Below are 111,622 nucleotides of genomic sequence, written 5' to 3' on the forward strand. Positions count from 1 at the left end.
CTGCGAATAGCAAAGCGACACGAGAAATATCTCCAATGCGAAACCATTGTTTTTATTGGCATGTCGCACTTGGAAATAGAATGTACCCGGCTACAGACCTTTATTGCATAAGATAGATTATGGAACGTGCAGGTGAGATTTGTACAGCTTACCGGGTTCCGGCGGCTTGACCCGGCCTTTGCGGCTGCTTAAGCCGTGGCCCTATCAAATCCTGTTCCACGAAAGGCCCGGCCAATGAGCAATGCGCGCGTACTTTCCGATGCCTACATTGCCGAACTGCCGGGCTATTACAAAGGCAAGGTTCGCGAAAACTACGATCTCGCCGATGGCAGCCGCATCATCATCGCGACGGACCGCCTCAGCGCCTTCGACGTGATCCTGACGTCGATACCGTTCAAGGGCCAGGTGCTGACGCAGACGGCGCGCTATTGGTTCGAGGAAACGGCCGACATCTGCCCGAACCATGTCCTGGCCTATCCGGACCCGAATGTCGTCATTGGCACGCGACTCGATATCCTGCCCGTCGAGGTCGTCGTGCGCGGCTATCTCGCCGGTACGACCAGCACGTCGATCCTGACGAAATACAGGAACGGCGAGCGTGAGATGTACGGCATCCGCCTGCCGGACGGTTTGCGTGACAATGAGAAGCTGCCGCAGCCGATCATCACGCCGACCAGCAAGGCCTTCGACGGTGGACACGACGAGCCGCTCTCCGGCGCCGAGATCCTCGACCAGGGCCTGCTGACGCGCGAGCAATGGGAGACGGTCTCCGCCTATGCGCTGGCCCTCTTCGCCCGCGGTCAACAGCGCGCGGCCGAACGAGGTCTGATTCTCGTCGACACCAAGTACGAATTCGGGACCGACAAGGACGGTCGAATCGTGCTGGCTGACGAGATCCACACCCCGGACAGCAGCCGTTACTGGATCGCCGACAGCTACGGCGAAGCATTTGCTACCGGAAAGCGCCCGCTGAGTTTCGACAAGGACTTCGTGCGCGCCTGGGTCACCGAGCGTTGCGACCCCTACAAGGACCCGATCCCGGAAATTCCGGCCGAACTGATCGAGCAGACGTCGAAGGTCTATATCCAGGCCTACGAGACAATCACCGGACAAAAATTCGTCCCCGACCTTTCCGGCGCAACGGTGCTGGAGCGCATCCGCACAAACTTGCAGCCATATTTTGGGTCGTAGACGCGGTCCGGAATTGATGCTCTCGGTATTTGCGCGTCCGTCACGGCGGAGCCTCCCGCGCGTTTAAGTTTGCGCTTTCCGTCGCAGCTTCGTCATTTGGTGACGCGGCTTTGACTTCGGTTTTGGCCCCCTCTCCCGAATATTAGGGATTGAGTATATGCGGCTAAAGGCCAATATCGCTTCAACGCAATTCCTGCTTCAATTTATGCCGCGCACGCAGCGTTCCGCGGACCACGGTGTTCGCCAGGACCAGAATGGCAGAGGCCTTGTGTTTTGCGCGCTCCTTCCCAAATATTGGTGCGAAAGGAAAGCTCGACATGAAAATGAGAAATGCCAAGTTCGGGATTGGTGACGTCGTCCGCCATCGGATCTATCCGTTTCGCGGCGTGATCTTCGACGTCGACCCGGAGTTTGCCAATACTGATGAATGGTGGGATTCGATTCCTGCCGAGATACGGCCTTCAAAGGATCAACCGTTCTACCATCTCTTTGCCGAAAACGCTGAAACGGAATATGTCGCTTACGTTTCCGAGCAGAATCTGATGGCGGACGAAAGCGGTACTCCTATCCGTCACCCGCAGGTCAGGGCGCTGATGATGCCCGACGACGCCGGAACCTACCATTGGAAGGTCGATGCGGGCATCGTCCACTGAGCGCCCTCCTCCGATCGATGTGCGGCCAATCCATAAGCAAAAACCCGGCACGTTGGCCGGGTTTTTTAGGATTTGAACCTGTCTAAACTTACTGGCTCTTTGCCGCCTTCTGGGCGTCTTCGAGCTTCTTGCGGGCTTCGTCGGCCTTCTTTTGCATCTCTTCTTGCAGAAGACGCTGACGCTCCTCGAGCTTCGATTGCTCGATCGGCTCGCCGTCGAATGCGCCCGTGAAGCCGGACAGCGACATCTTGATCGGGTTCGGCGTGCGCTGGAAGTTGACGGAGGTGAACACCACCTCACCGCCCTTCTTCAGGCTCGCCAGCATCTGGTCGGTCAGCGGCGCCTCGGCGACGCACTTGTCGGGCATGCAGATGGCGTAGTCGATCTTCTGCGGCTTGCCGCCGTCGATCTGCATCGCCACGCCCGTCGGGATCAGCCGCGCACTCGGCACGGACACCTGGATGATCTTGCGATTGACCTTGCCCTCGACGGTGATCAGGCCGACAGCCGTCAGCAACTGGCCGCCGCCAGCCGTCAGCAGGTTCTGGACGATGCAGACGTCATTTTCTTCCTGCTTCGTGCAGACCTTGAACCAGCCCTGCGGGGCTGCGCCCTGCTGCGCCTGGGCAGTGGCAGGCAAAGTGCCGGCCGCGAGCGAAACTGCAAATGCCGAAAGCACTGCTTTTTTTGTAAGGATCGATTTCATAACGAGTTCCGTCTCCTGAAAACCGGTGCCGAGCGCTGTTCGCCCCTGAATGTTTCTGGTCAGCCGTGCGCTCTCCTGTCGGCGAATTGAGGCATTTGCATGACCCGTCTTTCGGGCTCTCCTGTTACAATGCGCCGCGGCGGATATCCAGCCTCCCCTCCGTGTTTTTGCCCAGACTTCATCAAAAAGGGGCGTCAAGAATGTTCGATCATGGCGCGGACATGTAAGTTGTCGCCGAATCGTCTTTTCAGCAATACGAGGAATCATCTTGCGGGCTCTATTGACAGCGCTCTTCATCGGACTTGCGATGCAGCCGGCTTGTCTTGCGGATGCTGCCCCGCTGCATGGGATCGCGATGCATGGCGATCCCGCGCTACCGCCGGACTACAAGCATTTTTCCTATGTGAATCCCGACGTTAAGAAGGGCGGCAAGATCACCTACGGCGTCGTCGGCACGTTCGACAACCTCAATCCCTTCATCCTCAAGAGCATGCGCACCACGGCGCGCGGCATGTGGGATCCGGAGTTCGGCAATCTCGTCTACGAATCGCTGATGCAGCGCTCGCGCGACGAGCCCTTTTCCATGTACGGCCTTTTGGCCGAGACCGTGGAATGGGACGACGAGCGCAGCTTCGTTCAGTTCAACCTCAATCCGAAGGCGCGATGGGCCGACGGCCAGCCGGTAACCGCCGAGGACGTCATCTTCTCTTTCGAGCTGTTGCGCGACAGGGGGCGCTCCCCCTTCAGCCGAAGGCTCGACGTTGTTGAGACGATGGAAAAGGTAGGCGACAACAGCGTCCGCTTCACTTTCAACGACAAGGCCGACCGCGAATCGCCGCTGCTGCTTGCCCTTTCTCCGGTGTTGCCGAAGCACACGATCGAAGTCGAAGGCTTTGACCGCACGACGTTGCAGTTCCCGCTCGGCTCCGGCCCCTACCGGATCAAGGAGGTGAAGCCCGGGGAAAAGATCGTTTTCGAGCGCAATCCCGACTACTGGGGCAAGGACCTTCCCGCGAAGGTCGGTTTTGACAACTATGACCAGATCACGGTCGAGTACTTCCTGCAGGAGAACTCCCTGTTCGAAGCCTTCAAGAAGGGCGACGTCGACGTCTTCCAGGAAGGCAATCCGACGAAATGGGCGCGGGGCTACGACTTTCCGGCGGTGGCCTCCGGCGCCATTCTCAAGGACACGTTCAAGCCGCAGGTTCCCTCGGGCATGCTCGGGTTCGTGTTCAACACCCGGCGCCCCATGTTCTCTGACGTCCGGCTGCGGCATGGACTATCGCTCGTCTTCGACTTCGAATGGGTGAACAAAAACCTGTTTGAAGGGGCCTACAAGCGGACGGAGAGCTTCTGGCAGAATTCTGATCTCTCGTCGCTCGGCGCTGCAGCGGACAATGGGGAGCGGCAGTTGCTGGGACCTGCCCTCGCCCGTATCGAGCCGGCAATTCTCGACGGGACCTATCGTTGGCCCGTTACCGATGCATCCGGCCGTGACCGCAAGGTATTGAAGCAGGCCGTGGTCCTGATGAAGGAGGCGGGATACACGATCAAGGACGGTGTCATGAGCGACGCTTCAGGCAGACCGCTCGCCTTCGAGATCATGACCCAGAACGCCGACCAGGAAAAACTCGCCCTCGCCTACCAGCGTTTTCTTGCCGCGCTCGGCATCCGCGTTTCCGTCCGCACGGTCGATGATTCGCAGTATCAGAGCCGCGCCCAGACCTTCGACTACGACGTCATCATCCGGGCCTACGCCTCGTCGCTTTCGCCGGGAATCGAGCAGGCGACGCGTTGGCGTTCCGATTTTCGGGATCGCGAAGGAAGCGAGGCCTTCGCCGGCGCCAACGATCCCGAGGTCGACCGGCTGGTGGATGCGATCCTGGCCGCGCGCAGCGCCGAGAATTTCCGCTCCGCGGTGCGCGCGCACGACCGCATGCTGCTGTCCAACCATTACGTCCTGCCTCTCTATCATCTCGGCCAGCAGTGGGTGGCGCGGCACAGCTACATCGCGCATCCGGAGACGATGCCGCTCTATGGCTACCAGTTTCCGGTGTGGTGGGATGCGCGCGTCCAATAGGGGCGGTCCAATCGCTGATTCTGACGACTAACGGCGGACGGACCGTTGAAGTGCAGCACGCTCGCAACTATCTGCGGATTGTAACAGGCCCCTTGCGCAGGAGGACAGACGGGACATGGAAACCGTAACGATCGACGTCGTCTCCGATGTTGTGTGCCCCTGGTGCTATCTGGGCAAGAAGAGGCTTGCGCAGGCGGTCGACGCTGTCTGCGACGAACTGAACGTATCGGTCACCTTCCGACCCTACCAGCTCAATCCGGATATGCCGGCGCAAGGGGTGGACCACAAGAGCCACCTCGCCGAGAAACTCGGTGGCGAAGCGGCGGTCGAGCGCGCCCACAAGACGCTGACAGAACTCGGCGAGCAGGCCGGCATCGACTTCCATTTCGATGCCATCTCACGAAGCCCGAACACGCTCGACGCGCACCGGCTGATGCGCTGGGCGATGATCGAGGGCCCGCAAGTGCAGCACCGCGTCACGCTGGCGCTGTTCAAGGCCTACTTCGAGGAGGGCCGGAACATCGGCGAGCGCAGTGTACTCCTGGACATCGCCGAGAAGTGCGGCATGGATCGGGCCGTCGTCTGCACGCTCTTTTCGGCAGGCGCCGATGTCGATTCCGTCAAGGAGGAGATCGGTATGGCGCGCGAGATGGGTATCACCGGCGTTCCTTGTTTCATCATCGACAACAAGTATGCGGTGATGGGGGCGCAATCGACCGAAGTGCTGGCAAGTGCAATTCGTGAGGCTGCTGCCCTGAAGCAGTCAGAAGCGCCGGGCGAAGGTTAGGCGAACAAAGCGAGTCGTGCCGGGGGCAGCTAAGTCGCGGCAACGAAGCTAAGGGCTACGGCGGCCTGATGCGGCGCCCTCATGTGGTCGATGGCTGTAGCCGCGTGGCCCTCGTCCATTAGGGCTGCCGGCTCAGAGAAGCCCCAATTCAGCCAGCTCCCGCCTCAACTCGAGCGGCAGGTCGGCATTGCCTCCGTCGAGATTGCGCAGATCGCGCGGCGCGTCCTCTTCTTTCAGATAGCGCCACCCTTGAAAGGCGCGCTTGGGCTGGAACTCCGTCTCGATCACCTCCGGCCCCAATATCAGTTCGCAGCGCGTGATCCCGTCAACATCCTTGAAAGTCCGCAGGTCCATCAGCCGCTGGCGGGCCTGAACCTGTCCCTTGATCACCCAGTAGAGAGAGCCCCCGTCGAGCAGTTCTTCGACGCGCTTGGGGATCATTCTTGTCGTGTGGGACGAACTTGGCTCGAGGCCGGCGGCGAGCGCCACCAGCGCGCGCTTCGAAACCCACTCGCGCAAGTCGTCGAGCGTTTCCGCACCGACGCAGAGTTTGATGAGATGCAGGGCCATGGCCGCTTCAACGCCTTTCTGCTCCCGCCGTCAAGGTTGGCGTGCGCACTCCCCCCTGATTGCCTGTGCGTCAGGGACGGCAAAGTCGCCTCAACACTCGACAACGTTCACGGCAAGACCGCCGGTCGAGGTCTCCTTGTATTTCTCGTTCATGTCGACACCGGTCTGGCGCATGGTCTCGATGCAAGCGTCCAGCGGCACGAAATGCGTGCCGTCGCCCTTGATCGCGAGCGAGGCTGCGGTCACGGCCTTGACAGCGCCAAGCGCGTTGCGCTCGATGCACGGCACCTGGACCAGACCGGCGACCGGGTCGCAGGTCATCCCAAGGTGATGCTCGAGCGCGATCTCGGCTGCGTTCTCGATCTGCTCCGGTGTGCCGCCCATCACGGCGGCCAGGCCGGCCGCCGCCATGGCCGAGGCCGATCCCACCTCGCCCTGACAGCCGACTTCGGCACCGGAAATCGAGGCGTTGTGCTTGATGATGCCGCCGATCGCAGCCGCGGTCAGCATGTAGTCACGAATGCCTTCGGCATCGGCATCCTCGTGGAAATGCAGGTAGTAGCGGATCGTCGCCGGGACGACGCCCGCCGCACCGTTTGTCGGCGAAGTCACGACCCGGCCGCCGGCGGCGTTTTCCTCGTTTACCGCCATGGCATAGACGCTGAGCCAGTCGTTCGCCAGCAGTGGGTTGGCCTTGTTCGAACGCCAATCCTCCTGCAACTTATCGTGGATCATCCGCGCGCGCCGCTTCACCTTCAGCCCGCCCGGCATGATGCCCTCCCCCTGAAGCCCGCGATCGATGCAGTTCTTCATCGCCTCCCAGATGCGATCCAGTCCGGCATCGAGGTCCTCCCGGGACATGACGGTTTCCTCGTTCGCCCGTTTCATCTGGGCGATCGTCAGCCCGGAGCGGGCCGCCATCTCCAGCATCTCTTTCGCCGTGGCGAACGGGAACGGGATCTTGCGCTCGCTGGCCTGGGCCTTGGTCGCCCGCATTGCCTCCAGTTCCGTGTCGGTCACCACGAACCCGCCGCCGACGGAATAGTAGATGCGCTTGAGCAGTTGGCGACCATCGCGGTCATAGGCGGAAAAGGTCATGCCGTTCGCATGCCCCGGCAACGGCGTCTTCTTGTCAAAGACCAGATCGTGCTTCGGCTGGAACGCATAGCCGGGATGCCCCGGCGGGGTGACACGGCCGGTCCGCTCCACCTCGGCGATGATCGCGTCCATCTGGTCAGGGTCGACCTGGTCCGGGCGCTCCCCCATCAGTCCGAGGATGACCGCCCGGTCGGAGCCGTGGCCGACGCCGGTATAGGCCAGCGAGCCATGCAGGCTCATTTTGATGGCTGCGACGGTCGCTCCGGAGGGACGCGGCCAGTCGGCCGAGAGAATGAGATCGAGGAAGCGGTTGGCCGCCGACATCGGTCCCATCGTGTGGGAACTGGACGGGCCGATGCCGATCTTGAAGACGTCGAATACGGAGAGAAACATGCCTGACCTGCCATATCGTGCAGCCGCATCGCGGCCGGAACCTGTGCCGCCGTGCCGCCCGTTGAGTGGCCACGGAAAGCGACACAGCCATATGTGGTAGAAGCTACGCCATCACGCAAGCGTCATCGAGTGGTGTCCCGACATTGGCTTTCACGGCTGCGACATGCCTACGCATACCGTCCCCCAAAAAAGAAAGCAGCGCGCCTGGGAGTGGCGCACTGCTTTCGCTCGTTACGAGAGGGATGTGATCAATTGCCCCCAAAGAGATAGACAAGGGCAATAAAGCCCGCAAAACCGAGAACCATCCGGAGGGTCAGGCCCCAACAGAACTTCTGAGCGGTATTTTCCATGATTTCCCCAAACGAAGAACACTGTGCCGGCGCCGCTGGAGCGCCGAACGCGACCTTCATTAGTGAATAGTTTATGAAAACGCAATCGCAAAAAATGGCAGAAAAAAGGCGGGGGCATCGCGCCTCATGCACTGGGCAGGTGGAGGTGCCTGCAAAATCAATTCGTTGAGGGATGTTCGCCCTCCCCTGCGCAAGCGGGGCTGGCCATACTTCGGTCAAAGGTGTCAACACCACGCCATCCGGTTCGCGATCGGCCCTGGCGCCCGTTCCCAAATCACCCAAACCGTGGCACACCTCGATCCATGTCAGTTGCCGATCCTATTGCCTTCACCGTGTTCATCGTTCTGTGGCTGGGCTATGCCTGGACCACGGACAATCGGCGCTTTCGCAACAGGGTAAGCCTGACGCGCGCAATGAACGCGCAGCGCGCTGCCTGGATCCGAAACGCCCTGCACCGCGACCTTCGCATGATCGACACCCAGATCATGTCCGGCCTTCAGAACGGTACCGCATTTTTCGCCTCCACCTCGATCCTGGCACTCGGCGGCTGCTTTGCCTTGCTCGGCGCTACCGAGAAGGTCTTCCTGGTTCTGGGTGACCTGCCGCTCGTTTTTCAGGCGGGGCGCGCCGGCTTCGAACTGAAGGTTGGCGGCCTTGCCTGCATTTTCGGCTACGCCTTTTTCAAGTTTGGATGGTCCTATCGGCTCTTCAACTACTGCACGATCCTTCTCGGGGCCGTCCCGATGGCCGGGGACATCGACAAGGACCCGGCGGCGGCGGAGCTTGCCGCCGACAAGGTCATCCAGATGAACATCCTGGCCGCCAGCCATTTCAACGCCGGCCTGCGCGCGATCTTCCTCTCGATCGGGTATCTTGGCTGGTTCGTCAGCCCCTACCTGTTCATGGTGTCGACGGCCTTCATCATCTTCGTGCTTGTCCGCCGCCAGTTCTATTCCGAAGCGCGCTGGACCGTTCTGGAGCGGGGCGAGTAGACGCGCAGACCGCCACCTTTCCGCCATCCGTCCGGCACAAGGTCCAAACCCGAACATTGCAAGAGCGAATCGGAATAGACCGCCCCCATGACGACAACGACGACAGACCCCGCCGGACTGCACGGCGGAACAACGATCCCGGCAAAGCGACTGCAATGGCTCGACGCAGCCCGGGGCATGGCACTCATTGCCATGGCCGTCTACCACTTCACGTGGGATCTGGACTATTTCGGATACATAGCACCGGGAACGGCAGCCACCGGCGGCTGGAAGATCTTTGCCCGTCTCATCGCCGGCAGCTTCATCTTCCTCGCGGGCTTCAGTCTCGTCCTCGGCCACCGTTCGGAAATCCGCTGGCGCCCCTTCTGGATCCGCTTCGGCCGGATCACCGCCGCGGCATTGCTGATCACGGTTGCCACCTATTTCATTTTTCCAGGCAGTTTCATCTTTTTCGGCATTCTGCACCTGATCGCTGCAGCGAGCCTGATCGGCCTGCTCTTTCTCCGTCTGCCGATCCTGGCGATCCTGCTTGCCGCCGCCGCCGCGTTCGCCGCGCCGCATTATCTGCGCTCCGCCGTCTTCGATCAGCCGGCGCTGCTGTGGGTCGGGCTGTCGCAAACAATGCCGCGATCCAACGACTATGTGCCCCTGCTGCCGTGGTTCGGCGCGTTCCTGCTCGGCATGGCCACCAGCCGACTCTTTCTTTTGCGGAAGGCGCCGGTTTCAATCACCCCGCGTCCAGCTGTGAACAGCCGGTGGATATCCCTCCTTGGTACTGCTGGTCGCCACAGTCTCGCCATCTACCTTCTTCACCAGCCGGTGCTGATCGCGCTGGTCTATCTCCTCACCCTTGTCGTGCCGCCCGAAAGGCTCGACCCGGTGGAGAGCTACAGGCAGAGTTGCGTCGCAGCCTGCGGTGCCGACACGGACGCCGCATTCTGCAGCGCTTTCTGCGACTGCACGCTCGGTCGACTGCTGCAAGACGAACTGTTCAACGGCCTGAACGACGGCACGATCAATGCCGGGACGGACGCACGGATCGCCGCGATCTCGCAGCAGTGCACCACGGAAGCGCTGGCGGGCAGTAGTTTGAAGGAGTAGCCGCATGAATGCCTATTGGAGCAAGCCATTCACTTTTCCCTGGCCTCCGATCATTTATGCGCTCGCCGGCTTGGCCGCCCTCGCCCTTCAATTGTGCTGCCCAGCGGAATTTTCGGTAACACAGCTCTGGCTGTCGAATGCAGCCGGCGCGCTTCTACTCTTGTTCGCCGCCGTGCTCGGCATCTGGGCGCTGCGCACCCTGAAGGACGGCCAGACCACCGCCCTGCCGCATCGCTGCGCCAGCCATCTGGTGACGAATGGTCCCTATCGGTACACCCGAAATCCTATCTACCTCGCCCACACGCTGGCGATCGCAGGCCTTGGAATTTTGCTGCAGAATCCGTGGTTTCTGGCGGCAGCGGTCGCCGCCGTCATCGTGACGACGCTCGTGGCCGTCCGCCGGGAGGAGCTGCACCTGTTGTCACGTTTCGGTTGTGATTTCGAGCGCTACTGTCGATCAACGGCGCGCTGGATCTAAGAGGCCCTAACCCATTGCGTCGGCCACAATGGTGAGAATGACTACGCCCGTGGTCAGGTGCCGACCCCGATCTCCGCCAGGCGTGTCAGGCATGCCTCTTCGACGTTGTCGAGTTCGGCAAGCGTCTCGTCGATATCACGACGCTTCTGCCGCAACTCCTCACGCTTCTCATTGACCTTCTGCATGAGAAGCTGCAACTGCCCCGTCTCGCCGGGCGGATCCTTGTAGACCTGGATGATTTCGCGGATCTCCGAAATCGTGAAGCCGATCCGGCGTCCGCGCAGAATTTCCTTGATCAGATGCCGATCGGCCGGGCGGAACAGACGCGTGCGGCCGCGACGTTCGGGATGGATCAGGCCTTCGTCCTCGTAGAAGCGCAAGGTGCGTGTCGATACACCGAATTCGCGCGTCAGTTCCGTTATGGTGTAGTATTTGTTCACGCTGGCTCCGAACACCCGAGGATCGCGCGATATTATTGACATTTACGTGAAAGTCAATTTTTGCCCAGTTGGCTATCCGCGAACAGGCGGCGCCGGTCTCGGGAACGATTCGTGACAACACGGGCGAACGGACAAACGACCATTATCCGTTTCAGTGGATGGCAAACCACCAGGTGGCGAGACCAAGGAAAGAAAAGAAGCCTGTAGTATCGGTGACCGCCGTGACGAAGACGGTCGAGGATACCGCAGGGTCGGCCCCTACCCTGTCCAACACCAGCGGGATCATGATGCCCGCCAGCGCTGCCGCCATCATGTTGATCAACATCGCCGTGGCGATGATGCCGCCGATATTGGCATCGTGAAACCAAAGCCCCGCGACGCAGCCGATCAGCGTCCCGCAGAGGACGCCGTTCAGAAGGCCGACCCCGGCCTCGCGGCGGACGACGCGCCAGGCGTTGTGGATATCGAGATTGCGGGTGGCAAGCGCCCGCACAGTCACGGTCATCGTCTGCGAGCCGGCGTTGCCGCCCATCCCGGCCACGATCGGCATGAGAATGGCGAGCGCCACGATCTCCTCGATCGTCGCCTCGAAGATCGAGATAACCGAAGCGGCGATCGCGGCGGTGAACAGGTTGACGAGCAGCCAGGGGACGCGCGAGCGCGATGTCTCGAGGACGGTGTCGGACAGTTCCTCGTCGCCGACACCGCCGAGGCGCATCAGGTCCTCCTCGGCCTCTTCCTGGATCACGTCGACGACGTCGTCGATCGTCAGCACGCCGACCAGTCGGCCGTTCTCGTCGACGACGGCGGCCGAGAGAAGGTCATACTGCTCGAACAGCTGCGCCGCCTCTTCCTGGTCCATCAGGGCCGGTATCGGATGGCTCGTCTGGCGCATCACCGTTTCGACCTTGATGTCGCGCTTCGAACGCAAGACCCGGTCGAGATCGACAACGCCGACGAGCCGAAAGGTCGGGTCGATGACGAAGATCTCGGTGAAGCTGTCGGGAAGATCCTCGTCCTCGCGCATGTAGTCGATCGTCTGGCCGATCGTCCAGAATGGCGGCACCGCGACGAATTCCGAACGCATGCGCCGGCCAGCCGTGCTCTCCGGATAGTCGAGCGAACGGCGAAGGCGGATCCGCTCGGTGAACGGCAGCTTCGAAAGGATCTCGTCCTGGTCTTCCTGGTCGAGGTCTTCGAGAATGTAGACGGCGTCATCCGATTCCATCCCGCCAATCGCCGCGGCGATCTGCTCGTTGGGCAGATGCTCGACGATATCGAGGCGGATTGCCTCGTCCACTTCCGTGAGCGCGGCAAGGTCGAACTCGTCGCCGAGGAGCGAGACGAGCGCACGCCGCTGCTCGGGCTGGATGGCCTCGAGCAGGTCGCCCATTTCCGATTCGTGCAGGTTGGCGACATGACGGCGCAGGAACAGCATGTCGCGATCGGCGATCGCCGCCCCCACATGCATGAGGAAGTCGGAGCGCACCGAACCGTCCGGCGCGTAGATGTCACCACCGTCGAACGCGGCCGCCTCGACGGACGGAGCACGTTCGCGATCGTCTTCGCCGCTGTCCGTCATCCCAGCCGCTCCTCGAAAAGCACTCCTCGACGCCGTATCCAAGTGACGCGGCTGCGAGGGCGATAGATTTTGATTGCCATGCCGTTGCCGGGCAGCGCAAGCTCTCCGCCTTGCGGCCCGGCCTCGTGCTAACCCAAAGGATTGTCGTGGTCCACAGCCATGCGCGGCAAAACGATGTGCCAGCGCGGCAAAATTCCTGCACTGTTGCGAAATTCGATCCCCGTCTTTTCATGCAAGGAAACGCTGCGCGCCATCGAAACCCAGCCACCAATCGGCGGCTCCCAAATGGCACGGTCTTTTCAACCCGGGGGCAAATCTGTAGTTCGGCACGCAACGGCTTTTAAGGACGCGGTAGATGACGATACGCCCCATAGTGCGGTTTCCCGACGAACGGTTGCGGATGCCGTGCCATCCGGTAACGATGTTCGACGACGCGCTTGCGACGCTCGCCACCGACCTTGTGCAAACGATGCGCGCCGCTCCCGGCATCGGCATCACTGCCGCCCACGTCGGTGAGCCGAATCGCCTCGTCGTGATCGAGCTCGACGGTCCTCAATCGACACGCATCTACGTCAATCCGGTAGTCGAGTGGGCATCGGAAGAAATGAGCACGCACACCGAGGGCAGCGTCTCGATGCCCGGCGTCGTCGAGGAGGTCACGCGCGCTTCGAAAGTACGCGCCCGTTACTCGGACCTCACGGGCGCGCCGAAGATCGAAGAGGCGGACGGCCTGCTCGCCGTCTGCCTCCAGCACGAGATCGACCAGCTCGACGGGATCTTCTGGATCGACCGGTTGTCGCGGCTGAAGCGCGACCGGATCGTCAAGAAATTCCGCAAGCTGCAGAAGGATCAGGGCTGAACCATCCGCATCGCGCCAACCGCAGTTGCGGCGGACTCCCTGTTGCTCCGTGGCGTTAAAGCATGTCTCCCGAAAGTGGGATCGGTGCCGGGACAAAGACATGCGAAAGAACAAGGACCTAAAGCGTGGCAAGCGAATTGAATAATCGCGACACGTTTTAGGCGCGGAATTCAACAATACCGCGCTCCAACGCCGGGTTTCTCGAACCAGCGACATCCGGCGCAGGAAGCTCATCCCCGTGATGGCGAGCTGCGCCGATATCTAAACCCTGTTCGGCCGAGGCGTAGATCAGACTGTCCGCCCACTCCCTGGCCTTGCAAGCCTGCGCGACCCGCACCGCTTCGCGATAGACCGCCGCTTTCGGGTAACGGGCAAGCACGCTTGCAATCAGGCGCCGTGCCTCCTTGAGCTTTCCACGAACGCGGAAGATTTCCGACAGTTGAACGGCGTAGTCGGCGAATTCGCCGTCTCCCGGTTCAGACGTCAACAGCAACGCCTCCGCCTCATCGATCCGGCCTTTCTCAATAAGTCGGCGCGTCTCGGCGTTCACCGAATCTGCGGCAAAGAACTGGACGGCAGTGCGTAGCGCGTCATCATACGGCAATGGCCCGGGGATGGACTGTTCAAAGGACGGCCAGCTTTCGGCGTGACCTGGATCGACGAAGCACGCCGAGGCCATTGCGGCGATCACATCGGACGGACGGCCATCGAGCGCCAGCACCTTGGCCTCCAGCATATAGCCATGTCCATTCCGCCAACGAGGCTCATAGACGTTGAGGGCCTTGAGAATGTTTCCTGCAGCCGAAAAGTCTTTCCGAAGCACAGCGATTTCCGCGATGCCTGCGAACATCTCGGCCTGCAGGTCTCCCGACAACAGGAGCTTGAGATACATTTCCAGCGCGACATCAGTGCGGCGATTGCGCAATTCGAACTGGGCCAGCCGTAGTCGATCCGACTGGCTTCCGGACATCGGCACTGCGCGGGGCATGCTTGCCTGTGCCGTCAGGCTTCCGTCCGCGAGATAGGCAAGCGTACACCGGGCGGTTTCCACATCGCCGGACTGCTCGCACAAGGACGCCCAAAGCCGCAGCAGATGCCGGTCTGGATAGCAGGACCATAAATCGCAGACCAGTCGCTCGAACACCAACCGAGGCAAGACGATACGAAGCTCGTCAAGGAGTCGCACATAGGCTGGCGTATTTCTGAGTTTGCCGCAGATCAGATAGCTGGCGAAGAGCTGGAAGTGATGGCTTTGATCGACTGCAAGGATGCGGCCGACGCCCCGGGCGAGAATGGCATCGTTCCGTTCGTCCCTGAGTGCAACCGCAAGCGCGTCCGAGCGCAGGGTGGCGGGCCAGAGATGCGAATCGAAGCACTCGGCGCGCTCGGCGACATCGGCGACAAGCGAATCGGTGGCGTCGCGGCGTTCGGCGACGATTCGCATGATCGTCGCCAGGCACCCGCGAACCGGATCATCCAGGCTGACGAGGTATTTCGGGTAAAGCAGATAGGCAGCACAGAAGACTTCTTCGACAGTAAGCCGCCGTTTGCGACGCTCCACCTGCACCCTGTCGTCCGTGAGCCCCCAGCCGGAGTAGAACGGTGCACCAATGGTCGTAACCCCCACGCCGTGGATGAGCGCTTCAAATCCGGACAGGGACGTCAACGTATAGACGTGATCCACGTGCTCGAAGAGTGCGCCGAGGATGAGATCTCCCTCCAGGACGCGGCAGTAAGCCGTATACTCGTCCATTGCATGGAGATTGTTTCGTAACCCGTTGAGAACATCGGGATGCGGCTTGTAGAGGATTTCCGCATCCGGGTTCTCTTCCAGCGCCAGCTTGATAAGCCGGAGGTCCGTCCAGCCGGCCGCGAGTCCGCAACGGATCGACGCATCCGCCTCCACCTGCCCAAGAACCAGTATCCGTCGGCGTATCTGCATGCCGAGAACTTCGTCGGCCGCCTGAGCGCAGGCGAGGTTGTATTTGCTGACATTGAGGTCGCGAATGATCTTGAGCAGCGCCCGGGACGCTTCGATCAATTCGGGAATTGCACCGAAATCCGTCTCATTCAGGAGTGTTTCCAGGCGGGACGGACTGCGGGCATCGAAATAGATCCCCTGGTCGTCGATTGCGAGCGAAAGTGCTGTCGTGTGGCGCCCGCCGAGATCCGACGATCGGACGAAGCCGTCCTCCACGCGCAACACGGGAATCTCTCTGGCGGAAGCATAGGCAGTGACATCAGGCCGTTCGACCGCCCCCCACAACACAAAGCGCGTCCCGGTAAGGTCGCAGTTGTCCAGCATTGCACTGACACTGCGCCAAGGACGATTTTTCGACACGAAAACCGTGCGAAACTGCGGGAAATAGCGTGACACGAAGTCCCGCTTCCATGGATTGAAATCCCAAAAGAAAGCCAATGGTTTTTCTGGACCGTCCCGCCAATTGTCGCCGACCAGGTCGAATATGTCGGGTGTGAGGGCCACGGCTTGATGTGAGCGTCCGGGAGGAAGCCGCGAGAAATCGTCAGGGACGGAACCAAACCTGCTCTGCATCGGCCTGAGCGCTCTGCGGCAAGCCTTTCTTATCGCCTTGAGAGAAACCATCGTGAATATGCCACCGCAATGTTTACTGGACTCTGTCGTAGTGTTCATCGCGGCGATTCAATCAGACTTCCATGAGAGCTATGTGACAACCGGACACACTGCCGAGCGCAACAATGCAGGCTGAGGACAGTGCATTCGTCCGGCGGCGACTCCGACGCCAGGTTTCTCGCAGATGCGGACGTCCGATGGAGGGGCACTCTCAGGGAATATGGTTTCGGCCAGGACCAGTCACAATTGAAGCCGGTCTGGCGCCGCCGCCCTCATCGCGAACGAGAGGCAAACCGATACCCTCGGACAGATCCAATTCGGTCGTGAAGACGTCTCCTCGGTCCTTCAAGCGCGTCAGAACGAAAGTGTCTTCGGCGATCTGCCGGCGAATTCTTTCCTTGTCGTCGTAAGAATGGCCCATCGTGGTGATCGAGAACCCCGCAAGGGTTACAGACGGCACGCCCATGAAAAGTGCGTAGCAGAGGGCGGCAACTCCGTTCGTCACCTTGCCGACTTCTCCGATGTCAGAGGGAAGCCCGCCGCTCACGACATCGACGATCGCCTCGCGCTCAGGTTTGGTGGCGCGCATCAGGCTCTCATAGCGCACGTCCGGCTTGGCCAGAAGCTCCAGATGCATCCACCAAAGAGGCTTGTTATGGAGCCATAGAAGGCCCCTCGTCCTGACATGGGGATGCTCTTCCCAGGACTTCCTCCGCTTGCGGAACGTCAGGTCGGCGGGCGGGAGGCCCAGTGCGTTGGCCGTCTTGCCCGAGTTGTTGATGTCGACGCGTGCACAGTGTCCGATCACATCAGGCGGGATCGTAGGTGATGGCGCAGAGCCGAGAATCAACCACGGCCTATCCAGAATACCAAGTCGCGCGAGCCAGCGACGGTGTCTTTCGCGCAATGCTTCAAGCGCGGCAGGTTCCATCTTCATCGCGAGCCCCACTTGAGTGGCGAGGGAAAGAGTCACCTAAATTAGATATGCGACACATCTCTGACACAAGCTCGTCTTCGTGTCCATTCGCCGCCCGGTGTGCCGAAAACCGTCGAAGCACGCAGTACCGGAAGGGCAGTCAGGGGCAGTACTGTGTAGCGGCCCCGGTAGCGTGGGCAGCTTGCCCCCACCCCATACGCTCGGCTGTGTGGGACCTCGAAAACATCGGAAGTCCATACGCGAAGTGCCGAGCGCTGGAGCCCGGTGAAAACAGCCATGGTCAAAATGCCGCTTGGACTTGCCATGGGACACCTGAAGATCCAACCACTTGAACATAAACAAAAAACCCGGCCGAAGCCGGGTTTTTGGTGCGGTCGAGAAGACTCGAACTTCCACGGGTTGCCCCACAGCGACCTCAACGCTGCGCGTCTACCAATTCCGCCACGACCGCATCGTGGTAGGCGTCGACTTGCGCCGACGGGGGTGCATGTAGCAAAAGCGTTTTGGGTGCACAAGGCCACTGCGACAGAAATCTGACGGGAAAAACAACAATTTCAACAGGCCCTGTGAACAGCGGCTTTTCCCCCCTCAAATCCCCGCGCTCTCCGGCCTATATTGGCGGGGAATTGCCAAAAGGACGCATCATGCAACGTGCTGAACTTGATAGATCGATGTTCGCCGCACCCGGTTCGCGGCCGGCACGCTGGCGGATAGAATCGGGTCTGACCCCTTACGACGTCGCAGTGGAAACGATGGAACGCGAAGCTGCGGCGATCGCCGCAGGTGAGGCAGACGAACTTGTCTGGTTGGTCGAGCATCCGCCGCTCTACACCGCCGGCACCAGTGCGGACAGCGCGGACCTCGTGGACGCGGATCGCTTTCCCGTTTTCCAGACCGGGCGCGGCGGTGAATACACCTATCATGGGCCTGGCCAGCGCGTCGTCTATGTCATGCTCGATTTGAAGCGCCGCCGCCAGGACGTGCGTGCCTTCGTGGCTGCACTCGAGGACGTGGTCATTGAAACGCTTGCGCAAATGAATGTCAGGGGCGAACGCCGTGAAGACCGGGTCGGCGTCTGGGTGCAGCGTCCGGAACGGCCGACTCTACCCGATGGCTCGCCGGCGGAGGACAAGGTCGCCGCGATCGGCATCCGCCTGCGACGCTGGGTAAGCTTTCACGGGCTTTCCCTGAACGTCGACCCGGACCTGGAGCATTTCAACGGGATCGTCCCATGCGGAATCCGCGGCTACGGCGTCACCAGTCTCGTCGACCTCGGCCTGCCCGTGATGATGAGCGATGTCGACGTGCGCCTGAAGGAAGCCTTCGAGAGGGTCTTCGGACCGGTGACGATCGACCGATAGGGGTTGCTTCGCAAACGAGAGCTAATTGCCCGCGAATCGGGCAGGCGATTATGCCCGCTTGGCCGAATTCACCCGCTCTCGCCACAGGATGAACAGCCCGGACCCGACGATGATGGAGATCCCCACCCATTTCCAGACACCCGGAAATTCGCCGAAGATGGCGTAGCCGAGAATTGTGGCGGAGATGATCTCGAAATACTGGAAAGGTGCCAGCAGCGACAGCGGCGCCATCCGGAAAGCGCGCACGACGAGAATGTGCGCATAGCCGGACAAGCCTCCAAGAATCAGAAGTAGGACCAGCGCGAACCCTGATTGCGGCAGCGACGGCTCGAAATCCGCAATACCGGCGCCATTGCCTACTATTAACGCGCCCCCCAGGAACAGCATCCCGCCAAATCCGGAGATCGTCTGCATCGTCAGTGGCGAATCGCCCTCCCCGATCGCCCGGTTGAGAAACAGATAGAGCGAGAACAGGAAGGCGCAGCCAACCGGCAGCAGCGATGTCATGCCGAAAACGGCGAAGCTCGGCTGGATGACGATCAATGCACCGCCAAAGCCCACGGCGATCGCCAGCCACCGCCGCCAGCCGACCCGCTCTCCGAGAAAGGCGGCCGACATCGCCGTCAATATGAAGGGTTCGACGAAATAGATGGCGAAAACGTCCGCCAGCGGCATGTATTTGACCGCCGCGAAGAACAGCAGGCTGGCGCCCCCATGCAATATTCCCCGCAGAAGGTTCATCCATGGCCGTTTGGCGCGAAACGCGTCCTTGCCACCGACCGTCAGCAGCAGCGGCAGCGTGCAGACGAGCTGAAAGAAGAACCGATAGAAGGTCACCTGCCCGGGCGACATGCCGCCATAGGTCGCCATGTACTTGGCGATGGCATCCATTCCGGGCAGTAGCATCATGGCAAATGTCATGAGCGCCATGCCCTGCATCGTCTGTTGTCTGAAGTGTTCCGTCGCCGACGTTTGCATGGGGTACCTTTGGCTCGCCTGTCGCCAGTCTCGATCGTACCGCGATGGCTGGAATCGGCGGCATCGAAGGCTGGCCCCGCTTCAACAGCATTGCTGGCTGCCAGGTCAAGACGTCGGCCCGGATGTTAGCGTCCCCTTTGCGCAATGCCGGCAAACCATGCGTCCGAAGGCGGCGCAATTGGAGTAGCCTTGCCTTCTGCCGGTCTTTAAGCTTGAAGCCACGACAACGGAGACCGCAATGGCCGAAACCGGCGACAACAACACCATTCCCTTTCGATCCAGCCACGCCGACGGCGACACGCTCGGCGGTCGCATATGGCGGGCGCGGGACGCGCTTGATATGTCGCTCGAGGAAGTCGCGACCCGGATGGGGCTGCCGGAAGAAACCGTGGCAGATTGGGAGCGCGATCATGCCGAACCGCGCACACAGGCCCTTTTCATGCTCGCCGGTGTGCTCGGCGTGTCACCCTCCTGGCTGATCGCCGGTGTCGGCGAGGCTCCGCCCGAAGTCGAGTCGGAGCCAGGGCTGCACCCGCTGATGGAACAATTGCATCAGCTTCGCCGCTTGCACGAGCAGACCGGACTTGCGATCGCTGCCCTCGAAGCGGAGATCGGCAAGCTTGCTGGCCGCGACCGGAACAACAAAGATTGAGGCATTGCGGGCTTGAGCGGCGGGGGTTGCTCTGCGATGGTCCGCGCCGGACAGAATCTGTTGACGTTTTAGGAGAAAGATCATGGACGTACGCGCCGCCGTCGCCGTTCAGGCGGGCAAGCCGCTGGAAGTGATGACCGTACAGCTCGAAGGCCCGCGCGCCGGCGAAGTGCTGATCGAGGTCAAGGCCACCGGCATCTGCCACACCGACGACTTCACGCTGTCGGGCGCCGATCCGGAAGGGCTGTTCCCGGCGATCCTCGGCCATGAGGGCGCCGGCATCGTCGTCGACGTCGGCCCCGGCGTCACCTCGGTGAAGAAGGGCGATCACGTCATCCCGCTCTACACGCCGGAATGCCGCGAGTGCTATTCCTGCCTCAGTCGCAAGACCAACCTCTGCACGGCGATCCGCTCGACCCAGGGCCAGGGCCTGATGCCCGACGGCACCTCGCGGTTCTCGATCGGCAAGGACAAGATCCACCACTACATGGGCTGCTCGACGTTTGCCAACTACACGGTGCTGCCGGAGATCGCCGTCGCCAAGGTCAATCCCGACGCCCCCTTCGACAAGATTTGCTACATCGGCTGCGGCGTCACCACCGGCATCGGCGCGGTGATCAACACCGCGCAGGTCGAGATCGGCTCGACGGCGATCGTCTTCGGCCTCGGCGGCATCGGCCTCAACGTGCTGCAGGGGCTGCGGCTCGCCGGCGCCGACATGATCATCGGCGTCGACATCAATCCCGACCGCAAGGCCTGGGGCGAGAAGTTCGGCATGACCCACTTCGTCAATGCCAAGGAGGTCGGTGACGACATCGTGCCCCATCTCGTCAACATGACGAAGCGCAACGGCGACCTGATCGGCGGCGCCGACTACACCTTCGACTGCACCGGCAACACCAAGGTGATGCGCCAGGCGCTCGAATCGGCGCATCGCGGCTGGGGCAAGTCGGTGATCATCGGCGTCGCCGGCGCCGGCCAGGAGATCTCGACGCGTCCGTTCCAGCTGGTCACCGGCCGCAACTGGATGGGCACCGCCTTCGGTGGCGCGCGCGGCCGCACCGACGTGCCGAAGATCGTCGACTGGTACATGGACGGCAAGATCCAGATCGATCCGATGATCACCCACACCATGCCGCTCGAAGACATCAACAAGGGTTTTGAGCTGATGCATTCGGGCGAGAGCATTCGTGGTGTCGTGGTCTATTGATGGCCACTTATGCCTATAGGGCCGACGTGCGGAGAATGGACGCGTTCTCCGCCGTCGAACTTTATGCGCTGCTGAAGCTGCGCGTCGACGTCTTCGTCGTCGAGCAGGAATGCCCCTACCCCGACCTTGACGGCCGCGATGTCGACGTGCTGCATCTGCGGCTGCTTTCGGGTGCGGATCTGATCGCTGCCGCACGTATTCTGCCACCGGACGGGACCAATAGCCTGGCCCGGATCGGAAGGGTCGTGGTTTCCCCGGCACACCGCGGCAAGCGGCTCGGCGAAGCGGTGATGCGGGAGGCGATTGCCGCCTGCGAACTGCGGTTTCCACAAGCGCAAATCGCCCTGTCAGCCCAAAGCCACCTGAAACGCTTCTATGAATCCTTTGGCTTTTCCCCGGTTTCGGAGGAATATCTGGAGGACGGCATACCCCATATCGATATGGTGCGGCCGGCCACGAACCGTGGCGCCTGAGGCACGAGACAGGACCGAACGCAACGCCATGATCTACGTCGATGCCGATGCCTGCCCGGTGAAACCGGAAATCCTCAAGGTTGCCGAGCGGCACGGTTTGGAAGTGACTTTCGTCGCCAATTCCGGCCTGCGTCCGTCGCGCGATCCGATGGTCAGGAATGTCATCGTCTCAGGCAGCTTCGACGCGGCCGATGATTGGATCGTTGAACACGTGAGTCCCGGCGATATCGTCGTCACGGCGGATGTGCCGCTTGCCGGGCGCTGTGTCGCCAAGGACGCGCTGGTGACGGGTCCGACGGGCCGCCCTTTCGACAAGAGCAATATCGGCATGGCCTCGGCCATGCGCGATCTCGGTCAGCACCTGCGCGAAACCGGAGAAAGCAAGGGCTACAACGCCGCCTTCTCCGCGCGCGATCGCTCGGCATTTCTCGAAACGCTGGACCGCCTGTGCCGCCGGGCCAAGTCCAGCGCGCAAGGCGATTCGGCATGAGCGCCTCGCTTGACCGGAGCGGACTGCACGGACGCCATCGCCCGTTTTATTTTGCCGCGGTCGTCGCCCTCCTGGTGCTGCCGGCGGCTCTGTGGTTGAACGCCGCACTCGCAGCACAGCTGTCCGGCATCGCCTTCTTCCTGCTATATCTGTTCTTAGTTGCCCGGCGCCTGCCGGACCTGAGCGGCGACTACCTGAAAAAACATGCCGTCGACACGGATGCACCGGCGGCGATCATACTGGTGGTGACTATCGGCGTCTTTGCGATCGCCTTGGCCTCGCTTTTCGTTGTGCTCCATCAGAGCGGTAACGTTCGACCGTTGGACCTGACCCTTTCCTTCGCCTGCGTCGTCCTCGGCTGGTTCACCATCCACACCATGGCGGCAATCCACTACGCGCACGTTTATTGGCGCCCGCATCGCGGCCGGCGCCTGCATCCGGACATGCGCGGGTTGGCTTTTCCGCAGACGGACGAGCCGGGCATTTATGATTTCCTCTACTTCGCCTTCATTGTCGGCATGACAGCACAGACCTCGGATACGTCCATCACCACGACCGAAATGCGCAAGTTGAACCTCCTGCATGCGATTGTGTCGTTCTTCTTCAACACCGTACTGGTCGCAGCCGCCGTCAATGCGGCAGTGGCACTTGCCGCGTGACCGCAATTGCAAATGGAGTTCCCATGAAAGTTATCTCCCAGAACCAGGCCTTTGGCGGCATGCAGGGCGTCTACGCCCACGATTCGTCTGTTACCAATTGCGAAATGACCTTCGCCGTCTTCGTTCCGCCGAAGGCGACCAAGGAGCCCTGTCCTGTCCTGTGGTATCTCTCCGGGCTGACTTGCACCCACGCGAACGTCATGGAAAAGGGTGAATATCGGCGCATGGCTGCGGAACTGGGCCTTATCATCGTCTGCCCCGACACGAGCCCACGCGGCAACGACGTGCCGGACGAACTGACCAATTGGCAGATGGGCAAGGGCGCGGGCTTCTATCTGGACGCTACCGAGAAGCCCTGGGCCGAGAATTACCAGATGTACACTTACATCACCGAGGAATTGCCGGCCTTGGTTGGCGAGCATTTTCGCGTCGACATGTCCCGCCAGGGCATCTTCGGGCACTCGATGGGCGGGCATGGCGCCATGACGATTGCCCTGAGGAACCCTGACCGCTTCAAAAGCTGCTCCGCCTTCGCGCCGATCGTGCAACCTTCGACCGCGGATTGGTCTGCTCCGGCATTCGAAAAGTACCTCGGTTCGGATCAAGCCGCGTGGCGCCAGTACGACACCTGCGCGCTCGTCGAGGACGGCGCCCGGTTCCCGGAGTTCCTGATCGACCAGGGCAAGGCCGACGGCTTCCTGGAAAACGGCCTTCGCCCCTGGCTTTTCGAGGAGACCGTCAAGGGCACGGGAATCGGTCTCACGCTGCGCATGCACGAGCGCTATGACCACTCCTACTATTTCATCTCGACCTTCATGGATGACCACCTCAGGTGGCATGCCGAGCGGCTGAGCTGACCCGCACGCCGGCGAAAAACGTGAACCATGGCGCCCGCGCATGACTGATCTGCGCGGGCGCCTCTTGTCATTCGTCCCTCTTGCCGCGATATAGTCGAACAGCAGACGACTGCAGCCGCGAATCGATCACGACGCGGGAATCGAACGCGGGGACGGCCCCGCTCCTTTGAAACGGAGCAGGATATGTCCTGGATTTTGCTTGCACTCGCCGGTATCTTCGAAATTGGTTGGGCGATTGGCCTGAAATACACGGCCGGCTTCACTAAACCTCTCCCGACTGCCCTTACGGCCGCTGCCATGGTCATCAGCGTGGTGCTTCTCGGCATGGCGGTGAAAAACCTGCCGATGGGTACCGCCTATGCGGTCTGGACCGGCATCGGCACAGTCGGAACCGTCATCCTCGGCATCATCCTCTTTGCCGAGCCGGTGACGGCCATGCGCCTTGGCTGCATCGTCCTCATCGTCACGGGCATCATGGGCCTGAAATTCGCCGCCTGACTCTCCTTCAGCTTCGCCGGTTGTCGAGCGCAAACGCGCCCGGCCCGGCAAAGACGAGATAGAGAAAGATGAAGCAGAACGAGATCGCGGCATCGCCGCGGTTGTTCACCGGCCAGAAATCGACCGGCATATGTGCGATGAAATAGGCCGTGGCCATGAAGCCGCTGAGGATGAAGGCCGTCGGCCGTGTGAAAAGGCCGATCAGGATGAGACCGCCGCCGATTGCCTCGAGCACTCCGGCGACGCCGATGAGGTTCACCAGGTCGCCGAACGGCTGTGCCGCCGGGGGAAAGTCGAAGAATTTCTGCGTCCCATGTTCGATGAACTGCAGCGCCGTCATGATCCTGAGCGCGGTCAACGCGTAGGGTTGATACAGGGACAGGCGGTCGGCGAGCGTCATAGCGACCTCCGTGCGGCAACCAGGCCGATGAGGGGCGTCACCCAATATCCGGCTTTATTGGCGCTGGATCAAGTCGCAGGCGAAAATCGCCTCATCCGCCGGGGCGTACCGGCTGCTTCACCGTCCGCTTGCCGCCGGAGATCAGTTGCAGCTCGTCGCCGAAGTTGCCGCGCAGGGAGCCGGCTTGGCATCGGCGCTTGCGCTGACGTCGGCCTTCGGCTTGCGGACGCGCGGGCGCACGGTCAGTGCCGCCTCGCTCGGGATAATGATGGGATCTTCCGCGCGCGGCTCGGCCGCTGCGACCGCGGAAGGTGTGGTGGATCGTGACCCCGAGCGCAGCTTGTGCTTGCCGGAGCGTTTTCCGCCAGTTACCGCCTTGATCGGAGCGAGCCGGTAGGCGACCGCAACGCGCTGGGAAATCGCGTTGGCCAGCGCCTTGTCACCAGCTTTTGCCCCCGGCATGAAGCTGTTCACCGTGAAGTTCTCGCTCGAAACGGACGCTCCGGACCCATCCCGCAGGGCCACGGTCACCTGTGCGGAATTGCGCCCAGCCTGCGCGCCCGTCCCCCGAACCACATTCGAGAGCCGCACATCCATCATCACCTTCGGCAACGGCACCGGCCGGCGCGTGGAGCGGATCGCCTGTTTCAGCTGTTGCCCGGTCATCTTGACCAGCGCCGCTGAAACGGAGCCGTCCCCGCTCACCGCCACCTTGCGAATATCCTTTAGTGTTTCTGCTCCCGCGGTGATGGACATCGCAAGAACCGCGAGCGCGGCGAGCGGCACACGAAGGAAAGACATTAGCATAAAGTTTGAATCCGTATTCTATGCACTCGCCGCCAAGGCGAATTAGCCCCTGATCCAACCCCCATCGCACACCGACACGGACCGGCGCAATGCAATCCTGCGTCGATGGTAAACATCACGGCGGATGGCTCAGCCAGATGTGACTGCCGAAAACACCCCGGCTGCGACCTCGAGTTCGTGCCAGCGAAGCTCCCGGCGACGAAACGCTTCTTCGTCGGTACCCCAGTGCTCGATCTGCCAGTCCTCATCAATGTGCGCAAGTTTCCATACCGCTTCTGCATCAAGGCGGCCGTGCGCGAAGGCGAGCGCAAGGATCGCAGAGCCCGTCAACGTGGTGACCGTATGAATGCAGGCAAGCGCAAGCGGCGAATCGAATTTCGCCAGTGCGGCGGCAAACGCGGTGATCGCCGGCTGCGGCTGTTCCTGGTGCATGACGCCTTCAGCCAGGATGAAACGGGCGCCAAGGGTGGTAGCGGCCCAGTCCAGCACGGGGTCCCAGCCCTCGCGCTGCTGCTCGACCAGCCGCTCCGGGCTATCGGCCCGGTAGCATATCATGTCGGTTCCGGCGAAGCGGACGATCTCGTCGAAGACCGCCTGCCGATTGTCGGCGACACCGTCCAGGGCTGTGTTGACGAGCCGCGTCACCGGCATTTTCGCCGGATCGATTTCCTCGCCCTGTGCTTCCCATTCTTCTTTCAACCGATCGGCCAGGGTGGCCGTATCGACGGCGAGCAGTTGCTTTGCCGGTGTCCGCACCGCCCGTCCATCGAGCAGGATGCTGTACCCGTCGCTGGTCTGGCCGATCGAGACTTCCTTGTAGAACCGCTTCGGCAGCGGCCGCTTCATCTGGATCTGGGCCCGGCGAACCGGATCAGGATCACTCATGGCGTCGGAAAGGTCGGAGAGAATTTCACGCATCGGATAACTCCAGCCACTGCAGCAGTTCGGCCGGCTCCCTTAGTATGTGGTCCGCGCCCGCCTCGACGAGTTCGGGAACACTGGCATAACCCCAGGCGACACCGACCGCTTGCGCGCCGGCCGCCTTTGCCATCTGCATATCGTAGATCGCATCTCCGATAACAACCGTCTGCGTCGCATCGATCCCGGTTTCGGCGCAACATTCTGCGACCATTGCCGGGTGCGGCTTGGAGGGACAGTCGTCCGCCGTCCGCGAGACGAAGAAGGTCTTCTCGAAGCCGTGCGCGAGGCGGATCGCATCCAGTCCGCGCCGCGACTTGCCGGTGACCGCGCCGAGCAGCATGTCGTCCTGGCGCTCCAGCCGGCGGATCAGTCCACCGATGCCCGCAAACAGCGGTTCCTGAAAGCCCGGCTCGGCGCGCACGCTGGTGAAAATCGCCTTGTAGTGCGCTGTCATCGCCAGCGCCTCGTCGTCCACATGCGCCTTGCCCTGCAGGCGCGCAATGGCGATGTCGAGCGTCAACCCGATGATGCTCTTAGTTGCCTCAAGCTCAAGACGACCGTGCCCGAACTCCTCGAACGTCCGCGCCATGACTTCATGAATAAGGCCCGCGCTGTCGACCAGCGTGCCGTCACAGTCGAAAAGCACCAGGCGCATCAATCGTCCTCGTCCTGCGCGTTCCGGTCGAAGCCGAAGAGGTTCCAGGTCTGCACCATGTGCGGCGGCAACGGGGCGGACACACGCAGCCGCCCGCCGGACGGATGCGGAATATCGATGTGGCGGGCATGCAGGTGGAGACGATTCTGAACCCCGCCTGGGAAAGGCCAGTTGATGTCCGCGTCGAAATATTTCGGATCACCCAGAATCGGGTGGCCGATGTGGGCGGCATGGACGCGAAGCTGGTGGGTGCGGCCCGTATAGGGCTCCATTTCCAGCCACGCGAAATTCTGGCCTGCCTGTTCGATCACGCGATAATACGACACTGCATGATCGGCCCCCTCCTCGCCGTGCTTGGCGATCCGCATGCGGTCGCCTTCCGGGGTCTGCTCCTTGACCAGCCAGGTCGAGATCCGGTCCTCTCGCTTGCGCGGCACGCCCTTGACGATCGCCCAGTAGGTCTTCTTCGTGTCACGTTCGCGGAAGGCGGCCGTCAGCTTCTGTGCGGCGCCGCGCGTGCGCGCGACGACCAGCACGCCGGACGTGTCGCGGTCGAGACGGTGGACCAGGCGCGGCTTCTCGCCCTTCTGGCTCGTCCAGGCCTCGAGCATCTGGTCGATGTGACGGGTAACGCCGGAGCCGCCCTGGACGGCGATGCCCGGCGGCTTGTTCAGCACGAACACTTTGTCGTCCTCGTGCAGCAGCATCCGCGACAGCAGTTCGGCATCGGGTGAATGCTTCAGGTCACGGCTGGCGATCGGACCGGATTTCACATCCTTGGCGTCGACGCCCATCGGTGGAATACGCACCGTCTGGCCCGGCTGGACACGGGTATCGGTCTTGGCGCGACCGCCGTCGATCCGGACCTGCCCCGAGCGCAGCAACTTCTGCAGTTGGCCGAAGCCGAGTCCCGGATAGTGGACCTTGAACCATCGGTCGAGCCGCATCCCCGCCTCGTCCTGGTCCACCTGCCTGTGTTCGATACCTGCCATCTTCGCCTTCTCTCGGTTCAGCGCGTGCTTTAGCGCATGTTCCCGAAAAGGGAAAGTTGCAGGGAGCCTGTTCTCAGAACGCCCGGAACGTCAGGGTGGTCAGCGAACGAACGATCCCGGGAATCACGGCAATGTTGTCGTTGATGAACTTGCCGATATCCTCCTCGCTCTCGACATAGACCTTCAACAGAAGGTCGTAGTCGCCGCTCGTCGAGTAAAGTTCGGAGATCAGCTCGGTCGCATAGAGCGCATCGGCAACCTCATAGGTTTTGCCCGGAGCACACTGCAGTTGCACAAAAATCGGTTTCATCGCGATCACTCCACCGCCGCACGCGGCCATTTCCCATTGCGCCCATGCAGGCGGTCGTAGTCGGCTTTATGACGGAGTTCGGCCCCGGGAAGCAAGAGTGCCGACGCCAATTGCTGCGGGCCCGCATTCGTCGTGTCTGTTGACCCGTTAAAATTTGCTTAAAATTCAATTACGGAGATTAATCGATTCAAGACCTGCAACTGCTAATGAGGGTTGCTTACAGCCCGGAAGCCATCCATGTCGCAGATCGTAACCGTATCTCCCAGCACCGCCGCCTATGCCGCTCAGGGCTATAAGACGACCACGCGCGCCGACACCCTGTTCGAGCAGCGGATCGAGGCCTGGAGCGATGCGACCAAGATTGATGGCGATGCGCGCCAAAAGGCTTATTTGACGCTGGTGAAACCGCCCGCGTTGGCGCTGGCGCTGCTGACCATGAAGCGTCAACCGGACGTTAGCGTCGAGACGGCCGAACGCCGCTACACCGAGAATGCCGGCGATACGGCAGGCGCTGGAGTGCCCGATGCCGTCAGCCGGGTCGATCGCTGATCACCTGTCGACCGTTTGCCGTGGTATGAGCCCGATCAGACCAGATCGGGCTTTTTCTGTCTCAGCAACGCAACGATGACGTCGGCTGCCTTGTCTCCCGGCGAGCGCTCATCCTGCATGCGCGCATGAACCAGATCGAACCCCTCCAGCATGGCGCGTCGCTGGGCCGTATCGTGCGTCAGCCGCACCGCCCAACGCGCCAGACTGCCTGGGCGCACCACCTCGTTGAGGTATTCCGGTATGACGGCATAATCTGCGATCAGGTTTGGAAGAGCCGCAGTCCAGGTCTTGATCCTGCGCGTCATCAGCTTCGCAATCCAGTCGAGCTTGTAGCAGGAAACGACCGGCACCCGGGCGAGCGCAAGCTCCAGCAACACGGTACCCGACGCCGCTATCGCCACGTCCGCCGCCTCGAATGCCCGCCACTTGTCTTCACCCGCAACCGTAATTTCCGGCTTCACCGGCCATTCCGCAACCATCTGTCGGACGAGTGCCTCCTGGCGCGGCACGGTGGGCAATCGAAACGAAAACGGAACCTTGCCTGCGGCAAGCTCATCGACCGTTTCCCGAAAGACAGGAAGCAGCCGGGTAATTTCACCCGCCCGCGAGCCCGGCAACAGCAGGCAGGTTCTAGGCAAGCCGCTTCCAAGCGCTGGCACCGGTTTCTGCATCTGCGCAAGGCGAACTGCATTGACCTGAAGGTCGCTTGTCAGCCGGTGTCCGACATAGGTCGTCGGAGGCCCCTGCAGCCGCCGCATCACCTCGGGTTCAAAGGGGAGGACGGCGAGCACATGATCCACATAGCTGCGCATCCGCGGTGCGCGCTCTTCCTTCCAGGCCCATACGCTTGGGCACACGTAGTTCACGATCGGAAGGCCGGGCATCTGCCGGCGAACGATACGCGCGACGCGGTGGGTGAAATCGGGGCTGTCTATGATGACGAGGAGATCGGGCTTCGCCTCGATGATCGCGGTGGCCGTCTGGCGGATGCGTCGAAGCAGTTTCGGCAGCTTTGCAAGAACCTGCGAAACACCCATGATCGACAGCTCGGAGTAGTCGAACAGCGACACGAGCCCCTGAGACTGCAGCGCCTCGCCGCCGACACCGACCAGCGCGATATCATCCGGCAACTGGCGGCGCAGGGCCGCAACGAGATCGCCCCCCAAAAGGTCGCCGGAAACTTCTCCTGCAATCACCGCAAGCTTGAGCGGACGGGGCATCGGTTCACTCCTTGCCTGGCACGATACCCGAGACGAAAAGCCCCGCACGATCCGCCGCTTCGACAAGCCGCTCACGGTCGAGGACCAGGGAGCGACCGGTTTCGGTCGCGATGCCGGCAAGGCCTGCCGCTGTGGCCCAATGCACCGTATCGAGCCCGATCGACGGCAGATCGGCGCGGGTGTCCTGCCGGGGCTTGCAAAGCTTGACCAGCACGCCCTTTCGGCTTTGTGAGATCCGCCCCTGCCGGCGCAGGTCGGCGACGCGCTCGAGCATCTGGTCGGTTCCCTCCGCACCTTCCAGCGCCACCACCCGACCGCCGACGGCAACGGCGCCCTGCCCGACATCGAGGGCGCCGAGCGCCAGCGCTGCAGCCGAGGCCGCGGCAATATCCCGCAGATCCTCCGCGTTCGGAGCGATCTTGCCGATGACGCCCTCTATCGCCAGCAGTTCCGGTGCGATCTCGTGTGCGCCGACGACGCGCACGCCATTCGCTTCGATCAGCCGGATGACCATCTTCAGGACCGTGTCGTCGCCGCCGTTCAGGAGCGTGCGCACGATGGCGGGAATCTGCAGGAGCGTTCGCAGGGTCGGGCGGATCTCGCGCCACTCCGGCCGGCGCTGCACGGCGCCTGAGAGTACTGCGCGGTCGATTCCCTCGCGGGCAAAGGCGTTGCTCATCGCCGCATAGTCGCCGACGCCGACGGGCTGGTGCTCGAAGTCCGACCAGTCCTGATCAGCCTCGTTGGCGAGCGTCAGGACGAAGGGGTTCTCCCCATGCAGGCGGGCAGCCCGTGCCAGATGGACAGGCAAAAGCCCACTGCCGGCGATGATGGCCAGCCGTTTTGCGCTCTCCGGCCGACCGCTCGCCATTCGGATCAGGCCTTGTTGCGGTTCGGTGAGGAAAGCGCGCGGTCACTGTCGGCGGCGATGAAATCGAGGATCTCGATCACCGGGGCGCAATCCTGATACTCCTCGCGGATCGCCGCGGCATTGGTTCGGATCGAACCTTCCCCGTCGAAAATCTGCTTAAAGGCGCGGCGCACGCGGTGAATCGTCGGCTTGTCTATGCCGGCGCGTGACATGCCGACCACGTTCAGGCCACCCAAAATGCCCGGATTGCCGTTCAGCATGCCATAGGGAATGACATCATAGGAGACGGCGGAGAGCCCACCAACAAAGGCCTGGCGGCCAACGCGGGTAAACTGATGGACGGCGGAACCACCGCCGAGGATGGCACGGTCCTCGATGGTGACGTGTCCGGCGAGCATGACGTTGTTGGACAGGATCACGTTGTTGCCGACGGTGCAGTCGTGGGCGATATGCGAATAGGCGAGGAACAGGTTGCCGTCGCCGACGACCGTCTTGCCGCCGCCGTCCGTCGTGCCCGTGTTCATCGTCACGCCTTCACGGATGGTATTGCGCTCGCCGATCGAAAGCGTCGTCTCCTCACCGCCATGGTGGACGCTCTGCGGCTCACCGCCGACGATAGCTGAAGGGAAGATGCGCGTGCCGCGGCCAACCGTGGTGCGCCCGGCGACCACGACATGGCTGAGAAGCTCAACGCCCTCCCCCAAAACGACTTTCGGCCCCACATGGCAGAAGGGGCCGACAACGACATTCTCCCCGATCTCCGCTCCGTCTTCGATGACGGAAAGCGGATGGATCCTGGCACTAACTGCAATCATATTCAGGCGTCTTCCTTGTTGACGATCATCGCGCCGATATCAGCTTCGGCGACAAGTTGCCCATCAACTTTTGCATCGCAGTGAAATTTCCAGATATTTCCACGCTGCTTCTGCTTGACGACGTGGTACTCGACGCGATCGCCCGGCACCACCGGTTTGCGAAAGCGGGCGTTGTCGATGGTCATGAAGTAGACCAGGTTCGTTCCCGAACCCGTCTTGCGGGCGCAGATCGCCCCAGCCGTCTGCGCCATGCCCTCGATCAGAAGAACGCCGGGCATGATCGGATGGTCCGGAAAATGGCCCATGAATTGCGGCTCGTTGACGGTCACGTTCTTGATGCCGATGGCGGAGTTGTCCCCGTCGATCTCGACGATCTTGTCCACCAGCAGGAAGGGATAGCGGTGTGGCAGAAGTGTCAGAATTTCCTTCAGTTCGGCAACGCCCAAGGCCGTTTTCATTTCCTCGCTCATTCGTTGTCACCCGTCTTCTTGCTTCTGTTGGTCGCCCGCATCGTTATTTCAGCGACGTCACGGAGGAAGTCGCGCATCGGGCGCGCCGGAATGCCGCCGTAGCGTTCGCCCGCCGGGATGTCGGCGACAACGCCGCTCATCGCCGCAATCTGAACGCCGTCACCAATCGTGATATGGCCGTTTATGCCCGCAGCGCCGCCGATCATCACGCCATTGCCGATGCGGGCACTGCCGGCAATGCCGACCTTGCTGACGATGCCGCAATGACGGCCGATCCGGACGTTGTGCCCGATCTGGACCTGGTTGTCGATCTTGGTCCCCTCGCCGATGACCGTATCGTCCATCGTGCCGCGGTCGATCGTCGTGTTCGCACCGATCTCCACGTCGTCCTGAATGATGACGCGGCCGACCTGAACGATCTTGATCATGCCACCCTTGGGGCTGGGCCCGTAGCCGAAACCGTCCTGACCGATGCAGGCACCGGGATGCACGATGACCCGGTTGCCGACGAGCGCGCATTGCAGTTTTGCGCCGGCGGCGATCGTGCAGTCGCGACCGATCTTCACTCCGGGGCCGAGAACGACGCCGGGGCCGATGTGGGTTCCCTCGCCGATCTCGACATCGGCACCGATGACCGCCATGGGCTCGACGACCACGCCGGGCTCAAGCCGAGCCGTCGGATCGACAAAAGCGTGCGGGGAAATGCCGGCTTGTTCGGAGGTTGTTAACGCCGGCCGCATGGCCGATGGCTGGAGGATTTCGCCGGCAAGCGCAAAGGCCATGTGGGCCCGGGACGTCTGCAACACGGCGATGTGCGAAGGAACGATGGAAGCCAGCGCCTTGTCGCACAGGATAGCCGTCGCCTGGCAGGTCTCGAGTTCCGACTTGCTCTTGCGCGACAGCATGTAGCAGATGTCGCCATCCTTCGCCCGGTAGACGGGCGCGACGTTGCGCACGATCCTTGCGGCCGCCGACGGATCCGACAGCTCCGCCCCGAGCGTGTTCGCCAAGTCGCCCAGGCGAACACCGTCATGCGGTGGAAAAAACCAGTTTTGTTCCATCAGCGTGGACTCCAGAACAGTTTGTTCTTCGCAGTTCTGGACTGCCGGGATCAGAAGCTCGACGAAATGCCGAACTTGAACCGCTGCTCCTCGTCGAAGTCTTCCTTGACGACCGGAATAGCATAGTCGACACGCAGCGGACCGAACGGCGAAGACCAGATCAAGCTGGCGCCGACAGATGCGCGCCAGGACATGCTTGTCCCTTGGACGTTGTCGTTTCCGATGTCGACCTTGTTGCCATACAGGGTACCGGCATCGGCAAACAATGCGCCGCGGAAGCCGGCGTCACGCGCGATGAACGGTATCGGGAACGTGGTTTCGGCCGAGACCGTGAAGTAGGTCGTACCGCCGATCTCGTCGCCATTGGTCATGCGAGGACCGATGCCGCCGCTTTCGAAGCCGCGCAGATCGTTGGCGTTCAGCTGGAACTGGTCGAAGACCATCAGATCGCCGCTGGTCGGCGTCATGTATCCGGCACCGGCGGTGAGACTGCCGATGATGTCGGCATCTTCCATCAGCGTCTGGAAATAACGTGCCTTGCCGTAGATCTTGTAGAAATCGGAGTCGCCGCCAAGGCCAGCGAATTCCTGCGTGAAGGTCGCATAGATGCCTTCACGTGGCAGCTTGCGATCATCGAGGGTATCGTAGGTCAGCGACTGCGAAACCGAAGAGCGGACCCACGGGCTGCCGTCGATCGCAGCCCAGTAGGGGTCCGAAATGTCCTGGTTTTCCGGAGCCTTGTTCTGGTCTTCAGTCTGGTTGACGCTCGTGCTGTAGTCGTACTTCGAGTAGTTGTAGCGCAGCGTCGTCGACAGGTCCTCAGTGATCGGGGCCGTCACCCGCAAGGTGACCCCCTGGCTGTCGACATCGTAGAAGTCTTGGGAGTTGTCCTCATTGCGGAAGATGTCGAAGCCGGCCGCAAGACGGTAACCGAGGAAATACGGCTCCGTGAACGACAGGTTGTAATTGCGCGAATCAGAACCACCGCCCGCGGCGATGCGGATGTACTGGCCGCGACCGAGGAAGTTCCGCTCTTCGATCGAGGCCTCCAGCTTGAAGCCGCCGTCGTTGCCGGTCGTGTATCCGACGCCGACGCCGAACGTGCCGGTTGACTGATCCTGAACGTCCACCACCAGCACGACGCGGTCGGAAGCGCTGCCCGGAGCCGTCGAGACATTGACGGTCGAGAAGAAGCCGAGCGCCTCGAGACGCCGCTTTGCGCTCGTGACCACTTCCTGGTTGAACGCGTCGCCTTCGCTGATATCGAACTCGCGACGGATCACGTAATCACGCGTACGGGTGTTGCCGCGAATCTCGATGCGCTCAATGTAAGCGCGCTCACCCTGGTCGACCAGATAGTCCACCGCAATCGTATGGTTGGCGAAGTCGCGATTCCCCCGCGGCGTTACCCGCGCGAAGGGATACCCCTTCGCCGCCACGCGCTTCGAAATTTCCGACATCGAATCCTGCACGTCGCTCGCACGGTAGACAGAACCGGCGCGCGTTTCGAGAAGGCCCTTGAGCTCCTCGGCGTCGATGCCCTCGACGGTCGATTCGACGGTGATGTCGCCGAAATTGTAGCGTTCACCTTCCTCGACGGTGAAATTCAGCGTGTACTCGTTCGTGCTTTCATCGAGCACGGCCTCCGACGACACGATCTGGAAGTCGGCGTAACCGCGGTTGAAGTAGAACTGACGCAGCACCTCCTCATCGGCGCGCAACTTCCCTTCGTCGTAGACATCCTTGCGGGTCAGGAACGACAGCGGACCGGATTTCTTCGTGTTGATGACCGAACGCAGACGGCCGTCGCTATAGGCATTGTTGCCGACGAAGTTGATTTGCGAAATCTTGGTCCTGTCGCCCTCGTTGATGACAAAGGCCAGGTTGACGCGTCCGTTGCCGAGATCATAGGTCTGCGTCGTGACCGTGGCATCGCTACGACCGATCGCGGCGTAGGCGTCCTTGATGGACTGGATATCGCCTTCAATGGTCGTCTCGCTGAACGGCCCCTGGGACCGTGAGCGCACGATACCCGCGAGCTTGTCGTCCTTGATCTTGCGGTTGCCGTTGAAGACCACCTGGTTGATCAGGCGATTCTCATCGACGACGACGACGAGCGTGCTGCCGGAAACGCTGATTCGCACATCGGAGAAATACCCGGTCGCAAACAGCCGACGCACGGACTCATCGATATCGGCGTTGCTGAAGCTCTTGCCGGGCTGAATGCTGAGGTTTGCCCGCACGGTTTCGGCGCTGACACGGCTTGCGCCACGAACATCCACGCGCTGGATAACGGCAGCTTCTGCGGCACTTGCGGCGACGAGCGAGACAGCTGCTCCACCAGCCACCACCATGCTCGTCGAAAGGGCAACGGCAGACACCGCGTTCAAAAATCTTGAACCAGCTTTCATTTTCACAACTTACCTTTGTTTCAATGTCTCGCGGCGAACTCGAACCCGACTCCGGTCACGCTGCCGTTTTAACCGCTTTTGCTATACAAGCAAGGTCGGCCGTTAATTTCTGTTTACTTCAATTCGAACCGTGGCCCATTGGTCACGAAATGCTTTCGTTTACGGTAAACAGTATCTTATCGAGCCTTCCTCGCGCGCCTCCAACCTGCAAAACACCCTCTACACTATCCAAGTCTGCCGAACGTGTCGTTCCAGGTTGCAAACACGGTCAGCATCAGAATCAGCGCCATGCCGATCCGAAAAGCGATTTCCTGTGCTCTAGGACCGACCGGCCTTCCTCGAATGGCCTCAACCGCATAGAACATCAGGTGCCCACCATCAAGTACCGGAACCGGCATAAGGTTTAAAAGTCCAATGGAAACAGAGAGAACAGCGGCGAGCTGCAGCAATGCGGCCACACCCAGCGTCGCCATCTGGCCTGACGCCTGCGCCACCCTGATCGGTCCGCCGATCTGATCGGCCTTCATCCGCCCCGTAACGACATTCGAGAGATAGTCGAAGGTTCCGGTAACGATCTGCCAAGACTGCAGCACACCCTGCCCGACAGCCTCCAGCGGGCCGTAGCTGACCTGGCGGAAATTGCCGGCTGCCTCGTTCGTCACGATTCCAATGATGCCCACTTCCATCTTGTTACCGAACTGATCGGTCAATTCCGTCCGATCCGGAACCATACTGAGGTTCTGCTCGGCGCCGTTGCGCCGGATCGTGACGACGATCGGAACCTCGGGCCGCACGCTGACGTAGCGCCGCACGTCGTCGAAGGTGCGAACCGGCGTGCCATCGATCGCGACCAACAGGTCGCCGGGCAAGACACCTGCTGTCGCCGCGGCGCTCGGTTCGCGCACCTCCGCCACGATCGGATCGGCCACCTGCCGACCATAGACCGCGAAGGTGACGCTGAAGATGGCGATGGCAAGGATGAAATTGGCAATCGGACCGGCTGCGACGGTTACGGCTCGCTTCCACAACGCAGCACCGAGAAATGTGCGCGCCCGCTCGTCCGGAGACAGCGTGCCGAGCTTGGCATAGTCCGGTGTCGACGCCGCATCCTCGTCGCCATGAAACTTGACATAGCCACCGAGCGGGATTGCCGAGAGCTTCCAGCGGGTGCCGCGGCGGTCGGTAAAACCGGCGATCTCCGGTCCGAAGCCGATCGAGAACGCCGTGATGCCGATGCCGGACCACCGCCCGGCAAGATAGTGTCCCATTTCATGGACGAAGACGATCAGCGTCAGCACGACCAGGAACGGAACGATGGTGCCCGTCAATAATCCAAACGCCTGCGACAACAGTTCCATGGCCAGTTGGCCTCCTTACAAGTACAGGCGTCAAAGTCCGAGGAGGAACGCGCCCGTCGACGCGACGGAAGGCCCGGCCACCGTCGCGGCCGTTCCCAGCAGGAACGCCGCGAAGCAGGCGAAAACAAGACCGTCGACCCGATCCATAACGCCCCCGTGGCCCGGGATGAGCTTGCTGGAATCCTTCACCCCGAAGCGTCGCTTCAGGAAGGACTCGAACAGATCCCCCACCTGACTGAACACCGACAGGACGAGGGCGACAAACGGTATCCACAACCCGGTCGCAGGGAAGAAACAAAGATAAAGCGCGCTGCCGGCAATGATCGCCGCAACCGTGCCGCCGATGGCCCCGGACCAGGTCTTGCCGGGTGAGATCGACGGCGCCAGCTTCGGGCCGCCAATGGCCCTGCCGACGAAATACGCCAGGATATCCGTCGACCACACCACCGCAAAAACGAACAGCATGGCGATCAGCCCGGTCGCATCATCCGCCCGGATTGCCGTCAGGGAAAGCACCGTCAGGCCCGCATAGGCGATGCCGCCGGGCAGCCAGAGACTGCGCCTGAATGACAGAACATGCAGGAGCGAGACGATGACGGCCGCGCAGACGGTCACAAACGCCATCTCGGCTTCACCGAACACCGTCATTGCGCAAGCGGCTGCCGTTGCCGCCCAGCCGAAGGCGTTACCGCGAAAGTCGATCTCAGCCAGCCGGGTGATCGTCGACCATTCGTAATAAACGAGCAAGGCGATCGCTGCCGACAGCAGGCGGAACGGCAGGCCACCCGCCCAGGTCGCGGCCAGCACGACGACGGCCATGACGATGCCGGAAATGATGCGAAGGCGGAGTTCCGTGCTCATCAGGAGCCCACTGCGAGCGTCTGTGCCGTCACGCCGCCAAATCGGCGTTCGCGCCCGGCAAAGTTCGCGAGCGCATCGAGGAAGGTCGCCCGAGAGAAATCAGGCCAGAAATCGGGAATGAACATGAGTTCCGAATAGGCTGCCTGCCAGAGCAGGAAATTGGAAAGCCGCTCTTCGCCGCTGGTGCGGATGATGAGGTCGGGATCGGGTATGTCGGCCGTATCCAGCCGGGCGCTGATCAGTTCCGGGGTCACGTCCGCCGGATGCAGCCGCCCCGCGGCCACGTCGCCGGCGATCGAGCGCATGGCACGAGCCATCTCGTCCCGCGAGCCGTAGTTGAACGCGATCACCAATTGGATGGAGGTGTTGCCGCGCGTGCGTTCTTCAGCCTCGAGAAGGAGCGGCAGTATATCGCTGCGCAGGTTCGACCGATCCCCGATGACGCGGATGCGGACGTTTTCACGGTGCAGTGTCTCGAGATCCCGGCGTATGAAGGTCTTCAGCAAGCCCAGCAGGTCGCTGACCTCGCTCTCCGGCCGGCTCCAGTTTTCAGAGGAGAAGGCGAAAAGGGTCAGATAGCCGACGCCGGCTTCAGCCGCGGTGCGGACCGCCTCCCGCACGGCCTCGACGCCCTTGCGATGCCCCATGCTGCGCGGCAGGCCGCGAACATTGGCCCAGCGCCCGTTGCCGTCCATGATGATGGCAACGTGGTTGGGAATGTTCTTCAAAGCATGCTTGGTCATCGACGATCCGTGGGAGATGCGAGAGTCCTGGCGAGCCTGCAACCGTTGCTAGACCTGCATGATTTCCTTTTCCTTGTCGGCAAGCAAGCGGTCGACCTCGGAAATCATCTCGTCCGTCATCTTTTGAACCTTTTCAGACTGGTTGCGGCTGATGTCCTGACCGATGTCGCCATCCTTCTCGGCTTTTTTCAGGTCGTCCATGCCGTCGCGACGCACGTGACGAATCGCAACCTTGCCCTTTTCCGCGTAATCGTGCGCGAGCTTCACGAGCGAACGGCGACGCTCCTCGTTCAGCTCGGGCAGCGGGATGCGCAGGTTCTGGCCGTCGATGATGGGATTGAGGCCGAGATTGGATTCCCGGATGGCACGGTCGACCGCGTTCACCATCGACTTGTCCCAAACCGAAACGGCGAGCATGCGCGGCTCTGGAACGGTGATGTTCGCCACCTGGTTGAGCGGCATGCGCGAGCCATAGGCTTCAACCGTCACCGGGTCGAGAACGTTGGCCGAGGCGCGACCGGTGCGCAGTGAAGCGATATCGTGCTTGAACGCGGAAATGGCGCCATCCATGCGGCGCTTCAGTTCCTTCAGATCTACACCTTCACTCATTGCTTGAAACTCCCGTTTTCTAGGAAACTACACCCTTTCGGGCGAGTTTCGGAATCAGTTGTCGGATACGATGGTCCCGCGACCGCCGCCGGTCAATATTTGGGCAAATCCGCCCTCTTCGTGGATCGAGAAGACAACGATCGGAATCGAGTTCTCGCGTGCCAGCGCAACCGCGGCAATGTCCATGACGGCAAGGCCCCTCTCCAGAACCTCGTTGTGGGTCAGGCGCTCATAGCGCGTTGCTTCCGGGAACTTCTTCGGATCGGCCGAGTAAATTCCATCGACCTGCGTTCCCTTGAAGATGGCTTCGGCGCCGATTTCGGCGGCACGCAGGGCTGCCGCCGAGTCCGTCGTAAAGAACGGATTGCCGGTACCACCGGCAAAAATCACGACCCGGCCCTGTGCCAGGTGATGCAGCGTCCGGCGCTGGGAGAAGCTCTCGCAAATCTCCGGCATGGCAATCGCCGACAGGACGACGGTATCGATATCAAGCTTGCGAAGCGAGGTTGCAAGTGCCAGCGCGTTGATGACGGTGGCGAGCATGCCCATGTGATCGCCCGTGACGCGGTCGCCCCCCTTCGAGGCCACGGCGACGCCGCGGAAGATGTTGCCACCGCCGACGACGACACCGACCTCGACACCAAGCGCACGTGCCTCGGCAATGTCGCCGGCGATGCGATCGGCGACAGCGACGTCGATGCCGAACCCTTGCGAGCCCATCAACGCCTCACCGGATGCTTTCAGCAGAACGCGTTTGTAGATCGGTTTGGCGGACATTGGCGCTCCTGGCGGTTGGTCTGACGTGGCGGCGAAGCGGATGAGGCGATGGCAGCGCGCATTCGTCACGCGGGCATCTGTTTGGCCTGCAGTTTCGCCGTCAGCCGGATACACGAAGGGCACCGCGTTGTCACGCGATGCCCTTGCCTTTTCCCAAGTCGGGTAAAGAAATCAGCCCTTGGCGGCAGCCGCAACTTCCGCTGCGAAGTCCGACTCTTCCTTCTCGACGCCTTCGCCGAGCAGGAGGCGGGCCATGCCGGTGACCTCGATTGGCGCACCGGCGAGCTTCTCGGCGTCCTTGATCGCTTGGCCGACGGTGATCTCCGGATTGATGACGAAAGCCTGGGACAACAGCGCGACTTCCTCGAAGAACTTGCGCATGCGGCCTTCGACCATCTTCTCGATGATGCTGTCCGGCTTGCCGGAAGCGCGCGACTGTTCGATGAAGACGTTGCGTTCGCGTTCGGCGACGGCGGCGTCAACCTCTTCAGCGCGGATGGCCAGCGGATTCGTCGCGGCAATGTGCATGGCGACCTGACGGCCAACCGAGAACAGCACTTCCTTGTCGCCAACCGACTTCAGGGCAACGAGAACGCCCAGCTTGCCGATGCCGTCGCCGGCGGCATTGTGGATGTAGGTGGCGACAACGCCGTCTTCGACCGTCAGCAGTGCCGAACGACGCAGCGTCATGTTCTCGCCGATGGTGGCGATGGCGTCCTTGATCGTCTCTTCGACGGACTTGCCGGTTGCCGGGTAGGTAGCCTTGGCAATGGCTTCGACGCTGCCGTCGGTGTTGAGCGCGACGTTGGTGATGCCGCGGACGAGCTCCTGGAAGGCCTCGTTGCGGGCCACGAAGTCGGTCTCGGAGTTGATCTCGACGGCAACGGCCTTGACGCCGCCACTGACGATGCCGACGAGGCCCTCAGCCGCGGTGCGTCCCGATTTCTTGTCGGCCTTGGCAATGCCCTTGGCGCGCAGCCAGTCGATCGCCGCTTCCATGTCGCCATTGGTTTCTGCAAGCGCCTTCTTGCAATCCATCATGCCTGCGCCGGACTTCTCGCGCAGTTCCTTCACCATTGCTGCAGTGATTTCCATTGTCTCGCCTCTTTACGGGTTCTGCGCATGCCGCGGGCACCATCGATCCGTGCCGGCCTGCGCGATTTCAACTCTGTCGTGGCGCCTTCTGCGTCCTTGGGAACGCATGTCCGTAGCGGCCGCCATCCATCGTGATGAGCGTTACAGGATGATGACGGTTCAGCATCCTGACCGGCCGCGATCCGCACAACGCGCATCCTGGCCGGCAAACGCGACAAGGCCGTTCAACCTTCCGGCGGAAAACGGCCTTGTCCTGTTTCGTTCATAGGACGATGCGGAACAATCCGCGCCCTGCCCTATCAGGCTTCGGCGTCGTCCAGAGCGGGCTCGACCGGAACTTCGGCCGATGCGCCGATGTCGCGGCCCGAAGCGCCCTGCTGGCGTGCGATGCCGTCGATGGCAGCGCGTGCGATCAGGTCGCAGTAGAGGGCGATGGCGCGCGAGGCGTCGTCATTGCCCGGGATCGGGAAGTCGATCGGGTCCGGATCGCAGTTGCTGTCGATGATGGCGACGACCGGAATGCCAAGGCGCTTGGCTTCCTGGATCGCAATCGACTCCTTGTTGGTGTCGATGATGAACATCAGGTCCGGCGTGCCGCCCATGTCCTTGATGCCGCCGAGAGCCTTGTCCAGCTTCTCACGCTCGCGCTCGAGGTTCAGGCGCTCCTTCTTCGTGAAGCCCGAAGCTTCCGAAGCGAGGATGTCGTCGAGCTTGCGCAGGCGCTGGATCGAGTTGGAAATCGTCTTCCAGTTCGTCAGCATGCCGCCGAGCCAGCGCGCATTGACGTAGTACTGGGCCGAACGCTTGGCGGCGTCGGCGATGATTTCCGATGCCTGGCGCTTCGTGCCGACGAAGAGGACGCGGCCGCCGCCGGCGACGGTGTCGCTGACGATCTGAAGGGCGCGGTGCAGAAGCGGAACGGTCTGCGCCAGGTCAATGATGTGAACGTTGCTGCGATCGCCGAAGATGTACGGCTTCATCTTCGGGTTCCAGCGGTGGGTCTGGTGGCCGAAGTGAACACCAGCTTCCAGAAGCTGGCGCATGCTGAAATCGGGCAATGCCATGCCTTATTCTCCTTTTTCCGGTTGAACCTCCGCAAGGCGAACAGCAGAGCCCATTGGCTCTGCCACCGGCGGAACAGCCCGGATTTCTCCCGGTCCATCCCATGCCTCACGTGTGGAATGCGGTGCCATTAACCGCAGTCGCGCCCGAAATCAAGCCCTGGCGAACGAAAAGCCCGACGGCGAGGGCCTTACGCTACTTGCACTCGGCAGCCGACTGGAAGACTTCCAGATTGGCGAGTTTCCCCGTCAGCACGAAGTCGCCGTAGTCCATCGTCAGGTCGCGCGTAATGCCGTTCTCGTAGAGCTTGAACGACATCCGGTAGACAGGCAGAGCGTCGCCAGTTGCCTCGTCGTTGTAATAGGCGATCGTGACCGGCCAGTACTCCTGCTTGGCGAACGAACCTGCCTTGGCAGCGTCGGCGTCACCGGCCTCCGGCATCTCCTTCTTGCCAAGCACGGTGGTCGTCATCAGCGTCTTGTCACCCGAATCCGAGCCGTCGAAGATCCGGGCCTCGAAGAATCTTTCACCCTTCTTCGCCCGGTCGATTACCGCCAGCATGTGCTCCGTGGGAAACACGCTTTCCGCCAGTTCCACGTCGCGCGCGTCCGGGGACGTCAGTTCGACGTTCACGCCGGTCTTGTCGTCGCGGGCGCTGCCTCGAACCTCTCGGTCGAGTTTTTCGTCCGTGAAGGAGCGCGTCAGGAAGCGGAAGCTGCGATTCTTGAGGTCCTCGTAGGTGGTCGTCTGCTGGTCGGTCAGCCGGGTTTCCTCGCCGGTGTTGACCTGCGTGACGAAGCGGAAGCTGACGGTGTAGCCGTCGCAGGCATTGCCGTTGAACTCATAGACCATGCGCCCGTACATCCCGGCGATTCCCGAGCGCTCGGAGGCATCCTTGAGTTGCAGGTTGTAAACGGCGCGATGCGGGGCCAGGCCGACCGGCGTGGCCGCAAAGGCCGAACCGAGCGGCAACGCCGCGAGACAGGCCGCCACGGACGCGATCGGGACAAAGCTTGGGCGAAACATCCGTTTCCTCCTGTTGAACTCTGCCGCGATGTTATAAGAACAGTTTCGGCAAGAGCGAGGCATATAAGCATCTGCAGGCCGAATTGTAACAGAAAACGCAATCGAGGCGGCGCGCCTGGAAAACTGCTCCGGCTTTCCCCTCGGTAAGACTATGATCGGAAAGGCGCCTCCCCTTGGCGGCGCGACAGCATCAATCGAAAACGGAGACACGCATGTCCGCTGAAATTGAGAACCGGGTCAAGGAACTGGGTTACGACATTCCAACTGCTGCGGCACCCGCCGCCAACTATGTTTCCTATGTCATCAGCGGTTCGGTGCTGCACATCTCGGGCCAACTGCCGATCGCCGACGGCAAGATCGCCGTGACCGGCCATCTCGGCAAGGATGTCGACGTCGCGACCGGCCAGAAGGCTGCCGAACTTTGCGCGGTCAATCTGCTTGCCCAGGCCAAGGCCGCGCTTGGTGACCTGTCGCGCATCAAGCGCGTCATAAAGATCAATGGCTTTGTCGCATCCGTTCCCACGTTCGTTGAGCAGCATCTCGTCATCAACGGCGCTTCGAACCTGCTTGTCGCCGCGCTCGGGGAGCCGGGCAAGCACGCGCGTGCGGCCGTTGGCATGGCTGCACTGCCGCTGAACGCCGCCGTCGAGATCGATGCCATCATGGAAATCGCCTGATGCCGTCCAAGGATCTTTCCTGGCTCACCGCCCAACCGATCGCCCATCGCGGGTTCCATGACATGAACCACGCGGTCTGGGAAAACACGCTTTCTGCGTTTGCCCGCGCGGTCGAAGCGGGTTTTGCGATCGAATGCGACCTGCAATACGCCGCGGACGGTGTGCCGGTCGTCTTTCATGACGACGAGTTGAATCGCCTCTGCGCCATCCCCGGCGACGTCCGGGCCAAGAGTTCGGTAGAGCTCGGCATGCTCTCGGTCGGCGGAACCGCCGACAAGGTGCCGACGCTCACGCAGCTTCTCAAGCTCGTCGACGGCCGTGTTCCCCTCGTCATCGAGCTTAAGGGGCGCAAGGGCGACGACGAGGGCTTTGTCGACAGCGTCCTGGAGCTCATCGAGGACTACAAGGGGCCGATCGCACTGATGAGCTTCGATCACTGGCTTCTGAAGGACCTGAAGGCGCTGGACCCGCCCCGCCCCGTCGGCCTCACGGCCGAGGGCGCCAATCCGGAAACCTTCTTCGTGCACGAGGAGGCGATGCAGCTCGGGCTCGACTTCATCTCGTACAACTATGGCCACCTCCCCAATCCCTTTATCACCAAGGAACGCAAGGCAGGCGTTACGGTGATTACCTGGACCGTCCGTGACCTGACAGGGATCGACAAGACGCGCGCCGAAGCCGACCAGATGACCTTCGAAGGCTTCGATCCGCGGGAAGCCCTGGTCGCCTGACGATGACGGACGCTTACCGGATACGCGTCGTCCAGCACTTTGCCGAAGTTCCGGCAGAACGCTGGGCACGCCTTTCCGGCGCATCTCGTGGCCAGTCGGGCACGGCCTATAACCCCTTTATCACCCACGCCTTCCTTTCCGCACTGGAAGAGTCCGGCTCGGCGACGGCCGACACCGGGTGGCTCGGGCAGCACCTGTTGCTGGAAGCGGAGGACGGCACGCTTTTAGGAGCGATGCCAGCCTATCTGAAGAACCACAGCCAGGGTGAGTACGTATTCGACCACGGCTGGGCGGAAGCGTTTGCGCGGGCGGGCGGGCGCTACTATCCGAAGCTGCAGGCGTCCGTCCCCTTCACTCCCGCAACAGGCCCGCGGCTGCTCTGCCGCGACGGCGACGATCCGGCGCCGGTGCGCCAGGCGCTTGCCGCCGGGATCAAGGAGCTGACGCGCCGCCACGACATCTCATCGGCCCATGTCACCTTCCTGCCGGAGGACGAGCTCCCGGCGTTGGTCAACGCTGGCTTCCTCCCCCGCACCGACCAGCAGTTCCATTTTCTCAACGTCGGCTACCGCTCGCATGACGAGTTCCTTCAGACGCTCGCATCGCGCAAGCGCAAGGCGCTGAAGAGGGAACGCCGCACGGCGCTCGAAAACGGGATCGAGATCGTCTGGCTGACTGGCAGCGAGCTGACGGAAGGCATATGGGACCAGTTCTTCGCCTTTTACATGGATACGGGTGGGCGCAAATGGGGCCGCCCCTATCTCACGCGCCGCTTCTATTCGCTGGTCGGCGAACGCATGGCCGACGACATCCTGCTGGTGATGGCGAAACGAAACGGTCGCTACATTGCCGGCGCGATCAACTTCATCGGTGGAGATGCCCTGTTCGGCCGCCACTGGGGCTGCATCGAGGATCATCCGTTCCTGCATTTCGAAGTCTGCTACCACCAGGCCATCGATTTTGCCATCGCAAACGGCTTGAAGCGCGTCGAGGCGGGGGCGCAGGGCGAGCACAAGCTGGCCCGCGGCTACATGCCGGTGACGACGCATTCAGCGCACTATATCGCCCATCCGGGCCTGCGCCGGGCGGTCGCCGATTATCTCGAGCGCGAGCGCCAGGATGTCACCGAAACCGGCGAATGGCTCGCCGAACATGGGCCATTTCGCAAGCCGGCCGTTCGTTCCGCCGACGACGAGTGATTAATGCGGCCGACGGGCCTAACATGAGGAGACTGCCATGACCGCCTACGACCCCGGAAACATCTTTGCCAAGATCCTGCGGGGCGAAATTCCCTCGCACAAGGTCTACGAGGACGAGCACGCGCTGGCCTTCATGGATGTGATGCCGCAGGGCATTGGCCACACGCTGATCGTGCCGAAGGCTCCCTCGCGCAACATCCTCGACGCCGACCCGGAGACACTGGCGCGGGTTATCCCGATCGTGCAGAAGATCGCGGTCGCCGCAAAGGAAGCCTTCGAGGCCGACGGCGTCACGGTGATCCAGTTCAACGAGCCGGCGTCGGGCCAGACGATCTATCACCTGCATTTCCACGTCATCCCGCGCTTCCACGGCGTGCCGCTCAAGCCCCATTCGGGCGTCATGGAGAACCAGGCCATCCTCGTGGCCAACGCGCAGAAAATGCGTGACGCCTTGGCTGACTAAAACGCGACGCGAATTTTCGGATGCGCATCCGCTGCGTTCTCGGCGCTCACGTGCCGAGAACGAACAGTCCCCCGGCGAGAAAAGCGATCGCTGCCACGATGCCGAGGATCTGGTTGCGGCCGCCGGCGAAGAACGCCAGCGCCCCGACGGCGATGGCCGCCAGTCTCAGCCACAACGGCGACGTTTCCAGTTCGCCGGTCGGATAGACGATCAACTTGGCAATGACGGCGGCGACAAGCGCCGTGGCGACCGCCTTGACCCAGGTCAGGATCTCCGATTTTTCATCGAGCCTGTTGCCCGCCAGCACACCGAGCCAGCGCCAGATATCGGTCGCAAGCCAGCCAGCGACGGCGATGAAGACATAGGGCCAAATGCCGTCGAAGCTCATGCGACACTCCCTGCCAGCTTCCGCCGCCATTGCCGCTCGCCCGCCCAGGCGAGCGTCCCGCCGACCAGACCGGCAAGGAGAATGTCGAACTCCGGCGCGATCTCGCGAAAGACGACGCCCAACACCAGGCCGGTTCCCAGCGCCCAGTAGATCACGCGATGACGGGCGGATACCCAGATCGACGTGAGGAAATAGACCGGCGTGAGAAAGAACAGGCAACCGGAGACGACCGGCGGAAACGTCGTCACCAGCCCGTAGGCGATACTGACCAGCACGGTGTTGACCGTCGTCAGCGTGGTGCCGAAGCCGGCAAAGAAGGCCACCCGCCGGTCGCGTGGCACAGCAGAGACACGCTCCATGGCAAAGACCCAGGCAGTGATCGCCACGAAATGCGACAGCAGCAACAGAACCCAGGTCGGCGTCCTTGGCGAACGGATTTCCGGAATAAGCGACGCCACCATCGGCATCATCCGCACGGAGGAAAGCGTCACAGCGACGAATGCCGCCGCGAGGTTCGCACCGGAGAGCATGCTGCCGACGAGGATGACCTTGGCCGGTAGGGCCCAGACCATTCCGGTCATGAACACGACCTGCCCGAGCGGAATGCCCGCTTCCGCCGTGAAGGCGGCGAAGCCGACGAATGAGAGCATCAGGATGATCGCGGGAACGCTGAAAAGGCCGCGCATCCCCTGTACGAACCAGTAGCGGTTCGATTTTTCACTCGGCTGACCCTCGGCACTCATCAATGCATTCCTGGCTTGCGGCATGAAAATGCCGGGCAGTGGCCTGCCCGGCATACGTCGCTCTTTGAGGGACGGTTACTTCTTCCGTGGCACCTTCGGCACGGCGCTGCCCTTGCGCGGCGGCGTGGCTTCAGATGCGGCCGCTTTCGCAGCCTTGCGCGGTGCCGCGTCCGCCGTCACTGCCTCCTTCGGCTTCTTCGGCTTGGCCGTCTTGCGTGCCGGTGCGGAAATTTCCGCCTTCGGCTTGATGGGAGCGGTTTCGGGTACGGCGTCGAGGATGATGCCCTTGCTGCCGTCCTCCTTCACGCCGACCGAAACGCGGACGACGCCGCCCTTCTTCAGCTTGCCGAAGAGAATCTCGTCGGCCAGCTTCTTCTTGATGTTCTCCTGGATGACGCGGGCCAGCGGCCGCGCCCCCATCCTTTCGTCGTAACCCTTCTCCGCCAGCCAGGCGATCGCCTCGGGCTGAAGTTCGAAAGTGACATTGCGCTCGGCAAGCTGCGTCTCGAGCTGCATGACGAACTTCTGCACGACCTGGTGGATGACCGGCGTCGGCAGCGAGGAGAACGGAATGATCGCATCGAGACGGTTGCGGAACTCCGGCGTGAACAGCCGGTTGATCGCTTCCATGTCGTCGCCTTCGCGCTTCGACGAGCCGAAGCCGATCGCCGCCTTGGCCATATCGGAGGCGCCCGCGTTCGTCGTCATGATCAGGATGACGTTGCGGAAGTCGATCTTCTTGCCGTTGTGATCCGTCAGCGAGCCGTGATCCATGACCTGCAACAGGATGTTGAAGAGGTCGGGATGCGCCTTCTCGATCTCGTCAAGCAGCAGCACGCAATGCGGATGCTGGTCGACCCCATCGGTCAGGAGCCCGCCCTGGTCGAAGCCGACATAGCCCGGAGGCGCACCGATCAGGCGCGACACCGTATGACGCTCCATGTATTCGGACATGTCGAAGCGCAGCAGTTCCACCCCGAGCGAAGAGGCGAGCTGCTTGGCGACCTCGGTCTTGCCCACGCCGGTCGGACCGGAGAACAGGTAGCAGCCGATCGGCTTGTTCGGCTCGCGCAGGCCCGCACGGGCAAGCTTGATGGCCGAGGCCAGGGCATCGATCGCCAGATCCTGGCCATAGACCACCGAGCGCAGTTCCTTGTCCAGATTGGCGAGGACGGTCTCGTCGTCCTTGGATACGGACTTGGGCGGAATGCGCGCCATCGTCGCGATGGTCGCTTCGATCTCCTTTTCGGTGATCAGCTTGCGGCGTTTTCCGACCGGCAGCAGCATCTGCGCCGCCCCCGTCTCGTCGATCACGTCGATCGCCTTGTCCGGCAGCTTGCGGTCGTTGATGTAGCGGGCCGAGAGTTCGACGGCCGTCTTGATCGCCTCGTTCGAGTACTTCAGCTTGTGATAGTCCTCGAAATAGGGCTTGAGGCCCTTCATGATCGCGATCGTGTCATCGATGGTCGGCTCGTTGACGTCGATCTTCTGGAAGCGGCGGACGAGCGCCCGGTCCTTCTCGAAGAACTGCCGATATTCCTTGTAGGTGGTCGAGCCGATGCAGCGGATCGCCCCGTTGGAAAGCGCCGGCTTCAGTAGGTTGGATGCGTCCATCGCACCGCCGGAGGTCGCACCGGCCCCGATGACCGTGTGGATCTCGTCGATGAAGAGCACGGCGCCCGGATAATCTTCCAGTTCCTTCACCACCTGCTTCAGGCGCTCCTCGAAGTCACCGCGGTAGCGCGTGCCGGCCAAAAGCGTGCCCATGTCGAGCGAAAAGATCGTCGCGTTCTGGAGGGCCTCGGGCACCTTGTTCTCGACGATACGCTTGGCCAGCCCCTCGGCGATCGCCGTCTTGCCGACGCCTGGATCGCCGACATAGAGCGGATTGTTCTTCGAGCGGCGGCAGAGCACCTGGATCGTGCGATTGACCTCGGCGTGGCGGCCGATCAGCGGATCGATCTTGCCGTTCCTGGCCTTCTCGTTGAGGTTGACGCAGTAGGCGCTGAGTGCATCCTGCTTCTTGGCGCTGTCCTCCTGCTCGCCCTGCGACCGCGTCGGCTTCTGTTCGTTCTCCTGGTCGTCCGAGCCGCGAACCGTGCGGGCCTCTGAGGAACCGGGCCGTTTGCCGATGCCGTGCGAAATGAAATTGACGGCGTCATAGCGCGTCATCTCCTGCTCCTGCAGGAAGTAGGCGGCATGGCTCTCGCGCTCGGCAAAGATCGCGACGAGCACGTTCGCCCCGGTAACCTCTTCGCGGCCGGAGGATTGGACGTGGATGACCGCGCGCTGGATCACGCGCTGGAACCCCGACGTCGGCTTGGAGTCCTCCTCGTACCCGGTCACCAGGTTGGCGAGATCGTTGTCCACGTAACTGGTGACGGTCTTGCGCAGCGCTTCGAGATTGACGTTGCAAGCGCCCATGACGGCGGCTGCGTCGGTGTCGTCGATCAGCGCCAGAAGCAGATGCTCCAGCGTGGCGTATTCATGGTGGCGCTCATTGGCATAAGTCAGTGCCTGATGGAGCGCTTTCTCAAGACTGGTCGAAAAAGTCGGCACGTTCTTTCCTCATTTCTTTTCCATGACGCATTGCAGCGGATGCTGGTGTTGGCGGGAGAAATCCATCACCTGTGTCACTTTGGTTTCGGCAACCTCATAGGTAAAAACACCGCACTCACCCACTCCGTGGTTGTGCACATGCAGCATGATCCGCGTTGCCGCCTCGCGGTCCTTCTGGAAGAACCGCTCGAGAATGTGAATCACGAACTCCATCGGCGTGTAGTCGTCATTGAGAAGCAGGACCCGGTAGAGGCTCGGCTTCTTCGTTTTCGGCTTCGTGCGGGTAATGACGGATGTGCCGCGGCCGGGGGTGTCGCCGCTTCCTTCATCGCCCTGCAACCGGACCGGTATCGCATTCATTACTGCTCATTCCTTGTGGGCACGGCTTTCTCCGGAGGGGGTGGCCGCGGCGGCGATGTTGCCGTCATTAGACCTACGTAATCTAGTGGTTTCTTCACCGATTTTAAGGCCCCAGCTTTGTCCTGCAAGGATAATCGGGCCACGCCCGCCGGAAATAGGGAAAATTGTCGTTTGCCAGGCCACCCGGCACGGAAAAGCCGGCGGCACTTGCGCACCGCCGGCTCCCAAAATCAGATTGAACGTAAAACGATCAAGCAGCCGCGGCGGACTTTGCCGCCGCCGTCGTCCTTGCGACCGGGCCCTCGTAGGGTTTGTAGGCATCCTTGGCGAGGTCGGAGTACATCTCGCCGATTTTCGTCGCCTCGGCGACGTAGGACTCGTAGGCCTTCTTCACGTAGGTGGTCTGAAGCTCGAGCGCCGTTTCGAAGCTCCTGGCGCCGGAAAGCTTCTCGAAATGCGCGATGCCGTCCTCGAAGGACTTTTTGGAATAGTCGGCCGCTTCGGTCGCGATCGCCTGCATGCCCTTGGCGAGCGACGAATAGCTCTTCAGTACGGTATCCATCGCTTCCTTGCCCTTGGCATTGGCATCATCGAAATTGAACATAGGATGCTCCCTCTTGTTCCACCGGATGCCCGGAACTTTATATGCGCTGCACAATAAAGTCAATTTGATGCTGCGGCGCGCCATTTCTTAAAGTTTGCAAGGGTTTGAACGTCTCCATCACGCAAAAACCCGGGCCTTCGGCCCGGGTTTCCAAAACGTCTCTGCCAAAGCAACTCAAAGGTCGATGTCGAGGATCGCCATCGAGAAGTTGTAGGACAGTTCACCGTCCTCATCGTCGCGGAACACGACGCCCAGGAACTCATCGGCAAGATAGACCTCCGCCGACTCGTCCTTCTTGGGGCGGGCCTTGACGACCATGTCCTTGTTGAAGTTGCGCTTGAAGTAGGCCTCAAGCTTCCTGATCTCTTCGGGCTTCACGATCTAGTCTCCGTTCGGTTCGGTTGGCCGCTTCTCGCACCTGCGCCGGAAGCTGTAAACCCACGTACAGGTGTCTTTCAGCGGTTTTCCGTTCAGATGTCGAAGCCCGCGCCGTGCAGGATCTGATCCATGGCCCGCGAGGGCTCCGAGCAGCCGGCCTCGCCGACGACCTTGGCCGGTACACCGGCGACGGTCGAGTTCGACGGCATGTCCTTCAGCACCACGGACCCCGCGGCAATGCGCGAGCAGTGGCCGATATGGATGTTGCCAAGGATCTTCGCGCCGGCGCCGATCATGACGCCGTTGTCGATCTTCGGGTGCCGGTCACCGCCCTCCTTGCCTGTTCCGCCGAGGGTAACGTTATGCAGGATCGAGACGTTGTCGCCGATCACCGCGGTCTCGCCTACGACAAGGCCGGTCGCATGATCGAGGAAGATGCCCTTGCCGATGCGGGCGGCAGGATTGATGTCCGTCTGGAACACGCCGGACGAGCGGCTCTGAAGGTACAGGGCGAAATCCCGCCGACCATTTGCGTAGAGCCAATGCGCCAGCCGGTGGGTTTGAATGGCATGAAAACCCTTGAAGTAGAGCACCGGTTCGATGAAGCGGATGCAGGCAGGGTCACGATCATAGAAGGCCTGGATATCGACGCGCAGGATCGCGCCCCATTCCGGCCAGGACGTCGCCATTTCCTCGAACGTCTGCCGCAGGAGATTGGCCTGCAGGTCGGGGTGGTCCAGACGCTCGCAGACGCGATGGATGACGGCGGCCTCCAGCGAGGGCTGGTTGATCACGGTGGAGTAAAGGAAGGCCGCAAGCAGCGGATCCGCGAGTGCGGCGGCGCGCGCTTCCTGTTGCAGGCTGTCCCAGATCGGGTCCATCACCTTCAGCCTGTCGTCGGCGCGCTTTTCGTTCGTGGCGACCATCGCCGTGCTCCTTCTTGCCTCACAGCTCATTATATAGTGCAAACCTGCCCTGGGCGGAATGCCCCGGAACGTTGCGCAATGCTCTTGGTCCTGACCTAGCGACCATCCAATTCCGAATAGAACTCCAGAACCGCCTTTTTGAAGACGCGATCCCCGACCGAAAGCATGTGGTCGCGGCCCGGAATGTCGACGGCGCGTGCATGCGGCATCAGTTCGGCGAGCGCCTGCGCCGAGCCGGCAAGGTCGTCTTTGGTGCCGACAGCGACGAGCGCCGGCGCCTCGATCCGACTTATCTCCGCCGCCGTCAGGAGATCGCGCGATGTCATGATGCAGGCGGCCAGTGCCTGGCGGTCGGACTTCGTCTGGTCGGCAAAGGCGCGAAACATCCGCCCGCGTTCGTGACTGACGTCGTCGAGGGAGGGGGCAAGCAAGGCGCCGGCGATCGGATCCCAGTCCCCTACCCCGTCCACCATGCCGATGCCGAGCCCGCCGAAGACCACCGAGCGGACACGGTGCGGATGGGCGAGCGCCAGGAATGCGGTGATGCGGGCCCCCATCGAATAGCCCATGACATGAGCTTGCGGGATGCCGAGATGATCGAGCAGAGCCGCGGCATCGCCGGCCATCAGCGGCGGATGGTACAGCGCCGAGTCATGCGGCTTGTCGCTTCTTCCGTGGCCACGGTTGTCGATGGCGATGACGCGGTAGCCGGCATCGCCCAGGGTTTTCAGCCAACCGGGATGAACCCAGTTGACGCTGGCGCTCGAGGCGAACCCGTGGATCAACAGCACGGGCTCGCCTGCCGGATTGCCTTCGTCGAAAAAGGCCAGCTCGAGGCCGTCGTGGCGAAACCGGGAAAAGGAAGGAAGATTGAGATTCATCGCGCGCCTCTGCCAATGCATTCGTGCCCACCGCTCATAGGCGGGATTGTCGCCCAAGAAAATGTCTGCTTCGGAATTTCTCGCCCAAGACGGCGGTTTTGCCGCTACACTTTTGACCACGAGAGCTATATGGTCCGCCGCAAATTGCGACCTTTCGACTTCGGAGCATCCCATGGCCGGACACACCATTCCCCATTTCCAGAACGACGGCGGACATGCCGTGATCGAGATCGGCGTCAAGGAATTCATGTGCGTCGGCGCCTCGGTTCCCTTCGACCATCCACACATCTTCATCGACATGGGCGACGACAACGAGAAGGTCTGCGGTTATTGCTCCACGCTCTTTCGCTACAACCCGTCGCTCAAGGCGACCCAGACAATCCCGGTCGGCTGCACCTTCGCCAACCAGGCTGCGTGACCAATGCGTGTTGAGGCGGCGGGACGATGACCGTCAAGACGGTTGCAATCGTCGGCGCCGGCATCGCCGGGCTGACCGCCGCCTTATGCCTCGCCCGCAAGGGCATTGCCAGTCACATCCTTGAACAGGCGGACCGACTGGAAGAGGTCGGCGCCGGCCTGCAGATTTCGCCCAATGCCTCGGGCATCCTTGCAAGAATCGGTGTTCTACCCGCCCTCGAAACGCAGTGGCTGGAACCGGAACGCATCGTGCTCGCCTCCGGCCGCACGCTCAAGCCGCTCACCGCCATACCCGTTGGCGTGGAGGCCCGGCGGCGCTGGCACTATCCCTACGGAGTCCTCCATCGCGCCACGCTGCAACACGTTCTGCTAGACGCCGCGCGGGCCGAACCACTCGTCCAGGTTCACCTCGGCGCGCAGGTCGCCCGCTTCGATCCGGCGGCGATTACCGCTCAGATCGGCGCGCCGGCGGATCTGATCGTCGGCGCCGACGGCGTCTGGTCGATATTGCGTACCGCCGTTCCCGCCGCCCCGCCGGCGCGCTTTAGCGGAAGCCTCGCCTGGCGCTTCATGGTGCCGTTCGACGGTGCCCCCCGGTTTCTCGATCCGCGCTCCGTCGTCGCCTGGACCGGGCCATCGGCGCATCTCGTCGCCTATCCGATCGCCGAAGTGCAATCCTTCAATGTCGTCGCGATCCACCAGGGCGCGTTCCGCGGCCACATCTGGTCAGCCACATCCGGCCAGGCGGGCATGGCGCTGCGCTTGGATGCGTTTTCGGGATGGAACAACGAGATCGTCGCGCTCCTGCGCGCGGCAGAGACTCCGCTCGCCTGGCCGCTCTACGAGTGCGCCGACGGACGCTGGTTCAACAATCGCGACATGATCCTGATCGGTGACGCCGCCCATGCGACAACGCCGTTTGCGGCGCAGGGCGCGGCGATGGCGATCGAGGATGCCGCCGAGCTTGCCGCAACGATCGCCACCGCGGCGGATCTGCCCGCCGCATTGTCCGCCTTCGAACAACGGCGGCGCGGACGTCTGAAGCGTGTTCGCGCCCGTGCCGACTTCAATCGCTTCGCCTACCACGCCCGCGGGCCGATCGCACTCGCCCGTGACGCCGTTCTGGCGTTGCGCAGTCCGGAGAGCCTTGCTGCGGATCTGGACTGGCTTTACGGGTATCGCGCCCTCGATTGAGGCGAGCGCGCCCTTCGTCGGCGGGCCGCTGGTCAGGCCCGCCGCTCTCGTTTTTGCGCGATATCTGCCTCAGACGGCACGTGCGGCAGCAAGTCCCCGCTCGATGTCGGCTCGGATATCGGCAACGTCCTCAAGCCCGATCTGCAGACGCAGCACCGGGCCTTCCTTCGGCGCCGTACAGATTGTGCGGTCGCTCAGGTTCACGTGCACGGCGAGGCTCTCGTAACCGCCCCAGGAATAGCCGAGACCGAAAATGCGCAAGGCATCGAGGAAGGCATGGGCCTTCGCCCTGAATCGGTCCGGACTTCCCCCCTCAAGCACTATGGAAAAGATGCCACTCGCGCCCTTGAAATCGCGCTTCCACAATTCGTGGCCGGGGAAGCTCGGAAGTGCCGGATGAAGCACGCGGGCGACCTGGTCGTTTCCTTCCAGCCACTCGGCCAGGCGCAGCGCGCTTTCCTGGTGGCGCTCCAGCCGTACGCCCATGGTGCGCAGGCCCCGCAAAAGCTGGTAGGAATCGTCTGGCGAACCGCAGATTCCCAGCGCGAAATTCCCTTCCCACAGTTGCGGCCAATGCTTGGCGTTGGCAGAGACCGTTCCCATCAGGATGTCCGAGTGACCGGCCGGGTACTTCGTTGCCGCATGGATCGAGATGTCGACGCCGTGGTCGAGCGGCTTGAAATAGAGCGGCGTCGCCCAGGTGTTGTCGATCGTGACGACGGCCCCGCCCTTGTGGGCGGCGTCCGCGATCGCACGGATGTCCTGCATCTCGAAGGTGTTCGATCCCGGTGCCTCGGTGTGGACAAGCTTCGTGTTCGGCCGCATCAACCGGGCGATGTCAGCGCCGATCGCCGGGTCGTAGTATTCCACGGTGACGCCGAGCCGCGTCAGCATCGTGTCGCAAAAGTGCCGGGTGGGACTGTAGACCGAATCAACGATTAGCGCATGGTCGCCGGCCGACAGGAACGCCAGGAAGGGCACCGTCACCGCCGCCAGCCCCGAGGGGACGAGAATCGTTCCGGCAGACCCTTCCAACTCGTTGATCGCGTCACAGAGAGCATCGGTCGTCGGCGTGCCCCGCGTCCCGTAGCTATACTTCTGCGCCCGTTTCTCCATCGTCGCCGCATCGGGGAACAGGACCGTCGAGGCATGGACGACCGGCGGGTTGACGAAGCCGTGGAAATCCATGGGATCATTGCCGATATGGGCAAGGCGGGTATTGTCGCCCGCACCAGCGAGCACTTCAGCTTTGTCTTTCATTGTTTATCCGGAAGGTTGCTTGCGTTGGAAGAACCCGGACTCTTCCGACGGGCGCTCTCAAGCGTCAAGACAATAATCCTGAAGAAACCATCACGGGTTGACATGTCGAAGGGACCACTCGGCGCTGGACTGGCGTCATTTTTGGCAATTCCAGCCGGATTTCGAACGGATTTTGCCTGTTTTTCCACCAAAATCGGTGAAATCGACGCTCTGGCTGGAAAATGGGTCGCCTCTCTTGACCCTGCGTCGTTTTGAGCATGAGATAGGTCAACTCGCGCCGGGAGGGTGGCGAGTGCCGCAGCGCTCCCGCACTACGCCGGCGCCACGCGGACGTGGAAAGATCATAGAACAAGGGTTGTAAAACATGACAAAAAAGATCGTGGCAGCCGTAATCGGCGCTGCCGTCATGGGGATTGGCGCCCAGGCCGCTCAGGCCGATACGCTTTCGGACGTTAAGGCCAAGGGTTTCGTACAGTGCGGCGTCAACGGCTCGAACCTCGCGGGTTTCGGTGCGCAGGATTCCGCCGGCAACTGGGCAGGTCTGGACATTGACCTTTGCAAGGCTGTGGCGGCTGCAATCTTCGGTGACGCGACCAAGGTGAAGTATACGCCGCTCTCCGCCAAGGACCGTTTCCCGGCGCTGCAGTCGGGCGAAGTCGACATGCTGGCCCGCAACACCACCTGGAGCACCAGCCGTGATTCGCAGCTCGGCTTCGATTTCCGCGCTGTCACCTACTATGACGGCCAGGGCTTCATGGTGAAGAAGGAACTGGGCGTTAAGTCCGCGCTGGAGCTGAACGGCGCTTCCGTCTGCGTGCAGTCCGGCACGACCACCGAACTGAACCTCGCCGACTTCTTCCGCTCCCACAACATGGACTTCAAGCCGGTCGTGTTCGAGGCCCAGGACGAGGCTGATGCGGCCTACAACGCCGGCCGTTGCGACGCCTACACGACCGACGCCTCCGGCCTCTATTCGATCCGCCTGAAGATGACCAACCCGGACGACCACATGGTCCTGCCGGAGATCATCTCCAAGGAACCGCTCGGCGCCGCGGTCCGCCAGAACGACTCCAAGTGGCTGGATGTCGTCAGCTGGTCGCATTATGCCCTGGTCGCGGCTGAGGAATTCGGCATCACTCAGGCCAATGTCGAGGAGATGAAGAAGTCGGCCAACCCCGACATCAAGCGCTTCCTCGGCGAAGAAGCCGACTCCACGCTGGGCGCCGATCTCGGCCTTCCGAACGACTGGGCCGTGCAGATCATCAAGGCCGTCGGCAACTATGGCGAATCGTTCGAGCGCAACGTCGGCCAGGGCTCGCCCCTGAAGATCGATCGCGGCCTCAACGCGCTCTGGAACAAGGGCGGTCTGCAATACGCCCCGCCGATCCGCTAATCGGCAATCAAACGGGAGGGCGGGACTTCCGCCCTCCCCAAAAGTGAAACGCCCGGAAAAAAGGGCGAACACAACGATAGGGGTTCTGAATGGCTGTTGCGCACGTCCGCACTGGAGGCGGCGACCCTCCGAAGGTATCGCTTCTCTACAACCCAGCGCTTAGAAAATATGTCTATCAGGCACTCACGCTTGTCTTGATCGTCGGAGTCATCTGGTACGCCTGGCACAACGCGGTGCAAAACCTCGCCCGTGCCAACATGACGTCGGGCTTTGGCTTCCTGAACAGCCGCGCCGGGTTCGACCTCGCCCAGAGCCTGATCGCCTACAGCAGTGATTCGACCTATTTCCGGGCCTTGCAGGTCGGCCTGCTCAACACCTTGGTCGTGGCCGCCTGCGGCATCGTCACCGCAACGATCGTCGGGCTGCTGGTCGGCATCGGCCGGTTGTCGCACAACTGGCTCATCGCCCGGCTGTCCACGATCTATGTCGAGATCTTCCGCAACATCCCGCCGCTTCTCGTCATCTTCTTCTGGTATCTGGGCGTGCTCGCGCTGCTGCCGACGATCCGCACCATCTTCCAGCACGTGAAGGACAATCCCGACGCGGTCTTCTTCATCTCGAACCGCGGCATCTACATGCCGGCGCCGGTTTTCGGTGAGGGGTTCGGTTTTGTCGTCGCCGCCTTCGTCGCCGGTATCATCGCCGCAATTGCTTTTGCTTTCTGGGCGAATGCACGCCAGCGGGCAACCGGCAAACGTCCTCCGGTCCTGATCGTGTCGCTCGCGCTGGTCCTTCTGCTGCCGATGGCAGTCTTTCTGCTCGCAGGGCTGCCACTGTCCTTCGATTACCCCGTTCCCGGCTCGTTCAACATGAAGGGCGGCATGGTGATCGGCCCGGAATTTCTGGCGCTCTACCTGGCTCTGTCGCTCTACACCGCGTCATTCATCGCCGAGATCGTGCGCGCCGGCATCAGGGGCGTCCCGCATGGGCAGACGGAGGCATCATACGCATTGGGGCTCAGGCCGGCCTCGACGACGCGGCTCGTCGTCCTGCCGCAGGCGCTCAGGATCATCATCCCGCCGCTCACCTCGCAGTACCTCAACCTCATCAAGAACTCCTCGCTTGCGGTCGCCGTCGGTTACGCCGATCTCGTCGCGGTCGGCGGCACGATCCTCAACCAGTCGGGCCACTCGATCGAGATCATCGCGATCTGGATGGCGGTCTATCTGTCGATCAGCCTCGTGACCTCGCTGTTCATGAACTGGTTCAACGCCAAGATGGCACTGGTGGAGCGCTGAAATGGCCGAGAACCTGTCCTACGTCCGCGACCACTTCATTGCCGCCGAGCAGCCTCCGATGTCCGACTCCTCGGTCATCGGCTGGATGCGCAAGAACCTTTTTTCGTCCTGGACCGACAGCGCGATGACGGCGATCGCCGTCGCCGCCCTGCTGTATTTGCTTCCGGGCGCCATCGACTGGCTGTTCCTGTCCGCCGTGTGGGCTGGCGCAGACCGAACCGCCTGCCTCACCGTCGATCAGGGTGGAACGCTTCCGAGCGGCTGGAGCGGCGCCTGCTGGGCCTATGTCGGCGATAGGTTTGTCCAGTTCATGTTCGGCTCCTACCCGCGCGACCAGCTTTGGCGGCCGCTTCTGGTCGTCGGCATGTTCGTCGCCCTGCTCGTTCCCCTTCTCATTCCGAAGGTGCCGCGCAAGGGATTGAACGCGATCTTGCTTTTGGTCGCTCTTCCGATCGTCTCCTACTTTCTGCTGATCGGCGGTCGCTTCGGCCTGTCCCACATCGAAACGACCCTTTGGGGCGGGCTGATGGTGACGCTGATCCTGTCCTTCGTCGGCATCGTCATATCGTTGCCGGCCGGCATTCTGCTGGCGCTGGGTCGACGTTCGCAGATGCCGGTGGTCAGGTCGGCCTCCATCGCCTTCATCGAGCTGATTCGCGGCGTGCCGCTGATCACCGTCCTGTTCATGGCGAGCGTGCTGCTGCCGCTCTTCCTCGAGCCCGGCAACAACATCGACAAGTTCCTGCGCGCGCTGATCGGCGTGGCGATCTTCGCTTCGGCCTATATGGCGGAGGTGATCCGCGGTGGGCTGCAGGCGATCCCGAGGGGGCAGTACGAGGCCGCCGATGCGTTGGGCTTGAATTACTTCCACAAGATGACATTCGTCGTCCTGCCGCAGGCGATCAAGCTCGTCATCCCGGGCATCGTCAACACCTTTATCGGCATGTTCAAGGACACCTCGCTCGTCACCATCATCTCGATGTACGATCTGCTTGGTATCGTAAAGGCGAGTTTCGGCGATTCAGGCTGGATCACCCCGGTCACCCCGCTGACCGGCCTGATCTTCGCCGGGTTCACATTCTGGCTTTTCTGCTTCGGCATGTCGCGCTATTCAGCATTCGTGGAGCGCCGGCTCGATACGAGCCACAAGAGATAATCAAGGGGAATACCAAATGGCAAACCTGGCCCAATCCAAGAAAATGACGGTTTCCGCCACCGACGTGGCCGTCGAGATCGTCAACATGAACAAGTGGTATGGCGACTTCCACGTGCTGCGCGACATCAACCTCAAGGTGATGCGCGGCGAACGCATCGTCATCGCCGGCCCGTCGGGCTCCGGCAAGTCGACGATGATCCGCTGCATCAACCGGCTGGAGGAGCATCAGAAGGGGCAGATCGTCGTCGACGGGATCGAACTGACCAACGACCTGAAAAAGATCGACGAGGTGCGCCGCGAGGTCGGCATGGTGTTCCAGCATTTCAACCTGTTCCCGCACCTGACGATTCTGGAGAACTGCACGCTGGCGCCGATCTGGGTGCGCAAGATGCCGAAGAAGGAGGCCGAAAAGGTCGCCATGCACTATCTCGAGCGCGTCAAGATCCCCGAGCAGGCCCACAAGTATCCGGGCCAGCTCTCCGGCGGCCAGCAACAGCGCGTGGCGATCGCCCGCTCGCTCTGCATGAAGCCGAAGATCATGCTGTTCGACGAGCCGACCTCGGCGCTCGATCCGGAAATGGTCAAGGAAGTGCTCGACACCATGGTGTCGCTTGCCGAAGAAGGCATGACCATGCTCTGCGTCACCCATGAAATGGGCTTCGCCCGCCAGGTCGCTCACCGCGTCATCTTCATGGACCAGGGCCAGATCGTCGAGCAGAACGACCCGCACAACTTCTTCGACAACCCGCAGCACGAACGCACGCGGCTGTTCCTCAGCCAGATTCTGCATTGAGCTACTCGGGACCGGCAGACCACTCGGGCGGCGAAGGTCGCCCGAATGGAGCGCCGACAAAGGCTCCCTGCCCGCCTTGATGTAAACCGATCCGGACCGCAGACGCGGCCGTCTGATCGCCGGCAATGGCCGGCGACGTAAACTGCAATTTCAAAGGGATACGGTGGTCGGAGTGGAGAGATTCGAACTCCCGACCCTCTGGTCCCAAACCAGATGCGCTACCAGGCTGCGCTACACTCCGCCGTTCCGTAAGGGGCGAGATACACGCATCCGCCGCAGGCCGCAACAGTAAATATCGATGGCTGTGAATTCAACGTCGGGCTGCCTGCCTGTGACGGCCACCGTTCAGTCGTGGACGCGTATAGGCACGATCAGGCGACTGACCAAAAGCAGCGAACGGTCGGGCTGGATGACGTAGGTTTCCACCACGTCCCGGCCGAACTGGTCGATGAACCGGTGGCGGAACCAACTGCCGACCGGTGCCTTGGTCAGCTTCGTGCGCGGCTGCCCCCCATAGGTGATGCTGCCGGGAATCGGTTCCGGATAGTTGCCGCCAACGGATTCCGAGCAGCCCACCAGAACCAGTGCCGCTATACAAAGCGGAAGCATTTTCCTCACTGTGGCCCCCTATCCATGATCTTACGTGACTCGTAGGCTGGTTGGCCTGGGTTTCAAAAATAGCGCAAGTACGAAGGCGTCGATAGAGTTGCCGTCCGGTCGAGCAAACCGCGGCGCGAGCCGCAGGGCCGTTGAAATGTCCCGGTCTCAGTGCTAAGGACCGACGCGCGATCAGTCAGCGCGTGCGGCAGCGGCAAGGCACCGGAACGGCTGGACGAATATGCGACTTGGTGCAATTTTGTTGATCGAATTTGCGCTATTGAAATGCGATGCCAGAACGGCATGAATCTGAAACTATTGGAGCCACAGCATCCATGAACGCGAAGATCTACCGTCCCGCCAAGACCGCCATGCAGTCCGGCAAGGCGAAAACGCATCTTTGGGTCCTTGAATTCGATCAGGAACGGCCTCGCACGATCGACCCGATCATGGGCTACACCAGTTCCGGCGACATGCGCCAGCAGCTGCGGCTGACGTTCGAATCGCGCGAGCTCGCGGTCGCCTATGCCGAGCGCAATGGCCTCGCCTATCGCGTCATCGAGCCGCACGACGCCACCCGCAAGAAGGTCGCCTATCCGGACAACTTCCGCTTCAATCGGACGCAGCCCTGGACGCATTGACGACCGGACAGCCGTCTCGATCGGCCCCTTAGCTCAGCTGGATAGAGCAACTGCCTTCTAAGCAGTAGGTCGCAGGTTCGAATCCTGCAGGGGTCGCCACACTCGTCCGACGTTTTTCCGACTTTCACTTTTCCGACGTCAAGAAAGTCGGACGGATTTTAACCGCCCTTCTGCGCGCTATCGGCAACCTTTGAACCCGGCAAAAGCAAGCAGCGGGCCTACTTTTCACGAAGCGGAGCGTGGAAGTTTCTTCGCTATTCCATGAAGATGAAGAAACCGATCATATATGCCCCCTCCCCATTCCCCGGCGAGCGCGCGCTTCAGCAAGGCGTCTACCCGTGGCTGAAGCATCCCGATGCTACTGCCGCCATGTTATGGATTGCTGACATCTGTCGAAAAGTCTGGCGGGAGATGGCCGAGGACGTTGGGGCGGCGTTGATACTCCAGCCACTCGACACAATTTCCACAGAGGGATTGACGCTCGCGCGCTATCAAAAAGGCGTCACGCGCTCGACAGGCAGTGCATATAGCGATACCGACACAACCCATATGAATAAGGATCTCGGTCGGCGTTTTCTGGATGAGATTGGCGCAACGCTGCGCGACAGGAATCACGCAGCTTCAAGTGCTGCAAGCCGCCCCTCGAAGCCGGCCGCCACCCACACAACCAGTTGGTCATAGCGAACGCTGTAGCGGTTGCCGGCGTCGTAAGGGTCATCTGGTTGCCGTGCTCAGTCTAAAAAGCCACTTGGCAACACGCAACTCGGCAGGGGTCAGATCACCGCGCCATGGCTTCGCGCGCGAATCCAATGTGTTGATTGACCCGGTTGCGGCATAGACCACGCTCCACCGCCGCGAATCTCCGCCGCAGGTGATCCCGTTGTCGGCATCGCCGGGGTAGATCGCATTGCCACATTCGCACGGCATGCAAGGGCGCTGACGAGGCAATCAATGTTGAAGCTGCCTTTTGCCTCTTCGACACTATTCGCCCGATAGGATAAGCAGCCTACGATCATCTGCCGGCGAAGTCCTGCTGTGCTGGATTCTTCCACCGGGTTTAGCTCAGGCGGGCTCTCCGCCGGGGGCATAGTGGGTCTTCTGCTTGAAGGCGAAGACGTTGCCGCAACGGCAGCGGATCATGTGTCTCGCCGGATCGGTGGAGGGGCGTTCGGTGGAAAAGCCGGGCGGCATCAGATCGACGACGAAGCCCGGGCTCGTCCGGCGTGGATCGTCGTCTTCCGAGACTTCGGCAAAGCCGGACCGGCCGCACTTTGAGCATTCGAGCTTTCTCGAGTATCGGTCGCGCGCAGCCATATCGTTTCCAAATCGATGTCCGGTTTCGACGCCTCGTAACAGAGATTCGCTTCGTAAAAAAGTGACGGGACGGCGGCAAGGTTCCAATACAACAACCGCAAAGGGCCGGAATAGGATGCCGGCGTCAGGGACCGGCGTTCTGGATCAAGGGGCTGTCGATCCTGTCGCCCGGCTGGATCGCAAGGGTGCGAACCGTACCCGCATTCAATTCGAGCACGTAGGCGACCGGTACCTTCGAGCTGATGATCGCTTCTGAAAGCGGTTCAGCATTTTCCTTGATCGTTTTGATATCGCCGGATTTATCGATGAACAGCATATCCAGCGGCAGATAGGTGTTCTTCATCCACATCAGAACCGTGCGCGTTTCCCCGAAGGAAAATAACATGCCCTGGTCCGGCGCCATCGAGCGCCGGTTCATCAGGCCCTGCGCCCGCTGCTGCGGCGTCAGCGCCAGTTCCGCCGAGAATTCGTGACGCTTGCCGTCGCCGGTGACGATGGCCAACCGCTCCTTGCCGAAGCTTTCCTCCGCGCGGGCCGCAACGGCGCCGAACAGCGACAAAAAAAGCGCCACAAGGACGCTGCAATGGAAAAGGCCGAAGTTGCGGCGCGCCCTGGCCATCAGTGCGCCCGGTTGCCCGGCGCCGGGTTGTCCGGGTGGATCTCAGCGGCCATCAGGCCCTTCTCGCCGTCGCCGAAGCGGACGAGCACCACCTGCCCGGGGCGCAGTTCGGTCAGGCCGAAGCGGCGCAGGGTTTCCATGTGGATGAAGATGTCCTCGGTGCCCTCGCCGCGCGTCAGAAAGCCGAAGCCCTTGGTCCGGTTGAACCATTTGACCAGCGCCCGCTCGAGCCCGCTCGTCGGCGTCACCTGCACGTGGGTCTTGACCGGTGGCATCTGCGAAGGGTGGATGGCCGTCGACTGGTCCATCGAAAGGATGCGAAAGGCCTGATAGCCGCGTTCGCGGCGCTGAATCAGCGCGACCACCCGGGTCCCCTCGAGAACGGTCTGGTAGCCGTCGCGCCGCAGGCAGGTCACATGGACGAGAACGTCCTGCATGCCGTTGTCCGGCACGATGAAGCCAAACCCCTTGGCGACATCGAACCATTTGATGACGCCGGTGATCTCGATCAGGTCAACCGCATCGCCACCCTGGTCGTCGTATTGCGTGATCTCCTTCGCTGACATCCTGTCCGCCATGATCTGCCCCGCCCCTCGATTACGCGTCACATGAATTACGGTTAACTGATTCTTGTCGATCAGAATAACATCGTCCAATTGCGAATGGACAAGTCTTCGTAAAAAGTTTTGTCCGGAGACTCTTTAGGACACCAGGCTTGCCTCAAGCTGGCAAACTCCTATCTTCCCGCCCATCCGTTGTTTTGAATTCGAGGGCCCTCCAAATGCGCTACCTCCACACCATGGTCCGCGTCCACAATGTCGAGCAATCGCTGCACTTCTATTGCGACCTGTTCGGCCTCGTCGAAATCCGCCGGCACGAAAGCGAGAGGGGACGCTTTACGTTGATCTTTCTTGCGGCACCCGGCGATGTCGACGCGGCCAAGCAGAAAGCAGCCCCCTGCCTGGAGCTAACCTATAACTGGGACCCGGAAACCTACACCGGCGGGCGCAACTTCGGCCACCTCGCCTACGAGGTCGATGACATCTATGCGACCTGCCAGAAATTGATGGACAACGGCATTGTCATCAACCGCCCGCCGCGGGACGGCCACATGGCCTTTGTCCGCTCGCCCGATGGAATCTCGATCGAGATCCTGCAGAAGGGCGAAAGCCTGGCTCCGGCCGAACCCTGGGCATCGATGCCGAATACCGGCGCCTGGTAAGCCTCGCGCAATTTCCACCCCCTAGCAATTGACGGGTGATCGCCAGCGACCGTGAAGCGACATGCTCTTCGCGACGCGGCAGTCACACGACCCCGTGCCTGCAATGCAGGCGCGAGGTTTCATCACGCTTTCGCCTTCTTTGGCCCGGACCATGCCCGGGCCGTCGGCGACCGGATGATTCGCGTAGGATCAGAGCTCCGGCCCCTCCCGGCGGAACATTCCGGTGCATCGTGTTTAGTCGCCTGCGCATGAGACGCTGGCTATGGGGAAACGCACGTGTTCGCCTTCTGCGAGGCGCGTTACCTCGATGCGGACAGGCTCCAGCCGGTAGATCGACCGGTTGGCGCGTAAGAAGGCGGGGATGTAGCTTGCTGTTCACACGCAAATCGGGCTTTGAGACCAAGGCCCTTCGACACACTCTTCTGATCGCCGTCTCGGCTCTGGTGCTTACGGGCTGCATGTCGGCAACCGGTGACATGCGAGCCGAAGACAATGCTGTTCCGGTCGACGCGGCGGCGGCGGCGTCCCCTGCATCGGAGCAGGAAGGCGACGGCGAGGCTGTCGACGGTTATCGTGATCCGATGGTGTCGGCGCGCGACAATCCGACCGGCAGCGGGGCGACGCAATCTGCCGACGCGCCAGCCCAACCTGCCAATCTCGCCGACGTCATCATGCAGCCGGCACAGGTGAACGCACACCAGACCAGCATCTACGCCTCCGGCGCCGCCGCATCGGTGGAAACTGACAATCAGCCCGATGGAGGACCCGCCATCGGCAATCTGTACAGCGTCAACCCGGGCACGATCCCGGCGGACGGCAACGCCGAGACCACTGGTTCCATACCGGCAAAGGGTCGCCAAACCGACGAAGAGGCGTCGCTCATTCCGGATCGCGTGCCGCTGCCCAAGAGCGGACGAATGGCGCTGGCGGCCGAACCGGCCACATCCGAAGCGGCGATTGCGCTTGCTGCCACCGCATCGGGAACCGGCCAGCCACCGCCGCCGGAGGCAATCGATGGCGCTGGTGAGACGAACGGAAACGCCGCCGGGGCGCCGAACGACCTGAACAAGACGTTGACACTTGCCGCCCTTTTCGGCGCAAAGCGGAAAACCAATCGCCAAAGCGAGAGCAATTCGGCGAACCCGGCACAGAAGCCCAGTGTTCTCAATCGCAATTCGGCGGCGGCCTACCAGACCGCGTCGCTGGGAGGCGCAATCCCCGGCGCGGCGACGGATTCGCTCTTTGCTCCGCCCGACCATTCCGAAGCCGAAGAAGAAGCGTCCGACGGTGCGGACAACGGGGTGACGGAAGTCGCCTCGCTTGCCGGCCTTGCCCGACTTTCGCCGAATGGGCTCTGGCTGCAAACGGAGAAGGTCAACACCGGCTGCTTCAAGCCGGAACTGCTGGCGGTGTTGAAGTCGATCGAAGGCCACTATGGAAAACCCGTGATCGTCACGTCGGGTGTCCGGCCGGTGAAACAGAACCGCTCGAAGCAGTCGCTGCATACCCGCTGCGAAGCGGCCGACATCCAGATTGCCGGTGTCAGCCGATGGGAATTGGCCGACTACCTGCGCTCAAGGCCGGGGCGCGGCGGCGTCGGCACCTACTGCCATACCGAATCCGTCCATATCGACGTAGGCCCGGAGCGCGACTGGAACTGGCAATGCCGTGGCAAGCAATAGGGGGGCGTTTGGGCACTGCCCTGCCCCGCCCGCTGGTCGCCGCCCGAAATCCGCCGCTTCGGAATCCCGGCATGCAGCCGCACGACCCCGACATCAATACATTGTTAAGACTTGCATTTTGCCGTTGCCATCCATTGGCTGGGGATAACCGTACTTTTTTCTCGCCCGCCCCGATTGGTACTTGCGGAAGGAAAACGTGCTGACTATAAGACGCCCCGCACGCGCCCTTCGTCTATCGGTTAGGACGTCAGATTTTCATTCTGAAAAGAGGGGTTCGACTCCCCTAGGGCGTGCCACAATCTTTGATATAATTACATAATTTCAAGATGTGCCCAAGGCCAGTGCCCTAGTCGTCACTTCAGCCGACGACTCGCAATGCTGCACGCCGCTTCGCCGCATCACGTTTCTGCTCGCGCTCGCGATCCCGACCATCGCCTTGTCCCGGTTCGCATCGCGGACATAACCGTCCGTCACTGCCATCGAGGTATGGCCCATCGCATCCATGATCGCCCTCGCCTGCACATTGCACTCGGCCAAGTACGTGCCGAAGGTCCGGCGCAGTCCGTGCAGCGTGTAGCCTTCCGGGATCCCTGCCTGCTCGCGCCATTGCCGCATCCGCATCGTCAGCGACTTCTGGCCCTAAGCAGACATCGTCCGGCTGACGGTTACCTTGCATTTTCCGCACCAGATTTCGAATGCTGGGCATGCGTTCCTGGCTACGTGCTGCTGCTCCAAAATCGGTTAGACTTTCGAAGACAGGTCCTCCGGCCTTTTCCAATTCGCCGGCCGTCAAGAGGGCTCCACACGCGGTTGACACAATTCAACGGTTGTTGGTGGTCGAGTTCAAGACGCGCACTATTTCAACCTCAGGCGTACTGACTTCAGCATGCCGATTTCACTGTGATCACGGGAACTCTGGAGGTTGGAAATGCGGATAGGAATCCGAATAGGTGGACTACTTCTTGCCGCAAGCGCCTTGGCGGCATCGGCACCTTCGTTTGCCCAAGAGCAAACGGCGGCAAAGCCAAACATACTTGTTATTTTCGGCGATGATATCGGGCAGACTAACCTGTCCGCCTACAGTGACGGTATCATGGGGTACACGACCCCGAACATCGACCGGCTAGCGAATGAAGGTTTGAAGTTCACGGACTACTACGCCGAGCAAAGCTGCACTGCTGGTCGTTCAACCTTTCTGACGGGCCAAGCTACATTGCGTACCGGTCTTTCGAAAGTTGGTCTGCCCGGTGCCGATGTCGGTCTGCAGGCCTCCGACGTGACCTTAGCTTCAATACTCAAGGATCAGGGTTACGCTACCGGCCAGTTCGGCAAGAACCATCTTGGTGACAAGGACGAGTTTCTGCCGACGGCGCATGGTTTCGACGAGTTCTTCGGTAACCTCTACCACCTCAATGCCGAGGAAGAGCCGGAAAACTTCAACTATCCTCAGGACCCCAATTTCCGCAAAAATTTCGGCCCACGTGGCGTAATCAAGTCCTCGGCTGACGGTAAGATCGAAGACACAGGTGCTCTGACGCGCAAGCGAATGGAAACCATAGATGACGAGACTTCAGGCGCGGCGATAGACTTTATTGATAGGCAAGTAAAAGCGGACAAGCCATTTTTCGTCTGGATGAACACGACGAGGATGCATTTCCGAACACACGTTCGCCCCGAAAACCGTAGCAAGCCGGGTCTCACGGCGCTGACAGAATATGCCGACGGCATGATCGAGACCGACAAGCTCATCGGCACAATTCTCGACAAGGTCGATCAACTTGGGATCGCCGACAACACCATCGTCATCTACACCACGGACAATGGCCCGCATCAGAACTCTTGGCCAGATGCGGGGACGACGCCGTTCCGCAGCGAGAAGAATACCAACTGGGAAGGTGCGTTCCGCGTACCCGCGATGATCCGCTGGCCCGGACACATCAAACCTAACACGATCGCCACAGGTATCTTCTCCGGCCTTGATTGGCTTCCGACGTTGTCGGCGGCCGCTGGTGACAGCGACGTAAAGGACCGACTGCTTAGTGGGACGACGATCGCTGGAAAACAATACAAGAACCATCTCGACGGGTACAACCAGCTCGACTATCTGACCGGGAAAGCCGATCAGAGTGCTCGTAAGGAGTTTTACTACTTCAATGACGACGGCGATATGGTGGCAATGCGGTACGAGAACTGGAAGATCGTCTTTTCAGAGCAGCGGGCGACGGGTACCCTTCGTATCTGGGCGGAACCGTTCACCCCACTTCGCGTGCCCAAACTTTTCGACCTTCGCGCCGATCCGTATGAGCGCGCAGACGTTACCTCCAATACGTACTACGACTGGCTGATAGACCGCGTGTTCCTGCTCGTCCCGGCTCAGGCGATGGCGGGGCAGTTCCTCGCGACCTTCAAGGACTATCCGCCGGCCCAGCATGCGGCAAGTTTCTCGATCGACCAGATACAGGAGCAACTCAACGAGTCGTTCAAGAACGCGGGCGGCGGACAGTAAGCTTCACGATCTCGAAACTGCAGTTGATGAAGGTGGCTCGGCTGAAAACCGAGCCACCTCACGTATATGACGATCGTACCTGCTCGCGAGCATGCATGCACCGGAGAAGCCACCGAAGCGTAGTATCAGGATATAAGTTCGTTTGTCTCCATGCCAAACTTCCCCAGCCTCGACGGTTGCGCTTCCGGCGTAACTTCCCCAACAACGTTGGAGAAGTGTGCCCCAGATGAGACGCACGAACGCGGACGATATCGTGAACCTTCCGACACCCGCCCCGCTACGGGCATACCGCGGCCCATTTCAGCGCGGTTCCTCCTCGTTCGACGATCCTGCCTCCGCACGACCTCGCGCGGACAGGCGCGCAACCGGCAGGCGCCATCCGTATCTGATCGCCATCACCCGAAGGCTAAGGCACAAAGCCCCTCCCGCCAGCGCCGAGATGCCGTAGGAAACCCCGATTGCGGCGCCGCCGACGACGACGGAAGCACCCGCCAGCGCGGCAACGGCGTAGAGGTCGGAGCGCAGAACGTGCGGGATCTCGCCGAGGAGAACGTCTCGCGTCATACCGCCGCCGATGCCGGTCACCATGCCCAGAAGCGCGGCCGTGACAGGACTTGCGCCATAAGCGAGCGCCTTTTGCGCACCGGCGACGGCGAAGAATGCCAAACCCACCGCGTCGAACATCAAAACGGGGCTGCGCAGCCGGTCAATTCCGGCATAGGCGAGGAACGTGATGAGCCCGGCTGTGACGGAAACCAGTAGGTACAATCCATCGGCCAAGGCCGCCGGCGGTACCGAGCCGATCAACAGGTCGCGGGTGATTCCGCCGAAATTTCCCGCGACGAAGGACAGGACAAGGATGCCGAACAGGTCGAGGCGGCGGTCGACCGCGGCCAATGCGCCGCTGATTGCGAAGACGAACGTGCCGCCGAGGTCAGGGATACGCGTGAAGGTCTCTGTGATCATAGTGGTTCTGCCTCGGCAAGCCTCGCCCGTCGCGCTGCGGCACAAAGCGGCAGCAGGCGAGTCCACACCGCCTCCATTGCTTCGACCGAACAAGATCAGGTGGCATCGAGCCATGCCAGCGCACCGACAACCAGGGCCGCGACGCCGGTTTCCACGGTGGGATACAGGACAGGTGCGAATTTCGGACTGTGATTGACCGGCAGTTCGTTCAACCGACCCGTTGCCTTGGCCTTGGCGTAGATCTTGGGATCGGTGCCACCCACGAACCAGAACACCGACGGCACCTGCCATGCGGTTCCGAAGCAGCCAAAGTCCTCGCTCGCCGGGGCCGGACCCGTGTGCTTTACCCTCTCGGGCGAAAAATAGCCGCGAAAAGCCTCGGCGACCCGCAGGCTCGCGGCCTCGTCGTTGACGTTCAGCGGATAGCTGTCGAGGGACGTGACTTCCGGCTTGCGCGGGGCTCCCGATGCTTCCGCCTCGGCGTTGACGATCCGTTCGATCGCCGCAAGCACGTGCTTGCGCACGCCGGCATCGAAGGTGCGGACGTTGAGCTTGATGACCGCTTCGTCGGGAATGACGTTTTCCTTGGTGCCGGCCTGCAGGACGCCGACCGTCAGCACCGCCGCATCCGTCGCGGCGATTTCGCGGGACACGACGGTCTGCAGCCGCAGCACGACGGATGCGGCCATGACGACCGGGTCGATGCTCGCCTGCGGCATCGAGCCATGCGCACCACGCCCGAACAGGCGGATTTGCAGGCTGTCGGCCGCCGACGTGATCGGTCCGGCGCTGCCGGCCACGAAGCCGGCCGGGCCGACCATGACGTGCTGCCCAAGGGTGACGTCCGGCCGGGGAAAGCGGTCGAGCAGACCGTCGTCTATCATCGCGCGGGCACCTTCGGCGGTCTCCTCGCCCGGCTGGAAGACCGCCATCAACGTGCCCTTCCAGGCATCGCGCACCTGCGACAGCAACGTCGTCGCCCCGACCAGCCAGGCCACGTGCATGTCATGGCCGCACATATGCCCCACCGGCACGGCGTTTCCATCGGCCCCCTTCACGGTGACGGTGCTCGCGTAGTCCAGGCCGGTGTCCTCGGCGATCGGCAGCGCATCCATGTCGGCCCGCAGCATCACGGTCGGGCCCTCGCCATTCCGGAGAAGACCGACCACGCCTGTCTTACCGACCCCGGCGGTGACCTCGTAACCCGCTTTCCGGAGCCTGTCGGCGGCGATGCCCGCTGTTCGCGTTTCCTGCATCGACAATTCTGGATGGGCGTGGATGTCCTTGTAGAGCGCTTCCAGTTCGGGCAGCATCGTGTCCAGATTTGCCAGAACAGACGATGCCCCCTTCGGGGATGCATGCTTGGCCATGGTGGTCACCTCCACTGGCCTGCCCTTCGCCGACTGCGGTCGGGCTTCGACGCCTGGTGGCATCGGACAGGGTGCCCGCACATTTTCACGGCGGCCGGCAGAGACGGCAAGCCCGTTTCCCGCGATCAAGCAATTGTTACCCTACCCGCGATCTCACTGCTCATACGGCCAGCCGAATCGCAACATGCGATTGCGCGAATGGATTGGGGCAACGCCAACGGCGACGATCTTCGGGACAAGGCAAGAAAATCCGACAGGCGGTCATTTTTGCCCTTGCACAATCGGCGGGCGCTGAGTAGAAGCACCCCCGCACGCGCCCTTCGTCTATCGGTTAGGACGTCAGATTTTCATTCTGAAAAGAGGGGTTCGACTCCCCTAGGGCGTGCCACTCCCTCTCCCATTCCGGTCGACGATGCGCCCTGTCCGCAGGACGATACCGCTTCGCGCGCGGTCGGTAGCGCAAGCGAAAAAAATTTGCCGAATCATCATTTTAGGCCTTGCGGAATGCGGGGGGGCTGAGTAGAAGACGGCCATCGCACGCGCCCTTCGTCTATCGGTTAGGACGTCAGATTTTCATTCTGAAAAGAGGGGTTCGACTCCCCTAGGGCGTGCCACTTCTCAACATTAATTATGTGCCGGAACCATCGCCCGTCCGATATGGGACGATCGGATCCCCGACGTTGACGAACCGCCAGAAGGCCGAGGCTTTCGAAGGATACGAGCGCGTCGCGATCTTTCAGATTCGTTCGCCCGCTTTGAATCCTTGTTCTCTCGCATGTCTGTCTGAATCGATTCCCACTTTCGCGAGACATGCTCTCGACCCAAGCGGCTTTTCGGCAGGCGGAGAAGGGATGGTCCAAAATAACCGCTGAGGCGTTTTCGGTGCCTTGATGCGGGCCGAATAGCGGACGCGGCCGTAGCGTATTCAGACATACCAGAGAATCGCCATTGGACCTTTTAAAGCCGTCGAGGCACGCTATAATTTCCCCTCAGCATCGCAACCGATCAGGTGGGGACGTGCAGCAGCAGGCGTTCTCTTCACAAAGGTGCGCACATGGTTTTGGAAGACCTTTACCGGCTGTTGAAAAGCGGTCACGTGCAAGCGCAGGGTATCGTTGATACGATGACGCAGCCGGTCATCGTCCTGGATCACAACCTGCTCGTCACATCGGCGAACAATGCCTTCTTCAAAGCGTTCCAAGTGCAGAGTGACGACATTCTGGGCGAGGACTTCTTTGGCCTGGGCAATGGTCAATGGGACATTCCGGAGCTCCGCCAACTCATATCTTCCGTCATCCCGAAGGCCGTCGCAGTCATTGGCTTCGAGGTAAAGCACGACTTTCCGACGGTTGGACAACGAACCTTCCTTGTGGATGCCCGGCGTCTAGTTCATCCAAATGACAACAGCACCAGCATTCTGGTGATGTTTGATGATGTGACGGACCGACAGCGGCACGACGCCGAGAGGGAATTCGTGTTGTCGGAGACCCGTCATCGTATGAAGAACCTCCTTGCTGTGGTGCGCGCAATCGCCTTGCGGACAGATGTGGAAGAACGAACCGCCCTCGAGTACCGTGACACCTTTTTGGGGCGGCTCGAAGTGACGCTGCGCGCCCAGGATATTGCGAGCAGCGGCCCCATCGACTTTGAGGCGCTGCTGAGGCAGTCGATCGGCGAACCTGGCGTGAAGCATCTTCGTACTCAAGGACCAGCCGTTCAGGTCGAAAGTGCGAACGTCCCTGCAATCAGCATGATATTCCACGAACTCGCCACCAACGCCGTGAAATATGGTGCTCTGTCCGTCCCGGCCGGCGAGGTACACGTCAGGTGGCAGATCGAAGTTGATTCAGACGGGCGAGACTGCCTCCTTTGCGAGTGGCGGGAGCAAAGCGGCCCGCCCGTCACATTGCCTGGGCGCAAAGGCTATGGCACGGAGTTGATCGAAGGTACGTCCGCGCACCTTGGCGGAGCCGTGGAACTGAACTATCGCCCCAGCGGTTTGATCGCCACGCTTAGAATCCCGATGTGAATTGCTGGAAAAGTCGAGCCCCAAGCTATCACTCGACCGGAACGCGCCTCGCCACAACGCTCCGGCTCCGTTGGCGGCCACCAGACCGCATTCCGCTCACTCCTCCGGCTGGTAGCGATAGCGGAACGTACAGCACTCTGCCCCCGCCATGATCGTCTGCTTGCGCTCCAGCTTGATGTTGGGATCGTAGCCCTGGCAGAAGGTGCCGTCGCGATTGCACGACATCAGGTGGCCGATCCCGGCGAGCCCCATCTCCCGGTACGTCTCGGCGTAACGACAGCGCGTGACGTTGAAGTCGTAGACCTCGTCGGTCGCCTCCAGCACCTCGATTTCCAGGGCGCTGTCGGCGGTCCACAGTTCGTACAGCTTGATGAAGCTTGCCATGGACGTCTCGCCGCCGGGTTCCTTTGCCGCGAAAGCCTGCCCCTCGGCGATTGCTGCCTTGCGGATCGCACTGTCCAGAATGGCATCCGCCTTTTCCCGGCCGATCGCCTCGACCATTTCCGCGTGAATCGGTCCGATCACCTGCGCCTGCAGGCGCCGCTTCAACAGAACCGGAAGTTCCAGGGGTTTTTCGTCCATGATGATCGCCCTCGCATGCCAAACGCCGTACTCGTCGTCGTATCCTACGGATATCGCATCAACGAGCAATCGCCATGTATCGCACGATCCAGTCATGATAGTTTTTAACCGGAGGAATTCGCTCCACCCGGCGTATTCAGTGTGTGAGGATGCGCAAGGCTCGTGACAGACTGCGCGGTATCCTTGTCGGACGGACTGGAACCACCTATATTGCCACGAGCAAACGCGCCCATCGTCTAGCGGTTAGGACATCGCCCTCTCACGGCGGCAACACGGGTTCGAGTCCCGTTGGGCGTACCAGCATCTCGGATCATCGGCCAAACCGGCGTACCAACCCGAATCGGTATCGCCGGCTGGCCATGATGCCGCGAAGGGCCACCTGCGCAAGTCCTGCTCATGCCCTTGGGCCTTCACCCAAGATGCGACCGCACCACCGGCAGCATGGACTTTTCAACGACCGTTTCTCGTCTCATGGAAACTGTTTCAGGTAGGCGATGACATTCGCGGTATCGTCTTTGTTTTTGAGGCCGGGGAACGCCATTTTGTTTCCCTTGATCATTGCCTTCGGATCGGTGAGATACTCCGCAAGCTTGGCGTCATCCCATTTCAGCCCATTCTTGCCGGCTTCGATCATCGGAGCAGAATACTTGAAGCCGGCGTGGGTGCCGGCAGTTCGTCCGACGACACCCTTGAGTGAAGGACCGACCTTATTCTTGTCGTCCGCAACGTTGTGGCAGACCTTGCATTTGGCAAAAACCTTTTCCCCGGCCGTAGCATCCTGCGCCTTGGACTGCCCCGCTGATAATGTTGCCAGAGAAATCGCTGCGACAACTATAACCATTCGCATTTGCGTTACCTCCTTGCTGTGATGCCTAGGATCCCTGACCTTCCGGTCGCAGATTGTGGCTATTGGGCTGGGCCAGCACTGGCGGGCCCGTGGTGCATGATGGCATCATTCTCCGGGCCGTCGACAATGAGATAGCCGACAAGCCCCCGCTCCACACGGGAAATCGCGTGATCCACCAGCGTAAACGTACCACCCCGATCAATCTTGAAATCGACCACCGCCGAGCCGCCTGGCGGGACCGTCACCGTTTGAACATTCGTAAGCGGTGGTGATGTGATGCTGCCGAAGATATAGACCTGATCGAATATCTCGCCAATGACGTGGAAGGATGACGTGAAGTTCGGGCCGCCGACGCCGAAATAGATTCGCACCGTCTCGCCGATGTTGGCATAGAGCGGATGGGTCTTGGTCAGTGCACCAACAGAGCCATTGAAAAGGAAATATTCCGGCCGCTCGGAGGTGAGCTTGTCATAGTCCATTTCCTGCTCGCCCTGTGTGCCGAAACTGTCAACCGTGTATAGTTCACCTTGCATGACATAGAATTCGCGATCGACTTGCGGCAAACCACCTTCTGGCTCGACAAGGATCAGGCCATACATGCCGTTGGTGATATGGTGGGCGACGCTTGGCGTCGCGCAATGGTAGACGAAGACGCCTGGCTTCAGCGCTTTGAAGGTTACCATGGTCTCGCTGCCCGGGTCTGTCTGGGTGGCATGGGCGCCACCACCGGGCCCGGTCGCGGCATGGAAATCGACCGAGTGGACCATGAGGCTGTCGGGCGCATTCTTGAGCTTGACCTCGACCGTATCGCCTACCCGAACCCGCAGAAACGGTCCCGGCACCTTGCCGTTGAAGGTCCAGTAGACATAGCTGGTGCCATCGTCGAGCCTTCCCTTCAGCTCGATTGTCTCGAGTTCAACCTTGACGACCTGCGGCGTACGCTGCCCGATCGGCGCGGGCAGATCACCGGGATCACGCACGATGTCGGCGCCTTCCGTCGCAGGCGCGGTGCGCTTTCCGGCAATCACCCGGATCAGTCCCTCCATCCCTGCCTCCCGGTGCCCCGGGATCGTGCAGAAATAGACAAACTGACCCGGACTGGTTGCAGTAAAGAAAATCGTCGAAGAGGCATTGCGTCCCACGACCTTCGACGACCTTACATTGTAGTGATCGATAAAGATGTCGTGTTCGGCGCCTTCGCCGTTGATCAGGTTGATTTGAACGAGTTCGCCTTCGTACAAGGTGAGTGTCGGATTGATCTGCTTGTCGATCTCCCCACCGACCCCGATGTAAACCATGCGGCCCTCGGCGATACCGGTCCGCAAGGTGAAAACAATGGGATTGTGATAACTGCTGGCCTCAGCCACCGATTGGGCGGGCGCACTTGGGGCCGGAGTGGTTTCCGCCTGGGCGGTCTGGGCGGCGGCGCCGTGATTGTGTGTCTGTGCCAGCACGGCGGTCGGCGCCAGGCACGTGATCCAGAATGCGAAGAGCGTGAATAGACCGACAAAGCCGAAGTGGAGGCGCAAAACGCGGCAAGAGGGAGTCGACCTCAAAATGCCGCCGCTTGACACAGCAAACATCGTTATAGTCCCCGTTTGGTCGGTACCCCGCCCACCAGTCTTGATGGTACACCCGCCTGACACCCTGTGCCAGCATTAAGAGTATTAGGAGCGGTCGCGTTGGCGACAGGACCTGGTTCGTGGACGATGTGAAGGCACGCTGCGCCTGGGGCGCGTCTACACTGCGCCCTGTTCGGCAGTGAACCTAAAACGCCTCTGCAGCGTCGATCACGCGAAACTGTACGCGCCGGGTTCCCTGCCATTGGTCGGCTGAGACCGAACCCGCCACGTGGAGCGACTGGCCGCGCCGTTGTAGGCAGAACGCGCCAAGCGGCGTATCGGCAGCCCGGAAGGCCATGCCGTCGATCCGGCTGCGGTCCGGGCCTTCCAGCGTCAGTTTCAAATGGTTGACGCCGACCTGCCGCACGTCGACCAGACGGTGCGCGGCAAGCGCAAAAATCGGCTGGGGATGCCCCGACCCATAGGGACCGGCCTGCTCGAGCTTGTCGGCCAGCGCCAGCGTCGCGCCCGAAGCGGACAGCGCCCCATCGACCTTCAGAACACGCGTTGCCGTCAGGTCCTTGACCGTCTTTTCCGCCCGTTCCTCAAAGAAGCTGCGCAGGCGGCCGAGATTGGCGCGCTCGACGGTCAGGCCCGCCGCCATGCCATGCCCGCCACCCTTGGCAAGAATGCCCTCCTCCACCGCCGCGCGCACCATCCGGCCGAGATCGAAGCCATTGATCGAGCGTCCGGAGCCGGTGCCCTTGCCGGAGGGGTCGAAAGCGATGGCAAAAGCCGGGCGATGGAAGCGGTCCTTCAGCCGCGAGGCAAGCAGCCCGACGACGCCCGGATGCCAGCCCTCGCGCGCGGTGACGATCACGGCGGCGCTCTCGCCGGTGCCGTATTCGGCAATCGCCTCGGCTTCTGCCTCCGCCAGCATGGCGACTTCCAGCGCCTGCCGCTCGCGGTTCAGGCCATCCAACTGCGCCGCGATCGCCTCGGCCCGCGTGGCATCCTCAAGCGTCAGCAAGCGGCTGCCGAGTGCCGCATCACCAATGCGCCCGCCGGCATTGATGCGCGGACCCACCAGAAAACCGAGATGATAGGGCGTGACCGGTCCGCCGATACCGGCCTGTTTCAACAGCGCCGCCAGGCCCGGATTGCCGAGGTGGCGCGCCGCCACCAGACCCTTGACCACATAGGCGCGGTTCAGCCCCTTCAGCGGCACCACGTCACATACGGTCGCGAGCGCCACAAGGTCGAGCATGGAGAGGAGATCGAGTGTGCCGGCGCGCGGATCGCGGCCTCGCAAGAGCCGCTGCAGCGCCACCAGCACGAGAAAGACGACGCCGGCGGCACAAAGATGCCCCTGCCCAGAAAGATCATCTTCCCGGTTCGGGTTGACGAGTGCGGTGCAGGCCGGCAGGTCCTGGCCGACCTGGTGGTGATCGAGAACGACGACGTCGATGCCGCGTTCCCTGGCGTGCGCCAGCGAATCGAAGCTGGTCGAGCCGCAGTCGACAGTGACGATCAGCTTGGCGCCACGCTCGATCAGCGTGCTGATCGCCTGCGGATTGGGGCCGTATCCCTCAAAAATCCGGTCGGGAATGTAGATCTCGGCATCCGCGCCGAAATGGCTGAGGAAGCGATAGAGGATCGCCGAGGCACAGGCGCCGTCCACGTCGTAGTCGCCGAAGATGGCGACGCGCTCGCGCCTGGCGATCGCCGCGGCGATCCGCTCGGCCGCCGCCGCGCAATCCGTCATCTGGTAGGGATCGGGCATGAGGCGCCGCAAGGTCGGATCGAGGAATTCGAGCGCCTCGTCAAATCCGACGCCGCGACCGGCCAAGACGCGGGCGATCAGGTCGGCGATGCCGTGCGTCTGGCTCATCGCCAGCGCCCGGTTCTCGCCCGCCTGGTCGAGCCGCGCGACCCATCGCTGCCCGGCCGCCGACCGCTCGACCCCGAGAAAGGCACGGTGAACGGGGTCAACCTCCTGGTTCATCGATATCCTTGCCGATTGCCATCGCTCCCCTAGGGCGATGGGTGGAAGCGGAAGGAGGACGGAACGCCTCCCCGTTGGGTTCAGGCCGACTTCGGCCGCTCGATGCGGATCACCTGCGGCTCGCCGGCAAGGTATCCTTCCTTGCTGATCGACGCCACCGCGCGGCGTACGGCGTCCTCCATCGTCGCATGGGTGACGAGAATGATCGTCTTCGGCTCGGCGGCCTCCGTGAAATGCTTGGAATGCTGCACGATCGATTCCAGCGAGATGCCGTTTTCAGCCATATGCCCGGCGATGTTGGCGAACACCCCTGCCCGGTCCTCGACCGTCATGCGGATGAAGTAGCCGCCGTGGTGCTTGCGGATTTGCGCACGCTTGTAGGGCTCCAGGGTTGCCGCCGGCCGGCCGAAAGCTGGAACGCGCTGGGCGCCGGGCCGGCTCTTGGCGATGTCGGCGATATCGCCGAGCACCGCAGACGCCGTCGCATTGCCGCCTGCGCCGGGGCCGACCATCAGCAGTTCGCCGAGAATGTCGGATTCGATCGCCACGGCGTTTGTGACGCCGTCGACCTGGGCGATCTCCGATTCGATCGGCACCATGGTCGGATGCACGCGCTGCTCGATGCCGGTGTCGGTCTTCTGGGCGACGCCGAGCAGCTTGATGCGGTAGCCGAGATCGGCGGCGGCGCGAATGTCCTCGATCGAGATGTTGCTGATGCCCTCGAGGTAGATGTCGTCGGCGGCAATCCTGTTGCCGAAGGCGAGCGTCGTCAGGATCGACAACTTGTGCGCCGTGTCGTTGCCTTCGATGTCGAAGGCCGGGTCGGCTTCGGCATAGCCGAGCCGCTGCGCTTCCTTCAGGCATTCGGCGAAGCTCAGCCCCTCCTTCTCCATTTTGGTCAGGATGTAGTTGCAGGTGCCGTTCATGATGCCGTAGACGCGCGACACCGTGTTGCCGGTCAGAGATTCGCGCAGCGCCTTGATCACCGGAATACCGCCGGCGACCGCTGCTTCATAGTTGAGCAGGCTGCCCCGCTCCTCGGCAATCGTCGCCAGTTCGACGCCATGTGCGGCCAGTAGTGCCTTGTTCGCGGTTACGACATGGACACCGCGCGCCAGCGCGGTCTTGACGGCCGAGTAGGCCGGATCGCCGGCGCCGCCCATCAGTTCTACGAACACGTCGATCTGCGGATTGTCCGCAAGTGCGACCGGATCGTCGAACCAGGCGACATGCGAAAGATCGACGCCGCGATCGCGGCTCTTGTCACGCGCGCAAACGGCGACAATCTCGATCGGCCGCCCGCAGGTCGTCGTCAGCATCTCCCGGCGTTCGAGAAGAATGCGTGCGAGCGAGGCCCCAACGGTCCCCAAGCCCGCTATGCCGATCTTAAGGGCATCAGCCATGATCAAAGTCCTATCGATTTGTGATTGTGCCCACCGGCGGATGCCGGCGGGCGAAAGGGATTAACGACGAGCATTGAGCGAGACGACGTTGTGCATCGTCTCGTCGGCAGAAGACAGGAAGCGCTTGATGTTGCGCGCCGCCTGGCGAATGCGGTGTTCGTTCTCGACCAGCGCGAGGCGAACATACTCATCGCCCTGCTCGCCAAAACCGATGCCGGGAGCGACAGCCACATCCGCCTTCTCAACCAACAGCTTGGAAAACTCCAGCGAGCCGAGATGGCGGAATTTTTCGGGAATTTTTGCCCAGGCGAACATTGTCGCCGCCGGCGGCGGCACCTCGAAGCCTGCTTTGCCGAAGGTATCCACCATCACGTCGCGGCGGCGCTTGTAGACGTTGCGCACTTCCGCGATGTCCGAGCCGTCGCCGTTCAGCGCGTGGGTCGCTGCCACCTGGATCGGCGTGAAGGCGCCGTAGTCGAGGTAGGACTTCACCCGCGTCAGCGCGGCGATCAGCCGCTCGTTGCCCACCGCAAAGCCCATGCGCCAGCCGGGCATGGAGAAGGTCTTCGACATCGAGGTGAATTCAACGGTGATGTCGATCGCACCCGGAACTTCGAGCACCGACGGCGGAGGCGGGCCGTCGAAGTAGATTTCCGAATAGGCAAGATCCGACAGCACGATGATGTCGTGCTTCTTCGCGAAGGCGATGACGTCCTTGTAGAAGTCGAGCGTCGCGACCTGCGCCGTCGGGTTCGACGGGTAGTTCAGGATCAGCGCCAGCGGCTTCGGAATCGAATGGCGAACGGCGCGCTCGAGCGGCCCGAAGAAACTCTCATCCGGCTCGACCGTGATGGAGCGGATCACCCCGCCAGCCATCAGGAAGCCGAAGGCATGGATCGGATAGGTCGGGTTCGGGCAGAGCACGACGTCGCCGGGTGCGGTGATCGCTTGCGCCATGTTGGCGAAGCCTTCCTTCGAGCCCAGCGTCGCCACGACCTGGGTCTCCGGATTGAGCTTCACGCCGAAGCGGCGCGCGTAATAGGCAGCCTGGGCGCGGCGGAGGCCCGGGATGCCCTTGGAGGAGGAGTAACGGTGCGTGCGCGGGTCCTGGACCACCTCGCACAACTTGTCGACGATCGCCTGCGGCGTCGGCAGGTCCGGGTTGCCCATGCCGAGGTCGATGATGTCGGCCCCGCCCGCTCGCGCGCTTGCTTTCAAACGGTTGACCTGTTCGAAAACATATGGCGGCAGGCGCCGGACCTTGTGAAATTCTTCCATCTTCGACCCCGTTGGGCGCGGCCCCGGAAGCGTCCGGCATTCGTGGCGCCTGGATCTCCGCGCAAATCAAGATATCCGGTTAGGCGGCAAAATGTCCGATTTCATGACATTCGGCTCCCGCCGACCGGAGGCCACTTGGACCGCCAATGGATTTGCGGCCATTCGCGGTCAAAGGCAAGCGCTAATTCTCGATGTCCTTGAGCGTGTCCGCACCATGGTTTGCGGCGAGCGACCGCAATTCCAGCATCTCCCTGTTGTAATCCGCTTCCGAGATCGTTCCGGCGCGCCGCTGCGAGACAAGTCCGCTCATTCGGGCGCTGATCGAGGCCGCTTCCTCGTTGCTCATCTGGGCCGTCGCGGCATGGACCGGCGCGGTGATGTCGGGAAAGGCGGAAGACCGATCCGCCCCGACATTTACGCCGGACGCCACCTGCGGCGAGGTTGCCGCGCATCCACCGAGAACCGCCACGCCACCGAGCACGATCGCCGCGCCAAATTGCCTGATATCAAATGCCATTCTGTCCTGCCCCGCGGAGTAACTTCGGCCCGTCGCATCGCCGGCCCGGCGCCCCGCCGCAGAACGCGGCTAAGGCGAAAGCTGTATGGCCCTTGTAATCTTTTTCCGGCAGGATGTAAAAACGGAAGTAACAAGAAAATCCGGAGGAAACGGGTTGAGCCAGGACCGACACGGCGACACGCGCGAGGCCACCGGATTTGCCGGTTTCGATCCCAAATCGGTCGAGCCCTACGTCGTGAAAAACCCCGAGGCGCTGGCGGTCAATCTGGCCCGCACGCTCGAGCACCTCGGCAAGGCCGCATCCGCCTGGCTCGCCCCGCGCGAGCGCGGCGAAAAGGTCGACACGGTTGCCGAGCCGGTCGTCGACATGGTCAAGACGCTGTCGAAGGTTTCTGAGTACTGGCTCGCCGACCCGCGCCGCACGCTGGAAGCCCAGACCCTCCTGCTCGGCAGCTATATCGGCATCTGGTCGAAAACCCTGCAGAAGCTTGGCGGCGAACCGGTCGAAGAGAGCGACGACAAGCACGGCAAGGACAAGCGATTCGCGGACGAGGACTGGGTGAAGAATCCCTTCTTCGACTTCCTGCGACAGGCCTATTTCGTCACCTCCGACTGGGCCGACAAAATGGTCACGGAAGCCGAGGGGCTCGACGAGCATACCCGCCACAAGGCCGCCTTCTACGTCAAGCAGATCACCAGCGCGGTATCACCCACGAATTTCGTCACGACCAACCCGCAGCTTTACCGCGAGACCGTCGCGAGCAACGGCGAGAATCTCGTGCGCGGCATGCGTATGCTCGCCGAGGACATCGCCGCCGGAAAGGGCGACCTGAAGCTGCGGCAGACCGATACAAGCAAATTTGCCGTCGGCGAGAACCTGGCCATGTCCCCCGGCAAGGTGATCGCGCAAAGCGATGTCTGCCAGGTCATCCAATATGACGCGACGACCGAGGAGGTGCTGAAACGTCCTCTCCTGATCTGCCCGCCCTGGATCAACAAGTTCTACGTCCTGGACCTCAATCCGCAGAAGTCCTTCATCAAGTGGGCTGTCGGCCAGGGCCACACCGTCTTCGTGATCTCTTGGGTCAATCCCGACGAACGCCACGCCCGCAAGGACTGGGAGGCCTATGCCCGGGAAGGGATCGGCTTCGCGCTCGACATGATCAAGCAGGCCTGCGGCGAAGACGAGGTCAACGCCATCGGCTATTGCGTCGGCGGCACGCTGCTGGCCGCCACCCTCGCCCTGCATGCGCGGGAGGGCGACAAGCGAATCCGCTCCGCCACGCTCTTCACCACCCAGGTGGATTTCACCCATGCCGGCGACCTGAAGGTGTTTGCCGACGAGGACCAGATCGCTTCCCTCGAGCAGGGCATGCAGACGGTGGGTTATCTCGAGGGCTCGAAGATGGCCACCGCCTTCAACATGCTGCGCGCCTCCGAACTGATCTGGCCCTATTTCGTCAACAACTACCTGAAGGGCCAGGAGCCGATGCCCTTCGACCTTCTCTACTGGAATTCAGATTCCACTCGAATGCCAGCCGCCAACCATTCATTTTACTTGCGCAATTGTTATTTGAATAACAGTCTCAGCCGTGGCGAAATGGTGCTGGCGGGCGAGAAAATCTCGCTCAAGGACGTCAAGATCCCGATCTACAATCTCGCCACGAAGGAAGACCACATCGCGCCCGCCAAGTCGGTATTCATCGGCAGCGGCGCCTTCGGCGGCAAGGTTACCTACGTGCTGTCGGGCTCCGGCCATATCGCCGGCGTCGTCAATCCGCCGGACAAGACCAAGTACCAGTTCTGGACCGGCGGCCCGCCGCGGGGCGACTACGACGATTGGGTGAGGAAGGCAAAAGAGCATCCAGGTTCCTGGTGGCCACACTGGCACGTCTGGGCCGAGGCGCAGGACAACCGCAAGGTTCCTGCCCGTAAGACCGGAGGACCGCTGAACTCGATCGAGGAAGCGCCCGGTTCTTATGTACGGGTACGGTCTTGAGCCAGGCGACGGCCCTGCGAACAGGGACGCCACACGCACGTTTCGGCCGTCCGTTGGCATCGCCAGCCCTCTCACCCTATATCGCACCTGCCTCACAGTTCGCGAACATCTCGACCGACACGTTCTGATCCATGCTTTTCGACCCGCCCCTGGTGCCCGCCACCCTCATCCGGCGCTACAAGCGCTTCCTGTTCGATGCGACGCTTTCCGACGGGACGCCCATCACCGGCTCGTGCCCGAACACCGGGTCCATGCTCGGATTGACGGCCCCGGGCTCCAGGATCTGGCTGTCCGAGCACGACGGTCCGCGCAAATATCGCCACCGGTTCGAACTCATCGAGGCCGACGGCACGATCGTCGGCGTCAATACCGGCCTGCCGAACCGCCTGGCCGAGCAAGCGATCCGTGCCGGGATGATCAGCGATCTCGCGAGCTACCCGATAATCGAGCGCGAACGCAAATATGGCCGCAATTCGCGCATAGACCTGCTGTTGTCCGGCAACGGCCGGCCATCCGCCTATGTCGAGGTCAAGAACGTGCATTTCTGCCGGGAGCCCGGCATCGCGGAGTTTCCAGACACCGCGACAGTGCGCGGCGTCAAGCATTTGGATGAACTCGGCACTGTCGCGGAAGCCGGCTATCGTGCCATCATGCTCTACCTCGTGCAGCGCGGTGACTGCGACCGGTTGCGCGTGTGCCGCGACCTGGACCCGGTCTATGCGGCCGCCTTCGATCGAGCGCAAGGACGGGGTGTGGAAGCCTACGCGGTGAAATGCACCGTCTCGGCGCGCGAAATTCAACCCGACGCATTGATCCGCATGGACGAAACCGCCATAGCTGCACTATGAAAATTTGACCGAAGATCGAAAGTCCGACGATGGTAACCTATATCGAAGCCTCCTCCGCACCGATGAAGAACACGGGCGTGATCCGGCTTTACGGCAGCGATGCCTTTGAAGGCATGCGCAAGGCCAGCCAACTTACAGCGCGCGCGCTCGACGAAATCTATCCGCTGGTGCAGCCCGGTGTTGCGACCGACGTGCTCGACCGTTTCGTGTTCGAGTTCGGCATGGACAACGGTGCCATTCCGGCGACGCTGAACTATCGCGGCTACACCAAATCCTGCTGCACCTCGATCAACCATGTCGTCTGCCACGGCATTCCCAATGACAAGCCGCTACGCGAAGGCGACATCGTCAATATCGACGTCACGTACATTCTCGACGGCTGGCACGGCGATTCCAGCCGCATGTATCCGGTCGGCCAGATCAAGCGCGCCGCCGAGCGACTGCTGGAAGTGACGCACGAGTGCCTGATGCTCGGCGTCGCCGCGGTGAAGCCCGGCGTGCGCACCGGCGCAATCGGCGAAGCGATCCAGAAGTATGCGGAATCCGAACGCTGCTCGGTCGTGCGCGATTTCTGCGGCCACGGTCTCGGCCGGCTGTTCCACGACGCGCCGAACATTCTGCACTACGGCAGCGCCAACGAAGGCCCGGAGTTGAAGGAAGGCATGATCTTCACGATCGAGCCGATGATCAATCTCGGCCGGCCGCACGTGAAGGTGCTTTCGGACGGCTGGACGGCCGTCACGCGCGACCGCTCGCTGTCTGCGCAATACGAGCATGCCGTTGGCGTCACGGCCGATGGCTGCGAAATTTTTACGCTCTCGCCCGGCGGCCTGGACCGTCCCGGCCTTCCCGGATAGGACCCAATGGCCAAACGCCCTGCACCGACTGGCGAAAAAACGGCTGCCGACGAGGCGAGCCGGACGTTGGCGGGGCACGGCGGAACGCTGTTCGGCGATGGGGACGAACGCGGTCACTTCGGCGAACGCGTGACCGCGACGGCGGAGGTCAAGAGTCGGGCGATCACGTCCGGGGATGGCGACGATGCCCACTACCACGGTCATCGCGAGCGGCTGCGCAGCCGGTTCCGCGACCATGGCGAGTCCGCGCTCGCCGATTACGAAATTCTCGAACTCCTGCTCTTTCGCCTCATTCCCCGCCGCGACACCAAGCCGGTCGCCAAGGCGCTTCTCGACCGCTTCGGCACGCTTGCCGGCGTGTTCGGCGCGCCGCCCGCCCTGCTGCAGGAGGTCAAGGGCATCGGCGAGGCCGTGGCGCTCGACCTGAAGCTGATCGCAGCCGTTTCGCAGCGCATGCTCAAGAGCGAACTGCGCAACAAGCAGGTGCTCGGCTCCTGGTCGTCGGTCATCAATTACTGCCACGCGGCCATGGCGCATGAAGACCGCGAGCAGTTTCGGCTGCTCTTCCTCGACAAGCGCAACGTCCTGATCGCCGACGAGGTGCAGGGCCGCGGCACCGTCGACCACACGCCCGTCTATCCGCGCGAGGTGGTTAAGCGGGCGCTGGAGCTGTCTGCGACAGCCATCATCCTCGTCCACAACCACCCGTCCGGCGACCCGACGCCTTCCCGCGCCGATATCGAGATGACCCGGACCATCATCGAAACCGCCAAGCCGCTTGGCATTACCGTCCACGATCACATCATCATCGGCCGCGATGGCCATGCCAGCCTCAAGGGCCTGCGGCTGATCTAGATTTGCCAACTGGTTCGATAACTTTGCTGACCCAATACATCAAGGGCGCAACGCACCCTCAAAGCCATCTCGCCCGCCGGAAGAGCCGGTAGAGGACGGCGCAGATTGTCAGGATCGCCGCGAGCACGACGAAATAGCCGTAACGGAAACTCAGCTCCGGCATGTCGTGAAAGTTCATGCCGTAGATGCCGGCGATAGCAGTCGGAACGGCCAGGATCGCGGCCCACGAGGCAAGCTTGCGGGCGATGATCGTCTGTTCCGCCTGTCCGATCATCAGGCTCGCCTCGAAGGTGAAGGCAAGCACCTCCCGCAATGAATCGATGTCCTCCTGAACGCGCCGCACATGGTCTGTGACGTCGCGGAAAAGATTGTGGAGCGCATCGTCCATGCCGGGCAAGTCGAGATGCTCATGTCGCCGGCATACGTCCACCAGCGGCACCACCGCATTGCGCAGGCGCAGCAGATTGCGACGCAACAGATAGAGGCGCTCGATGTCCGCCTTGCCCAGTTGCTCGCGCAGCACGCGTTCCTCCAGCGCCTCGATCTCGGCATGGATGGCCTCGATCACCGGCATGTAGTTGTCGACGACGAAATCCAGGATCGAATAGAGGATATAGTTTTCACCGTGCGCCAGCGCCGCCGGCGAAGCCTCGCAGCGCTGGCGGACGAGGTTGTAGGAAGACGAGGCGCCGTGACGGACGGAAACGACATAACCCCGGCCGACGAAGAGATGTGTTTCGCCGAAGACGATCTCGTCGTTCATCATGTGCGCCGTCCGGGCGACGACGAACATCGCGTCGCCGTAGATCTCGAGCTTCGGCCGCTGATGCGCATGCCGCGCATCCTCGATCGCAAGCTCATGGAGATCGAAGGCGTCCTGCACCTGTAACAGCAATTCGTCGTCCGGCTCGTGGAGACCGATCCAGATGACCGCCTCCTCCCGCTCGCGCCACGCCGCCGCCTCCTCGACGGCGATGTCGGCAATCCGGATCCCGCCCCGGTAGACGGCGGCGGCCACCACCCCCTGTCGCGGTTGCGCCGGCCGGCGCTCGGAGCCAGCCGGATCGGCTTCACTTACCGACACGCCGGAAACACCCTTGAGGTCCTGCAACGCCATCGCAAAACCCTCCGTCACATCACCACCATTATAGCATGGCGCAATCCCGCTAAATAATGACAGTGAAACGCGCGCGCGAAGGCTTTGTTAAGCGCTAGCAACGACGTTATAGCTCCGGCAAGTTTGCCGCACCGCAACAGACTCAGCGTTTCCGGAAGTGCTCGCATGCAACAATTTGATCTCGTCGTCGTCGGCAGTGGTCCCGCGGGGCGCAGGGGGGCGATTCAAGCGGCCAAGCTCGGCCACAAGGTGCTTGTCATCGAACAGGGAAAGCGCGTCGGCGGCGTCTCCGTGCACACCGGCACGATCCCGTCGAAGACGCTGCGCGAGACGGCGCTGAACCTGACCGGTTGGCGTGAGCGTGGCTTCTATGGCCGATCCTACCGGGTCAAGGAGGAGATCAGTGCGGACGACCTGCGGCGCCGCCTGATCATCACCCTCGACCACGAGGTGGATGTGCTGGAGCACCAGTTCGCCCGAAATCGCGTCCAGCACGTCCGCGGAAAGGCGAGCTTTCTTTCGCCCGATACGCTCCAGGTGGTCAAGGACGACGGCGAGATCCTGCATGTCGGCGGCACGAGCATCCTGTTGGCCGTCGGCACCAAACCCTATCGTCCGGCCAACATCCCCTTCGACGGCAAGACGATCCTCGACAGCGACGAACTGCTCGACATCGAGGAGCTGCCGCGCTCGCTCGCGGTGATCGGCGCCGGCGTCATCGGCATCGAATACGCGACGATCTTCAGCGCGCTCGACGCCAAGGTTACCGTAATCGATCCGAAACCGACGATCCTGGATTTCATCGACCGCGAGATCGTCGAGGACTTCACCTATCAGCTGCGCGACCGCGGCATGAAGCTGATGCTCGGCGCCAAGGCGGAAAAGGTCGCCAAGCTCGACAACGGCAATTGTTCGATCACGCTGGACAATGGCCGCGTTGTGATTTGCGACATGGTCCTCTACGCCGCCGGCCGCATGGGCGCGACCGACACGTTGAACCTTGGCGCCGCCGGCCTCGAAGCCGATGAACGCGGACGCATGCGGGTCAATCCGGAGACCTTTCAGACGACTGTGCCGCACATCTACGCCGCCGGCGACGTGGTCGGTTTCCCGAGCCTCGCCTCGACCTCGATGGAACAGGGGCGCATCGCCGCCCGGGTCGCCGTCGGCGCCATCGCCAAGGAGCCGCAAAAATACTTCCCCTACGGGATCTATGCCGTTCCGGAGATCTCGACCTGCGGCCTGACCGAGGAAGAGGTGAAGGAGCGCGGCATCCCCTACGAATGCGGCATCGCGCGTTTCCGCGAAACCTCGCGCGGCCATATTATGGGGCTCGACTCCGGCCTGCTGAAGATGATCTTCTCGATGAAGACGCGGCGCCTTCTCGGCGTCCATATCGTCGGCGAGGGCGCCACCGAACTCGTGCACATCGGCCAGGCGGTGCTGAACCTGAAGGGCACCGTCGAATACTTCGTCGAAAACACCTTCAACTATCCGACTCTCGCCGAGGCCTACAAGATCGCCGGCCTGGACGCATGGAACCGCATGGGCGAAAGCCGCCACGCAGCGTCAAGGTGAACGACATCTCTCGGGTTTGAGCCCGCCTGAAACTATCCTTGGCTGTAGCCTTGCGGGTATTGCGGCGCGCCGTCGTCGATCTCGTAGTAGTCGCCCTTGTCGGCGCAAAAGATGTGACAGGCAATCTTGAAGCCGGTCGGCTTGTCGAAGGCACCCGCCATGATCGAGGTGTAGTCGGCCCCGTCGCCCTTCCAGAACAGCGCCGAGCCGCAGGTCTTGCAGAAACCGCGGCTGGCGGCATCGCTCGCCCGGTACCAGCCGACGTTGTCGGCGCCGTCGAGCGCGAGTTCTTCATTCCTGACATTGGTTGCCGCATAGAAATGGCCGGTCTGCCGGCGACATTGGCTGCAGTGGCAGGCAATCACTTCGCGCAATTGCCCGGCCGTGCGGAAGCGCACCGTTCCGCAGAGGCAATGGCCCGTATGGATCTCGCTCATGTCTCCCCCTTTGTCACGGCGCAGCCCCTGCATCAAAAAACCGGGCCAGCTTCGCCAGCTGGCCCGGTTGTGTCAATTTCAGAAAATTCACCTGTGTTTTCAACGCCGCTGATGCACGGCGCCAAAACGTGAACGAATGGCGATCAGGCGTTCACAACCATGCGTTTTTCATCGCGGCCGCCCTTCATGCGCTCTGCCAGCAGGAACGCGAGTTCTAGCGCCTGATCGGCATTGAGGCGCGGATCGCAATGGGTGTGGTAGCGATCTGCCAGATCGTCGCCGGACAGTGCCCGGGCGCCGCCGGTGCACTCGGTGACGTCCTTGCCGGTCATCTCGACATGGATGCCGCCCGGATGCGTGCCTTCGGAGCGATGGATCTGGAAGAAACTCTCCACTTCCGACAGAACGCGTTCGAAGGGGCGCGTCTTGTAATTGTTAAGCGTGATCGTGTTGCCGTGCATCGGATCGCACGACCAGACGACCTTCTTGCCCTCGCGCTCGACGGCACGGATCAGCCGCGGCAGGTTCTCCGCGACCTTGTCGTGACCGAACCGGCAGATCAGGGTCAGGCGGCCGGATTCGTTTGCCGGGTTCAGGATGTCGATCAGTTCCAGAAGGCCATCCGCCGTCAGCGATGGACCGCACTTCAGACCGATCGGGTTCTTGATGCCGCGGCAGTACTCGATATGGGCATGGTCGGGCTGGCGGGTCCGGTCGCCGATCCAGATCATGTGGCCGGACGTGGCGTACCAGTCGCCCGAGGTTGAGTCGACGCGCGTGAGCGCCTGCTCATAGCCGAGCAGCAGCGCCTCGTGGCTCGTGAAGAAGTCGGTTTCGCGCAGGCTCGAATTGTTTTCGGCCGAAATCCCGATCGCCTTCATGAAATCCATGGTCTCGGAGATGCGGTGCGCAAGCTTGCGGTAGCGCTCGCCCTGGGGGCTGTCCTTGACGAAGCCGAGCATCCACTGGTGGACGTTCTCGAGGTTGGCATAGCCGCCCATGGCAAAGGCGCGCAGCAGGTTCAGAGTCGCTGCCGACTGGCGGTAGGCCATGATCTGGCGCTCGGGATTGGGCACCCGCGCCTCTTCGGTGAACTCGATGCCGTTGATGATGTCGCCGCGGTAGGACGGCAGCGTCACCTCGCCCTGCTTTTCGACGTTCGACGAACGCGGCTTGGCAAACTGGCCGGCGATGCGACCGACCTTGACAACAGGCAGCTGGGCGCCGAAGGTCAGCACCACCGCCATCTGCAGGAAGGCGCGGAAGAAGTCACGAATGGTGTCGGCGCCATGCTCGGCGAAGCTCTCCGCACAGTCGCCGCCCTGCAGCAGGAAGCCCTTGCCTTCAGCCACATTGCCCAGCGCGCTCGTCAACCGTCGGGCTTCGCCGGCAAACACGAGCGGCGGAAACGTGGCGAGTTGCTCCTCTGTCGCGACCAATGCCGCGGCGTCCGGATAGTCCGGCACCTGCTGGATCGGTTTTTGCCGCCAGCTGTTCGGGGTCCAATTCTGTGCCATTTAACTCACCTGTTTCACAGCGCCGACCACATGGTCGGCGGCCCGTTTCCGTTGGGATGCGGGCTTATAAACCGTAAAGCCCCGCTTGCATAGCCGAACACCGCCTCAGTCGCGCTTGCCGTTCCGGATCCGGTAGCTCGGCTGGTACATCGTCACCAGCTCCTCTGCGGCGGTCGGATGCACCGCCATCGTGCGGTCGAAGTCGTCCTTGGTGCATCCGGCTTTCAGCGAAATGCCGAGCAATTGCGCCATCTCACCCGCGTCGTGACCGAGCACATGCACGCCGACAACCTTGCGGTCAGCGGCATTGACGAGGATCTTCATGATCATGCGTTCCTGCCGGCCCGAGAGCGTCGCCTTCATCGGCCGGAACTCGGCGCGATAGACCTCGATTTCGGAAAACGCCTTCGCCGCAGCCTCCTCGCTCATGCCGACCGTCCCGATCTCCGGCTGCGAGAAAACGGCCGTCGGAATCAGGTTGTGATCCGGTGAAGTCGGTCGCCCGCGGAACTCCGTTTCGATGAAGCACATCGCCTCGTGGATCGCCACCGGCGTCAGTTGCACTCGGTCGGTAACGTCGCCGATCGCGAAGATGCCGGGCACGTTGGTACGCGAATACTCGTCCACGGCGATCGCGCCCCTGGCATCGGTCTTCACGCCGGCGATCTCAAGCCCGAGGTCGGTGGTGTTCGGTACGCGACCGAGCGCCAGCATCACCTGGTCGACAACGAGTGTCTCGCCCTTCAGCGTCCGGACGCGGCGGGCGCCGCCGGGCGCCTCGGCCACCTCCTCGATGATGTCCTCGCAAAGGATGCCGATTCCCTTGTCGACCATCGCCTTGTGCAGGCCCTGCCGCATGTCCTGGTCGAAACGCGAGAGGATTTCCTTGCCGCGATAGATCAGCGTCGTCTCAACGCCGAGGCCATGGAAGATGTTGGCGAACTCGACGGCGATGTAACCGCCGCCGGCGATCAGGATCGATCTCGGCAGCTTCGGCAGGTCGAAGGCGTCGTTTGACGTGATGCAGAGTTCGCGTCCCGGCAGATCCTTGTGCGGTGCCGGATGACCGCCGGTGGCGATCAGAATGCGCTCGGCCGTCACCAACTGGTCCGTCGCAGTCAGTCGGATCGTGTTCGGGCCGACCAGAACGGCACGGCTGTTCAGGATCTCGGCGCCGGCATTGTCGAGCCCCTTGCGGTATAGCCCCTCGAGCCGGGTGATCTCCTGTTCCTTGGCCGCGACCAGCGCATTCCAGTCAAAGGTCGTCGCGCCGACCGTCCAGCCGAAGCCGGCCGCATCCTCGAAGTGCTCGCGGAACTGGGAGGCGTACACATAGAGCTTCTTGGGCACGCATCCGCGGATGACGCAGGTGCCACCGTAGCGAAATTCCTCGGCGATCGCCACCTTCTTGCCCATGGCCGAGGCGAGCCTGGCGCTGCGCACGCCACCGGAGCCGCCGCCGATTACAAAGAGGTCATAGTCGAAGGCTGGCATCGGGGCACTCCATGTCGCGTTTCAAAAGCTATCCGGAACAAGCAACCAAGGGGGCCGTCCGGATAAGGTGATATAGGGGGTGCCACCACAAAAAGAAAAGCCCGGATCGCTCCGGGCTTCATGATGGTCTTGGAAGGCGCCGATCAGTTCTTCGGTGCCGCTTCGCCTTCGGCCTTTTTCTGGGCGCCGATCTCGGCTTCAAGCTTCTTGTCGCTGTTGACGGCCAGGTCGCGCGAAATACCCGCTGCCCAGATGTCGGCGGCCTTCATTACTTCGCGGGCAGCCAAGGGTCCGGATTGGAGCAGCTTCTTGCCCGCGCTGGAGCTGTAGAAATCAGAGATGGCCTTCAGCTCTTCCACGGAGAACGTCTTGGCGTAGATGTTGGCAACCTCGCGCTCCAGATCGGCGCGGCGCGATGCAAGCGCAAGCGCCTCGTCATCCACGGTTTTGTTGATCAGTTCACCGTAGTTCGGCGAGGACTGGATCAGCGTGCCTTTCAGCTTTTCCGCGATCTGCGGCAGGATGCCGTCGAACTGCGAGGTCGCGTTCAGCGCGTCCATCGCGGCCCGGGCCGCCTTGATCTGGTCTTCGGAAGCGTCCTGCGCCATCACGGAACCCGTGAATGCTGCGGTGGCGATGAGCGTTGCGGCAAGGGTACGGCCGAGGCCGGCAAAGATGGTCATGTGGTCATAGCTCCTGTCTAACTGTCCGCTGTCAGCGTCCGCGCACCTGCCGGCCCGGCAATGATCGCAATCGACGCCATGTTGATGAACAACCCGTGCTCGACGACGCCGGGAATCGCGTTCAACGTGATCGCCAGCGCGTCTGCATCAGGAATACGGCCAAAAGATGCATCGAGAATGTAATGCCCGCCATCGGTCATGAAGTTGCCGTCGCCGGAACGGCGAACGTCGATGGCGCCGGAAAGCCCCAGGCGCGAGGCCACGCGCTCGATTGCGATGCGCGTCGACACCATGCCGAAGGGATTGACTTCGATCGGCAACTTGAAGGCGCCGAGCGTGTTCACCACCTTCGTCTCGTCGGCGATCACGATCATGCGGCTCGACGCCGCGGCGACGATCTTCTCGCGCAACAGCGCGCCACCGCCGCCCTTGATGAGCCGCAGCCGCCCGTCAACCTCGTCGGCACCGTCGATCGTCAGATCGAGCTCGGGAAGCTCGTCGAGCGACTTCAGCGGCACGCCGAGTTCGAGGCAGAGTCTTGCGGTCCGCTCCGAAGTCGGAACACCGACGACCGAGAGGCCATCCGCCACGCGTTCGGCCAGCAACCGGACGAATTCTTCGGCCGTCGATCCGGTTCCGATCCCGAGCCGCATGCCGTCGTCGACATGGGACAACGCGGCTGCCGCCGCTTTGATCTTCATTTCGCGGGCGTCCATCCGCCTCTCGCTCCTCTAGATTCTATCACCGCACCCGGCTGGTATTGGCTGTGACACTTACACGCCATGCGGCTCAAGCGAAAGCCAAATTCCGCCGCTGCGCCCGTTTTGGCCACGCTATCGGCTTGGCGCAAACGGGTGATCGCGATTGCAATCGGCGGCCCGGTCGCTTACCTGCAGGCGCAACACTTCCAGCAGAAGGACAGGCCGTGACTGCTCCACTCGTCGTCTTCGATCTAGACGGAACCCTGATCGACACCGCCCCGGATCTCGTTTCCAGCCTCAACCATACGATCGGTACGGCCGGGCTCGAGCCGGTGACCTATGACGACCTGACCTATCTCGTCGGCCATGGCGGACTGGTGATGATCCAGCGCGCCTTTGCACTGCGCGGCCAGGAGCTTCGCCAGGATGACCTGCCTGCAATGCTGAAGATCTTCGTGGATCACTACGCCCAGGGCATGCCGGGCGAGTCACGCCCCTATCCCGGCCTGATTTCGGCCCTCGACCGCCTGGAAACGGCCGGCTTCCGCCTTGCCGTCTGCACCAACAAGCTGGAGGGGTTGGCAAGACGCCTCATCGAGGGCCTCGGATTGACGAGCCGCTTTGCCGCGATCACCGGTGGCGACACGTTCGCCGTGCGCAAGCCCGAGGCGGCACACCTGCTGGAAACGGTTCGCCTTGCCGGCGGCGCCCCTGCCCGGACCGTCATGATCGGCGACAGCCTGAACGACGTGCTCGTCGCCCGCAATGCCGGCGTACCGTCGATTGGCGTGCCGTTTGGCTACTCGGACGTCGCAATCGCCTCGTTGGAGCCCGACCACGTTATCGGCAGCTTCGACGAACTCCTTCCCGACCTTGTCGAATCGCTGATGGCCCGGATGGCAGCCTGAACGCTGCTACGCATCGCTTGCAATGCAAATGGCCCGCTCCGTCACCGGAGCGGGCCATTTCGTATCAGGATTTGCCACCCGTCGCGCCACCAGAGGCGCTCGCCGGATCAGCTTTGCGCCTGCCGCGCCGTGCGGGTCGCTTCCATCGCCTTGCGCATATAGGCGTCACGTCCATAGATGTCGTCGTAGAACTCCACCTTGCCGTCCTTGTTCGGCCAGGCGGTGAAGTAGGAGACGTAGACCGGGATCTTCTGCGGAACGCTCACCGCCTTGTTGCGCCCCTTCTTGATCTGGGCGGCAACGTCGTCGACGGTCGTGCCGAGGACAGCCGCCGCCATCAGACGCGGTTCGGCCAGGCGCACGCAACCATGACTGAGCGCACGCATGTCCTTCTTGAAATAACTCTTCGAGGGCGTGTCGTGCATGTAGATCGCATGGGCGTTGGGGAACAGGATCTTCAGGTCGCCCAACGCATTGTCGTCGCCCGGCGGCTGGCGCACCGCGACGCCCTTTGTCGAGCTCCAATTGATCTGGGTAGACGAGACCGGGCGTCCGTTGACTTCCACCTCATAACCCATCCGATCGAGATAGGACGGGTCGGAGCGCAGCTTCGGCAGCATCTCGTTGATGATGATCGACTGCGGCACGCCCCAGTAGGGATTGAACTCGACGGTCTGGATCTCGTCCTGGAAGAAATAGGTCTGGTTCGCCTTCGAACCGATCACGACGCGCATGGCAAACTGCTCGTCGTCCTTGTCGTGATAGTAGGCCATATAGGCCGGCTGGTTGATGAAGACGTAGCGCGAACCGAGCTCCGCCGGCAGCCAGCGGGCCTGCTCCATCGCCACCTGGACCTTGAAGATCTTCTCGGCGACGTTGTCGCCGCCCGTCAGACGTCGGATCGTCGCCTGTCCGACAACGCCGTCCGGCTTCAGCCCCTGATCCTTCTGGAAGGCTTCCACAAGGGCCACCAGTTCAGGCGTGTATTCCGGCGTATCGCGATAGGCAGCGATCGTCGTCGCGTGCTCGGTCTTCAATGATTCCGAGCCGTGCTGCACAATGCCTTTCACGATGTTCGCAAGCTCTGGATTGCTTTCACCCGGCTTCATCACCGTGCCTGCGGCGATTACCACTGGGTCAGCGGCTTCGTTTTCGGCCCGCAGGGCCTTCAACTCTGCCGCCAGGGCCTGGAAGTGGCTGCCGGACGGCGCACGGCTCCGCAGAAAGGCTGAAACGTCGGGGCTCAACGCGACGTTCTTCAGCGCGGCAGCAAGGTTGACCTCCTTGCGCACGAAGTCGTGATAGCCCGAAATCCGGTTGGGATTGATGCGACCGCGGACGGTATCGAGGATATAGGTCGCAACGGCAGCCGAGAGATCGACCTCGAACGCCGCCAGTTCCCGGTATCGCGCGACCATGTCGCTGCTGTCGAAAACGGCGGAGGGGACGTCCACCGCGTAGTCCTGCGCGTCGAGCCCGACGGACTCGGCATCCGCCAGCACCGAGAGCGCCACACGAGCCCGGTCGCTGATCTGGCTGCCACTCACCCAGATCAGGCCGGCATTGTGGCTGTAGTAGTTTTCGACCGCCTTTCCGCTCTCGGCCGGCGCCAGCGCCGTGACGGAAGCGAACTCGTGCCGGATCTCTCCTTCGGGCGATCGACGGACTGGCGGTGTCGCATAGTCGTCGATCGAGCCCGTGACCACCGGATCGGCGAGTTTAAGCATCTCGACCGGCTTCAGCGCCTCGGCCTTGTAGGTGTAGTAGCTCGGCCCGGTCACGCGCGGCAGTGCAGCCGGTTTTGCCGCTCCCTTGACCATCGGCATCGCCTGAAAGCCGGCCTCCACCATTGGCACCGGGGCCGCCTCCTGCTTCTTGCGCTTGCCGAACAGCAATTGCAGCAGGTTCGGCGCTTCGGCGCGCGCCGGTGCGGCGTCGACCACTACGAAAGCGCAGGTTACCAGGAGCGCAGTGAGCGCCGCGGACTTTCTGAACGTCATATTTGCTTTATTCCCGATGTACCGCCGATTGTGGCGGGGAACTGGTATCTACCCGATCACGCGAGCCCGGAAACTATAGGACCGGATGGTGAATGAAAAGGAAACGCGCCACTCACTTGCACGGTTCCTCAACACCGCCATCGCTGCAGCCAATACGTGCAGACCGCGCCAAAAATTTGAAACGAAACGAAAATTTTTCGGACAAGCATGGAGCTGGCGCATTGCGAGCCCCGGGACGAGCTTACGAATCTGTCGACCTGTCACCCCTCTGCAACAGCCGGGTTTTTGCGCTTCCGCCTCGCTCGGGTCAGATCCGATTTGTCCGGGAGCCGAGTTAATCGATTTTAGCCCAAAGTCTGCCGGTCAGGCACCGCCTCGCCCCTTTACAATGGCCGTCGTTATGGGCCAGTAAGGCCCGGATTTCGAGCACGGCGAAGGCTTTTTGCCCACGCCGTCCGGCCGCGCTCGCCCCCATGCGGTAGCCGTGGCCGCCTTGAACACGCATGGGCACTAAGCGGGAAGCGATATGACATCTACGCGCACGGAAACCGACACCTTCGGCCCCATTGAGGTGGACAACAGCCGCTACTGGGGCGCGCAGGCCCAGCGCTCGCTCGGCAACTTCAAGATCGGCTGGGAAAGGCAGCCGCTTTCGATCGTGCGCGCGCTCGGCATCGTCAAGCAGGCGGCCGCCCGTGCCAACATGGCACTTAGCGGCCTCGACCCCAAGGTCGGCAATGCCATCGTCGAAGCCGCCCAGGAAGTGATCGACGGCAAGCTCAACGAGCACTTCCCGCTCGTCGTCTGGCAGACCGGTTCCGGCACCCAGTCGAACATGAACGCCAACGAGGTCATCTCCAACCGGGCGATCGAAATGCTCGGCGGCGAGATGGGCTCCAAGAAGCCGGTGCATCCGAACGACCACGTCAACATGAGCCAGTCGTCGAACGACACCTATCCGACGGCCATGCACATCGCCTGCGCCGAACGGATCGTTCATGACCTGCTGCCGGCGCTCAAGCACCTGCACGCCGCTCTCGAAGCCAAGGTCAAGGCGTTCGACCACATCATCAAGATCGGCCGCACCCACACCCAGGACGCTACCCCGCTCACCCTCGGCCAGGAGTTTTCCGGCTACGCCGCCCAGGTCGCCTCCTCGATCAAGCGCATCGAGCTGACGCTGCCGGGCCTTTGCGAACTCGCCCAGGGCGGCACCGCCGTCGGCACCGGCCTCAATGCCCCGGTCGGCTTTGCCGAGAAGGTCGCCGAAGAGATCGCCAAGATCACCGGCATCGACTTCAAGACGGCGCCGAACAAGTTCGAGGCGCTGGCCGCCCACGATTCGATGGTGTTCTCGCATGGCGCGATCAATGCGGCCGCTGCCGCCCTCTTCAAGATCGCCAACGATATCCGCCTCCTCGGCTCCGGTCCCCGCTCGGGTCTCGGCGAACTGTCGCTGCCGGAAAACGAGCCCGGCTCGTCGATCATGCCCGGCAAGGTGAACCCGACCCAATGCGAGGCGCTGACCCAGGTCTGCGTCCAGGTCTTCGGCAACCACACCTCGCTCACCTTCGCCGGCAGCCAGGGCCACTTCGAGTTGAACGTCTACAATCCGCTGATGGCCTATAACTTCCTCCAGTCGGTCCAGCTCCTTGCCGATGCCGCAATCTCGTTCACCGACAACTGCGTCGTCGGCATCGAGGCGCGCGAGGACAACATCAAGGCCGCCCTCGAACGGTCGCTGATGCTGGTGACCGCCTTGGCACCGAAGATCGGCTACGACAACGCCGCCAAGATCGCCAAGACCGCACACAAGAACGGCACGACACTGCGCGAGGAGGCCGTCGGCGGCGGCTACGTGACGAACGAGGAGTTCGACGAAGTGGTGCGGCCGGAAAAGATGATCATGCCGGGCTGACCCAACCCCGAAAATACGCACAAGCGATGGCCCCGCAGCACACACCTGCGGGGCCATTTTTCTTGGCAAAGCGTATTTGCACGCACAGGAACGTTAATCCTTCCCAAATCTTTTCTCCCTAATTTGACATATCCGCTGCAGGAACCATCACAGGAGCCGCCAATGAACACGCCCGTAGGGCAGAAGGTCCAGGTGCCGGATATCGCGGCGCAGGTGACCTATGCGATGCGCATCATGGGGGTGGCGCCGATCCCGCGGAACTATGAGCTCTTCTACGAGGCCTACATCGGCTCAAGCCCGCAGCTCACGCGCGAAATCGCGGCGCTGGGTAACAGGGCCTCGCAGGAAGAACTCGACGCGATCGGAGCGAAGTACTTCAGCCACCATCACCGCGCCGAGGCGATCGACGGCGCACATGACAAGATGGTGTCCCAGCTCGAAGGTCTCCTGCATCTACTCACCCAGGAACAGAGCTCGCTTGAGAGCTACAATCGGTTGCTCGACGAAACCTATAGCCGGATCACCAACAAGAACTCCGCCAGCGTGGAGATCATCAAAAGCGCGATCACCGTGCTTTCGGCTGCGACCGGTGACACGATTTCCCAAGGCAAGGAGCGCGTCGAAAACGTGGTCCAGAAGTCGCGGGAGATGGATGTCGTTCGCCGCGAACTGGACGAGTACAAGCGGATCGCCAACACCGATTCCCTGACCCAGCTTTCCAACCGGCGCGCCTTCGACGACAAGCTTGCGGCGATCTACAACAATATGATGCTGCACAACGTCACCGCCCTCGTCCTTGCAGACATCGATCACTTCAAGAAGGTTAACGATACCTACGGGCACCCGGTCGGCGACAAGATCCTCGCCTCCGTCGGCAGCATCATCCGGGCAAGCGTGCGCAAGGACATCTTCATCGCCCGCACCGGCGGCGAGGAATTCGCCATGATCATCGAGGGCAACAATCAGGACGAGGTGATACTGATCGCCGAGCGCGTTCGCATGGCGCTCGAGCACACCCCCTTCAAGCACTCCAAGACCGGCGTGAACTACGGACCGATAACGATCTCGCTGGGCGTCTGCATGGCCAGCGACGCCGAAGGACCGGCGGAACTCTACAGCAAGGCCGACACGGCGCTCTATTGCGCCAAGAACAACGGCCGCAATCGCGTGATGGCGTTCGAGGACGGGATGAAGAAGGAATTTGCCAAGAGCTGGCTGATCTACCGGAAGTAGATCATCGACTAACCTTTCATCCTACCATCAAAATGTTCCAGTCGCGCGGCAGCGTCGCGGGGCATTGAACATCGCTTCGGCATGCAGAGACGTCCCCTCGCCCGATCAGCCGGCCTTCATCGCCCGAAGGCCGGTTTTCCTGTCTGGACAGGAAAGAGAGCGAACGATAAAAGCCTTCAGTTTTCCAAGGTCCTGGAAGTGGCCAGCATCCCTGCGCCGCAGGACCGTGTCGCCGATCCGGCGGGCCGTCCGCGATCCCAAGACGGAAACGGCAGCGCTGCGCGACAAGGCGCGACCGAGTCCTCGTTGCGGCGGCAGGCGGTGTTCACGGTACAGGTCGGCGGCGAGGCATTGAGTGTGATTGAAGGCGGGGCCGGGCCCGGTCGCCTGAAGGAATGAAGGACGCAAAATGAGCGGCGTGAATGATATCCGGTCGGCCTTTCTCGACTATTTTCGCAAGAACGGACACGAAGTTGTGTCGTCCAGTCCGCTGGTGCCGCGCAACGACCCGACCCTGATGTTCACCAACGCCGGCATGGTGCAGTTCAAGAACGTCTTCACCGGCCTCGAGCAGCGCCCCTATTCGACGGCCACGACGGCGCAGAAGTGCGTTCGTGCAGGCGGCAAGCACAACGACCTCGACAATGTCGGCTATACCGCCCGCCATCACACCTTCTTCGAGATGCTCGGCAACTTCTCCTTCGGCGACTATTTCAAGGATCGCGCGATCGAGCTTGCCTGGAACCTGATCACCAAGGAATTCGGCATCGACAAGGATCGGCTGCTCGTCACCGTCTACCACACCGACGACCAGGCCTTCGACCTCTGGAAGAAGATCGCTGGCCTGCCCGACAGCCGCATCATCCGCATTCCGACCAGCGACAATTTCTGGGCGATGGGCGATACCGGCCCGTGCGGTCCCTGCTCGGAAATCTTTTACGACCACGGCGATCATATCTGGGGTGGCCCTCCCGGATCGCCGGAGGAAGACGGCGACCGCTTCATCGAGATCTGGAACCTCGTCTTCATGCAGTTCGAACAGGTGACGAAGGAGGAGCGGATCGACCTGCCGCGGCCGTCGATCGACACCGGCATGGGCCTGGAGCGCATCGCAGCACTGTTGCAGGGCAAGCACGACAACTACGACATCGACCTCTTCCGCGCGCTGATCGAGGCCTCCGAGGAGGCGACCGGCGTCGCCGCCGACAATCCGGAGCATCGCGCCAGCCACCGCGTCATCGCCGACCACCTGCGCTCCTCGGCCTTCCTGATCGCCGACGGCGTGCTGCCATCGAACGAGGGGCGCGGCTACGTGCTTCGCCGCATCATGCGCCGCGCCATGCGCCACGCGCAGTTGCTCGGCGCCCGCGAGCCGTTGATCTGGAAATTGCTACCGGCGCTCGTGCAACAGATGGGCCGCGCCTATCCCGAACTGGTGCGCGCCGAGGCGTTGATCTCGGAAACGCTGAAACTGGAAGAGACCCGTTTCCGCAAGACGCTGGAACGCGGCCTGTCGCTGCTCTCCGATGCCTCTGCCAATCTCCACAAGGGCGACATCCTCGACGGCGAGACGGCCTTCAAGCTGTACGACACCTACGGCTTCCCGCTCGACCTGACGCAGGACGCGCTGCGCAACCGCGGCATCGGCGTCGATCTGTCCAGTTTTTCGGACGCGATGGAGCGCCAGAAGGCCGAGGCGCGCAAGAGCTGGGCCGGCTCCGGCGACACCGCGGCCGAGACGATCTGGTTCGAGCTGCGTGAAAAGCACGGCGCAACCGACTTCCTAGGCTACGATACCGAGTCGGCCGAGGGCGTCGTGCAAGCGATCGTCCGCGACGGCGCCACGGCCGAGACCGCCTCGGCCGAGACCGCCTCGGCCGGCGACAAGGTGCAGATCGTCCTGAACCAGACGCCGTTCTACGGCGAATCCGGCGGCCAGATGGGCGATACCGGCGTCATCAGCACCGATCACGCCCGCCTTGCCGTCTCCGACACGCAGAAGAAGGCTGATGGGCTGTTCGTCCACAGCGCCGTCGTCGAGCAGGGTTCGCTCAAGGTCGGCGACGCCGTCGCGCTGGACGTCGACCATGCCCGCCGCACGCGCCTGCGCTCGAACCATTCGGCCACGCACCTCCTTCATGAGGCGCTGCGCGAGGTGCTCGGCACCCATGTCACGCAGAAGGGTTCGCTGGTCGCCCCTGAGCGGCTGCGCTTCGACGTCTCCCACCCGAAGCCGATGACGGCGGACGAGTTGAAGGTCGTCGAGGAGATGGCGAACGAGATCATCGTGCAGAACACGGCGGTCACGACCCGCCTGATGAGCGTCGACGACGCCATTGCCGAGGGCGCGATGGCGCTGTTCGGCGAAAAGTACGGTGACGAAGTCCGCGTCGTCTCGATGGGCACAGGCATCCGCGGCGTCAAGGCCGGCGAGCCCTACTCGGTCGAGCTCTGCGGTGGCACGCATGTCCGCGCCACCGGTGAAATCGGGCTTGTCCGCATCGTCGGCGAGAGTGCGGTTGCAGCCGGCGTGCGCCGCCTCGAGGCGCTGACCGGCGAGGCCGCCCGCGCCTATCTTGCCGAGCAGGACGAACGGGTGAAGGCGCTCGCCGCCAGCCTGAAGGTTCAGCCCGCCGAGGTGCAGTCGCGCGTCGACGCTCTGCTCGATGAGCGCCGCAAGCTCGAGCGCGAATTGACGGAAGCGAAGAAAAAGCTCGCCCTGGCGGGTGACGGTGGCAATGGCGCGGAAGCCGTTCGCGAAATTGCCGGCGTGAAATTCCTCGGTAAGGTCGTCACCGGCGTCGAGCCGAAGGACCTGAAGGGCCTGGCGGACGAGGGCAAGAAGGGCCTGGGCTCGGGCGTCGTCGCCTTCGTCGGCGTCTCCGCCGACGACAAGGCAAGCGCCGTTGTCGCTGTCACCGACGACCTCACCACGCGATTCAGCGCCGTCGATCTCGTCCGCATTGCCTCCGCCGCACTCGGCGGCAAGGGCGGCGGCGGCCGGCCAGACATGGCCCAGGCCGGTGGCCCGGACGGCCAGCGCGCCGGCGAGGCGATCGAATCCGTCGCTGCGGCGATCGCCGGATAGCGCGTCCCAAGCATCGAAGCAAATTAAAGCGGCGGGTCTATCCCGCCGTTTTCATTTGCGAAATATTCAACCTTCGGTGCTATTGGTCCGGCACCGAAGGAGAGTGATTCCTTGCTCGAAGTCCTCATCAGCATCCCGACCTTGATGGTCTGCACCTTCCTGTCGACGTTTGTCGTCGCCATTTTCCTGACTCAGCATTGGCTCACCGAACGCGGCTCGGCCGCTGCGGGTTACTGGTGCATCGCCATGTGGGTCGGGTCGGCGGCGAGCCTTCTGCTGGGATTGCGGGGAATTGCGACGCCCGAGCTTGCGATCGGATTGGGCAACGCCCTCGCCGCCTTAGGCTATGCCTTGACGTGGGCGGGCTTTCGCGCATTCGACCATCAGCGCGTGTCCCTTTTCGCTATTCTGGCCGGTGTGGTCGCCTGGACGGTTTCCTATCGGTTCTCGGTTACGTTTGCCGCCGACATGAACCTGCGCATCATGCTGATGTCGGCGGTCGTGTCCATCTACTCGCTGGCGATGGCGCGCGACCTGCTGCGCGGAAGACGGCGGGAGGCGCTGCCGTCGCGCTGGCTCGTCGCCGTTCTCCTCGCAACGCACGCCGTGATCTACGCCCTGCGCATTCCCTTTGCTTTCTTCACCCCAGTCCCCGACCAACTCACCCCATCCGTTTCCCCCTGGTTCGCCATCTTCGCGCTGGAAATCTTCCTGCACACGCTGATCGTGTCGATGGGGATTCTGGTGCTGATCAAGGAACGCAGCGAATTTGTCTTCCGCCACGCCGCCCGTTCCGATGCACTGACCGGCGTGTTCAATCGCGGGGCTCTGATCGACGAGGTCGCGTGTCTGCTTCGACGCCGCCCGCAACAGGGCGTGCTGATGCTGTTCGACCTCGATCATTTCAAATCGATCAACGACACGCACGGCCACCTGGCAGGCGACAAGGTGCTGCAGCGCTTCACGTCCGCGGTGTCCGCCAGGCTGGGCGACGAGATGGTGTTCGGCCGCTTCGGCGGGGAGGAATTCGCCCTGTTCACGCCCGAACTCGATCTGGACGAGGCACAGGCGTTCGCCGATTCTCTCAGGCAGGATGTGGCTTCGCTTGCCATTGGTCACTATGGCACGATCATATCCGCCACCGTCAGCGTGGGGCTGGCCTCGGCGGCGTTGAGCGGGGGCGACCTCGACAGGTTGCTCGCCGCCGCCGACAGCGCGCTGTATCGCGCCAAGGAAGAAGGCCGCAACCGCGTCGCCATCGCTGGTACTGCGGAAAGCCTGATGCAGGTGGCAGGCCGCATGCGCGAACTGACGGCGAGTGGCGCGATCGCGGCCGCCAGCTGACCACCTGCCACATGGCAACGGCGGATGCGATAGAAGGCATTACCGCGCAGCTTCCGAAGGAAGACCGCGCGGGGAACTGACGGGCGGAAGCGTCAACGCGGCTTTTCAGAGCGGTCGCGCGTCATCCCCTTCTCGGCAAGCTCCTGTTCGTATCCAGCGAAAAGGTCCTCGCCTTTCTCGCCGAGCTCGCGCAGATAGCTCCAGGTGTAGATTCCGGTGTCGTGGAAATCGTCGAAACCGATCCGGACCGCATAGTTGCCGGTTGGCATGACCGAAATGATCGCCACGTTACGCTTCCCCGGCACGGTGACGCGCTGGCCCGGACCATGTCCCTGCACTTCGGCCGACGGCGACAGCACCCGCAGCATCTCCGCCGACAGCTCGAAGCGCTGCCCGTCGTCGAACGCGACCGTCAGCCGCTGCCGGTCCTTGGACACCCGCAATTCTGTAGGCCACCGCTCGCTCATCGTCGTCCTCCACGCGCTTTCAGGCAGCACTATGCCGCACTGGTCGCATAGGCAAGATGCAATTTCATGCCATAATGGCGCGATGACCTTGACGGCCGGATCGGCAGGACCGACATTCCGCTCAAGACGGAGGAAGATGTGAACAGTTCTGCAGGACCAACGGATAGGGCGACCGCACTTGCACCCTCATCCGCTCCAATGATCGACCCCTTTGGCCGCGCCGTCACCTACCTGCGCGTTTCCGTCACCGACCGTTGCGATTTCCGCTGCACCTACTGCATGGCGGAGAACATGACGTTCCTGCCGAAGAAGGACCTGCTGACGCTGGAGGAACTGAACCGGCTCTGTACCGCCTTCATCGACAAGGGCGTCCGCAAAATCCGCCTAACCGGCGGCGAGCCTCTGGTGCGCAAGAACATCATGCATCTCGTGCGCGACCTCGGCCGCCAGGTCGAGACCGGCCGGCTCGACGAGTTGACGCTGACGACGAACGGCTCGCAACTTTCCAGATACGCCGCCGAGCTCGCCGACTGCGGGGTGCGCCGCATCAACGTCTCGCTCGACACGCGCGATCCGGACAAATTCCGCGCGATCACCCGCTGGGGCGATCTCACCAAGGTGATGGAAGGCATCGACGCGGCGCAGGCTGCGGGGCTGAAGATCAAGCTGAACGCGGTGGCACTGAGAGATTTCAACGACCGCGAGATCCCCGAAATGCTGCGCTGGGCGCATGGCCGCGGCATGGACCTGACGCTGATCGAGACCATGCCGATGGGCGAGATCGACGAGGACCGTACCGAGCATTATCTGCCGCTGTCGGAGATGCGCGCGCGCCTCTCGGAGCAGTTCACCCTCGCCGACATCGACTATCGCACCGGCGGGCCGGCGCGCTACGTCACCGTTGCCGAAACCGGCGGCCGGCTCGGCTTCATCACGCCGATGACGCACAATTTCTGCGAAAGCTGCAATCGCGTCCGCCTGACCTGCACCGGCACGCTCTACATGTGCCTCGGTCAGAACGACGCAGCCGACCTGCGCCTGCCGCTGCGCGCGGCCGAGGATGACGCCCTTTTGTCGCAGGCGATCGATGAGGCCATCGGCCGCAAGCCGAAGGGCCACGACTTCGTCATTGGCCGCAACAATCGTCCCGCCGTGGCCCGGCACATGAGCGTTACCGGCGGCTGATGGCTAACCCGAACCTCAAGACTGCCGCCCGGCGCTGGTGTCTTCGATAACGAAGTCGTGGGTAATCGTGGCGCTCTTGGCAAGCATTGCCGAGGCCGAACAGTATTTATCCAGCGACAACGCGATCGCGCGCTCGACCTTATTCGCCGCCAGGCCTTGGCCCTTGACGACAAAGTGCATGTGGATGCGGGTAAACACCTTCGGATCCTGATCCGCACGGTCTGCATCGATCTCGATGACGCAATCCTCGACGTTATCGCGCCCCTTCTCCAGGATGTGCACGACATCGTAGGCCGTACAGCCCCCGGTGCCGATCAGCACCAGCTCCATCGGGCTCGGTCCCGGCGTCCGCCCGTCCGCCCCGGACGCCGATCCCAACACGACCGTGTGCCCGCTTCCGGACTGGCCGATGAAGGTCCGTTCTTCTACCCACTTTACGCGCGCTTTCATGCAGATACTCCCTGACTCGAAAGGTCCATCATAATCCGATTGCGGTCGATGTCCTTCGCCATTCGCCATCGCGGCGGCCGGCTCGGTCGCTACAAGGCTTGGAGTGGTTTCCGGCACCGGACGTTTGCCTGTCGGCGATAGCCAGATCGGCCGATCGGGTCTACAGTCTCCCCGTGGCGACGCGTCGCCATGAAGGCCACCAAGAGGCTTCGTCATGACCGGCGAGCGGGTTCAGCGCAGGCTTGCTGCCATCCTTGCGGCCGACGTCGTCGGCTATTCGCGCCTGATGGAAGCCGACGAGGCCGGGACGTTGGCGCGCCTCAAAGCGCTGCGCCTCGGCGTGATCGACCCGGCCGTCGCGCGCCATTCCGGCCGCATGGTCAAGCTGATGGGCGACGGCGCACTGCTGGAGTTCGCCAGCGCCGTCGAGGCGGTGACCTGCGCCATGGAAATCCAGAAGCTGGTTGCAGAGCACGATCGCGACGTCCCCGTGGACGCGCGCATCCGCTTCCGGATCGGCATCAATGTCGGTGACGTGATCGTCGACGGCGACGACCTCTATGGTGACGGCGTCAATGTCGCGGCAAGGCTCGAAACGCTCGCGCAACCGGGCGGAATCTACATTTCCCGCTCCGCCGCCGATCAGGTTCGCGACAAGATCCCCGTCGGCATCGAGAGCCGGGGATCGCAATCGGTAAAGAACATCGCCCGCCCCATAGAAGTCTTCTGTGTGGTCGGTGGCAGCGCTCCCCACAGCACCGCTGCATCCGCCGCACCAGCGGCCCGCCACCGGCCGCCGATGCGTGAAAAAACATCGATCGCAGTCCTCGCCTTCAACAACATGAGCGGCGATGCGGACCAGGAGTACTTCTCCGACGGCATCAGCGAGGACATCATCACGGACCTCGCCAAACTCTCAGACTTGCATGTCATCGCCCGGAATTCCTCCTTTGCGTACAAGAAGAGCCCCGTTTCGCTACCGGAGGTCGCTGCCGCGCTGGGCGTCCGCTATGTCCTCGAAGGGAGCGTGCGCAAGGCCGGAAGCAAGGTGCGCGTCACCGCGCAGCTGATCGACGCCACCACCGGCGGCCATGCCTGGGCCGAGCGGTTCGACCGGGAACTGACCGACGTCTTTGCCGTACAGGACGAATTGACCCAACATATCGTGACCGCGCTCAAGGTGCGGCTGACGACCTCCGAAAGGGATCGCATCACCGACAAGCCCGTTGCCGACGTCACCGCACACGAATGCTTCCTGCGGGGACGCGAGCAGGTCTGGCTCCATACGCGCGCCGGCAACGCCGAAGCACGAGCGCACATGGCCGAGGTTCTCAAGATTGATCCGAATTGCGCGGTGGCTTACGCGTACACCTCATTTGCGCTTGTGAACGATTATATCAACGGCTGGGCCACCGAACCCGAACAGGCCCTTCTGACCGGGCTCGAACTGGCGCGCCATGCCATCGCTCTCGATGATCAGCTGCCGGAAGGCCATTTCGTCTTGGGTGTCGCGCTTCTGTGGAACAGGCAGCCGGACGAGGCGCTTGGATCGGTGTTGCGCTGCATCGCGCTTGCACCGAGTTCGGCAGAAGGCCTCATATTGAAGGCGCATATCGAGATGTTCAACGGCAATCCGGCCAAGTCGATCGAGACGCTCGACGCGTATATGAAGCTCGATCCCGTCTATCCCGAAATTGCCCTGCAGTTTCTCGCCGAGGCCCAGTTTCTGCTCGGCAGATTTGATCTGGCAGCCGACACGCTGAGAAAGCGACTTGAGCGCAATCCGGAAGCAACGACCGCCTACGCCCTGCTCGCGTCGAGCCTGGGTCACCTCGGGCAGATCGAAGCGGGGAAAGATGCCTGGGCGCAGGTCCTGCGGCTTGAACCGAATTTCTCAGTCGAACGCAGAAGGAAGCTTTTGCCGTTCAAGAATCCCGCCGATTTTGAGCTGCGCGTTGAGGGGCTTCGGCATCTGGGGCTTGCCGTCTGACAGAAAGCCCCGCGACAGTTATCTGTCGCGGGGCGCGTTTTCTACTCAGGTGACCGGGCTTCAGGCCGCGTAGTAGTCGCCATGGCCTTCGGTGCGGCCATCGAGATCCCGCGTCTTGAAGTGGTCGATCTTGCGATTGAGCACTTCGACGCGGTTGCGCAAACCATGAATCTCGGCCGTGTTCTCCTCGACCATCGCGGCGTTCTGCTGCGTGATCAGTTCGACCTGGTGGACCGCCTGGTTCACTTCGCTCAGCCCCTCGTATTGGGCCGCCGCCGCCTGCTCGATGTTGCCGACCAGCTGATGGATCGAGGAGATGTGTCCGTTGATCACCGTCAGCGCCTTGCCCGTCTCTTCGACCAGCGACACGCCGCTGCGCACCTGGGCGGAGCTGTCGGAAATCAGTCCCTTGATCTCGCGCGCGGCCCCGGCGCAACGCTGGGCGAGTTCGCGCACCTCCTGGGCGACCACGGCAAAACCCCTGCCCGCCTCGCCGGCGCGTGCCGCCTCGACGCCCGCGTTCAGAGCCAGCAGGTTGGTCTGGAAGGCGATTTCGTCGATGACGCCGATGATCGTGCTGATCTTCTCGGACGAGCGGTTGATCTGCGCCATCGCCTCGACTGCCCTGGCGACGACTTCACCGGAACGAATCGCGTAGGTGTGGGTCTCGTCAACCGAAACCGCGGTCCGCTGGGCACTTTCGGCGGTCGACCGGACGATGTCGGTCAGCTGTCGGAGCGCGCGCGTGCTCTCCTCCAGTGCCGCCGCCTGCTGCTCGGTACGGCGCGCCAGGTCGTCGGCCGAGGAAGCCAGGTTGCCGGCACCGCCGCTGATCTCAACGGTGGTCGCGCGAACGTCCGCCAGCGTTGCCCGCAACGCCTCGACTGCGTTGTTGTAGGTGCGGGCCATGGCGACGTACTCGGCGGCCAGCGCCTCGGTCATGCTCTCCTCCAGGTCGCCGGCGGCGAGCTTGCCGAGCACGTCGGACAGCGCGCTGAGCGCCTCCATCTGCTCCGCTTCGATCCGTGCCTGTTCGGCGGCGCGGCGGGCCTGTTCTTCGGCCGTCTGCGCGCGCTGGGCTTCCGCCTCCTGCTCCAATCGGACATTTTCCAGCGCCGCGTCGCGGAACACGGCGACGGAGCGGACCATGTCGCCGATCTCGTCGCCGCGATTGCGGCCGTCGATCGGCACGTCGAGTTCGCCGCTCGCCAGGCGCGACATGACCTCGGTGACGCGCTTCAACGGCCCGCGCAGCGTTTCCACCAGCATCAGGCCGCCGATGATGGCCAACAGCGTGCCTGCGACCATGGCGACGATGGAGACGTTGGCCGAGCGTTGGCTGTCCTGCTTGCCTGCTTCCTGCGCGCTGCTGACAAAGGCTTCCAGCGTCTGGCTGGCATCGGCAATGAGCGTGCGTGCGTCCGTGCGTGCCTGGCGCCAGCGATCGGCGACGGAAATGAGCTCCTGCGTGCCCTGACCGATTGCCCCCAGCAAGGGAGCGAGCTTGCGCGGAAGGTCGCGGAGGGTGGCGTTCTTGCCCCCAAGCCTTGCCAGGTCGGCCCCCTTCGACGCGATGCCCTGAATGTCCTTCAGCACGACGGCACGGCTTTGCTCGTCCGGCTGGCGATGCAATTCGCTGACATGAAGGCCGGCCCGGTCGATCTGCGTGAAGGTCTCACCGACCAGTTCCATCAGCCGCTTCATCAACGTGATCTCGGCGCCCATGCTGACATAGCGTTTTGCCGCCGTGTCGGAGTTCTGTTGGGCCGCCTTGGCGAAATCCGCGTCGAATTTCGAGAGCTTCGACAGCACCGGCACGAGGCTGTGCTTCTTACTTTCCGCGTCGCCGCTGCTGGCGAGGATCGCCTCGACAGCCTCGATCTCCTTCTTGAGCAAGGCGAACTGTTCCAACGCCGCCGGCGATGCGATGCTCTCGGAATCGCCGAGCTCCTTGACGAGCCGCGGCAGGTAGGTTTCGGCAGCCTTGATCGCGTCCTCCGGCTTCATCGCAAGCGCCACCGGCTTGCGGAACTTGCCGATGCGCTCGGCCAGCCCCTGATAGGCAGCGGCATCGAAGAGCAACGTCTTCGCGAACTTCTCCTTGGCGTCCGACTCACTCCGGATCACCGCGATCTGCTTCTGCGCGAACTGTCCCTGCGCCGTCATTTCGGCCAGCGCCGCCTTGAGCGCAGCGCTCGTCGCCTCCTGCTCGGTATGGATCGTCCAGAGCAGGTCCGCCTGGGTCCGCATCTTCTCCGCCAGACCGACGACTGAGGCGATCTTGGCTTTTTCCGCGGGCTCGACCAGCAGGTCGTCCAGTGCGTGAATTCCTCCGTCCTGGTCGTCGATTCGCGCAGCCAGAGTGTTGCGGCTCTCCTCGGTCGGATGATCGACGAAGTCTTGCAGCGCAGTCCTCAGGTTCTGAAAATCCGACAGGCTGTTGATGGTTTCGCGCGTCACGGTCATGTGGCCGTTCAAGGTGCGGGCGGTGAAGAAGCCTACCAGACCGATCCCGGCGATCAGGACGACCAGCGGGATGACGAACAGCAGCACCTTGGTAACAATGCGACGTCGCTGCAGAAGGCGATCGATGAAGGACATGGGGTTCCCCGGGTATTATTCTTGTGCGGACCTCATACCCTTCCGGTGGCAGACGTTTGTCTGTGATGGCCATCTTCGGACTGCCGGGGCGACCGAGCCGCCGACAACCAGGGCCACCACAACCTCCTCGAACGTGTGCATCCGTCGCTTCATGCGATGGTCTTGTGGGTAACGCGACGATAGTCACTGAAACTTAATGAAAAGCGAAGCCAAGCCCAAGCATTCTCAAGGTTTTGAAATCGAAGCGACAGAGACTATTTGCCAATTGCAGCCTTACACTCCTTGAACAACGGCCTCTTTACTAGCTTGTCTCCAACGGCGATTTTGATCGTCCCATCGCCAGCCAACAGCCACACGGCTACGCGACCGAGTGCGGGGAACGATGCGCTGTGCGTCGCAACAAGGCTTTGCAGCCCTCTCGCAGGAGAGGCGACGTGCTTACTCATCCAAGAGAATCAAGCAGCAGCGCCCGCGCAAGATCGACCCAACCACTATACTTCAGGTCGGTTTGGGCTAGGCTCTGTTCACTTCGGAGCGATGCCGCTGTCGCCCGCTCCGAAAGCACGAGCGCCCGCGCCCGCAGCGGAGAAAGACCGCGCTGTTCGCTGCAGGTAGGCCACCACCTGTTTTTGGAGGAGAGGCAACATGGACCGATTTGAGGGCGGCTGCCAGTGCGGCAACGTCCGAATCACCGCGTCGGGACGACCATTCCGGGTCGGCCTGTGTCATTGTCTCGACTGCCGCAAGCATCATGGGGCTCTTTTTCACGCTTCCGCGGTATTCCCTCAGGA

Annotated in this window: 107 protein-coding genes and 7 tRNA genes (1 of these 114 cut by a window edge); 51 read left to right on the plus strand and 63 right to left on the minus strand. The window is 62.1% G+C overall.

Annotated elements, in window-relative coordinates; translation table 11 throughout:
• Positions 1 to 234 precede the first annotated feature (234 nt).
• Together J2Y48_RS18385 and hspQ are read left to right on the plus strand one after the other, a co-directional pair.
• Positions 235 to 1,191, plus strand: a complete 957-nt coding sequence (locus J2Y48_RS18385) for a phosphoribosylaminoimidazolesuccinocarboxamide synthase (protein WP_310420890.1) — start codon at positions 235 to 237, stop codon at positions 1,189 to 1,191.
• 317 nt (positions 1,192 to 1,508) lie between these two features.
• Positions 1,509 to 1,844 carry a heat shock protein HspQ gene (hspQ, locus tag J2Y48_RS18390; RefSeq protein WP_310421254.1) on the plus strand — a complete coding sequence of 112 codons (336 nt, stop codon included), beginning with the start codon at positions 1,509 to 1,511 and terminating at the stop codon, positions 1,842 to 1,844.
• 88 nt (positions 1,845 to 1,932) lie between these two features.
• On the opposite strand, the gene J2Y48_RS18395 is transcribed toward hspQ, so the two are convergent.
• On the minus strand, positions 1,933 to 2,550 hold the full coding sequence (locus J2Y48_RS18395) for an invasion associated locus B family protein (protein ID WP_310420892.1): 618 nt from the start codon (positions 2,548 to 2,550) through the stop codon (positions 1,933 to 1,935).
• Positions 2,551 to 2,857: 307 nt separating this feature from the next.
• Between J2Y48_RS18395 and J2Y48_RS18400 the strand changes: the two genes are divergently transcribed.
• Positions 2,858 to 4,630 (plus strand): extracellular solute-binding protein, encoded by a 1,773-nt coding sequence (locus tag J2Y48_RS18400; protein WP_310421256.1) that lies wholly within the window; start codon positions 2,858 to 2,860, stop codon positions 4,628 to 4,630.
• Between the two features lie 115 nt (positions 4,631 to 4,745).
• The gene (locus J2Y48_RS18405) at positions 4,746 to 5,417 is read left to right on the plus strand and encodes a DsbA family oxidoreductase (RefSeq protein WP_310420894.1); all 672 of its coding nucleotides are present in this window, start codon (positions 4,746 to 4,748) and stop codon (positions 5,415 to 5,417) included.
• A 132-nt stretch (positions 5,418 to 5,549) separates the two neighbouring features.
• Here the strand turns inward: J2Y48_RS18405 and J2Y48_RS18410 are convergent, their stop codons facing one another.
• Both J2Y48_RS18410 and J2Y48_RS18415 read right to left on the minus strand, forming a co-directional pair.
• Entirely contained in the window at positions 5,550 to 5,987 is a 438-nt protein-coding gene (locus J2Y48_RS18410; RefSeq protein WP_310420896.1) for a DUF1489 family protein, read from the minus strand.
• A gap of 90 nt (positions 5,988 to 6,077) precedes the next feature.
• Positions 6,078 to 7,478: an L-serine ammonia-lyase gene (locus J2Y48_RS18415; protein WP_310420898.1), complete on the minus strand. Its 1,401-nt coding sequence runs from the start codon at positions 7,476 to 7,478 to the stop codon at positions 6,078 to 6,080.
• 652 nt (positions 7,479 to 8,130) lie between these two features.
• On the opposite strand from J2Y48_RS18415, the gene J2Y48_RS18420 reads away from it, so the two are divergent.
• The 3 genes from J2Y48_RS18420 (at position 8,131) to J2Y48_RS18430 (ending at position 10,399) form a co-directional block, all read left to right on the plus strand.
• Positions 8,131 to 8,820 carry a DUF599 family protein gene (locus J2Y48_RS18420; RefSeq protein WP_310420899.1) on the plus strand — a complete coding sequence of 230 codons (690 nt, stop codon included), beginning with the start codon at positions 8,131 to 8,133 and terminating at the stop codon, positions 8,818 to 8,820.
• 87 nt (positions 8,821 to 8,907) lie between these two features.
• Complete coding sequence (locus J2Y48_RS18425) at positions 8,908 to 9,921, plus strand: DUF1624 domain-containing protein (protein WP_310420901.1); 1,014 nt, start codon at positions 8,908 to 8,910, stop codon at positions 9,919 to 9,921.
• A gap of 4 nt (positions 9,922 to 9,925) precedes the next feature.
• Positions 9,926 to 10,399, plus strand: a complete 474-nt coding sequence (locus tag J2Y48_RS18430; RefSeq protein ID WP_310420903.1) for an isoprenylcysteine carboxylmethyltransferase family protein — start codon at positions 9,926 to 9,928, stop codon at positions 10,397 to 10,399.
• 53 nt (positions 10,400 to 10,452) lie between these two features.
• Here the strand turns inward: J2Y48_RS18430 and J2Y48_RS18435 are convergent, their stop codons facing one another.
• Positions 10,453 to 10,839, minus strand: coding sequence for a MerR family DNA-binding transcriptional regulator (locus J2Y48_RS18435; protein ID WP_310420905.1), 387 nt, complete (start codon positions 10,837 to 10,839; stop codon positions 10,453 to 10,455).
• Positions 10,840 to 10,990: 151 nt separating this feature from the next.
• Entirely contained in the window at positions 10,991 to 12,421 is a 1,431-nt protein-coding gene (mgtE, locus tag J2Y48_RS18440) for a magnesium transporter (RefSeq protein ID WP_310420907.1), read from the minus strand.
• A gap of 355 nt (positions 12,422 to 12,776) precedes the next feature.
• Between mgtE and J2Y48_RS18445 the strand changes: the two genes are divergently transcribed.
• Positions 12,777 to 13,280 carry a peptide deformylase gene (locus tag J2Y48_RS18445; RefSeq protein WP_310420909.1) on the plus strand — a complete coding sequence of 168 codons (504 nt, stop codon included), beginning with the start codon at positions 12,777 to 12,779 and terminating at the stop codon, positions 13,278 to 13,280.
• Positions 13,281 to 13,437: 157 nt separating this feature from the next.
• Here J2Y48_RS18445 and J2Y48_RS18450 read toward each other — a convergent pair whose 3' ends face one another.
• The 3 genes from J2Y48_RS18450 to J2Y48_RS18460 all read right to left on the minus strand — a co-directional run bounded on the left by J2Y48_RS18450 (position 13,438) and on the right by J2Y48_RS18460 (position 17,261).
• Entirely contained in the window at positions 13,438 to 15,585 is a 2,148-nt protein-coding gene (locus J2Y48_RS18450; RefSeq protein ID WP_310420911.1) for a hypothetical protein, read from the minus strand.
• 499 nt (positions 15,586 to 16,084) lie between these two features.
• Positions 16,085 to 16,810 carry a hypothetical protein gene (locus J2Y48_RS18455; RefSeq protein WP_310420913.1) on the minus strand — a complete coding sequence of 242 codons (726 nt, stop codon included), beginning with the start codon at positions 16,808 to 16,810 and terminating at the stop codon, positions 16,085 to 16,087.
• Positions 16,811 to 17,176: 366 nt separating this feature from the next.
• Positions 17,177 to 17,261 (minus strand) — tRNA-Leu (locus J2Y48_RS18460).
• Between the two features lie 193 nt (positions 17,262 to 17,454).
• On the opposite strand from J2Y48_RS18460, the gene lipB reads away from it, so the two are divergent.
• Positions 17,455 to 18,171, plus strand: a complete 717-nt coding sequence (gene lipB / locus J2Y48_RS18465) for a lipoyl(octanoyl) transferase LipB (protein ID WP_310420915.1) — start codon at positions 17,455 to 17,457, stop codon at positions 18,169 to 18,171.
• Between the two features lie 48 nt (positions 18,172 to 18,219).
• Here the strand turns inward: lipB and J2Y48_RS18470 are convergent, their stop codons facing one another.
• Positions 18,220 to 19,092 (minus strand): DMT family transporter, encoded by an 873-nt coding sequence (locus tag J2Y48_RS18470; protein WP_310421258.1) that lies wholly within the window; start codon positions 19,090 to 19,092, stop codon positions 18,220 to 18,222.
• 295 nt (positions 19,093 to 19,387) lie between these two features.
• Between J2Y48_RS18470 and J2Y48_RS18475 the strand changes: the two genes are divergently transcribed.
• From J2Y48_RS18475 to J2Y48_RS18505, 7 genes are all read left to right on the plus strand, one after another.
• Positions 19,388 to 19,801: a helix-turn-helix transcriptional regulator gene (locus tag J2Y48_RS18475; RefSeq protein WP_310420917.1), complete on the plus strand. Its 414-nt coding sequence runs from the start codon at positions 19,388 to 19,390 to the stop codon at positions 19,799 to 19,801.
• Between the two features lie 82 nt (positions 19,802 to 19,883).
• Positions 19,884 to 21,011 carry an S-(hydroxymethyl)glutathione dehydrogenase/class III alcohol dehydrogenase gene (locus tag J2Y48_RS18480; protein ID WP_310420919.1) on the plus strand — a complete coding sequence of 376 codons (1,128 nt, stop codon included), beginning with the start codon at positions 19,884 to 19,886 and terminating at the stop codon, positions 21,009 to 21,011.
• Complete coding sequence (locus J2Y48_RS18485) at positions 21,011 to 21,484, plus strand: GNAT family N-acetyltransferase (protein WP_310420921.1); 474 nt, start codon at positions 21,011 to 21,013, stop codon at positions 21,482 to 21,484. Before J2Y48_RS18480 ends, J2Y48_RS18485 begins: the two co-directional genes overlap by 1 nt.
• Positions 21,485 to 21,512: 28 nt before the next feature.
• Entirely contained in the window at positions 21,513 to 21,974 is a 462-nt protein-coding gene (locus J2Y48_RS18490) for a YaiI/YqxD family protein (protein WP_310420923.1), read from the plus strand.
• Positions 21,971 to 22,633, plus strand: coding sequence for a DUF1345 domain-containing protein (locus tag J2Y48_RS18495; RefSeq protein ID WP_310420925.1), 663 nt, complete (start codon positions 21,971 to 21,973; stop codon positions 22,631 to 22,633). The genes J2Y48_RS18490 and J2Y48_RS18495 overlap by 4 nt, the downstream gene beginning before the upstream one ends.
• Before the next feature lie 23 nt (positions 22,634 to 22,656).
• Positions 22,657 to 23,490: an S-formylglutathione hydrolase gene (fghA, locus tag J2Y48_RS18500; RefSeq protein ID WP_310420927.1), complete on the plus strand. Its 834-nt coding sequence runs from the start codon at positions 22,657 to 22,659 to the stop codon at positions 23,488 to 23,490.
• A gap of 183 nt (positions 23,491 to 23,673) precedes the next feature.
• Complete coding sequence (locus J2Y48_RS18505) at positions 23,674 to 23,988, plus strand: multidrug efflux SMR transporter (RefSeq protein WP_310420929.1); 315 nt, start codon at positions 23,674 to 23,676, stop codon at positions 23,986 to 23,988.
• Between the two features lie 7 nt (positions 23,989 to 23,995).
• On the opposite strand, the gene J2Y48_RS18510 is transcribed toward J2Y48_RS18505, so the two are convergent.
• The 6 genes from J2Y48_RS18510 to J2Y48_RS18535 all read right to left on the minus strand — a co-directional run bounded on the left by J2Y48_RS18510 (position 23,996) and on the right by J2Y48_RS18535 (position 28,073).
• A complete protein-coding gene (locus tag J2Y48_RS18510) occupies positions 23,996 to 24,388 on the minus strand; it encodes a DoxX family protein (RefSeq protein ID WP_310420931.1) in 393 nt (130 codons plus the stop codon).
• A gap of 141 nt (positions 24,389 to 24,529) precedes the next feature.
• Positions 24,530 to 25,195, minus strand: a complete 666-nt coding sequence (locus tag J2Y48_RS18515; protein ID WP_310420933.1) for a hypothetical protein — start codon at positions 25,193 to 25,195, stop codon at positions 24,530 to 24,532.
• A 129-nt stretch (positions 25,196 to 25,324) separates the two neighbouring features.
• Entirely contained in the window at positions 25,325 to 26,113 is a 789-nt protein-coding gene (locus J2Y48_RS18520) for an ATP12 family chaperone protein (protein ID WP_310420935.1), read from the minus strand.
• A complete protein-coding gene (locus J2Y48_RS18525; RefSeq protein ID WP_310420937.1) occupies positions 26,106 to 26,771 on the minus strand; it encodes an HAD-IA family hydrolase in 666 nt (221 codons plus the stop codon). The genes J2Y48_RS18520 and J2Y48_RS18525 overlap by 8 nt, the downstream gene beginning before the upstream one ends.
• Positions 26,771 to 27,763: an RluA family pseudouridine synthase gene (locus J2Y48_RS18530; RefSeq protein ID WP_310420939.1), complete on the minus strand. Its 993-nt coding sequence runs from the start codon at positions 27,761 to 27,763 to the stop codon at positions 26,771 to 26,773. The genes J2Y48_RS18525 and J2Y48_RS18530 overlap by 1 nt, the downstream gene beginning before the upstream one ends.
• Positions 27,764 to 27,836: 73 nt before the next feature.
• Positions 27,837 to 28,073 carry an Lrp/AsnC ligand binding domain-containing protein gene (locus J2Y48_RS18535; protein WP_192245016.1) on the minus strand — a complete coding sequence of 79 codons (237 nt, stop codon included), beginning with the start codon at positions 28,071 to 28,073 and terminating at the stop codon, positions 27,837 to 27,839.
• Between the two features lie 237 nt (positions 28,074 to 28,310).
• On the opposite strand from J2Y48_RS18535, the gene J2Y48_RS18540 reads away from it, so the two are divergent.
• Positions 28,311 to 28,622 carry a hypothetical protein gene (locus tag J2Y48_RS18540; RefSeq protein ID WP_310420941.1) on the plus strand — a complete coding sequence of 104 codons (312 nt, stop codon included), beginning with the start codon at positions 28,311 to 28,313 and terminating at the stop codon, positions 28,620 to 28,622.
• Between the two features lie 35 nt (positions 28,623 to 28,657).
• Here the strand turns inward: J2Y48_RS18540 and lpxB are convergent, their stop codons facing one another.
• From lpxB to J2Y48_RS18610, 14 genes are all read right to left on the minus strand, one after another.
• The gene (gene lpxB / locus J2Y48_RS18545; RefSeq protein ID WP_310420943.1) at positions 28,658 to 29,842 is read right to left on the minus strand and encodes a lipid-A-disaccharide synthase; all 1,185 of its coding nucleotides are present in this window, start codon (positions 29,840 to 29,842) and stop codon (positions 28,658 to 28,660) included.
• A gap of 4 nt (positions 29,843 to 29,846) precedes the next feature.
• On the minus strand, positions 29,847 to 30,713 hold the full coding sequence (locus J2Y48_RS18550; protein ID WP_405030257.1) for an LpxI family protein: 867 nt from the start codon (positions 30,711 to 30,713) through the stop codon (positions 29,847 to 29,849).
• Between the two features lie 5 nt (positions 30,714 to 30,718).
• A complete protein-coding gene (lpxA, locus tag J2Y48_RS18555) occupies positions 30,719 to 31,534 on the minus strand; it encodes an acyl-ACP--UDP-N-acetylglucosamine O-acyltransferase (RefSeq protein ID WP_310421263.1) in 816 nt (271 codons plus the stop codon).
• The gene (gene fabZ / locus J2Y48_RS18560; RefSeq protein WP_310420945.1) at positions 31,531 to 31,998 is read right to left on the minus strand and encodes a 3-hydroxyacyl-ACP dehydratase FabZ; all 468 of its coding nucleotides are present in this window, start codon (positions 31,996 to 31,998) and stop codon (positions 31,531 to 31,533) included. Before fabZ ends, lpxA begins: the two co-directional genes overlap by 4 nt.
• Positions 31,995 to 33,059, minus strand: a complete 1,065-nt coding sequence (lpxD, locus tag J2Y48_RS18565) for a UDP-3-O-(3-hydroxymyristoyl)glucosamine N-acyltransferase (protein WP_310420947.1) — start codon at positions 33,057 to 33,059, stop codon at positions 31,995 to 31,997. The genes fabZ and lpxD overlap by 4 nt, the downstream gene beginning before the upstream one ends.
• Before the next feature lie 50 nt (positions 33,060 to 33,109).
• Positions 33,110 to 35,470, minus strand: a complete 2,361-nt coding sequence (bamA, locus tag J2Y48_RS18570) for an outer membrane protein assembly factor BamA (protein WP_310420949.1) — start codon at positions 35,468 to 35,470, stop codon at positions 33,110 to 33,112.
• 224 nt (positions 35,471 to 35,694) lie between these two features.
• Complete coding sequence (gene rseP, locus J2Y48_RS18575; RefSeq protein ID WP_310420952.1) at positions 35,695 to 36,828, minus strand: RIP metalloprotease RseP; 1,134 nt, start codon at positions 36,826 to 36,828, stop codon at positions 35,695 to 35,697.
• A 30-nt stretch (positions 36,829 to 36,858) separates the two neighbouring features.
• Positions 36,859 to 37,689: a phosphatidate cytidylyltransferase gene (locus J2Y48_RS18580; protein WP_310420954.1), complete on the minus strand. Its 831-nt coding sequence runs from the start codon at positions 37,687 to 37,689 to the stop codon at positions 36,859 to 36,861.
• On the minus strand, positions 37,689 to 38,432 hold the full coding sequence (locus J2Y48_RS18585; RefSeq protein WP_310420956.1) for an isoprenyl transferase: 744 nt from the start codon (positions 38,430 to 38,432) through the stop codon (positions 37,689 to 37,691). The genes J2Y48_RS18580 and J2Y48_RS18585 overlap by 1 nt, the downstream gene beginning before the upstream one ends.
• Before the next feature lie 48 nt (positions 38,433 to 38,480).
• Positions 38,481 to 39,041 carry a ribosome recycling factor gene (gene frr / locus J2Y48_RS18590; protein ID WP_310420958.1) on the minus strand — a complete coding sequence of 187 codons (561 nt, stop codon included), beginning with the start codon at positions 39,039 to 39,041 and terminating at the stop codon, positions 38,481 to 38,483.
• Positions 39,042 to 39,095: 54 nt separating this feature from the next.
• Positions 39,096 to 39,818 carry a UMP kinase gene (pyrH, locus tag J2Y48_RS18595; protein ID WP_310420960.1) on the minus strand — a complete coding sequence of 241 codons (723 nt, stop codon included), beginning with the start codon at positions 39,816 to 39,818 and terminating at the stop codon, positions 39,096 to 39,098.
• A gap of 171 nt (positions 39,819 to 39,989) precedes the next feature.
• Positions 39,990 to 40,913: a translation elongation factor Ts gene (gene tsf / locus J2Y48_RS18600; RefSeq protein WP_310420962.1), complete on the minus strand. Its 924-nt coding sequence runs from the start codon at positions 40,911 to 40,913 to the stop codon at positions 39,990 to 39,992.
• Positions 40,914 to 41,212: 299 nt separating this feature from the next.
• The gene (rpsB, locus tag J2Y48_RS18605; protein ID WP_310420964.1) at positions 41,213 to 41,977 is read right to left on the minus strand and encodes a 30S ribosomal protein S2; all 765 of its coding nucleotides are present in this window, start codon (positions 41,975 to 41,977) and stop codon (positions 41,213 to 41,215) included.
• A 193-nt stretch (positions 41,978 to 42,170) separates the two neighbouring features.
• Positions 42,171 to 43,001 (minus strand): cell envelope integrity EipB family protein, encoded by an 831-nt coding sequence (locus J2Y48_RS18610; RefSeq protein ID WP_310420966.1) that lies wholly within the window; start codon positions 42,999 to 43,001, stop codon positions 42,171 to 42,173.
• Positions 43,002 to 43,213: 212 nt separating this feature from the next.
• Between J2Y48_RS18610 and J2Y48_RS18615 the strand changes: the two genes are divergently transcribed.
• Genes J2Y48_RS18615 through J2Y48_RS18630 form a run of 4 tightly spaced genes read left to right on the plus strand, consistent with a single transcriptional unit; the run spans position 43,214 to position 46,071 of the window.
• Positions 43,214 to 43,678, plus strand: coding sequence for a RidA family protein (locus tag J2Y48_RS18615; RefSeq protein WP_310420968.1), 465 nt, complete (start codon positions 43,214 to 43,216; stop codon positions 43,676 to 43,678).
• On the plus strand, positions 43,678 to 44,409 hold the full coding sequence (locus J2Y48_RS18620) for a glycerophosphodiester phosphodiesterase (protein ID WP_310420970.1): 732 nt from the start codon (positions 43,678 to 43,680) through the stop codon (positions 44,407 to 44,409). Before J2Y48_RS18615 ends, J2Y48_RS18620 begins: the two co-directional genes overlap by 1 nt.
• Positions 44,410 to 44,411: 2 nt before the next feature.
• The gene (locus tag J2Y48_RS18625; RefSeq protein ID WP_310420972.1) at positions 44,412 to 45,608 is read left to right on the plus strand and encodes a GNAT family N-acetyltransferase; all 1,197 of its coding nucleotides are present in this window, start codon (positions 44,412 to 44,414) and stop codon (positions 45,606 to 45,608) included.
• Positions 45,609 to 45,645: 37 nt separating this feature from the next.
• A complete protein-coding gene (locus tag J2Y48_RS18630; RefSeq protein WP_310420974.1) occupies positions 45,646 to 46,071 on the plus strand; it encodes an HIT family protein in 426 nt (141 codons plus the stop codon).
• Positions 46,072 to 46,117: 46 nt separating this feature from the next.
• Here J2Y48_RS18630 and J2Y48_RS18635 read toward each other — a convergent pair whose 3' ends face one another.
• The 8 genes from J2Y48_RS18635 to J2Y48_RS18670 form a co-directional block, all read right to left on the minus strand.
• The gene (locus tag J2Y48_RS18635; protein ID WP_405030258.1) at positions 46,118 to 46,489 is read right to left on the minus strand and encodes an AzlD domain-containing protein; all 372 of its coding nucleotides are present in this window, start codon (positions 46,487 to 46,489) and stop codon (positions 46,118 to 46,120) included.
• Positions 46,456 to 47,202 carry an AzlC family ABC transporter permease gene (locus J2Y48_RS18640; RefSeq protein WP_310420978.1) on the minus strand — a complete coding sequence of 249 codons (747 nt, stop codon included), beginning with the start codon at positions 47,200 to 47,202 and terminating at the stop codon, positions 46,456 to 46,458. Before J2Y48_RS18640 ends, J2Y48_RS18635 begins: the two co-directional genes overlap by 34 nt.
• Positions 47,203 to 47,277: 75 nt before the next feature.
• A complete protein-coding gene (gene clpA / locus J2Y48_RS18645; protein ID WP_310420980.1) occupies positions 47,278 to 49,761 on the minus strand; it encodes an ATP-dependent Clp protease ATP-binding subunit ClpA in 2,484 nt (827 codons plus the stop codon).
• A gap of 9 nt (positions 49,762 to 49,770) precedes the next feature.
• Complete coding sequence (clpS, locus tag J2Y48_RS18650) at positions 49,771 to 50,121, minus strand: ATP-dependent Clp protease adapter ClpS (RefSeq protein ID WP_310420982.1); 351 nt, start codon at positions 50,119 to 50,121, stop codon at positions 49,771 to 49,773.
• 250 nt (positions 50,122 to 50,371) lie between these two features.
• Positions 50,372 to 50,725, minus strand: coding sequence for a phasin family protein (locus tag J2Y48_RS18655; protein ID WP_310420984.1), 354 nt, complete (start codon positions 50,723 to 50,725; stop codon positions 50,372 to 50,374).
• Between the two features lie 174 nt (positions 50,726 to 50,899).
• Positions 50,900 to 51,103, minus strand: coding sequence for a DUF3126 family protein (locus tag J2Y48_RS18660; protein WP_310420986.1), 204 nt, complete (start codon positions 51,101 to 51,103; stop codon positions 50,900 to 50,902).
• Between the two features lie 92 nt (positions 51,104 to 51,195).
• Positions 51,196 to 52,029 (minus strand): serine O-acetyltransferase, encoded by an 834-nt coding sequence (gene cysE / locus J2Y48_RS18665; RefSeq protein ID WP_310420988.1) that lies wholly within the window; start codon positions 52,027 to 52,029, stop codon positions 51,196 to 51,198.
• A gap of 95 nt (positions 52,030 to 52,124) precedes the next feature.
• Positions 52,125 to 52,910 carry an alpha/beta hydrolase gene (locus J2Y48_RS18670; protein WP_310420990.1) on the minus strand — a complete coding sequence of 262 codons (786 nt, stop codon included), beginning with the start codon at positions 52,908 to 52,910 and terminating at the stop codon, positions 52,125 to 52,127.
• Positions 52,911 to 53,082: 172 nt separating this feature from the next.
• On the opposite strand from J2Y48_RS18670, the gene J2Y48_RS18675 reads away from it, so the two are divergent.
• On the plus strand, positions 53,083 to 53,328 hold the full coding sequence (locus J2Y48_RS18675; RefSeq protein WP_310420992.1) for a zinc-finger domain-containing protein: 246 nt from the start codon (positions 53,083 to 53,085) through the stop codon (positions 53,326 to 53,328).
• A 26-nt stretch (positions 53,329 to 53,354) separates the two neighbouring features.
• Complete coding sequence (locus tag J2Y48_RS18680) at positions 53,355 to 54,521, plus strand: FAD-dependent monooxygenase (protein ID WP_310420994.1); 1,167 nt, start codon at positions 53,355 to 53,357, stop codon at positions 54,519 to 54,521.
• Between the two features lie 69 nt (positions 54,522 to 54,590).
• On the opposite strand, the gene J2Y48_RS18685 is transcribed toward J2Y48_RS18680, so the two are convergent.
• Positions 54,591 to 55,781 carry a cystathionine beta-lyase gene (locus J2Y48_RS18685; protein ID WP_310420996.1) on the minus strand — a complete coding sequence of 397 codons (1,191 nt, stop codon included), beginning with the start codon at positions 55,779 to 55,781 and terminating at the stop codon, positions 54,591 to 54,593.
• A gap of 364 nt (positions 55,782 to 56,145) precedes the next feature.
• On the opposite strand from J2Y48_RS18685, the gene J2Y48_RS18690 reads away from it, so the two are divergent.
• From J2Y48_RS18690 to J2Y48_RS18705, 4 genes are all read left to right on the plus strand, one after another.
• Positions 56,146 to 57,174, plus strand: a complete 1,029-nt coding sequence (locus J2Y48_RS18690; RefSeq protein WP_310420998.1) for an amino acid ABC transporter substrate-binding protein — start codon at positions 56,146 to 56,148, stop codon at positions 57,172 to 57,174.
• 89 nt (positions 57,175 to 57,263) lie between these two features.
• Positions 57,264 to 58,472 carry an amino acid ABC transporter permease gene (locus J2Y48_RS18695; protein WP_310421000.1) on the plus strand — a complete coding sequence of 403 codons (1,209 nt, stop codon included), beginning with the start codon at positions 57,264 to 57,266 and terminating at the stop codon, positions 58,470 to 58,472.
• Position 58,473: 1 nt separating this feature from the next.
• Positions 58,474 to 59,628 carry an amino acid ABC transporter permease gene (locus J2Y48_RS18700; RefSeq protein WP_310421002.1) on the plus strand — a complete coding sequence of 385 codons (1,155 nt, stop codon included), beginning with the start codon at positions 58,474 to 58,476 and terminating at the stop codon, positions 59,626 to 59,628.
• 16 nt (positions 59,629 to 59,644) lie between these two features.
• A complete protein-coding gene (locus J2Y48_RS18705; protein WP_310421004.1) occupies positions 59,645 to 60,421 on the plus strand; it encodes an amino acid ABC transporter ATP-binding protein in 777 nt (258 codons plus the stop codon).
• 164 nt (positions 60,422 to 60,585) lie between these two features.
• On the opposite strand, the gene J2Y48_RS18710 is transcribed toward J2Y48_RS18705, so the two are convergent.
• Both J2Y48_RS18710 and J2Y48_RS18715 read right to left on the minus strand, forming a co-directional pair.
• Positions 60,586 to 60,662, minus strand: a tRNA-Pro gene (locus J2Y48_RS18710).
• Positions 60,663 to 60,766: 104 nt separating this feature from the next.
• On the minus strand, positions 60,767 to 61,030 hold the full coding sequence (locus J2Y48_RS18715; RefSeq protein ID WP_310421265.1) for a hypothetical protein: 264 nt from the start codon (positions 61,028 to 61,030) through the stop codon (positions 60,767 to 60,769).
• A gap of 323 nt (positions 61,031 to 61,353) precedes the next feature.
• On the opposite strand from J2Y48_RS18715, the gene J2Y48_RS18720 reads away from it, so the two are divergent.
• The 3 genes from J2Y48_RS18720 (at position 61,354) to J2Y48_RS18730 (ending at position 62,340) form a co-directional block, all read left to right on the plus strand.
• Positions 61,354 to 61,659 (plus strand): ETC complex I subunit, encoded by a 306-nt coding sequence (locus tag J2Y48_RS18720; protein ID WP_310421006.1) that lies wholly within the window; start codon positions 61,354 to 61,356, stop codon positions 61,657 to 61,659.
• 22 nt (positions 61,660 to 61,681) lie between these two features.
• Positions 61,682 to 61,758: transfer RNA gene (locus tag J2Y48_RS18725), tRNA-Arg, on the plus strand.
• Between the two features lie 162 nt (positions 61,759 to 61,920).
• Positions 61,921 to 62,340 carry a hypothetical protein gene (locus tag J2Y48_RS18730; protein WP_310421008.1) on the plus strand — a complete coding sequence of 140 codons (420 nt, stop codon included), beginning with the start codon at positions 61,921 to 61,923 and terminating at the stop codon, positions 62,338 to 62,340.
• 381 nt (positions 62,341 to 62,721) lie between these two features.
• Here J2Y48_RS18730 and J2Y48_RS18735 read toward each other — a convergent pair whose 3' ends face one another.
• From J2Y48_RS18735 to J2Y48_RS18745, 3 genes are all read right to left on the minus strand, one after another.
• A complete protein-coding gene (locus J2Y48_RS18735) occupies positions 62,722 to 62,973 on the minus strand; it encodes a hypothetical protein (RefSeq protein WP_310421010.1) in 252 nt (83 codons plus the stop codon).
• Between the two features lie 124 nt (positions 62,974 to 63,097).
• Positions 63,098 to 63,592 (minus strand): DUF192 domain-containing protein, encoded by a 495-nt coding sequence (locus J2Y48_RS18740; RefSeq protein WP_310421012.1) that lies wholly within the window; start codon positions 63,590 to 63,592, stop codon positions 63,098 to 63,100.
• Positions 63,592 to 64,170 carry a cold-shock protein gene (locus J2Y48_RS18745; RefSeq protein ID WP_310421014.1) on the minus strand — a complete coding sequence of 193 codons (579 nt, stop codon included), beginning with the start codon at positions 64,168 to 64,170 and terminating at the stop codon, positions 63,592 to 63,594. Before J2Y48_RS18745 ends, J2Y48_RS18740 begins: the two co-directional genes overlap by 1 nt.
• Before the next feature lie 203 nt (positions 64,171 to 64,373).
• On the opposite strand from J2Y48_RS18745, the gene J2Y48_RS18750 reads away from it, so the two are divergent.
• From J2Y48_RS18750 to J2Y48_RS18760, 3 genes are all read left to right on the plus strand, one after another.
• Positions 64,374 to 64,814 (plus strand): VOC family protein, encoded by a 441-nt coding sequence (locus tag J2Y48_RS18750; protein WP_310421016.1) that lies wholly within the window; start codon positions 64,374 to 64,376, stop codon positions 64,812 to 64,814.
• A gap of 368 nt (positions 64,815 to 65,182) precedes the next feature.
• Positions 65,183 to 66,496 (plus strand): D-Ala-D-Ala carboxypeptidase family metallohydrolase, encoded by a 1,314-nt coding sequence (locus J2Y48_RS18755; RefSeq protein ID WP_310421018.1) that lies wholly within the window; start codon positions 65,183 to 65,185, stop codon positions 66,494 to 66,496.
• Between the two features lie 221 nt (positions 66,497 to 66,717).
• Positions 66,718 to 66,792 (plus strand) — tRNA-Glu (locus J2Y48_RS18760).
• 25 nt (positions 66,793 to 66,817) lie between these two features.
• Here the strand turns inward: J2Y48_RS18760 and J2Y48_RS18765 are convergent.
• On the minus strand, positions 66,818 to 67,117 hold the full coding sequence (locus J2Y48_RS18765) for a site-specific integrase (RefSeq protein WP_310421020.1): 300 nt from the start codon (positions 67,115 to 67,117) through the stop codon (positions 66,818 to 66,820).
• A 307-nt stretch (positions 67,118 to 67,424) separates the two neighbouring features.
• Between J2Y48_RS18765 and J2Y48_RS18770 the strand changes: the two genes are divergently transcribed.
• The gene (locus J2Y48_RS18770; protein WP_310421022.1) at positions 67,425 to 69,002 is read left to right on the plus strand and encodes an arylsulfatase; all 1,578 of its coding nucleotides are present in this window, start codon (positions 67,425 to 67,427) and stop codon (positions 69,000 to 69,002) included.
• 300 nt (positions 69,003 to 69,302) lie between these two features.
• Here J2Y48_RS18770 and J2Y48_RS18775 read toward each other — a convergent pair whose 3' ends face one another.
• Together J2Y48_RS18775 and J2Y48_RS18780 are read right to left on the minus strand one after the other, a co-directional pair.
• Positions 69,303 to 69,968 (minus strand): trimeric intracellular cation channel family protein, encoded by a 666-nt coding sequence (locus J2Y48_RS18775; RefSeq protein WP_310421024.1) that lies wholly within the window; start codon positions 69,966 to 69,968, stop codon positions 69,303 to 69,305.
• A gap of 95 nt (positions 69,969 to 70,063) precedes the next feature.
• On the minus strand, positions 70,064 to 71,338 hold the full coding sequence (locus tag J2Y48_RS18780; protein ID WP_310421026.1) for a M20 family metallopeptidase: 1,275 nt from the start codon (positions 71,336 to 71,338) through the stop codon (positions 70,064 to 70,066).
• Positions 71,339 to 71,651: 313 nt separating this feature from the next.
• Here J2Y48_RS18780 and J2Y48_RS18785 point away from each other — a divergent pair.
• From J2Y48_RS18785 to J2Y48_RS18795, 3 genes are all read left to right on the plus strand, one after another.
• A tRNA-Glu gene (locus J2Y48_RS18785) sits at positions 71,652 to 71,726 on the plus strand.
• A 151-nt stretch (positions 71,727 to 71,877) separates the two neighbouring features.
• Positions 71,878 to 71,952, plus strand: a tRNA-Glu gene (locus J2Y48_RS18790).
• Positions 71,953 to 72,392: 440 nt separating this feature from the next.
• Positions 72,393 to 73,367 (plus strand): PAS domain-containing protein, encoded by a 975-nt coding sequence (locus J2Y48_RS18795; protein WP_310421028.1) that lies wholly within the window; start codon positions 72,393 to 72,395, stop codon positions 73,365 to 73,367.
• 96 nt (positions 73,368 to 73,463) lie between these two features.
• Here J2Y48_RS18795 and J2Y48_RS18800 read toward each other — a convergent pair whose 3' ends face one another.
• Complete coding sequence (locus J2Y48_RS18800) at positions 73,464 to 73,949, minus strand: L-2-amino-thiazoline-4-carboxylic acid hydrolase (protein ID WP_310421030.1); 486 nt, start codon at positions 73,947 to 73,949, stop codon at positions 73,464 to 73,466.
• Positions 73,950 to 74,174: 225 nt separating this feature from the next.
• On the opposite strand from J2Y48_RS18800, the gene J2Y48_RS18805 reads away from it, so the two are divergent.
• Positions 74,175 to 74,249, plus strand: a tRNA-Glu gene (locus J2Y48_RS18805).
• 169 nt (positions 74,250 to 74,418) lie between these two features.
• Here J2Y48_RS18805 and J2Y48_RS18810 read toward each other — a convergent pair.
• The 6 genes from J2Y48_RS18810 to J2Y48_RS18835 all read right to left on the minus strand — a co-directional run bounded on the left by J2Y48_RS18810 (position 74,419) and on the right by J2Y48_RS18835 (position 81,561).
• The gene (locus J2Y48_RS18810) at positions 74,419 to 74,790 is read right to left on the minus strand and encodes a cytochrome c family protein (protein ID WP_310421266.1); all 372 of its coding nucleotides are present in this window, start codon (positions 74,788 to 74,790) and stop codon (positions 74,419 to 74,421) included.
• A 65-nt stretch (positions 74,791 to 74,855) separates the two neighbouring features.
• Positions 74,856 to 76,250: a copper-containing nitrite reductase gene (gene nirK, locus J2Y48_RS18815; protein WP_310421032.1), complete on the minus strand. Its 1,395-nt coding sequence runs from the start codon at positions 76,248 to 76,250 to the stop codon at positions 74,856 to 74,858.
• Between the two features lie 313 nt (positions 76,251 to 76,563).
• Entirely contained in the window at positions 76,564 to 78,363 is a 1,800-nt protein-coding gene (recJ, locus tag J2Y48_RS18820) for a single-stranded-DNA-specific exonuclease RecJ (RefSeq protein WP_310421034.1), read from the minus strand.
• 80 nt (positions 78,364 to 78,443) lie between these two features.
• Positions 78,444 to 79,766: a homoserine dehydrogenase gene (locus J2Y48_RS18825; protein WP_310421036.1), complete on the minus strand. Its 1,323-nt coding sequence runs from the start codon at positions 79,764 to 79,766 to the stop codon at positions 78,444 to 78,446.
• A gap of 60 nt (positions 79,767 to 79,826) precedes the next feature.
• Entirely contained in the window at positions 79,827 to 81,044 is a 1,218-nt protein-coding gene (locus tag J2Y48_RS18830; protein ID WP_310421038.1) for an LL-diaminopimelate aminotransferase, read from the minus strand.
• A gap of 181 nt (positions 81,045 to 81,225) precedes the next feature.
• Positions 81,226 to 81,561, minus strand: coding sequence for an SHOCT domain-containing protein (locus J2Y48_RS18835; protein ID WP_310421040.1), 336 nt, complete (start codon positions 81,559 to 81,561; stop codon positions 81,226 to 81,228).
• Positions 81,562 to 81,646: 85 nt separating this feature from the next.
• Between J2Y48_RS18835 and phaC the strand changes: the two genes are divergently transcribed.
• The 4 genes from phaC (at position 81,647) to radC (ending at position 86,120) form a co-directional block, all read left to right on the plus strand.
• Positions 81,647 to 83,560 carry a poly(3-hydroxyalkanoate) polymerase subunit PhaC gene (gene phaC / locus J2Y48_RS18840; RefSeq protein ID WP_405030259.1) on the plus strand — a complete coding sequence of 638 codons (1,914 nt, stop codon included), beginning with the start codon at positions 81,647 to 81,649 and terminating at the stop codon, positions 83,558 to 83,560.
• A 131-nt stretch (positions 83,561 to 83,691) separates the two neighbouring features.
• A complete protein-coding gene (gene sfsA, locus J2Y48_RS18845; RefSeq protein WP_310421044.1) occupies positions 83,692 to 84,408 on the plus strand; it encodes a DNA/RNA nuclease SfsA in 717 nt (238 codons plus the stop codon).
• Positions 84,409 to 84,437: 29 nt separating this feature from the next.
• Positions 84,438 to 85,265 (plus strand): type I methionyl aminopeptidase, encoded by an 828-nt coding sequence (gene map, locus J2Y48_RS18850; protein WP_310421046.1) that lies wholly within the window; start codon positions 84,438 to 84,440, stop codon positions 85,263 to 85,265.
• Between the two features lie 6 nt (positions 85,266 to 85,271).
• Positions 85,272 to 86,120, plus strand: a complete 849-nt coding sequence (radC, locus tag J2Y48_RS18855) for a DNA repair protein RadC (protein WP_310421048.1) — start codon at positions 85,272 to 85,274, stop codon at positions 86,118 to 86,120.
• Between the two features lie 58 nt (positions 86,121 to 86,178).
• On the opposite strand, the gene J2Y48_RS18860 is transcribed toward radC, so the two are convergent.
• The gene (locus tag J2Y48_RS18860) at positions 86,179 to 87,237 is read right to left on the minus strand and encodes a magnesium and cobalt transport protein CorA (protein ID WP_310421049.1); all 1,059 of its coding nucleotides are present in this window, start codon (positions 87,235 to 87,237) and stop codon (positions 86,179 to 86,181) included.
• A 165-nt stretch (positions 87,238 to 87,402) separates the two neighbouring features.
• Between J2Y48_RS18860 and sthA the strand changes: the two genes are divergently transcribed.
• Positions 87,403 to 88,815, plus strand: coding sequence for a Si-specific NAD(P)(+) transhydrogenase (gene sthA, locus J2Y48_RS18865; RefSeq protein ID WP_310421051.1), 1,413 nt, complete (start codon positions 87,403 to 87,405; stop codon positions 88,813 to 88,815).
• 32 nt (positions 88,816 to 88,847) lie between these two features.
• Here sthA and J2Y48_RS18870 read toward each other — a convergent pair whose 3' ends face one another.
• The 5 genes from J2Y48_RS18870 to rpiA all read right to left on the minus strand — a co-directional run bounded on the left by J2Y48_RS18870 (position 88,848) and on the right by rpiA (position 93,662).
• On the minus strand, positions 88,848 to 89,252 hold the full coding sequence (locus J2Y48_RS18870) for a GFA family protein (RefSeq protein WP_310421053.1): 405 nt from the start codon (positions 89,250 to 89,252) through the stop codon (positions 88,848 to 88,850).
• 143 nt (positions 89,253 to 89,395) lie between these two features.
• Positions 89,396 to 90,769, minus strand: coding sequence for a class II 3-deoxy-7-phosphoheptulonate synthase (locus tag J2Y48_RS18875; protein ID WP_310421055.1), 1,374 nt, complete (start codon positions 90,767 to 90,769; stop codon positions 89,396 to 89,398).
• 105 nt (positions 90,770 to 90,874) lie between these two features.
• Complete coding sequence (gene gor, locus J2Y48_RS18880) at positions 90,875 to 92,263, minus strand: glutathione-disulfide reductase (RefSeq protein WP_310421057.1); 1,389 nt, start codon at positions 92,261 to 92,263, stop codon at positions 90,875 to 90,877.
• 143 nt (positions 92,264 to 92,406) lie between these two features.
• Positions 92,407 to 92,946, minus strand: coding sequence for a DUF2059 domain-containing protein (locus J2Y48_RS18885; RefSeq protein ID WP_310421059.1), 540 nt, complete (start codon positions 92,944 to 92,946; stop codon positions 92,407 to 92,409).
• Between the two features lie 17 nt (positions 92,947 to 92,963).
• Complete coding sequence (rpiA, locus tag J2Y48_RS18890; RefSeq protein ID WP_310421061.1) at positions 92,964 to 93,662, minus strand: ribose-5-phosphate isomerase RpiA; 699 nt, start codon at positions 93,660 to 93,662, stop codon at positions 92,964 to 92,966.
• A gap of 209 nt (positions 93,663 to 93,871) precedes the next feature.
• Here rpiA and J2Y48_RS18895 point away from each other — a divergent pair, with 209 nt between their 5' ends.
• The gene (locus J2Y48_RS18895; RefSeq protein ID WP_310421063.1) at positions 93,872 to 94,555 is read left to right on the plus strand and encodes an HAD family hydrolase; all 684 of its coding nucleotides are present in this window, start codon (positions 93,872 to 93,874) and stop codon (positions 94,553 to 94,555) included.
• Positions 94,556 to 94,662: 107 nt separating this feature from the next.
• On the opposite strand, the gene J2Y48_RS18900 is transcribed toward J2Y48_RS18895, so the two are convergent.
• Positions 94,663 to 96,555: a murein L,D-transpeptidase gene (locus J2Y48_RS18900; protein WP_310421064.1), complete on the minus strand. Its 1,893-nt coding sequence runs from the start codon at positions 96,553 to 96,555 to the stop codon at positions 94,663 to 94,665.
• Positions 96,556 to 97,081: 526 nt separating this feature from the next.
• On the opposite strand from J2Y48_RS18900, the gene fumC reads away from it, so the two are divergent.
• The 4 genes from fumC to J2Y48_RS18920 all read left to right on the plus strand — a co-directional run bounded on the left by fumC (position 97,082) and on the right by J2Y48_RS18920 (position 104,138).
• Entirely contained in the window at positions 97,082 to 98,473 is a 1,392-nt protein-coding gene (fumC, locus tag J2Y48_RS18905) for a class II fumarate hydratase (protein WP_310421066.1), read from the plus strand.
• 162 nt (positions 98,474 to 98,635) lie between these two features.
• Complete coding sequence (locus J2Y48_RS18910) at positions 98,636 to 99,706, plus strand: GGDEF domain-containing protein (RefSeq protein WP_310421068.1); 1,071 nt, start codon at positions 98,636 to 98,638, stop codon at positions 99,704 to 99,706.
• 409 nt (positions 99,707 to 100,115) lie between these two features.
• Positions 100,116 to 102,794, plus strand: a complete 2,679-nt coding sequence (gene alaS, locus J2Y48_RS18915) for an alanine--tRNA ligase (RefSeq protein WP_310421069.1) — start codon at positions 100,116 to 100,118, stop codon at positions 102,792 to 102,794.
• Positions 102,795 to 102,905: 111 nt separating this feature from the next.
• Positions 102,906 to 104,138, plus strand: a complete 1,233-nt coding sequence (locus J2Y48_RS18920) for a GGDEF domain-containing protein (RefSeq protein ID WP_310421071.1) — start codon at positions 102,906 to 102,908, stop codon at positions 104,136 to 104,138.
• 92 nt (positions 104,139 to 104,230) lie between these two features.
• Here J2Y48_RS18920 and J2Y48_RS18925 read toward each other — a convergent pair whose 3' ends face one another.
• On the minus strand, positions 104,231 to 104,605 hold the full coding sequence (locus J2Y48_RS18925) for a DUF971 domain-containing protein (protein WP_310421073.1): 375 nt from the start codon (positions 104,603 to 104,605) through the stop codon (positions 104,231 to 104,233).
• A gap of 198 nt (positions 104,606 to 104,803) precedes the next feature.
• Between J2Y48_RS18925 and moaA the strand changes: the two genes are divergently transcribed.
• Positions 104,804 to 105,790: a GTP 3',8-cyclase MoaA gene (gene moaA, locus J2Y48_RS18930; RefSeq protein ID WP_310421268.1), complete on the plus strand. Its 987-nt coding sequence runs from the start codon at positions 104,804 to 104,806 to the stop codon at positions 105,788 to 105,790.
• Between the two features lie 15 nt (positions 105,791 to 105,805).
• On the opposite strand, the gene J2Y48_RS18935 is transcribed toward moaA, so the two are convergent.
• A complete protein-coding gene (locus tag J2Y48_RS18935) occupies positions 105,806 to 106,240 on the minus strand; it encodes an OsmC family protein (protein ID WP_310421075.1) in 435 nt (144 codons plus the stop codon).
• A gap of 214 nt (positions 106,241 to 106,454) precedes the next feature.
• On the opposite strand from J2Y48_RS18935, the gene J2Y48_RS18940 reads away from it, so the two are divergent.
• Positions 106,455 to 108,230, plus strand: coding sequence for an adenylate/guanylate cyclase domain-containing protein (locus tag J2Y48_RS18940; RefSeq protein ID WP_310421077.1), 1,776 nt, complete (start codon positions 106,455 to 106,457; stop codon positions 108,228 to 108,230).
• Between the two features lie 60 nt (positions 108,231 to 108,290).
• On the opposite strand, the gene J2Y48_RS18945 is transcribed toward J2Y48_RS18940, so the two are convergent.
• The gene (locus J2Y48_RS18945; RefSeq protein ID WP_310421079.1) at positions 108,291 to 110,831 is read right to left on the minus strand and encodes a methyl-accepting chemotaxis protein; all 2,541 of its coding nucleotides are present in this window, start codon (positions 110,829 to 110,831) and stop codon (positions 108,291 to 108,293) included.
• Between the two features lie 645 nt (positions 110,832 to 111,476).
• Between J2Y48_RS18945 and J2Y48_RS18950 the strand changes: the two genes are divergently transcribed.
• Positions 111,477 to 111,622: the start of a GFA family protein gene (locus J2Y48_RS18950; RefSeq protein WP_310421081.1), read on the plus strand. It continues 247 nt past the right edge of the window; only the first 146 of its 393 coding nucleotides appear in the window; it begins with the start codon at positions 111,477 to 111,479; its stop codon lies beyond the right edge, outside the window.

Source organism: Mycoplana sp. BE70 (genome assembly GCF_031455855.1).
Classification (GTDB): Bacteria; Pseudomonadota; Alphaproteobacteria; order Rhizobiales; family Rhizobiaceae; genus Mycoplana.

Coding starts and splice junctions, on each gene's coding strand:
- J2Y48_RS18720 (WP_310421006.1), top strand. CDS start 61,354: ATGAACGCGAAGATCTACCGTCCCGCCAAGACCGCCATGCAGTCCGGC.
- J2Y48_RS18670 (WP_310420990.1), bottom strand. CDS start 52,910: ATGAATCTCAATCTTCCTTCCTTTTCCCGGTTTCGCCACGACGGCCTC.
- mgtE (WP_310420907.1), bottom strand. CDS start 12,421: ATGACGGACAGCGGCGAAGACGATCGCGAACGTGCTCCGTCCGTCGAG.
- J2Y48_RS18445 (WP_310420909.1), top strand. CDS start 12,777: ATGACGATACGCCCCATAGTGCGGTTTCCCGACGAACGGTTGCGGATG.
- J2Y48_RS18795 (WP_310421028.1), top strand. CDS start 72,393: ATGGTTTTGGAAGACCTTTACCGGCTGTTGAAAAGCGGTCACGTGCAA.
- rpiA (WP_310421061.1), bottom strand. CDS start 93,662: ATGGACGCCCGCGAAATGAAGATCAAAGCGGCGGCAGCCGCGTTGTCC.
- J2Y48_RS18475 (WP_310420917.1), top strand. CDS start 19,388: ATGGCCGAAACCGGCGACAACAACACCATTCCCTTTCGATCCAGCCAC.
- J2Y48_RS18450 (WP_310420911.1), bottom strand. CDS start 15,585: ATGCTGGACAACTGCGACCTTACCGGGACGCGCTTTGTGTTGTGGGGG.
- J2Y48_RS18675 (WP_310420992.1), top strand. CDS start 53,083: ATGGCCGGACACACCATTCCCCATTTCCAGAACGACGGCGGACATGCC.
- sfsA (WP_310421044.1), top strand. CDS start 83,692: ATGCTTTTCGACCCGCCCCTGGTGCCCGCCACCCTCATCCGGCGCTAC.
- J2Y48_RS18775 (WP_310421024.1), bottom strand. CDS start 69,968: ATGATCACAGAGACCTTCACGCGTATCCCTGACCTCGGCGGCACGTTC.
- sthA (WP_310421051.1), top strand. CDS start 87,403: ATGCAACAATTTGATCTCGTCGTCGTCGGCAGTGGTCCCGCGGGGCGC.
- J2Y48_RS18385 (WP_310420890.1), top strand. CDS start 235: ATGAGCAATGCGCGCGTACTTTCCGATGCCTACATTGCCGAACTGCCG.
- recJ (WP_310421034.1), bottom strand. CDS start 78,363: ATGAACCAGGAGGTTGACCCCGTTCACCGTGCCTTTCTCGGGGTCGAG.
- J2Y48_RS18770 (WP_310421022.1), top strand. CDS start 67,425: ATGCGGATAGGAATCCGAATAGGTGGACTACTTCTTGCCGCAAGCGCC.
- J2Y48_RS18750 (WP_310421016.1), top strand. CDS start 64,374: ATGCGCTACCTCCACACCATGGTCCGCGTCCACAATGTCGAGCAATCG.
- J2Y48_RS18470 (WP_310421258.1), bottom strand. CDS start 19,092: ATGACATTTGCCATGATGCTACTGCCCGGAATGGATGCCATCGCCAAG.
- J2Y48_RS18630 (WP_310420974.1), top strand. CDS start 45,646: ATGACCGCCTACGACCCCGGAAACATCTTTGCCAAGATCCTGCGGGGC.
- J2Y48_RS18655 (WP_310420984.1), bottom strand. CDS start 50,725: ATGTTCAATTTCGATGATGCCAATGCCAAGGGCAAGGAAGCGATGGAT.
- rpsB (WP_310420964.1), bottom strand. CDS start 41,977: ATGGCATTGCCCGATTTCAGCATGCGCCAGCTTCTGGAAGCTGGTGTT.
- J2Y48_RS18940 (WP_310421077.1), top strand. CDS start 106,455: ATGACCGGCGAGCGGGTTCAGCGCAGGCTTGCTGCCATCCTTGCGGCC.
- tsf (WP_310420962.1), bottom strand. CDS start 40,913: ATGGAAATCACTGCAGCAATGGTGAAGGAACTGCGCGAGAAGTCCGGC.
- J2Y48_RS18885 (WP_310421059.1), bottom strand. CDS start 92,946: ATGACCATCTTTGCCGGCCTCGGCCGTACCCTTGCCGCAACGCTCATC.
- J2Y48_RS18395 (WP_310420892.1), bottom strand. CDS start 2,550: ATGAAATCGATCCTTACAAAAAAAGCAGTGCTTTCGGCATTTGCAGTT.
- J2Y48_RS18585 (WP_310420956.1), bottom strand. CDS start 38,432: ATGACCAAGCATGCTTTGAAGAACATTCCCAACCACGTTGCCATCATC.
- J2Y48_RS18485 (WP_310420921.1), top strand. CDS start 21,011: ATGGCCACTTATGCCTATAGGGCCGACGTGCGGAGAATGGACGCGTTC.
- alaS (WP_310421069.1), top strand. CDS start 100,116: ATGAGCGGCGTGAATGATATCCGGTCGGCCTTTCTCGACTATTTTCGC.
- radC (WP_310421048.1), top strand. CDS start 85,272: ATGGCCAAACGCCCTGCACCGACTGGCGAAAAAACGGCTGCCGACGAG.
- J2Y48_RS18745 (WP_310421014.1), bottom strand. CDS start 64,170: ATGGCGGACAGGATGTCAGCGAAGGAGATCACGCAATACGACGACCAG.
- moaA (WP_310421268.1), top strand. CDS start 104,804: ATGATCGACCCCTTTGGCCGCGCCGTCACCTACCTGCGCGTTTCCGTC.
- J2Y48_RS18730 (WP_310421008.1), top strand. CDS start 61,921: ATGAAGATGAAGAAACCGATCATATATGCCCCCTCCCCATTCCCCGGC.
- J2Y48_RS18430 (WP_310420903.1), top strand. CDS start 9,926: ATGAATGCCTATTGGAGCAAGCCATTCACTTTTCCCTGGCCTCCGATC.
- J2Y48_RS18635 (WP_405030258.1), bottom strand. CDS start 46,489: ATGGCGGCGGAAGCTGGCAGGGAGTGTCGCATGAGCTTCGACGGCATT.
- J2Y48_RS18415 (WP_310420898.1), bottom strand. CDS start 7,478: ATGTTTCTCTCCGTATTCGACGTCTTCAAGATCGGCATCGGCCCGTCC.
- J2Y48_RS18935 (WP_310421075.1), bottom strand. CDS start 106,240: ATGAAAGCGCGCGTAAAGTGGGTAGAAGAACGGACCTTCATCGGCCAG.
- J2Y48_RS18925 (WP_310421073.1), bottom strand. CDS start 104,605: ATGAGCGAGCGGTGGCCTACAGAATTGCGGGTGTCCAAGGACCGGCAG.
- J2Y48_RS18425 (WP_310420901.1), top strand. CDS start 8,908: ATGACGACAACGACGACAGACCCCGCCGGACTGCACGGCGGAACAACG.
- J2Y48_RS18700 (WP_310421002.1), top strand. CDS start 58,474: ATGGCCGAGAACCTGTCCTACGTCCGCGACCACTTCATTGCCGCCGAG.
- J2Y48_RS18530 (WP_310420939.1), bottom strand. CDS start 27,763: ATGGCAGGTATCGAACACAGGCAGGTGGACCAGGACGAGGCGGGGATG.
- J2Y48_RS18515 (WP_310420933.1), bottom strand. CDS start 25,195: ATGCTAATGTCTTTCCTTCGTGTGCCGCTCGCCGCGCTCGCGGTTCTT.
- cysE (WP_310420988.1), bottom strand. CDS start 52,029: ATGGTCGCCACGAACGAAAAGCGCGCCGACGACAGGCTGAAGGTGATG.
- J2Y48_RS18535 (WP_192245016.1), bottom strand. CDS start 28,073: ATGAAACCGATTTTTGTGCAACTGCAGTGTGCTCCGGGCAAAACCTAT.
- J2Y48_RS18410 (WP_310420896.1), bottom strand. CDS start 5,987: ATGGCCCTGCATCTCATCAAACTCTGCGTCGGTGCGGAAACGCTCGAC.
- J2Y48_RS18510 (WP_310420931.1), bottom strand. CDS start 24,388: ATGACGCTCGCCGACCGCCTGTCCCTGTATCAACCCTACGCGTTGACC.
- J2Y48_RS18860 (WP_310421049.1), bottom strand. CDS start 87,237: ATGGCGTTGCAGGACCTCAAGGGTGTTTCCGGCGTGTCGGTAAGTGAA.
- J2Y48_RS18765 (WP_310421020.1), bottom strand. CDS start 67,117: ATGCGGATGCGGCAATGGCGCGAGCAGGCAGGGATCCCGGAAGGCTAC.
- lpxD (WP_310420947.1), bottom strand. CDS start 33,059: ATGGAACAAAACTGGTTTTTTCCACCGCATGACGGTGTTCGCCTGGGC.
- J2Y48_RS18910 (WP_310421068.1), top strand. CDS start 98,636: ATGAACACGCCCGTAGGGCAGAAGGTCCAGGTGCCGGATATCGCGGCG.
- J2Y48_RS18520 (WP_310420935.1), bottom strand. CDS start 26,113: ATGCGTGAAATTCTCTCCGACCTTTCCGACGCCATGAGTGATCCTGAT.
- clpS (WP_310420982.1), bottom strand. CDS start 50,121: ATGAATGCGATACCGGTCCGGTTGCAGGGCGATGAAGGAAGCGGCGAC.
- bamA (WP_310420949.1), bottom strand. CDS start 35,470: ATGAAAGCTGGTTCAAGATTTTTGAACGCGGTGTCTGCCGTTGCCCTT.
- J2Y48_RS18740 (WP_310421012.1), bottom strand. CDS start 63,592: ATGGCCAGGGCGCGCCGCAACTTCGGCCTTTTCCATTGCAGCGTCCTT.
- J2Y48_RS18800 (WP_310421030.1), bottom strand. CDS start 73,949: ATGGACGAAAAACCCCTGGAACTTCCGGTTCTGTTGAAGCGGCGCCTG.
- lipB (WP_310420915.1), top strand. CDS start 17,455: ATGCAACGTGCTGAACTTGATAGATCGATGTTCGCCGCACCCGGTTCG.
- J2Y48_RS18945 (WP_310421079.1), bottom strand. CDS start 110,831: ATGTCCTTCATCGATCGCCTTCTGCAGCGACGTCGCATTGTTACCAAG.
- pyrH (WP_310420960.1), bottom strand. CDS start 39,818: ATGTCCGCCAAACCGATCTACAAACGCGTTCTGCTGAAAGCATCCGGT.
- gor (WP_310421057.1), bottom strand. CDS start 92,263: ATGCCAGCCTTCGACTATGACCTCTTTGTAATCGGCGGCGGCTCCGGT.
- J2Y48_RS18550 (WP_405030257.1), bottom strand. CDS start 30,713: ATGGCGAGCGGTCGGCCGGAGAGCGCAAAACGGCTGGCCATCATCGCC.
- J2Y48_RS18480 (WP_310420919.1), top strand. CDS start 19,884: ATGGACGTACGCGCCGCCGTCGCCGTTCAGGCGGGCAAGCCGCTGGAA.
- J2Y48_RS18625 (WP_310420972.1), top strand. CDS start 44,412: ATGACGGACGCTTACCGGATACGCGTCGTCCAGCACTTTGCCGAAGTT.
- J2Y48_RS18735 (WP_310421010.1), bottom strand. CDS start 62,973: ATGGCTGCGCGCGACCGATACTCGAGAAAGCTCGAATGCTCAAAGTGC.
- J2Y48_RS18640 (WP_310420978.1), bottom strand. CDS start 47,202: ATGAGTGCCGAGGGTCAGCCGAGTGAAAAATCGAACCGCTACTGGTTC.
- J2Y48_RS18835 (WP_310421040.1), bottom strand. CDS start 81,561: ATGGCATTTGATATCAGGCAATTTGGCGCGGCGATCGTGCTCGGTGGC.
- J2Y48_RS18715 (WP_310421265.1), bottom strand. CDS start 61,030: ATGCTTCCGCTTTGTATAGCGGCACTGGTTCTGGTGGGCTGCTCGGAA.
- J2Y48_RS18810 (WP_310421266.1), bottom strand. CDS start 74,790: ATGGTTATAGTTGTCGCAGCGATTTCTCTGGCAACATTATCAGCGGGG.
- J2Y48_RS18825 (WP_310421036.1), bottom strand. CDS start 79,766: ATGGCTGATGCCCTTAAGATCGGCATAGCGGGCTTGGGGACCGTTGGG.
- J2Y48_RS18420 (WP_310420899.1), top strand. CDS start 8,131: ATGTCAGTTGCCGATCCTATTGCCTTCACCGTGTTCATCGTTCTGTGG.
- J2Y48_RS18780 (WP_310421026.1), bottom strand. CDS start 71,338: ATGGCCAAGCATGCATCCCCGAAGGGGGCATCGTCTGTTCTGGCAAAT.
- fghA (WP_310420927.1), top strand. CDS start 22,657: ATGAAAGTTATCTCCCAGAACCAGGCCTTTGGCGGCATGCAGGGCGTC.
- J2Y48_RS18610 (WP_310420966.1), bottom strand. CDS start 43,001: ATGTTTCGCCCAAGCTTTGTCCCGATCGCGTCCGTGGCGGCCTGTCTC.
- J2Y48_RS18400 (WP_310421256.1), top strand. CDS start 2,858: ATGCAGCCGGCTTGTCTTGCGGATGCTGCCCCGCTGCATGGGATCGCG.
- J2Y48_RS18540 (WP_310420941.1), top strand. CDS start 28,311: ATGTCGCAGATCGTAACCGTATCTCCCAGCACCGCCGCCTATGCCGCT.
- phaC (WP_405030259.1), top strand. CDS start 81,647: ATGGCCCTTGTAATCTTTTTCCGGCAGGATGTAAAAACGGAAGTAACA.
- J2Y48_RS18620 (WP_310420970.1), top strand. CDS start 43,678: ATGCCGTCCAAGGATCTTTCCTGGCTCACCGCCCAACCGATCGCCCAT.
- fabZ (WP_310420945.1), bottom strand. CDS start 31,998: ATGAGCGAGGAAATGAAAACGGCCTTGGGCGTTGCCGAACTGAAGGAA.
- J2Y48_RS18900 (WP_310421064.1), bottom strand. CDS start 96,555: ATGACGTTCAGAAAGTCCGCGGCGCTCACTGCGCTCCTGGTAACCTGC.
- J2Y48_RS18705 (WP_310421004.1), top strand. CDS start 59,645: ATGGCAAACCTGGCCCAATCCAAGAAAATGACGGTTTCCGCCACCGAC.
- fumC (WP_310421066.1), top strand. CDS start 97,082: ATGACATCTACGCGCACGGAAACCGACACCTTCGGCCCCATTGAGGTG.
- J2Y48_RS18870 (WP_310421053.1), bottom strand. CDS start 89,252: ATGAGCGAGATCCATACGGGCCATTGCCTCTGCGGAACGGTGCGCTTC.
- hspQ (WP_310421254.1), top strand. CDS start 1,509: ATGAAAATGAGAAATGCCAAGTTCGGGATTGGTGACGTCGTCCGCCAT.
- J2Y48_RS18875 (WP_310421055.1), bottom strand. CDS start 90,769: ATGGCACAGAATTGGACCCCGAACAGCTGGCGGCAAAAACCGATCCAG.
- J2Y48_RS18685 (WP_310420996.1), bottom strand. CDS start 55,781: ATGAAAGACAAAGCTGAAGTGCTCGCTGGTGCGGGCGACAATACCCGC.
- J2Y48_RS18505 (WP_310420929.1), top strand. CDS start 23,674: ATGTCCTGGATTTTGCTTGCACTCGCCGGTATCTTCGAAATTGGTTGG.
- J2Y48_RS18690 (WP_310420998.1), top strand. CDS start 56,146: ATGACAAAAAAGATCGTGGCAGCCGTAATCGGCGCTGCCGTCATGGGG.
- J2Y48_RS18495 (WP_310420925.1), top strand. CDS start 21,971: ATGAGCGCCTCGCTTGACCGGAGCGGACTGCACGGACGCCATCGCCCG.
- map (WP_310421046.1), top strand. CDS start 84,438: ATGGTAACCTATATCGAAGCCTCCTCCGCACCGATGAAGAACACGGGC.
- J2Y48_RS18695 (WP_310421000.1), top strand. CDS start 57,264: ATGGCTGTTGCGCACGTCCGCACTGGAGGCGGCGACCCTCCGAAGGTA.
- J2Y48_RS18490 (WP_310420923.1), top strand. CDS start 21,513: ATGATCTACGTCGATGCCGATGCCTGCCCGGTGAAACCGGAAATCCTC.
- J2Y48_RS18455 (WP_310420913.1), bottom strand. CDS start 16,810: ATGAAGATGGAACCTGCCGCGCTTGAAGCATTGCGCGAAAGACACCGT.
- lpxB (WP_310420943.1), bottom strand. CDS start 29,842: ATGCCCCGTCCGCTCAAGCTTGCGGTGATTGCAGGAGAAGTTTCCGGC.
- J2Y48_RS18405 (WP_310420894.1), top strand. CDS start 4,746: ATGGAAACCGTAACGATCGACGTCGTCTCCGATGTTGTGTGCCCCTGG.
- J2Y48_RS18615 (WP_310420968.1), top strand. CDS start 43,214: ATGTCCGCTGAAATTGAGAACCGGGTCAAGGAACTGGGTTACGACATT.
- J2Y48_RS18525 (WP_310420937.1), bottom strand. CDS start 26,771: ATGCGCCTGGTGCTTTTCGACTGTGACGGCACGCTGGTCGACAGCGCG.
- rseP (WP_310420952.1), bottom strand. CDS start 36,828: ATGGAACTGTTGTCGCAGGCGTTTGGATTATTGACGGGCACCATCGTT.
- J2Y48_RS18580 (WP_310420954.1), bottom strand. CDS start 37,689: ATGAGCACGGAACTCCGCCTTCGCATCATTTCCGGCATCGTCATGGCC.
- frr (WP_310420958.1), bottom strand. CDS start 39,041: ATGAGTGAAGGTGTAGATCTGAAGGAACTGAAGCGCCGCATGGATGGC.
- J2Y48_RS18830 (WP_310421038.1), bottom strand. CDS start 81,044: ATGGAAGAATTTCACAAGGTCCGGCGCCTGCCGCCATATGTTTTCGAA.
- J2Y48_RS18680 (WP_310420994.1), top strand. CDS start 53,355: ATGACCGTCAAGACGGTTGCAATCGTCGGCGCCGGCATCGCCGGGCTG.